The sequence below is a fragment of the Flammeovirga sp. SJP92 genome (assembly GCF_001583495.1).
Classification (GTDB): Bacteria; Bacteroidota; Bacteroidia; order Cytophagales; family Flammeovirgaceae; genus Flammeovirga.
Genome location: NZ_LQAQ01000061.1, coordinates 173,015 through 288,357, shown reverse-complemented (window position 1 = coordinate 288,357; position 115,343 = coordinate 173,015). Strand labels below are relative to the sequence as shown.

Here is a 115,343-nt window from a genome sequence, read left to right as displayed (position 1 = left end):
AGTGATTATGGATAAGCAGTAAAAGAATAATACCGCTTTTGCTGGTGTTAATCCAAACTTCACTAGTAAGTGTGAAGAGTGGTCTTTTCCTCCAACATAAATAGGCCTGCCAGATCGAATTCTATTGATAGTTACAAATGTTACATCGAAAATTGGATAAGCTAACAATAAGATAGGAGTGATAATGCTGATATCTATGCTTGTTGTTACTGTCCAAGATTGCATTACACCTATCATAGAAAGCATATAACCCAAAAACATACTACCTGAATCTCCCATGAAAATTTTAGCATTAGGGTAGTTGTTTGGTAAGAAACCAAATAATACTGCGGCTAATACTAAACTGATTAAAGCAACTTCTTCATTGTGGAAATAAATGATAGAAAGAACACCAAATGACAGTGCGGAAATAGCTGCAGATCCAGGTGAAAGTCCATTCATATTATCCACTAGGTTCAATGCATTAATCACACCGATGATCCAGAAAAATGTAAATAAGTGGCTAATTACTGGTGGTAGGAATGAAACTGATCCAACAATAAAAATAGCTATCGATGAAGCTAATAGTTGGAAAAACAGTTTTACTTTCGGCTCCATTGCTTTGGATTTATCATCATAAGCTCCTGTAAAGAAAATAATCAGTGAACCTGAGTATAGCCACAATGCTTTTTGCTCAAAAGCTTCAGTTCCATATACAAATAAAATACTACTTATAGCTACTACAACTGTAAGTGCACTTGCGATGTATGAACTGTTAATTTTGTTTCTAAATAAAAAGCTTACGCTTATTAAAACACCAATTGTGACAGGAGCAGACCACCATAAAGGTAGAATTTCTATTAGTGTAGATACGATAATGAAAGAGATCATAATGCCTATACCTCCCATTAGCGCTGTAGTCTTTGTGTGAAAACGGTCGGCTCTAGGCTTGTCAACTATATTAAATTTTATAGCTTGTTTAATCAGAACCCGTGTAATTGAAAAAGATATAACTGCACCTAATACAAGGCTAAGCAATAATGTTAATTGATTCATAAGTTAACTCTTTGTACGTTTCAGTAAGGTCTTGTACAAGACGGTCAAAACTATATTTTTGAAATGTATTGTTTTGATGCTCTTCTACAAAACGATGGTTATTGTCTTTGGAATTTAAAATGTTTAATGATGCTGAAGCCATTGCCTCATCATCGTTTGTTTGAACTAAATAATTTTTACCAAAATCTGTAAACAGGTCTGGTACTCCACCCACAGCGGTAGAAACAACAGCAGTACCACTAGTCATAGCTTCAATAATTGAAACAGGCGAGCCTTCATTATTAGAAGTAAGCAAAACTAAATCCAAACTTGAATAAATGTCTGGTAAATTTTTTAAGAAGCCAGTGAAAGTGATAAAATCCGAAGTGTTCATCTCTTTGCTATAAGCTTCCAAGTGAGGTCTGTCCTCTCCATCACCAACCATAAAAAAGTGAGTATTAGTGTCTTTCTGGTGTATAAGCTTTGCAACTCTAATGAACATTTCAAGGTTTTTTATCTGTGTGAAACGGGCAACTATACCAATAAGTTTCTTATTTTTTGGAATAGAGTAGCTTTCATGTAAGAAATCCTTGTTGTTATTATCATAAAACCTCCTTAGGTCCAACCCTAAAGGGATCATACTGTGTTGTTCTTTCTGGCCAATTCCAAAACCTAATATTTCCTCTTGTTGTTTGTCTGTTATAGTTATAATTCTGTCTGTGCTTTTGGCAAGACTACGTTCAATAAAAAGGAATAATTTGGTTTTTAATGGCGAGAAATAACCGTGAAATACATGTCCATGAAATGTGTGGACAGTTTTGGTTTTTGTGTTAGAAATGAAATTATAGAGTAAAGCCGCTCCTCGGCCGATAAACCCCGCTTTTGCAGTGTGGGTGTGCACGATATCGGGCTTGTATTTCAACATTATTTTTAGAATGCGAAAAAGAGCTTTAATGTCATTGACTAATGATAACTCTCTTTGTAATTCTTGTATATAATTAACCTCAACTCCTCTTTCGGAAGCTAAGTATGACATATCTCCTTCGTTGCTAGGAATAGGTCCAGCATATAACTTTGACTCGAACTCTTCATTTTGTAGTTGATCCGTAAGCAAAACAGTATGGATTGCCGGCCCTCCAACGTTAAGTCTGGCAATTATTCTAAGAATTTTTGTTTTCTTCATCTAAAAAGAATAGTGAACTACCTATTAATTATTTAAAAAGATAGGGGACATTAGGAATGATAATAGGTAAAAGACCTACTTAAAAAACAGATTTAAATATTCATTATTAATAACCACAGCACAAATATATGTATAAATATTGCAAAAAATGTGAAAATCAAGAATTAAAGCGGTTCTTTTTAGTTTTCAAAAACGAAAAGTGCGAACTTACTTTGATACATTTCAAAAAGAATTTACTTTTACCTTGTTCTCTATCAAAATTAGTTCATCTCTTGATTTTTTCTAGACTTTATACATAATGTTACTATTAATTATATAAATAGTGATTCTATTTGTAAGATTATGGAAATAGAACTGCAGGAAATGGAACAGGGTAATTTTGTTGGAGTGCAAAACGCTTTTTTAGCTTTAAAATAATAGATCGATAAAATGACAAAGAACATTACAAAATCATTTTCATTCTTTTTATCCGGTGCAATTGCATTGTTTTTTACGTCTTGTGGTATGCAAGAAGAAAATGATCAACTAAAAGCTACCAATGCAAAACTTCAAGAGGATTTGGCTAGAGCGGAAGCTGCTGCTCAAACTTTAGATGAGGTAGGTGCATTGATTGACTCTATTGATGTGTCAAGAAACCTTTTATATGTTGATATGGAGCGAGGTATTTCTGGCAAAACATATGAGGAGAAGATTCGTGCTATCGATGCTTATATGCAAGAGTCTGAAAATCGTATGGAGCAAATGGAGGCAAGCTTGGCTAAAGCAAACACTAAAAACAGTGCTTACGCTAATACGATTAGAAAGTTAAGACAGCAGTTGGATCAGAAGACACAAGAAATCTCTGATTTAAAACAGCAAGTAGATAAATACAGAACTGAAAATAAAGCATTAATCAAAACTGTAGATTTACAAGCAAAAGAACTTTCTGATAAAGAAATTCAAATTCAAAAGAAAAAAGAAGAATTGTCTTTGTTAGAAAATAGAATTCAAGAGTTAATGGTTCAAGCAAAGAAAACGGAGGCAGATGCATTTTATGCTCAAGCTGAAGCGTTAGAAGAAGCTGCAAATAGAACTAAATTAGCTCCAAAGAAAAAGAAGGCGACTTATGCTGAGGCATTAGAGCTTTATAAAAAATCTTTTGAAGCTGGACGTAAAGACGCTTATGATAAAGTGCAGGAATTGTCGGAAAAAGTGGATTAATTCTTCCTTTACATCAATCTACAGAAAAAAGCAGGTAGCGAGAGTTACCTGCTTTTTTTGTTAATGAAGTTGTGCATGCTGTTTCCTAAAGTTGCATTCCTTAATTTTGCAGCATCTTTTTCTTAAAAATAAAGAACAGACATTAAATGAAAAAAGTATCTCAATATGTTGTCTCTCCGAACGTTGCTTTCGATGATGAGAATTTTAAAGCGTTTATCACAAAAAAAGAAGGGCTGAATGACGCGGAAAACGTGGTTGTTCGGATGACGAGGCGATCTATTGATGCTCGAAAAAAGAAAGTAAAAGTAAATGTAGAGGCAGAGGTTTTTGTAGACGAAAAGCCAACATTAAACATTGCTTATAAAAAAGATTACCCCAATGTTACTGAAGGGAAGAGGGTAGTTATTGTTGGAGCAGGCCCAGCAGGGTTGTTTGCAGCATTACGTTTTATTGAATTAGGGATAAAACCTATTGTGATAGAAAGAGGTAATGATGTACAGAAGAGAAGAAAGGATTTGGCTAATATTAATAAGAAGAATATTGTCAATGGAGATTCTAATTACTGCTTTGGTGAAGGTGGTGCTGGTACCTATTCTGATGGGAAACTATATACCCGTTCTAAAAAGAGAGGTGACTTTAGAAGAATCTGTGAGATTTTTGTAGCACATTCTGCTTCAGAAAAAATTCTTGTGGATGCTCACCCTCATATTGGAACCAATAAACTGCCAAAAGTAATTCAAGAAATGAGAGAAAGTATCTTGAATGCGGGTGGTGAAGTTCATTTTGAAACACGTGTTGAAGATTTTATTCTTGAGAGAGATGAAATCAAAGGAGTAGTTACTCAAAATGGAAATCAAATTACAGGAGAGGCAGTTTTGTTGGCTACGGGACATTCAGCAAGAGATATTTTCAGATTGTTAGATCAAAAGGAGATCACAATTGAAAGAAAACCTTTTGCTTTGGGAGTCAGAATTGAACATCCTCAAGGATTGATTGATAAAATTCAGTACCATTTGAATGATCGTGATAGAGGAGAGTATTTACCTGCTGCGGCTTATTCTTTGGTTTCTCAAGTAGGGTATAAAGGACAAAAAAAAGGTGTTTTTTCTTTCTGTATGTGTCCGGGTGGATTTATTGTACCTTCTGCTACTGCAGAGGGAGAAGTAGTGGTGAATGGTATGTCACCTTCAAGAAGAGATTCAAAATTTTCTAATTCAGGTATAGTTGTAAGTGTAGATGATGAAGATTTTTCAGAATACATCCAAAAATATGGAAATCTCGCAGCAATGGAATTTCAAGCTGCTGTAGAGAAAAAAGCGTGTGAAGTAGCAGGAGGAACACAAGTTGCACCAGCACAACGTTTATCAGATTTTGTGCAAGGTAAAATTTCCTCAAGCTTAAACGAAACATCTTATCAGCCTGGTTTGTTATCTGTAGACATGAAAGAAGTCTTGCCAGAGGCTATTGCTCATCGATTAAAATTCGGTTTTAAAGATTTTGGTAAAAAGATGAAGGGCTATATGACTAATGAAGCACAGATCGTAGGTGTGGAGAGTAGAACATCGTCACCTGTTAGAATACCAAGAGAAAAAGAAACTTGTGAGCATGTTTCTCTGAAAAGACTTTTTCCTTGCGGTGAAGGGGCAGGATATGCGGGAGGAATTGCATCGGCCGCTATGGATGGTGAATTATGTGCAAATAGAATAGCAGAATTATATTGCGGTGTAAAAGACGCATCATTAAAATAAAAATAGATGAAATCTAAAATTGCTGATATCCGTAAGGATTATTCCAAAAAAGATTTAGATGAAAAAGACGTTTTAGACAATCCAATTCAACAATTTGAAATTTGGCTGGAAGAGGCTATTAAGGCTGAAGTACATGAACCAACAGCTATGAATGTGGCTTCTGTGAATAGTGAGGGTCGAATTTCTTCAAGAATTGTATTGCTGAAAGGTGTAGAAGAAAATGCTTTTGTTTTTTATACTAACTATGAAAGTAACAAAGGTCAATCTCTTCAAGCATCCAAAAGAGCTGCTTTAAATTTTTTCTGGCCTGAACTGGAAAGACAAGTTTGTATTGAGGGAACCGTTGAAAAAGTGAGTGAAGAGACTTCTGACACTTACTTTGAAAGCAGACCTTATAAAAGTAAAGTAGGGGCTTGGGCTTCTGAGCAGAGCAGTATAATTTCTTCAAAGAATGTTATTGTAACTCGTTTTGCTAAGTATGCCGCTAAATTTATAACAAATGTTCCTCGTCCTCCACATTGGGGTGGCTTTGCAATCACACCTACAAGAATTGAGTTTTGGCAAGGAAGACCTTCAAGGTTACACGATAGAATTGAATATTTAAAAGATGAAGAAGGAAATTGGGGTAAAAATAGACTTGCACCTTAATTTTTTGTTCATAATTGATGGAAAAGGCTTAATCACTGACTGTGATTAAGCCTTTTTTATTGCCAATTCGTGAATTTTTATCTTTTTGGTTTGAAAATGAACCAAATAAATGATAAATGTGTTTTTATATAGGTTTTTAGGGTTTTATTTAACCTTTTGCATGATAAAATATGACTAAAAACAGATAATCAGGTGTTATTTTAATGTTTTTGCTAATAAAAAATGTATTAAAGATTTGTATAAATCATTATGAATTATATAAATTTGTAGCATCGGAAATAAAAAAATACTCACACTCACCTATATTTATTATGATTTCTATTAAAAAGGTAGGCCTTAAAGGTCTGAGTTTATTACTGTCCGCATTTTTAGTGCCTTCACTAACATTTGCACAGGAAGCAACTATTAATTCTGGAGATACAGCTTGGATGCTTGTAGCAACAGCTCTCGTAATGTTAATGACTCCAGCAGGCTTGACACTATTCTATGGTGGTTTAGCACAACGTAAAACAGTATTGAATACCATCGGTATGAGTTATACTGCTTTTTGTACAGGTACACTGGTATGGGTAATCATTGGCTATAGCTTAGCATTCGGAGAAGGAAACGCATATATTGGAGATTTCACTTCTTTCTTATTAGCTGACGTTAAAATCACAGACGTAGCAGGTACAATTCCAAGAATTTTATTCATTATGTTCCAAGGTACATTTGCAGCAATTGCCGTTGCTCTTGTAAGTGGATCAATCATTGAACGTGTAAAATATTCTACTTGGATGATCTTCTCAGCATTATGGGTTGCATTAGTTTACTCACCAATTGCCCACTGGGTTTGGGGCGGTGGTTTCCTAAGCAACGATGGTGAATTAGATTTTGCAGGTGGTACAGTAATTCATATTAACGCCGGTATTTCAGGTTTAGTTTTAGCTTTAATGCTTGGTAACAGAATCGGTCACGGTGATGAGCAATCAGAAAAACCTTCATCCATCAAATTAATGGTACTTGGTAGTGCTTTATTATGGTTTGGTTGGTTCGGTTTCAACGGTGGTAGCCAATTAGCTGCTGATTTTGTTGCAGCTAATGCAATGCTAGTGACAAACGTAGCAGCAGCAGCAGGCGGTATGGCTTGGTTATTAATCGAGTGGATGACTGAAGAAAGAAAGCCTACATTATTAGGTTCTGCATCAGGTGTGATTTCTGGTTTAGTGGGTATTACTCCAGCCTCAGGTTTTGTAGATGTATCAGGTGCTTTAGCAATTGGTTTGATTTCAGGTGTAGTTGGTTTTTACGGTGTAGTGAAATTAAAGAAAGCTTTAGGATATGATGATACGCTTGACGTATTTGGTATTCACGGTTTAGTGGGTATTGTAGGTGCTGTTTTAACAGGTGTATTTGCAAATCCTGAAGTAAACGGTGCTGCAGGTTTATTATACGGTAACCCTGGTCAGGTTTTAGTACAATTGAAAGCAGTGGTAGTGACAATCATTTTTGCAGGTGTAGCTTCAGCAATTCTATTTAAATTGAGTACTTTACTTACTGCAGGTGGTAGAATTGACGCTCATACAGAATCTGAAGGTCTTGATGAATCTTACCATGGAGAGAAATCTTTCGACTCTATGTAATAAAAAAATATATCCCTAGGGAAGAAAAAGAGGTATTGCGTCATGTAATACCTCTTTTTTTTATATTTTTATTTTCTAACAATACTATTTGGGCAACATACTATTAAATAGTTCAACTTTATAGTATGAATGTTTACACTGTTCACATTAATTTTTTATACGTTGAGACTAGCTTCTATAGATATTGGCTCTAATGCCATAAGATTTCAGATTGTTACAACACATATAGATAAAGCAGATGAGATTGCTTTTAAGAAAATTGAATACATGCGTTTTCCCCTTCGCCTTGGAAAAGACGTATTTAAAACCGGAAAGATATTAAGACCGACTGAAGAAAAGTTAGTCAAATTGATGAAAGTCTTTTCCACTTTACTTGATTTATATGACGTGAAAGATTACATCGCCTGTGCTACTTCTGCCATGAGAGAAGCCGCCAATGGTAAAGAAATAGTAGATAGAATTTACTATAAGGAAGGCTTGAAAATTGATATTATTAGAGGAACTACTGAGGCAGAGATGATTGCTCTGACACTTGACCCTTATATCCCGATGGGAAATGTAGTACATATTGATGTTGGAGGTGGTAGTACAGAACTGAATATCTATCGCCATAAAACCAAAGTAGCTTCAAAATCTTTCAGAATGGGTAGCGTGAGAAGACTAAGTGGAGAAGATCTGGAAGCTATGTTTGGTAAAATAAGAGAATGGTATAATACAGAATCATCTCCATATTTCAATGAAGATGAAGAGGTGATAGCTATTGGTACAGGTGGAAACATCAATAAGCTTTTCAACCTCTCCAAGCAAAAGAAAAGTGATGATAAAACTACTTTCTTAGCTGAGTTGAAAAAGATAAGAAGCTGGCTGATGGAGTTTACTTATGAAGAAAGAGTTAGTAAGCTAAGGCTCAATGAAGATAGGGCTGATGTAATTATTCCTGCTTCTAACATCTACATGACGTGTATGGAAATTGTCGGAGCAGAAAAAATTATTGTTCCAGGAGTAGGGTTGAAAGATGGTATTCTACATTATTTGGTTAAACATAGAGACTACCCTATTTAGAGATAGTGATTTTGCAGAAATATCCTGATTTACGTAAAGTGAGTCAGGATATTTTTTTGAAAAACAAGTAGATTATTATGTGTATTTGATAGGACATTTTTAATAAATCATCATTGAGTAATTGAATTTTTTGAGATACTTCTCCAATCATTTTAAATTAATATAGATGCACTTGGATTTGCTAACTGCTCAATCTATTAATCATGAAAATGAAAACCTTAATTTTTATTACTCTACTATTTCTTTTTTTTAGTTGTTCCAATGATAAACTCTCTGAATATACGGCTTTAACAGTTCGTCACAAAGTTGATTTGGAAGTGGATCATTTAAAAGATGTCATTCTACCTTTTCAAAGTATCACTCAAATAGATCATTCAAGACTAGCAAAAGATGCTGGAGTTTATACACCACCTTCTATTGTTACTATTTTTTCTGATAAGAAAGTGAATGCCGCGCTTTTGCAGAAAAACCAATTGATTGGAGTGGATCTTCCTTTTAAGGTATTATTATATTCAGAGCCAGATACACAAAAAGTAACATTGGCTTACACTTCAGCAGCGTTTATCCAAAGGCGACATGCATTGAAAGGGGAAGATGTGAAATCTTTTCAAAATGGAATTAATAACGTGGTGGAGAAGTTTCCGATTTCAATTCTTGCAAAGGATTGTGATAGAAGAGTAGAGAAGGAGTACGGGTTGATTATCCAGCAATCCACAAAACCTTTTAAGCAGACAATTGTTGATTTAAAGTCAGCTATTTTATCTCAAGGAGACACTCAGATGTTTGCAGATATTGATTTTCAGAAAGAATCCAAAGAAGTAGGAATAGACATTCCACCAACTTACTTGATATTATTTGGAGGCCCAGCTCCTGGAGGTAAAGCCATGAAGAGTACTCCTCGTTTAGGTTTGGATGCTTTTTGTCAAAAATTATTGGTATATGAAAAAGAAAGCGGAGAGGTGTATATCGCTTATAATGACATTGAAGCCTTCTCTGACCTTTATTACGATACCAAGACATTTCCTCAAATGATCATTAATTATAGACTGGGATCTACACTTGGAGGAGCTGTTGATTGATACAGAAGTGAAAAGTCAATGCATATTATGAAATATGGTAACTACTAAAAAACTATTTCTCTTACTGCTATTCTTGCTATTTCTTTCCATAGTATATGGACAAGAGAAAATACAGAAAGAAAAACATCCATTTTATTTTGAATTGAATATTGATGAGGATCTTTTTTTGTTGAAAAGTACGGATCAATTTTATTCTTTTGGCACGGCGATTCAATTTGGATGGAAGGGATTGGATAATAAGTTTACAAATTCTTTCTTACCCAAATTACCAGACAGTCATCAGTTATTTACACTGGGTATTGTCCACAAAATGTATACTCCTAGGGATGTTGAACGTGCAGAAGTGGATTCAACTGATATTCCTTTTTGTGGTGTAACTTATCTAACATTAGCACACAGTTCCATGAATCCATCTTTGGGTTTGGTTTTGATGACTCGATTAGATGTAGGAGTTGTAGGAGAAATTTCTGGGGGACAAAGATTTCAGAATGGCTTTCATTCTGCAATAGGAAACAATGAAGTGGCCGGATGGGACAATCAGATTGGCAATGGTTTATACCTTAATTATACTGCTGTTTTAATGCATAACCTTATTTCTTCTTTCTCTTTTTCTGAAGCATTTGTTGGAGGGCGTGGGACAGTAGGAACAATGGATATTTCATTTGAAGGATTTGTTTATCTCAGAGTGGGTATTTTCAACGATTTTTTTATTCAAGGGGAAAGGCCGTATTCTAAAAAAGCAGATCTCAAGACATTTTATAATATGGTAGATAAACCTTATGCTAGAATGAAATATCCTAATACATTATGGTCAGACGACCCTATTTTAAGAGAGAAAGCTACTGCAACTTGGTTGTCTAAGAATTTTAAGCCATTGCAAGTATATCTGAAGTTTATCAGTGGAGGAATTTTGAATGTGTATGACGGAGAAATGCAGGGAAGTTTAATACCTTTTGAATCGTCGCCTTATACCATTTCTTCTAATCAGATCCCTACATGGCAACATAGATTATCTGTTGGAATTGTGTTTTCATACAAGTTCGGAACTTTGGAATACAATTGGGATAGAATTACATATGAGCCTGATGATAAGTTTCCTCCCTATTATCCCAAATGGGGACGGTTTAATTTAAATTTCAACCTTTAATTTGAAGTGGCTGAAGTTCCAAACCAAAATACTTAATTTTAGCTTGGAACTCCTATATATTATACCAATTCAAACTCTTGTTCAAGTCGACTGTAGTCAATTCGAACAGGTTTGTTGTGATCATTTAAGGCAACAAAAATAAATACGCTTTCCATCACCTTTTCTCTGGAGTCAGAATACATGTCTTCAGAATACATTTCCAGAATCACACGCAATTTTATTGGATCTGCTTTCTCTACTTTACCAATAACTTCAACAATACTATTGGGTGAAATAGATTTTAAAAACTTAATGTCTTCCGTTTTTAAGGTGAACATTTTCTGTCTTGTGAATCGAGTAGCCGTAATATAAGCTACTTCATCCATCCATTTCATGGCTTCTCCGCCAAATAAAGTATTATTTGCGTTTAATGTATTTGGAAAAATCGCCCTACACTGTCTCGTTACTGTTTTTCTTATTCTCTCTTCCATAACTTTTGAACAAATTGTTATGAAAGTTAGATAGATTATTAATGATAAGTAAATTTAAGATGAATGTATATTCATATAATTACGAATCCTAAACAGTAATTGGAGTTTGTTATCATCTTTTAAGCTTGAGCAGACTTCTCTTTGAAAAATAGGCTTGTCATAAAGTAGAAGCCGGCCAAACTTAGGCCTAATAGGATAAGGGCATTTCCAATATTCAAGAAGTCGCAAAGGAAACCAAAAACAAAAGAGAGTAAAGCAGTGAAGACAGTTAAAACAAATGAATCCACAGAAAGTACAGTAGTCAGCATTTCAGTGGGGCTTTCATCTGCTATATATCCTGTTAGAATTGGTTTTCTTAAGCTGTCTGTTACATAAACAAGGGTGAAGACCGTAATTGCTATTAAGTGAAGTTGTATTTCATACATCAACCCTGCAAGGATACCAAATAGTAAACCAATTACAAGCGTATAAGTAATAAACTTTTCTTGATTGGAAATCTGTTTTTTTACAGATTTAGAAATAACAGCGGCTCTTGAGGTCATCATGTAAATCCCGAAATAAAGAATGCCGACAACTAAACCAATTTTTTGTTTTTCATCATCTATAAAACCTAGAAAAGGAAGTGTGAGAGCAAATGTGGCCATCATTGGTTGAATAAAATCTTTTGAAGCTCCTAGAAAAGAAGATAATACGGTGGCATTTGTGATTACCTTGATCAATTGTCTTTGTTTTAAAACTACCCAAAGCTCTTTAATAAAATTGGACTGTGTCTTCTTTTTCTTCTTTTTTCCTCCTTCATCCAAAGATTTAGGGTAAGTGAGAAGGTTGAAGAAGTTGATGATATATGGGATTACGGAATACAAAAATATACTCTTAAATTCCCCGCTATATAAAACAAGAAAACCTGCAATCAATGATGAAATGCCACTCCCAAATTGTGCCCAAGCTCTAGTGTTAGCAAAGTAGTCGGTTTTGAGGTGCAACCATTCTTTCTCTTCCAAATAACTCACAATAATGGCTTTATGAGATCCGCTTCTTAACGTTTCTCCTATTCCAAAGATGGAGAAGGCAACAACTAGCAGAAAGAAATTAGTAGAATAATAAATAGCTATAAACGAGACAATATACGCAAAGAATGATGTGGCTAAAGATAGTTTTCGACCTAATATATCAGCTAGTATACCTGTGGGGATTTCTAAAAAGAAAGCAACCAGTTTTCGGATGGCATAAAGGATTCCAATTTGAGTATAAGAAACACCCATTTCTGAGAGATATATGATCATAAAAGGATCGAAAAACCTCAGGTTCTTAAGGAATCCGTACATACTGAAACGCCAGTACATGCTGTTTTTTTGTATGGATGTAGGGGCTGTCATATTGAGATAGGCCTAAAGGTGTAGTTTTAGTTTGTAATTGAAACGTTGGAATCTGTAAAGGGCACGAAGTTAATTTAAATTGAAATGGTGTTGTACATCGTTTGTATTAAGATTATGTTTCATTTTTCTAAATGACTACTTTCTTAACAGGCAATTTTACCCAGCTTTTTTGATTATTTTCTACTTCAATTGATAAAATATAAGTGCCGTGATGGATATTTTGAGTAGAAATGTCAATGACTTCACTTGGTTTTTTACTCCATCTTTTGATCGTTTGTCCCTTGAGATTCATCAACGAAATCAAGCATCTTCTGAAATGTATTTCATCAAATTTAAGGATCATTTGATGATTATTTGGACTAGGGTACACCATGATGTTGGTGTTGCTGATGGTTTCTTCAATATTGATAACCTGTACTTGCTTTTGAGCATATTGTACTCGCGTACTAATATAATCCTTGATGCCATATTCAACATGTCCACCAATAGGTTGATGAAAAGCATAGTCAAAATCCTCTAGATTCCAATCGTAGCTGGAGGAATAAAAAATATCGAGTTGTATAAAAGGTCTTAATAATTGGTGTTGAGAAGAAAAATAAGTGTCTAGTTTTTCGTTGTTGAAACGATGGGCAATCAAGTAGGAGATATATCGATTGTATTCATTTTTGTATTTTGGAATATTCAAGATTTTACTAATCAACGGTCTTGCTTCAATAGTATGGTACCAATTATTCAAATCTTTTGTGGCCCAGTCATAACCAATCCAATCAATTCCTAAGGTATTGTCTAAGTTATGAGGAATGTAAGTCCAGCGGTTCTGATGGTCATTCCAATACAAATAGAAGTTATTTTTATTATAGGAATAATTATCCCAATGCCCGACTAAATGCTCAATGGCAATTGTTTTGATGTAGCGATTAATATCAAAATTAGCCTCTAAATAATGTACAAGCGGTTCATCTCTTAAGATATTTATGCTGTCAAGAAAAGCTGCAAGCAGGCCTTTATCTCCGTGATCGTCATTAATAATTTGGTAAATTTCTTCGTTGCAGTAGATATTTGGGTCATTAATAAGGTTGGCACCATAATTTCCTTTAATTAAAACACCGTCACTGGAGCAAAACCTTGAAGCAAGAAAAGTAGTATCGATCACTTCTGTATTGAGATATAAACCAAAATAAACCTCATTGATATAAAGTTCAATATGACTAGAACGTGCTACAGGAATATTTTCATCTCTGAACAGTTTTAATAATGCTTTTTCTCTTGAATGGGTAGGGTCGTTTTTTTCAGCTTTAAGATTGAAATTGGCTACTTCTTTAAATTTTCTATGGCGGTCAATATGGTTGAACGCTAATTGAAATGACTTCTTTGCGGCATATCTTGAGGTAGTTCCTGTAAGTCGTATGCCTACATTTTGAAGAGAATCTGTGATAAGAGAGTTTGAAAAGCGGAAAGAACAGCTTTTGAATTCAAGGTTCTCCTCATTTCCTGACCTTAAGAGAAACTCGAGGTCAAAGACGTTCATTTGTAGGTCCACACGGCTAACTTCCCCTTCCGGAAACAATATCCCGTCAGAAGGGTTAACACTCTGAGCAAGTGTTATATTAAATGAAATTATAAGACCTATTGTCATTAAAATTTCTTTCATTATTAACCGTAAGTTTATTTCGTAAATAAAGTTAACTATATTTGCCGTGTTATTACGGGGAAGTAGCGGGCTTAATTTACCACTTCTTCTTTTAACCTGCAATACACATTGTTAAATACCACAACACAACCATAGTCGATGAAGATTGATTTAAACAACTTCGAGAGATTTGAGGCAAGGCATAATGCGCCCAACCATACTCAAATCGAAGAGATGTTAAAAGCATTAGGGGTATCAGATATTGATGAGTTGATTGCTCAGACTGTCCCTGAAAAAATCCGCCTGAAAGAGGCTTTAAACCTTCCTGAACCACTTACTGAGTACCAATTCCTTCGTCAGTTCAAGGAAATTGCTCAGAAGAACAAAGTTTACCGTTCTTATATTGGTATGGGGTATTACAACACGATTACACCTCCTGTGATCTTACGTAATATCATGGAAAACCCAGGTTGGTATACTGCATACACTCCTTACCAAGCTGAAATTGCTCAAGGCCGTTTAGAAATGCTTTTAAACTTCCAAACCATGGTCACTGACCTGACTGGAATGGAATTGGCAAACGCATCTCTATTGGATGAAGCGACTGCAGCAGGCGAGGTAGTTCACATGTTCCATGGAGCTAGAAAAGGAGCGAAGAAAAAACAAGCAAACAAATTCTTTGCAGCAAACACTTGTCACCCGCAAACTTTAGATCTTCTAAAAACACGTTGTACTCCAATCGGAGTAGAGTTAGTCATTGGTGAGGTAGCAGAATTAGATGTTACAGATCCTACTTTATTTGGTGTATTAGTACAATACCCAGATACTAACGGTGCAATCAGTGATTATACTGATTTCATTGCGGCAGCGCATGAAAACGGTGTTTTAGTGGCTATGGCTTCAGACCTATTGGCACTTACGGTTTTAAAAGAGCCAGGTAAAATGGATGCAGATGCTGTAGTAGGTTCTGCTCAACGTTTTGGTGTTCCTATGGGATACGGTGGACCTCACGCTGGTTTCTTAGCTACTAGAGATGCTTACAAACGTCAAATTCCAGGACGTATTATCGGTATTTCTAAAGATAAGGACGGTAATGAAGCGTACCGTATGGCTTTACAGACACGTGAGCAACATATCAAACGTGAACGTGCAACGTCAAATATCTGTACTGCACAAGTACTATTAGGTGTAATGGCGGCTGCTTATGCAATTTACCACGGTCCTGAAGGTTTGAAAACAATTGCTTACCGTACGCATGGTATGGCCAACCTTTTAGTAAAAGGAGTGGAGCAATTAGGTTTTGAGGTAGAAAGCAAAGACTACTTCGACACAGTTAAAATTAAAACAACGCCTTTACAAGCAAAAGCAATCCGTCTTTTGGCTGAAGAAAGAATGTCGAACTTCCGTTACTTTGAGGATGGAACGATCGGTCTTTCTATGAACCAATCGACAGACGTATCTCACATCGAGGATATTATTTCTATTTTCCAAGATGCGTTAGATTTAAATGTACCTGTAGACGTTCAGGCGTTAGCCAATGATATTGAAGTTGCAGTTCCTTCTGCTTTACAACGTGAATCAGAGTTCTTAACACATCCAGTATTCAGCCAATACCACGCTGAACACGAAATGTTACGTTACTTAAAGCGTTTAGAGAACAAGGATCTTTCATTAGTACATTCAATGATCTCTTTAGGATCATGTACAATGAAATTGAATGCAACAGCAGAAATGATTCCTGTAACATGGCCAGAGTTTGGTCAGTTGCACCCATTCGCTCCAAAAGAGCAAGCACAAGGTTACCAAGAAATCTTCAAAGACTTGGAAGCTTGGTTATGTGAGATTACTGGTTTTGATGCAATGTCATTACAACCAAACTCAGGTGCAAATGGTGAATACGCAGGATTATTGACCATCCGTGCTTACCACGAAGCACAAGGTGAAGGTCATAGAAATATTGCTATTATTCCTTCATCAGCACACGGTACTAACCCAGCATCAGCAGTGATGGCAGGGATGAAAGTAGTGATCGTGAAATGTGATGAGGCAGGTAACATTGATGTAGAAGACTTAAAGGCAAAAGCAGAACAACATTCTGAAAACCTTTCTTCATTGATGATCACTTACCCTTCAACGCACGGTGTATTTGAAGAATCAGTAATTGAAATCTGTCAAATTATCCATGACAATGGTGGTCGTGTATATATGGATGGAGCCAACATGAACGCTCAAGTAGGATTAACTTCTCCTGCTAACATTGGAGCAGACGTTTGTCACTTGAACTTACACAAAACATTCTGTATCCCTCACGGCGGTGGTGGACCAGGAGTTGGACCAATCGGTGTGGTAGCAGATCTTGCTCCTTACTTGCCAGGTCACGCAGTAATTGACAACAATGTAGGTGAAAATGCTGCCTCAGCAGTTTCAGCAGCACCTTGGGGTTCTGCTAGTATTTTACCAATCTCATATGCTTACATCCGTATGATGGGTGCTGAGGGATTAACAAATGCTACAAAAACAGCGATCTTGAATGCGAACTACATGCAGTCAAGATTGAAGGAGCATTATCCAGTATTATATGTTGGAGCCAACGGACGTAACGCTCACGAGATGATCGTAGATTGCCGTCAGTTCAAGCCAGCAGGTATTGAAGTGGAAGATATCGCAAAACGTTTAATGGACTATGGTTACCATGCTCCAACGGTTTCTTTCCCAGTACCAGGTACATTGATGATCGAGCCTACTGAATCAGAAAGCAAATCAGAGTTAGACCAATTCTGTGACGCAATGATTGCTATCCGTGAAGAGATCCAAGAGGTGATTGACGGTAAAGCGGATGCAGTTGAGAACGTATTAAAGAACGCTCCACATACACAGGCAATGACCATTACAGGAGAGTGGACACTTCCTTACTCAAGAGAGAAGGCGGTTTATCCTCTTCCGTATGTTCAAGCCAACAAGTTCTGGCCAACAGTACGTCGTATTGACAGTGCTTTCGGAGATAGAAACTTAATCTGCGCTTGTATTCCAGTAAGTGATTACGAAGAAGCAGAAGCTTAAATTTTAATTATTACAATTTGATTTAAGTACCTTTTTAGACACCAAAAATCCCTTCCTACTTTAAGTTTGGAAGGGATTTTTATTTTTAAATCTTTCGACCATTTTTCTTGGTAGTACTTGTACACTATTCACCGTACACATAGTACGCTGTATATTGTACAAGCAGTACGGTGAATAGCGTACTATGTGTACGGTGGGTAGTGTACTATTGTATTCAGCAAAAATTGAAATTTAAGCTATCCAATAATAATACTATGCTCAATTCCCCCGTTCTCATATTTAATGACCATTGACCTTTCAATCAACTCCGCTTTATCAGGTAAATGTTGTTCTGCAGTAGAATAGAGCAGATGCCCGAACCATCTTTCCTCAAAACCATTGTTTCTTCTTTTTCCAGAACTCGTCTTCGTAAAAACTTCTTTCATTCTATCAAAAACTTGATCTAAAGGAGAATTCACTAAGTCTTCTGGAAGTGGGACGTTTTGATCAAAGTAAGTATTCAGAATTTTAAAAGAGAGGAGCGTAGCTTTATATCGATCAAAGAAACTGTCTGGATTGTATCGGTTGATAAATCGGTCTTTATTTCTCCATGTTCTATTTTCCTTTTTGTAATAAGGGGAATTTAAAAGTGAATCAATGGATTGTTTTTGTACCATATTGGATAACAACGGACCGTAAAACGCTTTTCGATTATCAGAGTAGTTACTCTTTTCCACTTTTTTAGTAGGAAGAACTGCTACTGCTAATGATTTTGAGAAATCCTCAATGGTAACTTTTTGACCTAAAGCCAACAGAAGATCTTTGAGTACGATAGGTGGAACATGGAAAACGGTTTCAATTTTATAATAACTCGAAGCATTGATTTCATTCCAAATCACATCAATAATCAACTGATATTCTTCCTCCTCAATGATTCCCCAGATAACAGAAGAAAAGAGGTAACGTTGAATCCCTTTTTGATCTTTGTCCTGAACCCTTTCGTCTTCAAAAGTATTCTGAAGTGTTAGTGAATAGTCTAAGTCATCATACGATAAATTTTCTTTTGGAGTAGGCGTTTCAATATCTAATACAAGATTAAAAGAAGCGTTTCTATTTCCTGATAGATCTGAACTGATGCTTTTCTCTAAACCATAAGCCACTTCTCTTTCAATTACATCTCTGCCATGTTTAAGGTCGATGAATGTTTCATTATGAGAAACCTTACGTCCAACGCTCCAATTCCCAAGTTTTACACCCACTGATAAAGATTTACTAATCTCTAAACCTTTACCCGACATATAACGATTGACTTCAATACTCTTTTCTTGAATTAAATCAGAAATATCTAATTTCAGTAATGAAGAAATATGCTTCGTAAGAATGTCACTAGAAACATAAGCATCTAGCATACTGCTTTCCATAACAGATTTTCTGTAAGAATATTCTAATCCTAATTCCAACTTCATTTTGAGTAGAAGCATGACCTTTTCTTTGGCTTTCTGTACCTTCTCCTCATAATCATTCAAGAAGTCAACTATTTCCTCGATAGGTGTTAAAGCTGGAATATCGATTTTTTGAAGAATGGCTTGTACATAAATATCTTCAGCATTGTTTTGTATTTTCTCTTTTACCTTCTCAATAGAATCACCAAGGTAATCTATGATATAGTCATCAATAATTGATTCAATTTGTTCAATGGCTTTAGGAGCTAATGAAATGCCTACTGAAGCGGATAAACCAATTCCTTTAGAGCTTTTCTTTTGCTTATTAAGCGTAATATGAAAACGGTCATCCGTCTTTTTGATGAAACAATTGAAAGCATCCTTCTTTGAAAAAGAGAAACCAATTTCAGAGGAAGCACCTACATTAAAAGCATTGGATTGCCCACAGCTTGTAAGAGCAAAAACAGGTGCTAAGATGGAAGATAAAACTTCTACAAGGTCAATAGATAAGGCCCCTTTAAATTCTCCATTTAAAGAAAAACCAACACCTTCATGTTCATCAAATGAATTCCAGAAATTACTATTCTTGCATTCGGTGAAAATCTCTTTTAAACTATGCACCTCGTTGGCAATAGTTTCCACAGTGCTTTTGTGATTAGGATGCACTCTACACCAATTGATTGTAATATCTTGTTTCCCTTCAGCTTCCAATGAGAAGTATTTTGAGGCGGAAGAATTGGCATTGCCTTTCAAATGACCTTCAATCAAGTACTCTATGATGGCATGATTCGAAATAAGCTTTTTATAGGGATGATTCTCATTAAGTATTACATTTTCATTATCTTCAAAATCATCACTGCTATTAAATACATTAATTTTAAAACTACTATTAGCACTTAAGTCAATAAAGAGGTTGTCATCAAAAACAGGAAGGTTTTTCTTATAAGGAGTATCAAAAATCTGATTATTGACCACTTCAAAATCGACATCGCTCAGTGGAGTAGTAAGTGATTGTAGGGTATTAGTTAATTTAGGAAGATGACTCAATACGTTCATAATTAGCTTTAATAGATGATCATTGAAAAATGTAATAAGTCCTGCAAAATGGGGTTAGACCATAATTATGGCAGGGCTTATCAATATTAGGAAATATAAACCCGAGGAACAAATCTATTTAAAAGGCGAATAAACCTACATTCACCCTAGAAAGTAATATTCAATTGACTTAGTAATAAATCATCTCATACGTTACTATTAGTCTTACCTTAAAAACGTGTTTTTAGCGTACTTTTTCTCTGGAATTGTATTTTTTAAAGAATATAACTTCATTATTCCCTCATTTTGAAAACATTATCAAACCTCTCCGTACAGATAGAAAAATTTAACTCGAATAACTATACGCTATGAAAAATTTAAAAAACCTTATTTTATTTATTATTTCATCAATTTTTATCATTTCATGTACTACTGAAGAGAATGAAGTTACTCCAGAAACTTTTGATAATGGTACCGTAGATTTAACCCAAAATGAACATTTTGATGCTACTTGGAACATTACTACTGGAGGAGAAATTTCAAGTATGGCGTTTACAAGTGAGGGGTTAGCTACCGTACAAGGAACAGCTTCAAATACTAGAACATTATTAGAAGAGAAAGATTTATTGTTTTATGGAGAATACACTGTAGAGTCTGATACAATAATCGATTTAGAGGGGTATGGCACTGTGAAGTTACTTAATGTGGATGGTGAGATTCAAATTGAACTAATTAAAGAAGATAATCCTGATGAAAAAATAAATATGTCTATTGAGGTGGATAAGAAGGAATTTTCAGAGAGAACAGCTTTCTTAGCCAATGTGTGGAAAGATACGGAAGATGATTTCTATGTATTCTTTACGAAAGATGGGGCTATTATTAGCTCAGATGGAAATGGTATCTGGGAGTGGACTGATGAAACTGAAGAAACGCTGAAAGTGAAAATGTCGGATGAGATATTCCAAGCCAACCTTTTAACTTTAACGGAAGAGAATATTGACCTTACATTAAGTTTTGAAGAGGAAGGTGTGACTTATACTGATACAATTAGTTTGGTTAGGGCAGATTATGAAGAATTAATGGAACATGTGGAAAGAGAGTACAAGAAGGATGATGAAGACGATTATGATGTTCCTAGTTTTATTGCAGGAAAAGGAAGTGTGAGTATTGATGGAGAGGTATTATTTAAAATAAAAGGTGCTGCAGGAAGACAGAATGAAGTTTTTGATAATGATTCATCTGGAAGGTTCTTTGATCTGGTATTTATGGAAGATATTAAAGTCTTAGAAGAGTTGGATGACTATGAAGGAGACGAGTTTATTGGAAATATGTTGTCAATCGGTTTGACTACTTCCACTGAAGCACCTAAAAAGATTATTGGAGATTATACTTCAGGTGGTGAATGGGAAAATGCCACAGATGCATCTGATTATGGAGTGCAGTTTGCTGGAGTGACTACCATGATCAATGATGAGTTTGCAGTGTATTTAAAAGATCATGGTGATGGTCTTTCGGTGGAAAACTTCACAATTAAAGAAGGAAAAGACGGTACAGTAGTAATCGATGCGAAATTCAATATTCATAAGGAGAGTAATGACCTTGAAGAAGTAGGAGAGAAGGCCACTGTCACTTTCCATTATGAAGGAAAACTATTTTTTATCACAGAAGATTTATAAAAATAAATAGTATAGAAAAACTCCCTGTTTGAACTAAGTTCAGGCAGGGAGTTTTGATTTATAGTAAGAATACGTATTATCTGTTTCTACCGTATTGCTCATGAGAACTAACCCAATCAGAAGAAGAAATAGCAGAGGCTAATGAAATTTCACCTGCTAAAACTACTGCGGCAACAATTTCAGCAAACTTGTGCGCTTTTCCTTTGCCGTAGCAATCTAATAACTGAAGACTTTCTTTTTGGGTGCCAATTCCCGTTCCTCCACCATAAGTCGCAATGATCAAAGAAGGAATTGTGATTGAAAGATATAAATCACCTTTATCTGTCAGTTCAGTATAAATGATACCGGCACTTGATTCAGACACATTCGCAACATCTTGTCCTGTGGCAATAAACATTGCTGTGATGCCGTTTGGCGAGTGCAATCCAGTATTATTTACACCAGACAAGAAAGAGCCAATAGCGGCAATTCTAGAATGGTGATCTAGTTGCTCTGGATCAACTCTCATATATTGTTGTAAAACTTCTTTTTTCAAGGTCACTTCAGCCGTCACTCTTTTACCACGAGTTCTCATGATATTGATTTGAGACGCTTTTTTATCTGTCGCAAAATTTGATTCCAAGAAGAAGTTTTGAATTCCAGAGTATTGATCTAAGATCCAGCTACAAGCAGCAAAAGTGGCTCTGCCAACCATATTCTGACCTGCAGCATCTCCAGTTTTAAAGTTAAATCTTAAGAAAGCGAATTTATTGGATAAGAAATGATCAATATAAACAAGGTCAGCGATAGAAGAAGTACTTTCAGCTTCCGCTTTGATTTTGTCAAAATTGAGTTTGATCCATGCTACAAAATCTCTAGCTCCACGTGCGTCAATAAATTCGAAAACAGGAGCACGTTGCATGGCATCATCTACAACAGAAACCTTAATTCCTCCACACATATTCGCTACTTTCATTCCTCTATTGTAAGAGGCAACTAAAGTTCCTTCCGTTGTAGCCATCGGGATCATGAATTCACCAATAGCATGTTCGCCATTTACTTTAATTGGACCTGCAAAACCCATGGGAACTTGCGCTACTCCCGTAAAGTGTTCGATATTTCCTCCTAATTCATGTGGATCAATGGAATATTTTCCAATATGATCAATTTTAGCTCCTGTAAATTCCTCTACAAATTCCTGTCTTTTTTTAATGATAGGTTCACCATAATCATCCATTTCGTCTCTAGGGATCTTCACTTCAGTATCTTTTTGCAGTGTGATTGCATCAGTTACAGCAAATTTTAAGGAACCAAAAGGAGATGCTTTTACAGAAATTTCCACTTCATGTTTTTCAATAGCTAGTTGAGGGTGATCCAATACTTCAATTTTAATCACTGCTCTTAGTGGAAAATCAAATCGGTTATCAGAATTAATACTAGTTGCCTTTACATCTTGTGTATTCGATGTATGCAAAACAATTTTTTCTTTGCTGACTTCTTTTCCATCAATTTTAATATGGAGAAGTTCTTTTATTTCAGCGTCTTTGAGTCTATTTTTGATCGAAAACTCAATTCCACGTTCAGTGTTGTTTAGGCTGCCACGTGTGTATAGTTGCTTCAACAGCATACTTGGGATAAACATAGTTTATTTGGTTTTGCAGTGTATAATGATATAGTTTAGTGTTAAACGATATTAGACCGTATTGTATAAGCAATTTAATAATATATATATAAAATGAAGCTATTAATTTTAAATGGGCCGAATTTAAACCTGCTAGGTAAAAGAGAGCCAACGATTTATGGTAATACAAGTTTTGAAGAATATTTCGAGCAACTTCAAGCTGCTCTGCCTGAAGCAGAGATGGAATACCGTCAGAGTAATCATGAAGGAACATTGGTTGATATTATTCACGAAGTGGGCTTCAGTTATGACGGAATTGTCTTAAATGCAGGGGCTTATACACACACTTCGGTGGCTATTGCTGATGCTATTGCTGGTGTTGAGACTCCTGTAATTGAGGTACATATCTCTAATGTTCATGCTAGAGAAGCATTCAGACATAATAGCTTTATGGCTAAAAATTGTGTTGGAACTATCGCAGGTTTAGGCTTAAAAGGATATGAATTAGCCGCTAGATATTTTATTGAAAAATAGCGATAAGTAAAAAAATAAATGAATGATTATTCTCTTATTCGTTTTTTAGTGGTTCTTTGGAGTTTGTATAATCTTGAACTTTTTGAAGTAAATTATCTTTTTTAAACGGCTTTGATATATAATCATTCATTCCCGCTTGTTTGCATCTTTCAAACTCACCCTTCAGCGCAGAGGCCGTCATGGCTATAATTGGAATATCTTTTTTGTGGGCAGGGAAAGAGTTTCGGATTTCTTTTGTAGCAGAATATCCATCCATTTCAGGCATATGCACATCCATAAGAATCAGGTCATAATCTTTTTCTTTGAACTTTTCTAAAGCAATTTTTCCATTTTCTGCTAAGTCTGAAACATACCCCCACTTCTTCAGTAAACGAAGTACTAACATCTGATTGACTTCATTGTCTTCTACAAGCAATATGTGCTTGCTTGTTGGTTCTTCTACTACTTCGGTTAAGTTGTTCTGTTGCAATGTATCTGTTGATACTTTTGCCTCCTCTTCATACTTTTTGAAGGTGATCTCAAAGTAGAATGTACTTCCTAGATCAACAGTACTTTCTATGTACATTTTTCCTTCCTGAAGCTCTACAAGTTGTTTTGAAATACTTAATCCTAGTCCAGTGCCACCAAACTTACGTGTAGTTTCATTAGAAGCCTGTGTAAAACTATTGAAGATGTGATCAATTTTATCCTTTTCAATTCCAATCCCTGTATCCTTTACAGAGAATTGCAATGTAACTTTATTATCATCTTCAAACTTATTTCGGACAGAAATAATAATACTTCCATCAAAAGTGAATTTTACAGCATTTGAATAAAGATTGATGAGTACTTGTTTTAATCGGACTGGATCTCCAACTATTTTCTCTGGTACTTTCTTAGAAATATCAAGGATAGTATTCAAACCTTTTTGATCTGTTTGAATAGAAAAAGCATCCAAAATAGAAGAAGTAACTTCCTTTACATTGATGACTTGTTCTTCGAAAGAAAGTTTTCCAGATTCAATTTTAGAAATATCCAATATATCATTAATAACAACCAAAAGGTGAGAAGCAGAACTTTTCAGGACTTTCAATAAATGTTGTTGTTCATCGTTCAGTTCCGTGTCTTGTAATAAATCAGTCATCCCCATCACGCCGTTGATTGGAGTTCTGATTTCATGCGACATATTGGCTAAGAATTCCTGTTTAGCTTTTGCTGAACTCTCTGCTACTTCCTTGGCGTGAATTAATGATTCATTTTGAAGTTCAATCTTTGAAAGCATTCCATTGAAAGCATCAATCAATAATCCAATCTCATCATCTCTACGATCTTTGATTCGGATAGAATAATCTTTTTTCTTTGAAATGATATTTGCAGTTCTCTCTAAATCAAGAATAGGTTTTGAAATACTTCTTTGTAATGGTACGGACAGCGTGGATACAAATATCAAAACGGAACCTACGATCAAGAAGAACATGAAAAAATACGTAGTAATTCTTTCGCGAATTGAGGTTAGTTGAGACCTTAAATAGACGGTGTTGATTCTTCCATTTTCATCAAAAGTACTCACATAGATATCCAGGAAATTTTCTAGTAGTGCAAATGTGGTGTTGTTTTGAGAGAAACTAGGTATAAAATCGGCGTGTGAAATCTGCCAGTCTTTATCAAGAATAATCCTATTATAAAGATCATCATTTTTCTCTTTGGCTTGTGAGAGTGCCGTTTTACTATAAATTGCAAACAGCCTTTGTTCTTTATCAAAAATAACTCCGGTAACAATTTGGGGGTTATTACTTAGGAGTTCATTTAAATTTCTTTGTGCAGGAGTAAATTGCTGTAACTCAACTGAAGCATCATTATTGTCACCAATAATCTTTGCCAATTGTTTGGTTTCCTTAATGAAGTTTTCTTTATACTGCTGGAAATCGTAAGCACAAAAAAGGATAGTGGAAAAGGAAGATGCAATCAAACTTACAAACATGATGATACCAATAAGTTTGTACCTTAAAGATTGCGATAATATTTTTTTAATCTGGGTCATAAGGGATGATGTCACTTGCGAGATTTAAGAGCTTCACATCAATAGTCAGCTGCGCTTTATTAGCTGAAACAATATTTAGAGTGTAGAGACCATTGGGCGTTAAATTGATTATACCCCCATTTTTACAAAAGTTAGGGATATTGTCGCCGATTGTCAATACAAAAGAGTTGTTTCTGCTGTAAATTTCCTGTAGAAATGTTTTTACTTCTTCGTTTTTAAAGCCTTGAGCCATAAAAACAATATGTGAGCCCTTAAGTTCTCTGATGGTTTGTGCTCTTCTGATTTCCCAAGCTCTGCCATTCACATACCTATTTCTAAACATATTATCAATTACATCTCCAAAAGGATCATCTCCCAATATCCCAAGCACTAATTTGTCATCTTCCACAAATGCTTTAGAAGGCCAGTTGACGTATTTCGCAAAAGTATTGATAATACCGGCCTTTCTTTCATATTCATCAAACTGAGCTCTACTTTCTTGATGGGACACAAGAATAAAGAGAACTGTCAATACAGATACTAAATGAAGTGGTGATATGTTTAGAAAAGGTTTTTTCAAAACTTATTTGATTATGATAGATAATTTCAGACATCCAATGTCGTCTGAACTCATTTTAGGTTTTTCTACAACTCTAACTTTCCATTGCTCAACCCCTTTAGATGCAAGATAATTATTAATGGAATTGATTCTCATTTGAGTTAAAGTATCAGTTTCTTTGATTTCGTTATTATCGTCTTCTTGAGTGAAATGAATAATTTCTAATCTTAAATCATTTCTAGGTTTTATAAATGAAGCGATGTCGTTTAGTGTTCTTTGATCTTCTCTAGAAATATCAAATTCATTTTCAATGAAATAATACCTCTGATCTAATATACTTTTATTTCCTTTAGATAAACGTACTACTTTTTCTCCAGTATCACCTCTCATACTGTCCAATGATGTTAAAAGGTCAGGATTTGCTTCATTAAAAGCTCTTTCAATGAGATCTAATAAAGGAGTGTAATAAGGATCTGGACTGCCTTCTGCTTGTTGTGAGATAACAGGATCTAAAGTAGGGTCATCTAAAGCATTCAAAGAGGCTAGACCGTCTTTATCAGTTCGGTCAACAATCATATCCATCAGCATCAGCAGTGCATCATATCTTGCATCCGCAATATCTTCTTTCTTATCTTTTATCTGATCAAAAGTAGTAACCTCAAATTGTGATTCCTGCGGGATTATATCATAACCCACAGTTTTGTTGAGCACCACAATATCTTTCATTTTAAATGTTTTAATCAGCTGATATCTATAGGTGTCTTTCGGAAGGTCAATTTTAATGTTGTAGAGCTCCAGTTCATTATGAGTGACTGTAATCGTATAATTTTTCCCTGGTAGAAGAATCATAAAGAACTTTCCAGTAGATGGATCTGGATCATAAACATACTTTTTATAAGTAATATTATCCTGATCTTTCACCGTCAAACTAATAGGGATTTTTTGACCATTTTTTTCTACCTCAATATTTCCTGTTACAATAGCCCTTTTCATCTTATGAACAGGTTTGAAAATAGAATAAATGTCAAATCCGCCTATAGCATCTTTATTTTGTCTATTGGATGAAAAGTAAGAATACCTTTTACTTGGAATCTGAGAGAATTGCACTTCATCGTAAGGTGAATTGATCGTGATTCCCAAGTTTTGAGGGTTAGACCATGTAGCTCCTTCCTTTACAGATCTTACTAAATCAAACCCACCAATAGATTTTGTACCATTAGTAGAATAATAAAGTGTTTTATTATCGTTGTGAATAAAAGGGAATACCTCATCATATTCACTATTGATGGTTGGCCCTAAATTGATAGGGTTAGACCAATCGTCCTTTCCAATTTTTATTGATTTATAAATGTCAAAGCCCCCTTGACCTCCAGGTCTATCACTAGAAAAGTAAATTGTTGTACCGTTATTTGCCAAGAAAGCACCCTTTTCATTGTATGATGAATTGATTTTTTCATTTAGCTTTTTGGGTTTTAACCATCTTCCTTTCTTTACTTTCGTTTCATAGATATTCCCTTTTCCAGCAGGGTCAGTTGGATATTCTATATACAAAAGCATATACGCTCCATCTTGAATGTAAAGAGGGTAAATATCTCTAAATTCTTCGTTGAATTGAGGGTAGGGATGATGAAACTGAATTCCTTTACGGTAGGAGAGGTAAATGTCATCGTCTTTACTTTGAAGTTTTTCAGGTAGAAAACGATATTGATCACCATAGACATAATTAAAACTGTCTCTTTGTCTTTTTGAACTGAAAATTAGAAAGTTATCTAATTTGGAAATGATTGGGGACTTTTCATCATAAGAGGTATTGATGGGGATTTCCATAACCTGTGATGAAATAGTGTTCCCTGTAATGACACTATTGGATAAGTTGATAGCGTTTTCGCATTGCTCTATTTTTAGCCTTGCATCCTTAAAAATTGGCGTTTTGTTGGAGTTTTCATAAGCTTCTAAGTACTCGTTATAGAAGTTGATTGCTTCAATATAATTTTCTTTGAAGTGAAGCAACGTAGCATAATAATAGAACTTTTCTGCGGGTATATCTGTACAGGAGTGATCTATAAGGTATTTGAAATAAGGTTCAGCATCAGCCTTAGAAAATGGAGATTGATAAATACAAACTCCTATTTTATACTTTATAGTGCACGAAGTGATGTCTTTGACTGCAATTTTTTCATACATAGTCAAAGCTTCATAATATTGACCTTCTTCAAAAAGTTTATCAGCATTTTCAATACTTACATTTTGTGCAAATATTGAAGAAGATAAAAGAAGTAGGAGTATAGAAACTATATAGTGCTTTTTTGAGTTCAGAGGTCTGATAGTTTAAATAGATCCATTCGGATTTGTTCTTATCAATAAAATGCCAAAGTTATTTTGGTCACTTGTCTGCTTTGATCCAACTATGATTAAATCTTTATTGGCGGCTTCAAGAACATCATAACCTCTTTGCTCTTTCACTCCACCAATAGATTTTTCCCATAGTTTATTTCCGCTAGCGTCCAGTTTTACAAGTAATGTATTGAAACCGTCCAAGCTAGTATTATCTCCATATTCATCTGGCACCCATACTTCAGTGTAACCTACAACAGCAAAACCTCCATCACTAGTTACAGTGATTCCATTACCTTCATCATAGCTTAATCCACCAAAAGATTTATGCCACTGTTCTTGGCCGTCAGCATCAGTTTTTACTACCCAGCAGTCTAAACTAGCTTCTGCAAATGTGTAAGAATAACCAACAATGGCAAAACCACCATCTGGCGTTTGAACAAATTGATTGGCTTTTTCAGTATCTCCACCACCATAGGTTCTTTCCCATTTTAATGTGCCGTCTAAACCAATTCTGAACATCCAAACATCCCACTTGCCTTTCCCTGAAGACTCAGTATTTCCAATGATTGTATATCCATCTTCAGAAATTGCAATATCTACAGCTTCATCATTTTTGACACCTCCGTAAGTTTTTTTCCATTCTTCAGTGCCATTGCTATCTATTTTAAGAACAAAAGCATCACCACTTGGTTCTTCACTATCTAATGTAATGATTTTTCCACCGATGATATAACCACCGTCTTCAGTTGCTTTTATACAAGTGCCTTCTTCAATAGAAACTTGGTCGCCATAGGTATGTCTCCAGACGAGTTTACCACGAGCATCCACTTTCACCACCCATGTGTCTTTGATGTCAACACTAAAACCATAAGAGTCAGAGCTTCCTACAGTAATGTATCCCCCATCTTTGGTTTGGATGATGTCATATACTTCTTCTGTTTCGGTGTCTCCAAATTTGAAATTCCAAATGACATTTCCTCCTTCGTCTACTTTCCATAAGCTCATGTCCATGTTACCGCTAGTACCAATTGAACGTCCTGCAATAACATATCCGGTGTCATGAGCTTTTACAATTGCTCTACCAATATCATACTTACCACCACCAAGAACCTTATTAAAACTCGAAAGAATTTTAGAAGGTGGGGTAGTCGAGAATCCATAACTTGAGGTTAATAAACCAAAAAGTAGTAGTATAAAAAAGTTTCTTTTCATTCTAGATTATTTAGGTCTTTTGTAGACTTCTCATCTTTACAACGACCAAAATTTATTTTTATTCTGTTAAACCATCTTTACGTAACTTCCTAAGAAGGTAATGGTATCAGGGTATACTCTAATAATTTCCTGAATTTTACTTTCTTCATAGTGACCATCGAAATCAATCAAGAACCAATACTTGAAATTATCTTTCTCTTTAGCTGGTCTGCTTTCAATTTTAGTAAGGTTAATATCACGTTGTCTAAATTCTTCCAAGAAGTTTGCCAAATCACCAGGATGGTTGCCAATTTTTGCAAGAATAGACGTTTTATCCTTACCTGATTTTTGATTTACAAGGTCTTTTGCAAGAATCAAGAACCTAGTAGTGTTGTCTTGACTGTCTTCAATATTATTGTAAATAATAGGCAACTTGTAAAGTTTGGCGGCAATTTGAGAGCAAATTGCAGCTGCTCCTTCTTCTTCAAGTGCTAGTTTGGCGGCTTTAGAAGTAGATGCTACTTGGATTAATCTGATGTCTTCATCAAAGTAATCTTCAATAAACTGTCTACATTGTCTAAACGCAATATCTTTAGAATATATTTTAGTAATCTTAGATAAATCATCTGTTTTTGATGCCAAAGTGAAATTTACAGATAACGGCAATTCGGCTACGATCTTTACATTACGATAGCAAAGCTGATCGATTGTTTCTGCAACAGTTCCTTCTTGGTTGTTTTCTATTGGTACAACACCAAAACGTACTCTTCCAGTTTCAACATTGTCAAAAACAGATTTGATCGTCTTAAGTGAAATATATTCACTCATAGCTCCAAATCTACTTTCTGCAGCCTGATGAGTATAACTACCTTCAGGACCTAAAAATGCTACTTTTTCTGGTAATTCGATATTTCTACTTACTGCAAAAACTTCCAAAAAGATGGCTTCAATAGCGGCATGATTTAACGTGCCTTCATCTTGTTTTGAAATAGAGTGTAATCTATCAATGATTGATTTTTCTCTTTCAGGTCTGTAAATAGCTGTTTTTTCGTGTTTTTTTAACTCTCCAACCTGTTTTACAACATTCATTCTTTCATTTAATAAACGAAGAATTTGGTTGTCTATAGCATCTATTTGATTTCTTAACGACAGTAAGTCCATCTTAACCGCACCTTTAGTGTAAATAAAATATGAATAGAAGTAGTTTTAATTGTGATTACTCACTTACTTCATTATAGTTACATCCTACAAAACTATAAAAAAAAAGCAAAAAAAAGGGCAGAAGTTGATCTCTTCTGCCCTGATTGTATTTTTTTATGTTTTATCTCTTAAATCCAAGTACTGCAGCACCGCAATAGCTCTTAGAATCCTTGAAAGTAAAACTCAAATAGTAAATTCCTGTAGAAGTACATTTGTAAGTCCAAGTACCTAAGAAACGATTGTTGTAAAAACTAGAAATAATTCTACGTCTTTTGGCATTGTATAATGTACTGATTAGACCTTGAGCACCACCGTCTTTACCTGAGATAGTGATTTGGTAGCTTGTGTCTTTTGCTAAAACACAAGTGTACTCAATTTTACGTCTAGTACCATTTCTACCATCAATTCTGTAACTTTTTGAGAATTGGAAACCTGGGTTTAATTCCTTCATACTTTTCGTTACATAAAGTTCTGCGTTACATTGAGCTGAAGCTTCATTGAATGCAAAAAGTGCGAAGATTAATGAGAATGCTAAGAATATCTTTTTCATTTTTCTGTATTTTTTCACTTAAGAAGTAATCTTATTATCTAATTACCTTGTTACGGATAGATTTCAATAAACTTGTGATTTTTTGGATATCACCGTCTGTTACATGGACTACGCTTCTAGTACCATCTGTAACAACAAGTACGCCATCAATTTCTTCCATAGTAGGTTCTCCTACGATTACCTCCACTTCAATTTGATCATAGATCTCTTGTAAAGCAGTTAGGTCATTAATCAAGTCTTCAAATCCTGGGCTTGATTTATATATATCTAAAACTAGAAGTAATTGATCTAATACAATTTTCTGGTCACCAATTTTATCTTTTAAAAGATCATTTGGTTCACGTGCGTTTACCATTGCTGTAAGGTAAACAGCTTCAATCCAACCTCCTGTAAGAATAAGAGCACTAACGTTCTCTCTTTTTCTTTCAGCTAGGTTATTATTAATTTTTTCGAAGTTTAAAGTTGTAGTCTGAATCAGTTCGTCTAATCTATTTGAACTTTCAGCTAATTCTTTAATTGTTTCGTAATCAAAAAATGCCCCAATTCCTAATCCATCAGCAAGATCTTTTACTGAGTTTAAGAAACTAATCGCATCTTGATTTTTTCCATAAATGTTCGCAAAGCCAAGGTCAGTACCATAGATACCTAAGTTTAGTGCTTTTTGAAAAGTAGTATTATATCTTGAAACAGCGTCAGGTGCATTTAAATCGCTTTTATTGTAAACTGTTCCATTCTCTTTAATTAAAACAGAAATCTCTAGAGGAGAAGGGATAGATTCTAGTACTTCACCTACTGGTAATATTTCTTGTTCAACGTGAGAAGGGGCTACCCCTACTTTTGTGTCTTTTACTTTTTCAATAGGTAATTCTCCAGCTTGAGCGAACGAGGAAGCTAAGAGTACCGATGCGGCTAATGTATTAAGATATTTGGTTTTCATCTTATTCCGGTTTTCTAAGATAGTTGCTATCCAAAATATATGAGGATATTTTTAACAGTTGTGTTTATGCTTCTTTAGAGACAATCTTTGTAAAAATTACTTCAACCCCTTCTATCAGTTTCTTCAATAATTCAAAATAAAGGGAGAAGTACAAAAGAATAGACATCATCCAAATCCACAGTACATTAAATGTAAATGTGTCAATATATGTGCCAAAAAATTTCTTTGCGGGAGCAAACAGGTGAGTTCTATAATCCAAAACTCCGGCTGTGTTCTCCTTAATAAAGAAAATTGGATCTATAAGTTGCACAATTCTATTATGATCAACAACAGTTCTATTAAGAACAGTTTTGTTTTTCACAAAAGTTTCTAATTGATCATTGTAATATTTATCTTTTGATTCAGATAAATTAAAGTCATCACCATAAGCTTTCTTCATTTCATAGATTTTAGCATCTCTTTGTTCTTCTGCTTTAATCAAGAAATCATTATAAAAAATGGACGACTCATAAAGAATTTTTCTGAACTGATTACCTTCGCTTGAAGTGATTTTACCATCTTCCATGAAGGCCATTACAGTAGCTTTCTTTTCTTCCATCGTCGTGAAGAATAAATCTGAATTGATCTCATTTGTAAGAGTAAGAATATCATCTGCTAAAATTTTAGCTGTACTGTCATTCGTGTTCTTACTGTTTAATTGAGCATTGTAAAGGATTTCCTCCATTCTCGGTTCCCAATAAGCACTCTTATAATTACTTTGACTCAACTTCATGTCAACATCAAAGAAAGGTTTTTCATATCTGTTGTTTTTGAATTGCTCTACAGATAATCCTTCGTATGCCCATCTTGAAGCCATAATATCAGCAATCAGTGGCGTTTTGCCATGTTCACTAATTGTGTTATTCAATTTGCTGAAGTCAAATATTAAACCACTCAAAATCATTTGAGGAATGAGTAGAATAGGAATTAATATGTAAACCGTAATAGCGGAATTGAAGGCTGATGAAATGTTTAAACCAATAAGGTTGGCGTGGCAAGAAACAGTAAATAGAATCAACCAATACTGATATGTCAAGTCAGGAATTTCAAGGATAGTGTTACCAATAAGTACAAAAGTGAATGTTTGTACTGCAGAGAATCCAAAAAGAATAATCAGCTTTGAAAAGAGGTAACTAGACCTACTTAGATTAAGGAATGATTCCCTTTTCTTTATTTTCCTGTCTTTGATAATTTCCTCCGCACTCACTGTCATACCCATAAATAGTGCAACCAGAATTGCAATCAGGATATAAGCTGGAACATTTTCATTATGTCTGAATATGTAATCGGAGTCGTTATTCTTGATGTAATAAATTACCCAAGAAAGTAAAACTGCTAAGAAAGGAGCCTCTAATAGGTTGATCAATAAGTATTGCTTATTACTAAACTTCGCAAGGAAATCACGAATAGTAAAGATTGCAGTCTGCTTAATCTTAGAAGGAATTCTTAATGTTTTAGGAGGGTCCACGTGAACTTCTTCAACTTCAGTTTTCTGGAAAGTTTCAGAATAAACTTTATACCAGTCTTGAGGAGTTGCTTTTCTTTTGTTGGTAAATTCGCCGTATTCATCCACAACTTGTGCTTCAATGATATTGAAAAGCTGTTCTGGGTTTACGTTACCACAAGTGTTACATTGTCCTTGATCACTATCCACTTGTCCAGCTGCACTCTTGAAGTGAGTAATTGCTTCAATAGGGTTGCCATAGAATACCGGATATCCGCCAGTATCCAACAGCCACATTTTATCAAACATCTTATAGATATCTGATGAAGGCTGGTGAATTACAACAAATATTAGTTTTCCTTTTAGCGATAATTCTTTTAAAAGGTCAATTACGTTTTCAGAGTCTCTTGAAGATAAACCTGATGTTGGTTCATCCACAAACATTACCGCTGGCTCACGGATAAGCTCTAAGGCGATATTTAGACGTTTACGCTGACCACCTGAAATCTTTTTATTCAGAACATTACCCACTACTAAGTGAGCAATTCTATCTAAACCTAAACTAAGTAGTACCTCATTTACTTTATCTGTCAATTCTGCTTCATTCATATCTTTGAAACAAAGCTTGGCATTGTAATAAAGGTTTTGGAATACTGTTAATTCTTCAATTAGAAGGTCGTCTTGAGCAATGTACCCAATAACACCTTCAATTTTATCTTTTTCTTTGTGCAGGTTGTAGCCGTTGATTCTTACTTCACCGTTAGATGGCGTTTCCAAACCAGCGAGCACATTCAGTAATGTCGTTTTACCTGCTCCAGATGCACCCATAATACCTACAAGTTGTCCTGTGTTTTCACCGAAATTAATATCACGGAGACCAACTTGGCCATTAGGGAATTTATATTCTAAGTTCTCAACAACGAAAGAGATATTACCACCAATTTCATCAGAGTTGTATTTATTGACTAAGTCACTGTAGTATAATGGTGCTCCTTTTGGAGTTTTGAAAATACTACCTGGAGAGAATAAATGAACTGTATTTGATGCAACAGGCTGACCATTTAAGTAAATAGTGTCTTTACCTGTGTATTTAGTGAAGTAGAGGGCAACACTTTTTAGTCTGATGAAAATAATCTCACCATCTAAAAGGCCCGAATCAATAAATTTGATCTTACTTCCTTCAGGAGGCATTTCATCATCAAAAATAAGGATATCTTCATTGTCAATTTTTGAAGAGTGTGTTTCAATGACAAAACGTTCAAGGAGTTTGTATTCAGGAGAAGGAATATTAAACACATCTGCAACAGTGTGTATGATATCCATTCTTTGTGGGGTAAATGATTTATCAGAAGCAACGAGTTCTAACAACTTCACCATAACAATGACTTTTTGTTTCTGGTCAAGTGTCTTATTGATCTTTCTACAAAGAGAAAGTGTTCTTACTGAGTTTCTCACTGATACAGCATCTGATACTGTATCGTCAGCACTTTCACCTCTAGCAGCTCTTTTCTTGGCAGCCTTTGCTTTTCTCTTTGCTATACGATCTTCTTCATCTTTGATAAGCTGATCATAGAGTTCTATATATTCTTCAACAGAACGTTTCTCAAGTTCTTGATTCAAGAAATTGATAACGAAATTTCTTTCGGTTTCTGTTAAACCCTCATCTTGTGTAGAGATGATAGCGAAAAGTTGGGTCAGTGCCTTTAATATTTCTTCACTCATAGATTGCCGACAATAGTTCGGAAATTCAATTCAAAACAAAAAATAATATACACTCCTTTGAGTATATATTTAATTAATGCAATAATGATGGTAAATATTGCATCAAAAACCGTTATTTATTAAGTAAATATAAAAAACACTTGGTTTTAAAAGAAAAGCCAAGTGTTTTTTATTGAGAAAGTTACATATTAGTATGTTTCGAATTCAAATTCAAGTTCTACTAATTCTTCAAACTCTTCTCCAGCTTCTTGCATATCTTCATCATCTTCATGGTAGTACCATACAATTGTAGTACCTACTATTTCTTCTAATGCTGACAGCACATCTAATATAAGCTTAGATGAAGCTGTATTAAAGTATTCAAGTTTGAATAAAAACTTTGTTGAGCTATTTGCATTTTCAGCATACTCTTCTATCCACTTTAGGATAGGAGCAAAGAATTCTGCTGAGTCTTCTGGAAGTGATCTACCCGAAATTTCGAATAGTTCGTTGTCTTTGTCCAAGATGACTTTTGGCGTATCCTCCGTTCCTGCAAGATTAAGGACTTTCATGTAAAGTTATTTTAGATTTCTTGGAATTGTCGTTTTAAGAGAAAAAAATGTGAACTCATCATTGATGGGTTCAAAATCAAAGCGGAGTTTCTCGCCTGATTTTCTGGCCATATCAATAAAGCCAAGACCTGCACCACCTTTGGCCGAAATCTTACCGTTCTTGATAATATCTTTATATAAATCTTTCAGACCGTCTTTATCGAGGTCATTAATTCTTTCTAACCTTTTCGCAATGTCTCTGACATTCTTAGAAAGTATTGGGTTGCCTGACGTGATAAAATAAGAGTTATCTTCTTTGCCTATCATAAAGACGGCACTGTTTTTTTTGTCAGATTGTTTCTCCATCGGGACAGCATACTTACTGATGTTCTGCAAGCACTCTACCATAACGTTAAAGACCTTTCTTTTGATCTTTGACTGTTCACCATATGAGTCCATGTTCCTTTCCGCCATGGATAATACAGATTTGGTTATATCTTGCGTAATCTCTCCTTCATAAACGAGGATGAGATCTTTGTCAAGCATTGTCCTGTGAAGTTCGTAGATGTATTTCATATGTCCGAACAGAAATTATTAAACCAACTTAATATTGTTGGAGCTTCATTCTTACGAATTTTAAATTTAGACGTAAAAAAAATATTTTCAAATATAACTAAACGTAGGAAACTAACAAGTTTTCTTAACTAAAATCTTATTCCTATCATTATAACGTCATCAGTTTGCTTTGCATTGCCCTTCCAGTCCATAAATGTTTGGTGAAGTGTATGTGCAATCTCTTCCATATTAGAATGGTCTGAATCGGAAATGACCTCACGGATTCTTTTAGCTCCAAATTTTCGATTTTCTGGTCCTCCGAATTGATCTGGATAACCATCCGAGAATAAGAAAATCTCATCACCTTCGTCTAATTGAATTTCGTGAGTGGTAAAGTTTGTTCTTGTTTTGTATTCCCCTCCAACCGGGAATTTATTTCCTTTTACCTGTATAAAATCTTTGCTTTCAGCTTTGAATAAGAATAGCGGCCTATGTGCGCCTGCATATTCTATCTTTCTGGCATCAACATCTATTTTTGCAATTGCAATATCCATACCATCTCTAGTACTTGTATTAGAGTCTTGTCTTAGGGTTTTCGTAACCCCTTGATGCAGTAAATCTAATATTTCACCAGGAGAGATGTTGTGATTGTTTTGTACAATATCATTTAAGATAAAATAACCAATAAGAGAGATCAGTGCACCTGGTACTCCATGACCTGTACAGTCTACGGCAGCGATATAGACGTCATTGTCTTTTTTGAAATACCATGGGAAGTCACCACTTACCACATCTCTAGGTTTGTATAAAATAAAGCAATCTTTAAGGTCTCTTTTGATAATTTCCGTTTCCGGAATGATAGCTCCCTGTATACGCTTGGCATAATTAATACTTTCTGTAATTTTCTTGTTTTTAAGCAAGATCTCCAATTCGGATTTTTTACGTTCAGTAATATCATGGGATACGAAAAGTGCACTCTCGAATTCATTGTCCTCATTGAATTCAGGGATTGCGGTGACAGTCATAAATCGATTTCCACTTGATGTAGGAAATTCAACTTCTCGTGTACACTTTTCTTTCTTAGAAGAAACTTCAATCAGCATATCTTTCCATTCTGTAATAATATGTTCTGGTAATGCTGTATTGTCAATTTTCTGATTCAAGAATAAATCTGCTGACAGGCCAGTGAGTTCTTCAATGATAGGGTTTGTATAGAAAATCAACCCTTCTTTATTTAACCTTTGAATAAGATCAAGTGAGTTTTCAGATAAAGCCTGCATTTGTGTACGCATACGCTTCTCTGTTTCTGCTCTTCTTCTTTCTGTGATGTCTTGTGCGTTGATTACAATACCTTCGATCGCTGGGTCTTTCGTAAGGTTGATACCTGTTGCTTCTAGCCAGATGTATCGGCCATCCTGCAGTTTGTATCGGTACTGTGCACTTAGTGTTTCTTCGTTCTTAGAGTTGGCCAAAGAATGAATGAAATCTCTAATCTCATCTACGCTATCTTTGTGCAGGTTGTCTAAGTAGGAAAGATTAATAAGGTCCGCTGGTTTGTAACCAAGGATATGTTTAGAAGATGGACTGACGAATTTGATTTTTGCATTTTCATCAAAAATTGTAATTACCTCAGATGCATTTTCTAATAAGGATTGTAATCTATTTTGTGATCTTTTTACTTCTTCAACTTGTTCCTCCAAACGATGGTTCGTTCTTTGTAATTCTTCCTGAGTAGCTTCCATTTCTTCCGCATTCTGACGGAGAATTTCTTGCTGTACGGAAAGTTCTGAACTCATCTGCTGTGATTCTTTCAGTAGCTTAACAGTTCTCTCATTGATCTTAATGTTGAAAATCGTACGGGCAATGATGTGTGAGATTTCTTTTACAAAATCTAACTTCATTGTTGAGAAGTTATTCAGAGAAGCAAATTCCAGAATACCAAATACTTTATCATTGGCAATCAAAGGCATGATAAGAATGGATTTTGGCTTTTGTTCACCTAATAAACCAGAAGTGATCGATAAGAAGTTGCTTGGAATTTCCGTTCTTAAGATCATTTCCATTTCAATAGCGGCTTGCCCCACTAGACCTTCTGCAAATTTGAATTTCTTTTGAAGGAAACGCTTCTTATTATAAGCATAGGTACTTACTAGTCGAATTTCTTGCTCGTCTAATGATAGTTCATCAGTGGCTCCTTCAACTACATAGAAAGCACCTTGAACAGCATTGATTTTTTCAGTTGTAAAGGCAATTACCTCGTTGCCTAATTCTACTAAATCATTATGATTACGAAGGATCTGTCCAATTTCAGCTTCACCTGTAATAATCCAATTTCGTTCAGAATCTCTTTTTTCAGCTCTTTGAATACTGTCTCTCATACTGATCAAGGCATTACCCAATGTATCATCATCACTTAGGGAAGTGTAAGATGCATCATAGTTCCCTTCACCAATCTGTTCTGAAAAATTTGCAGTTCTTTTCATACCGTTCACTACTTCTTGAACGGCCATTGACATTTCCCCAATTTCATCTTTATGAATCAGATTGACCACTTCATGAGGGAGAATACCTTTTGCAATAAGGTTCAACCTGTTCTTAAGTGTAATGATAGGACTTGTAAGGTATTTTGAGAAAATTACGGCAATCATCATTGAAATAAAGATGATGACAATGGCGGTATAGAAGAATGTTCTAATCAGGCCATTTAATCCGCTTTTAATTTCATCATAATCAATTTTTACGACTAAACCCCAATTGGTTGTTGGGATGTAGTTCCAATAGGAAATTGTTTTCTTTCCTCTCCAGTCAATATCGTAACTAAAGTCTTTAGAATCACCTTTGGCGGCTTTTTGAATTGCAATGTTTGAAGGATCTCCAAGGCTGATCACCTCTGTAAGTAGGTTTGGACTGCCTTTTAGTGGGGATATAATCGTTACATTGCTTGATTGATTATCAGAAAGTCTTGAAAGAAGAATTTCACCAGTGTCACCAAGACCTGTTCTGTTTTCAACAATAGGATAAATATTCTTTTGGAGACTGTAAAGGATAATAACGTGTCCTAATTCACCAAACCTTGATTTCATTCTAGGGGATACTACATAAATATGAGCTCCTTTTTCTGTATTGAAAGGTTCAGAGAAATACGTTTTTGTCTTCGCCTTCTTAATGATTTTTTCAAATTTCTTATTTCTATCACCAACAATTACTGAAGCAGGGAAAGTGTAACTCGTATATAAAACATTTCCTTTGTTATCGGTGATGATAATGTTAGAATACCCATTCACAATTTGCTTAGGGAAAAGCTCATTATCTAGCTTTCTTTTGATTTCGTAATAAGTAGAATCTTTATAAGATCTTGATTTGGATTGAAAAAGGTACTTTAACTTTGTGGCATTATTTACAATCAAAGCAGATTTTGCCATGTACTTCAAATTTTGTTCGATGTACTTGAACTTTTGGTCAATCTGTTCTGCTTTCAGTGTACTAATAACATCAAAAGTTTGAGAGAACCTTCTTTCAACTGAATTTTCAGTTTGGAAATAAGAAAGGGAACTAATAGTTACTACAGTAATAGTTACAACGAGTAACATTATTATAGTAATTTTAGTACGTATCTTTAAGTCTTGGAAAAACATATATATAAAGTCCTACTGTTTATATCAATATTTTTAACTTTCTGTAAACCAAATTGTCACCTTGTCCAAAATTTCACGATCCTCAGGTGTGAAGTTTCTGAAAGAGGCGAGTTCTACAACTCCTAATAAATTAGCTTCAGCGTCTAAGATTGGAGCAATCATTAGAGAGTTAGGAGTAGAGTCTCCTAATCCTGATACTACTTTAATGTAGTTTTCAGGGATAGTATTTGAAATGATCGAAGATCTAGTTGCCGCAACTTGCCCAGGGAGCCCTTCTCCAAATTCATAAGCCAAAGTCTGCGATTCTGGTAAATAAAAGGAGAATCCTTTCGAAAAGGAAATCATATTTTTACCATCAATAACTTTCGTTTTGTAGTAAATACCAGTACTTACCTGGAATTCACGGCAAATCGAATTTAAAAGTGTCTGCTCTTTATCATCACCTTCATCTCTGTTGAGAATTGAAGCTTGTATGTTCTTTTTGATCAGCTGACCTCTCTCTCTGAAAGTGTCTTTTGCTTCTTCTTCTTTATTTTGATTCTCCTTTGAGAAGTACTTCGGTACATAAATGATGTGATCCTCAGGATCTTTCATTAGTTGTGAAATAAGACGGAATAAAAGGAATACAAGTATAGCAAAAGTGAATCCTAATGTATAAAAAGTAGGAGCACTCAAATCCATGACCTGTAGATAGGTTTTATCATCTTTTCTCTCCAACGCACTCAATATCTGCTCAGGAAGATTATACAACTTCGAGGTAGAGAAGAAGGATAGGAATATAAAAATGATTCCTAATATAATATTAAACACCTGCTTACTATTGAAGATAAGGTAGATTAATACTATTACAAATACCAAATCGATATACCCTAAAGTCAATAAATAAGTCTCTCTATTGAACTCTTTTGTTTCAAGAACTCCAATGAGTGATAAAATATTAGGATACTGATTTTCTAATACTAATATAAGCGAGAAAGTAAACACAAAAATTGAAGCCACGATAATCGCCGGGACTTTATATACCGTGTGGATGTTCTTTTCTCTAATATTTGTTCTTTTCTGCGTTGTTTTCAAAATACTAATTAGTTTGCTTGAAAAAGTTTCAGAACTCTTTATAAGTAACGTCTATTTTTGATAAGCCTTGTATAAATCTAACAGAAAATTTGTAATTTTTTCAGCTTCAAGGCAAAAATCTATTTCAGTTACTTGCTTTGCGGACTGAGGCATGGTATTCATCATACTTTCCTCGGGGTCTTGAATAATGGTTACACCACCTTTATCTTTAATGGCTTTCATTCCTAAAGCACCGTCTTTATTGGCTCCTGAAAATAGAATACCAATAAGTTTCTCCTTATATACATAAGCGGCGGTTTTGAATGTAAGGTCAATTGCAGGCCTAGAATTATTGATCAGACCTTCTGTTGATAAAGATACTGTATTGCCTAATTCAATACATAAGTGATAATTAGCAGGAGCCAAGTATACCATACCTGGTCGGACTAATTCTTTATCAAGAGGTTCAAAAATAGGTTTTGAACTCTTTATTGATAAAGCCTCTATAAAACCATGCCTAACATGCTTTAGGCGATGCAGACATAGAAAAATAGGAATAGGAAAATCTTTTGGTAAATCTGCGAGCAGTTTTGTGATAGGTTTAAAACTGCCAGCGGAACCTCCAATCACTATTCCCTTGTATTTATTATGAAAAAATGAAGATTTCATTGAGTAGTGTGTGGAAGTTAATCTTTGATCTTCTTGTAAATTTTTTCTTCGTTGTTGACGACAACAAATTTATTGGCAATATCACACCAAATCAAAGATTCTTTTGATCCAATAGCAAGGTTACCATATTTAAAAAGACTGCCATGCAACTTTTTAAGTACCTCGTTTTGTAAAGTTTGGTTGAAGTAGATCATTACATTTCTGCATAAAATCAAGTCAAACTTTGAAAAAGGATTTCCTTTGACTAGATCTTGCACTCTGAATGATACTCGTTCTATTAACTCTGGTTTGATATAGAAAAAACCATTGTCTTCAACAAAGTAGCTTAAGAAGTCATGCTTCCCTCCGTAGCGTTCGTAATTTTGCTTGTTCAACTCCATATTTTTTGAGGAAAATGAAGCTTTCTTTGCCTTATTTATAATAGACTGGTCAATGTCAGTAGCTACAATTGTAGCACTTTCAAGACAGTTTAATTCTTTAAGAAGGATGCACATAGAAATTACCTCTTCTCCTGAGGAGCATCCTGCGTGCCATATACTAATTTTTCGATGTTCCTTTATTACTTCTGGAATAATTTCATCTCTCAGTGAACTCCAAAAAGTAGGGTCGCGGAACATCTCTGTAACGTTGACTGTAATCTCTGAAACAAACTCCTGAAAAAAAGCGGGATCGTTTTTAAATTTCTTAATTAAAGCTTCTACAGAAGTGAACTTATACAGTTCGATTACTCTTCGTACTCTTCGGGTAAAGGAAGACATTGCGTAATTCTTGAAGTCGTAATCAAAATTATCGTCTATATATTGGGTTAATCTTCTTAATTCTGCTATTTCAATATCACGTTGCATATTTTGCTAAAAAAATGATGACGGTTTTTTATGACGACCTAAATTATAAAAAAATTATGGTTATCGTGAGTATTAGATATGAAAAATCCTTCCCTCATGTAAACTTGATTAATGAGAAAAGGATTTTAAAATATGTTTCTATGAAATTATCGTCTTGAGTTAACAAGTTGAGGGCATTCTGAATGCATGTCCATAATTTCATACTTCTTTCTTTCTTTGTGGAAGTAGTTTGCACTCGCACTGTTTGCTGGTGCACAAGAGTAAATTAAAGCACCTAAAGTTAGTAGCGCGATTGATGACAAGATTCTTCTTTTAATATTTTTCATTGTAGCTGTTGGCTAATATGGATACTCGTTTGATGTCAATAATGACTGCTTACAAAGCCAATATACAAAATGTATGCCTAACTTTTATATTATTATTTTCTTTTTCTCTTTTTGTTTGAAGAAAGATTGTATCGCATTAGCGATTTTCTGAGTTTCAACCAAAAAGCCATCATGTCCATATAGTGAAGTGATTTCTTCATAGGTTACATTCGGAATATATTGAGTGATAAACCTTTGTTCGGAAACCGGAAAAAGTACATCAGATGTAATTCCAATGACTTGAGTATAAGCTTTAATACTGCTTAAAGCATCTTCAATTGACTTTCTTCCTCTACCTAAATTATGAGAGTCCATGGTTTTGGAAAGTGTCCAATAAGAGAAGGCATTGAATCTGCTGAGTAATTTTTTTCCTTGATATTCCTGATAAGAAGAAGCCTTGAAATTATTAGTGACAGTTTCGTTGTCTTCACTCTGTGTCTTTTCATAAGTGCTGTAATTACGATAAGAGAGCATCGCAATTGATCGAGCTGCAATAAGACCTCTGCTGCCTGCTTGAGGATCTTGTTTTCCCCATGTTGGATCAGCTTGAATTGCCAATCGCTGAGATTCATTGAAGGCAATTCCCCAAGGAGAATGTTTGGCGTTGGTAGCACAAATGATTAGGTTTTCCATTAAGTCTGGACTTGAAACGGCCCATTCTAAAGCTTGTTGTCCTCCAAGTGAACCTCCGATGAGTGTATTGATTTTCTCAATCTTAAGTTCTTTCCTTAGTAGATCAAGCGAAGCTACAATATCACGGATTGTGATTGCAGGGAAAGTATCATAATAAGGTTTGTTTGTTTCTGGATTGATGGAAAGAGGTCCAGTGGATCCATAACATGAACCAATCACATTGACACAAATAATAAAGTGATCTTTTGGGTTGAAAATCGATTGGTCTCCAAATAAACCGTTCCACCAGTCTGAAACTTCAGCATTGCCGGTTAGTGCATGACAAACCCAGATGATATTAGATCGGTCCTCATTGATCTGTCCTGTGGTTTGATAGGTGAGAGTTAAGCCATTTAATTCTCCTCCTAATTCAAGTTGGAACTTTTTATTATATGTGAAAAAATGCTCTTGCATTACCTTCTTTTCTTTTTTATTGAACAAGAAAATTGAGGGTAGGAGATTTTAGGATGACCTTTTGTAGCGTAATTATAGTGGATATAATTGAGCAGAATGTATTTGTGTTGACTTTCAGACGCCTAAATATTCTATCGTTTATATTTCCTAATAATTAGGCTAGGATGTAGCACCTTTTCATATTTGATGGTTGCTAGAGGGTCATTGAGCCTAGTCTCTTACCTCTTCTTTATAAACACTTACGTCTTACTAGATGTAAATGGTATGTGACTTCAAAATAAGTCTACAATTTATAAAAAAACAAACCTTCACTTCTAAAATTGATAGAAATGAAGGTTTTTATACAATATTTTTAAAAAATTACAATTCTACGATGATTCCGATAGAAGGTTGAACAATTCCATTAGTAGTTTCTATATACTTCGGAACGTATCTAGAAGGATCATTTGGATCTACCATTGGAGTACCATCTGCATTTAATTCAGTAGTAAGAATTGGTTGTCCTTGTGCTTTGTAACCATAAAGGTTTTGAATGTCAAAATAGAAGTTGATACTCCACTTGTCAAAGTAATAATACTTGTCAACTCTTACATCCAATTGATGAGAAGGTCCTAAACGTAAAGTATTTACTTGAGAATAATCCTTTACACCTCTTCTTTCGTTGTCCCAAACTTCTCTTTGCATAGAAGCATCTTCATCATATGGAGTGTATGGTGTACCGCCCGAGAATAACCATCTTGCGCCAATCTCCCAGTTTTTACCTAATTTTTTACCACCAGTCAAACTCACAATGTTTCTACTGTCCCATGATGAAGGTGCGTAATTGTTAGGGTCTGCGTTTGTAAACTCAGACATTACATAAGTATAAGAGAAAATACCATAAAATCCTTTGTAGAATTTTTGCTGTGCCATAAATTCTATACCTCTGGATCTACCTTTAGAAGTACTTGTAACTTCTTCACTGCCAATGACACCAAAGTCAGCACCTAAATTGGCTAATGAAATCTGATTGTTGACAGAATAAGGGTATTGATCGTAAATCTTTTCGAAGCCTTCAAGTGTTAACTTTAAGTTTTTCTCAGGAATTTTATATTCTAAACCACCTACTAATTGCTTGTTTCTGATATATAAAAGGTCATTTTCCTTATTGATGAAATCTTCACCTTCTTTATAACCCAATGTTGTGTAAGTAGGAAGTTGATAGTAAATGCCTGTATTGAAGTTCAAACTCCATCTTGGTGTAAATTGATAAGAAGCGGAGAACCTTGGAGAGAATTGATCTAAAAGATTTGACATACTATTCGAGTAATCATTCGCATCTACTCTTGCCCCGAGAGAGAGAGTAAGTTGATCTTGAATAAACTTTTTGCTTACAGTAGCAAAACCACCCCATTTATTTAAGCCTAAATCTGATTTGAAATTAATCGTTTCCAAATCGCCAGAAGAAAAGTCGTAAAGTGTTTGTTCTGTTCTGTTGTTGTACATCGCGTACTCATAATTCAATCCATAGCTGAATGTCCATCCTGAATTAGTGAATGTTACACCTTCTGCTCTGAATTTATTCTCTATCTCTTGTGATTTGTAATCATAAATTCTTGGCTGGCTCGTGTCATTTTCGGGGTGTTTGTACTGAGCATTGTTCAACATGTTTCTTGAAGCTACAAAAGTAAATGTTGAATTATCTCTAAAGTGCTCGTATTTAGCACCGATTGTGTAATTCCATTGCGATTGTTCAGGGGTGTTGTTTAATGTATAAAGGTTTTGTTCGTAATCTTCGTCGGAAGGGTCACCAGGTGAATCCGCTAATTTAAAACGGTCAATGGCGCCAAGTCCTACAATTGAGATTTGATTTCTTTGGTTTAGCTTGTATTTGTACTTTAACTGAAAGTCATTATAAGTAGGCAAGAAAGGAAGTCCTAAAACGCTGAATAAAGCTTGTAAGTAAGATTGGCGAGCAGATACTACAATTGAAGATTTTTCAGTGACAGGTCCTTCAAATGTAACACCAATATCAGAAGTGCCAATAATTACATTGGTGGTATGTTGATCTGTACGGCCATCTTTTTGAGTAAATTCCATTACTGAAGACAAAGCGTTGCCTCTTCCCGCAGGGAATGCACCAGAGTAGAATTCAACATTTTCTATAAAATCAACATTGATCATACCTACAGGTCCACCTGAAGCTCCCTGTGTGGCAAAGTGATTAATGTTTGGAATTTCGATACCATCAAGATAAAATCTATTTTCGTTTGGAGCTCCACCTCTAATTAAAATGTCATTTCTAAAAGAAGCTGTAGATGCAACACCAGGTAACGATTGTAATACTCTAGATATATCTCTATTTGCACCTGGTGCTCTTTTTACTTCCGTAACACCAATTCTTTGGACTGAAACAGGAGATTCATCAGATTTATAAAAACCGTTTGCTACAACCTCAACTTCATTTAATTCTTGAGTAGATGAAGTTAATTTAAAATCAACAAGAGCAGGTCGTGAATTAGAGACTTCAACTTCTCTTGATTCAGGAGCATAACCTACGTAATTTACAACTAAATTGTAAAGACCAGGTTGGAGGTTTTTGATTTCATAAGAACCGTCTTCTTTTGTTGTTGCACCAGTAGACGTTCCCTGAATAACTACTGTGGCATAAGGAACGCTTTGGTTGTTAGATTTTTCGCTTACAGTACCTCTGATTATACCCTTCTGAGCAAATGCTGTCGAAGAGATTATAAAAATTGAAAAAATAAGGTGAAAGTATTTCATAATTGTAATTTGTCTAAGTATAGAGCTTAAACAGTGTAGTCGGTGAATTGTTTAGAATATTTGCTAGATTTTAAGCCACAAAGTAAGGTTGAAATTTTAACTTTTGAAAGGAAAATTCACAGAGTGAAAGGGTGTTATAAGGTTTACGTTGTTGATTTTCTGTTTATGTGCTTTGTTTTTAGAGGATTATAAATGTTAACTAATTGTTAAATTTTAAGAAATGAATATAGAAGATTTTAGAGATTATTGTTTAAACAAAAAGTCAGTGACTGAAGAGTTTCCTTTTGATGAGAAAACTTTGGTGTTTAAAGTGGCCGGGAAAATGTTTACGCTCACCGATATTGATAACTTTGAGAGTTTCAATGTGAAATGTGATCCAGAGTTAGCATTAGAAATGAGGGAGCGATATAATGGAGTGAAAGCAGGGTATCATATGAATAAAAAGCATTGGAATACTATCACAGTTTTTAGTGACCTTCCTGAAGCTGAAATGTATAAAGCTATAGACCATTCTTATGACTTGGTCTACAATAAATTACCGAAGAAAATACGGGAAGAAATTGAGAAAGAAAGCTGAAAAATGTTCAATAAGTATAAAAAAGAGTTCTTTTTTTTACGAAAATTACAATAAATACCTAAAATATATTCAAATGTCATTATTATATGATACTTTTGACCAGCGGTTGTAACTAAAAGACAAATGAACATGGCGAATAAGAGATTTTTTGTAATTGATTTTGACAGTACGTTTACTAAAGTTGAAGCACTTGACGTATTGAGTGATATACTTTATGAGGGTACTGACAAAAAGGAAGAAATTGGGAGTAAGATCAAAGAACTTACAGATCAAGCAATGGCTGGTGAGTTGTCTTTTAGAGAAGCTTTAGAGCAACGATTGGCCTTATTGGATGCAACGAAGAAAGATGTAGATCAACTTTCATCAGAGCTTAAAAAATTAGTTTCTGAATCAGTAAAGAGAAACAAGGCATTCTTCTCTCAAGAGAAAGATAATGTATTGATTGTTTCTTCTGGTTTTAAAGATTTTATTGCTCCAGTAGTGAAAGATTTTGGTATTAAAGAAGAAAATATTTATGCCAATACTTTTACTTATAATGATAAAGATGAAGTGACTGGATTTGATGCTTCAAACCCATTATCGGAACATAAAGGTAAAGTGAAACTGATGGAAGAACTGTCATTGGATGGTGAGGTTCTTGTAATCGGTGATGGCTATACTGATTATGAAATTAGAGAAGCAGGTTTGGCGAAAACATTCTATGCTTTTACGGAAAATATTAAAAGAGAAAAAGTACTTGCAAAAGCAGATGTTGAGGCAAGTAGTTTTGATGAAATACTATATTCAATTAAACATCCTATGGCGACTTCATTCCCAAAGAGTAAAATAAAAGTATTATTACTGGAAAATATCCATAAAGACGCAAAACAGAAATTAGAAGACGAAGGCTACCAAGTAGAATTATTAGGTGGTGCTTTGGATGAAGATGAGCTTTGTGAGAAAATCAAAGGTGTACATATCTTAGGTATTCGCTCTAAAACGATGCTTACACGTAAAGTAGTAGAAGCGGCAGATCGTTTGATGTTAGTAGGTGCTTTCTGTATCGGTACTAACCAAATAGATCTTCAAGCATGCACAGATCATGGTGTAAGTGTTTTTAATGCTCCTTTTAGTAACACTCGTTCAGTAGTGGAAATGGCAATTGGTGAGATTATCTTATTAATGCGTCAAATTCCAAGAAGAATGCGTCAGATGGATAGAGGAGAGTGGAGCAAGTCTGCAAATGGTAGTTTTGAGGTAAGAGGTAAGAAACTGGGTATTATTGGTTATGGTAATATCGGTTCACAATTATCTATTCTTGCTGAAATGTTAGGTATGGATGTGTATTACTATGATGTAGTTGAAAAACTAGCATTAGGTAATGCAACAAAACTGAATTCTTTAGATCAGTTACTTTCTACTTGTGATGTGGTTTCACTTCATGTTGATGGTCGTGCTGAAAATAAAGGATACTTTACTGGTGAGCATATTGCTAAAATGAAAAAAGGAGCAATCCTTGTTAACTTAGCGAGAGGCCCTGTAGTTGAATTGGAAGCGTTACAACAAGCGTTACAGAGTGGACATCTTGCAGGAGCTGCAATTGATGTGTTCCCTGTTGAGCCAAAGAACAACAATGATACTTTTGATGCACCATTGAAAGATGTAGATAACTTGATCTTAACACCTCATATTGGTGGGTCAACTTTAGAGGCGCAAGAAAATATCGCGGACTTTGTACCAGGTAAAATGATTGAGTATGTAAATACAGGTAGCTCATTTAACAGTGTGAACTTCCCGAATGTTCAATTGCCTCGTTTGGAAAATGGACATCGTATGCTTCATATTCATAAAAACGTATCAGGTATTTTGGCACAAATGAACAACGTGTTTGCAAAGCATGGTTGTAACATTTTAGGTCAATACTTAAAGACGAATGAAGATATAGGTTATGTAATCACTGATATTGATCAGACGTATCAGCCTGAATTATTAGAAGATTTAAGATCAATTGATAATACAATTAAGTTTAGAACTTTGTATTAATAGTTGATAATGATTTAATCAAAAAGAGCTTATGGTTTAAAGATCATAAGCTCTTTTTGTTCTCTAATAATCTGATGTAAAATTAATTGTAAAAGAAAAGGTTATCTCAGTGCTGAGATAACCTTTTTATATGTTGAACTATAAAACTTTTCTTTGATAAAGAATTAGTTTTTAGCTTCCTTTTTTGTTGAGAATAAAGTTGGCTTGATTACTAAGCCCATCCAACCCCAGTTGTTGAATTTAGTGTGGTCACCACCGTTGTTAGCAGCTGTTGCATATTGCATAGATTCTGTTGCAAACATACCTGACCAACCACCTTGGATAGTGATGTACTTGTTGAATTTATGGTTGATGATTAAGTCGAATTCAGTACCTAAGTTACTGTCAACTTCTGCTCCATTGTTATCAGTAATTTTTGCAGCAGACATGAATTGATGTAATCTACCATAGAAGTTCCATTGATCGTTTACTTTATAAGTAGCGCCAATGTAGATGTCTGTAAGACCACCATTAGGGTTTCTTCCACCTACGTAGAAGTAATCCATGTGACCATTAAATTTGTGGTTTGTGCCAAAATAAGGGTTGAATGAATTGTTGTCTCCAGCGTCAGCATCGTAAGCAGTACCTGAAAGGATCTCACCACCTAAAATGAAACCTAACTTGTCATTAGGGTTGAATAATAACTCAAGTAGACCATTGTAAGCTCCAATTGTTTGCTCATTTGCACCTACACCAGTTTTGCCAAATTGATAGTAAACAGATGCGTTTAAGCCAAATTTACCAGGTCTCCATTCACCGTGTGCACCTAATGTTTGTTGGTAAACAGTTTGGAAATCATTTCTATTAGGTTGAGCTACATCTGTTTGCTCAAGGCCTAAATTCATAAATAATGCAGATAACTTAAACTCTTCAAATTTCTTGTGGAACCATAAGTATTGCATTGCTTTATAAGAATTGGCTAAATTCTGAGAGTAGAAGTTAGACTCGCCAGTAGTTGCAATTGAGAAACCTGCATGTAGTTTAAAGCTCTTTTCATATCTTAAAACTAATGCATCATGGCTTCTTGCCTGCTGAGCCCAATCTACTGAACCAAAGATTCTGTGGTCATCATATACTAACTCTTGACGACCTACTTTAGCTGAAAACGCTTCAGTAAATAATAATTCACCATAAGCCTCATGAATATGGAAGTTTCCATTGTCTTTGTTGGCAAAGTGATTGATTTCACCCCATGTTCTAACATCTTGTACTGAGAATCCCATTTTGAACTTCTCACTCTTATCGTTAAATAAGAAACGTAGTCTTGCTCTCTGAGATACAAAATCTGCTGCACGGTCAAGATCACCGTTAGATGGTCTTAGTGCACCAAATCCATTTCTATGTTCATAACGAGGCTTTAATTGAGCATCAATTGAAAAGTCTTGTGCTAGAGCGAAGTTGCTCAGTAACAGAAGGATTGATGCAGGTAGTAGTAATTTTCTTAACATACTATAAATTAAGTTAGATTAATATTGACTGCGCTAAAATATCTTAAAAAAAATAGCATAGCAATTTTAGCTGAAAAATGTTTTGTGAATAAACAATAAAGTTAGAAAGGTATGACTATCATCATGTTTTTATGAGAAATTGTATCACAAATTTACATCGTAACTCTAAAATTATTAATTTCTGAGAGGAAAAAGATACATATAAATGTAAATGAAAATTTAATACTTATTGTCAATGGGGAAACAAAACGACAAAGAGAATCTGAATCTATCGAGGAGAGATTTTTTAAAACTAACTGGAGGTACAGTAGCTGTAGGTGGTGCTGCCCTCAGTGGTTGGGGGCTTACCGAATTAATTGTTGATGAAGGTCCAGTGAAGTCATGGCACAAGTCAGTATGTAGATACTGTGGTACAGGTTGTGGCGTGATGCTGGGAATGAACAAAGAGAAGTTAGTTCGTGTACGCGGCGATCAGGAAGCACACAATAAGGGCGTTATCTGTATCAAGGGATCAATGTTAGATTCATTGATGAAGGATCCTAACAGATTGAAAACTCCAAAAATCAAGAAGGACGGTAAATTCGTTGAGGCTTCATGGGAAGAAGCAATGAGTTTGATGACTTCTAAATTCAAAGAAGCATTACAGGATCATGGCCCAGAAAGTATTGGCTATTATGGTTCTGGTCAGCTATTAATCGAAGAGTCGTATACAGCAAATAAGTTATTTAAGGCGGGATTAAGATCAAATAATGTTGATGGTAACCCACGTTTATGTATGGCTTCTGCTGCAGTTGGATATACACAGACTTTTGGTAAAGATGAACCTCCTGGGGCGTATGTTGATATCGATCATGCTGAAACATTTTTCTTAATTGGTTCTAATGCTTATGAGTGTCACCCTCCATTATGGGAACGCATCATGTTGCGTAAGAAAGCCAACAAGAATGTGAAAATTATAGTTGTAGATCCAAGAAAAACAAAGACAGCTGAACGTGCAGATATTTACCTTCCGGTTTTACCAGGTAAAGATATGCTATTATTGAACTCAATGTGTTCAGTAATGTCAGAATTGGAATTATTGGATGATGATTTCATTGCAAAGCATGTTAGCTTTAATGATGGTGCAAAAAAGATCTCTTTGGAAGAATACAAGGAGTTTTTGAAGGAGTACCGTCCAGAGAAAGTAGCGGATGAATTAGGTATCACTCCAAGAGAAATCAGAGAAGTGGCTTATCAATTTGCTAGCTCAAAAGCAACGATGTCTTTATGGACTATGGGTATTAACCAAAGAGTACAAGGTGTATTCTTGAATAACACTCTTAATTCCCTTCACCTAATCACAGGTCAAATTTGTCGTCCAGGTGCTACTCCTTTATCACTGACAGGGCAATCGAATGCTTGTGGAGGTGTTAGAGATACTGGCTCATTAGCTCATTTGTTGCCTAACGGTAGATTAGTGGCCAATGGAACACACCGTCAAGAGATGGAGAAATTATGGAAAGTTCCTGAAGGTACTATTGCTCCAAAACCTGGTAGACATGCTTTAGCAATGTTTGATGGTATGGTAAAAGACGAGGTGAAAGCAGCGTTGATTATGTGTACGAACCCAGCACAAAGTTTGCCAAACAACCAATATTATAGAGAAGGAATGGAAAAAGCTTTCTTAGTAGTATCGGAAATCTTTGCGGATACAGAAACAGCTAAGTTTGCAGATATTCTTTTACCGGCGGCACTTTATATTGAAAAAGAAGGTGTTTACGGTCAAACAGAAAGAAGATATCAAATTATCGAAAAACTGAGAGAGCCAGTGGGTGACGCTCGTTCAGATTTTGATATTTTGGTTGATTTTGCCAACAGAATGGGACAAGGTAATTTGATTACTTATAAAACACCGAATGAGTGTTGGGATGAGTATAGAAATATATCTAAAGCAAGTAAATATGACTTCAGTGGTATCACGTATGATCGCTTGAAGAAGGAGAGAGGTATTCAATGGCCTTGTCCTTCGGAAGATCATCCGGGTACTGTAAGAAGATATATCAAAGGAGACCCTTTTGCTGACAAGCATGTCAATGATCAACATAAAGTTCATTTCTATGGAAAACCTGACGGAAAGGCTGTAGTATTTGCAAGGCCTTATAAAGCAGGTGTAGAAGATGTATCTGAAGATAAGCCATTATTCTTAACCACTGGTCGTGTGATTTCACAATGGCATACTGGTACGATGACTTATAGAATTTCCGAACTGAAGCATTCTGCTGGTCCAGGTCGTTTTGTATTCCATCCTCAGGACGCTGGTTTGAATAATGTGAAGAAAGGAGATAAAATTGAGGTGGAAAGTAGTCGTGGTAAGATGCAAGGTATCGTGGATATTTCTGATCACGAAACGCCAGGAGTTGTCTTTGGTGCATTCTATGATGCAAAATTCTTAGTGAACAATGTAGTTTCAGATGATCATGATCCAATTTCAAAGGAGCCTGATTACAAAGTGACTGCGATCAAAGTAAAAAAGGTATAACAAATTAACTTCTTTAGATTTATGGAAATAATATTAGATGTATTGGCAATATTTGTGCTCATCGTAGAAGTTATATTGCTGTATCAATTAAGAGCTAATAGACATGAGTTAAGTGCCAAAGTTAGATCTATGGTGCTTTTTGGAATCATTGTATTCCCGTTGTTGGCGTTATTGTTAGGTAATTATCACGTTTTTGTGTCTTCAAAAGAATCAACAACGTGTCAAAGTTGCCACGTGATGTCACCAATGGCTAATGATATGATGTTCGATTCTCATTCTCAGACATTAGCATCAAGACATTATCAAAACGGTTGGATTGCTGAGCATGAGTGTTATAGCTGTCACGCAGATTATGGTTTTCAAGGTACAATGAAAGCAAAGTTGGATGGCTACCGTCACTTAATGCGTTATGTAACTAAAACATATACAGAACCTATTCGTTATAGAGGTGAATTTAATTCTATGAACTGTTATGGTTGTCACCAAGGTTCAAGAACTTTTGAAGCTGTTGACGAGCACGCTCCTGTAGTTGAAAATTTGTTGGGTGATGATCCTACAATTTCATGTTTGAACTGTCATGGTAGAGCACACCCTGAGCCTTCAAAAAGAACGCCAGGTAGCAAAGAGTACAAATGGCTTTCGGATCCTAAAGTGAAGGAAGTTGTAAATGCTCAAGAAGTAAAAGATTACATTAATACACTTGCTGCTTCAGCAGAACAATCTAAATAACATGAGAAAAGTATTTATAGAAAGTATGTTAGTGATTGTAGGTTTGGCAATCTCTATTCCATATATCATATTTCCAAACCCTTATCTAATGTTCTTATTTGTATTTGTTGCTCAGCCTTGTATTGGAGTGGCAGTAGCATTAGTGCTTTGGGAAGTTTATAAAGATTTGACAAGCAAAGATCTTCTATAAAAGATTTTTAATCATTTCTTATATATTATTAGGTCTTGTATTCTAAATAGCAGAGTACAAGACCTATTTATTTATTAAATTGCACATTCATTCACCACAAATTGAATAGCGTGTTAACAGATAAGTTTCAAAGACAAATCAAATATTTACGATTGGCAGTAACTGACCGATGTAATCTGAGATGTACCTATTGTATGCCTGAGCATATGAAGTTTGTTCAGAAAGATAAATTATTGTCTTTTGAAGAAATGTTGAGGTTAGTGAGTTTGTTGGCTGAAAATGGAGTTGAAAAAGTCAGAATTACAGGAGGGGAGCCATTCGTAAGAAAAGGTTTAATTCATTTCTTGAGGGAATTGGTGAAAATTGAAGGAATTAAAGAGGTGGCAATTACCACTAATGGAGTTCTTTTGGACGAATACTTGGATGAACTTGAAGAGATAGGGATTAAAAATATCAATTTGAGTCTTGATGCCACTTCAAAAGAGAAGTTTTTTGAAATAACACGCAGAGACGATTTTGATAAGGTGATGCAATCACTGAAGTTAATGGTCGCAAAAAACTTTAAGGTGAAAGTGAATATGGTGGTGATGGAAGGTAAAAATACGGATGAAATCATACCATTGGCCAACTTTGCAAAATTATATCCTATTCAAGTTCGTTTTATTGAAGAAATGCCTTTCAATGGTAAAGGGAAAAAGGTTTCCAAGAGCTGGAATTATATTGATATAGAAAATGAACTAAAGAAGGAGTTTGTAGATTTAAAAGAATTAGATGGTTCTTCAACAGCCAAAGTCTATTCTTCAGGTCAACTTAAAGGCTCTTTAGGAATTATACCGGCTTTTACTAGAACTTTCTGTGGGACTTGTGATCGTTTGAGAATTACCTCATTAGGTGAGTTGAGGAATTGTTTATATTCTCAAAAGGGAATGGACCTTAAGTCAGTGATAAGAAGTGGGAGTTCTGATGCAGAAGTTATTGAAAAAGTAAAAGAACATTTACTCTTGAAAAAGGCATCAGGTTTTGATGAAGAGAAAAACCATAATAAAGATTTAGATTCAATGTCCTTAATTGGAGGATAAAAAAAGAGGTAACGTTTGATTACCTCTTTTTTTTTGAACATTTTTTATAAATCGCTTTCACCTACTAAAGTGATTGAAAGTTGTTTAAAACCTTTCAATCTAGTATTAGTGTTTGGATTTGGTCTTTCCTCAAACGGGTCCTCACCTAGAACAAATCTTTGACAAGTACCTGATGTGATTTCCAATTTGTAACCTTCAAGGCCTGTAAACCATGCACCCTGTAAAGGAGGATCAACAGAATCATCGTCAGATTCAACTGCGTATACAAAATAAGAACCTTCAGGTAAATCTACAGTAAATACATCAATACCTGTAGTCATTCCACAATTAGGGTCTGTTGCATATTGTCTTAACACACCTGTTTTTACAGGATCATCGTTATTGTCAGTAATCGTGATTGTAATTTGTTGTTTTGAGAATCCTACTGTCTCATCTGCATAAAAAGTTGCATTGCCTGGAATTGCTTCTTCATCGCTACCACAAGAGATAATAAATAACGGGATTGAGATGAACAGTAAGAGTTTAGAAATTAATTTTAACATGATGAATTATTCTAAATGATTAAATTTGCACTAATTGGATGATTAGTTGTTTGAATTATTAAATAAAAAATGATAAAACAAAAATAATAATCGTTTAATAAAACTGACAATTAAAGTATTTAATCGGACAAGAAAAATGACTAACAGTGCAAAATATTTTGATGAGATTGTTCAATCTAGACGATCTGTACGTATTTATGATCAAGAATCAGACTTTGATCACGAGGCAGTACAAAGAAGTCTTGAACGTGCAACCTTGTCCCCAAACAGTTCTAATATGCAAATGTGGGAGTTTTACAGAATTACTTCTGAGGACTTGAGAAAGGAAGTGGCTGAAAATTGTATGCGTCAGAAGGCGGCAACTACAGCTAGAGAATTAGTATTATTTGTAGTTAGACCAAAACTATGGAGAGAGCGAGCGTCTTTCAATTTAGAGAAAATGAAATCATCTTTTCCAGAGGATATTTCTCAAAAAGATAAAGCCAAAGCATTGAGTTATTATGAAAAACTGATTCCAGTGTTGTATAATAACGATACTTTTGGTGGATTGAGAAGTTTTTTCAAGAAAGTTTATGCTTGGTACGTTGGTTTCAAAAGACCAATGTATAGAGAAGTGACAAAAACAGATGTTCGTATCACATTGCATAAGAGTGTATCATTAGCGGCGATGACTTTTATGTACAGCATGAAAGCAGAAGGTTATGATACATGCCCAATGGAGGGTTTCGATAGTAAACGAATTAAAAAGCTTTTAGAACTGCCTAAGGATGCTGAAATTAGTATGATTATTGGATGCGGTGCAGCAGCAGAAGGTGGGATTTACAACAAAAGAACTAGAGTGGCAAATAAGGAAGTGATCTTCCAAAAATAAGCTGTTTTAGATAATATTTTTAAATGAGCTATCTTTATTTTACTAACTTGATTGGGTGGATATTAAACAAATAAATCTACTTTAGTTCAGTTTATAGTAAAATACGGATAGCTCTTCTTTTATTCTGAAATTACTTCTTCTTCAACTAATCCTAAGTATTTTACTGTTAGATTATTGTTTTTGTGTGAAGGATGGAATAAAGTTTTCAAATTTATCGTTTTACCATCGTTATTTAGTAAGATTCTAAATAAGGCTTGATCACTAGGGTTGTCTTCCATTACCCATAGGTATTTATAGTCTTTCAAGTTTAAGGGTTCATCATCTACAGTGTTGATATAGGGCACCTCAGAGATCAAAACTTCCTTGTTGTGAAAATCCCAAGTAATCAAGTGAGGGTTCTTTAAGTTTTGGTCTACTACCTTGATAAAGTGAAGATTATGTACTTTTGCTACGTCTTTTCTGTGGTTGATTTGTTCCCAGATAGCAGAAATTTCAGTATTATTCACGGCATTAAAAAATTGTTGTTTGAACTTTGTTTTTATTTTATAACGTTACAATATACAATTTATGATGGAATTGGCATTTTAAATAATTTGTTAATTCTTAAAAAGATATTCATTGTTATTCAGGATTTTTTGAAAATCTGTTGAAAATCACTTACCAATTAAGTTTCATAGCAGATATGAATTTATTAAGTTTGCAGATAAAAATATAGGAGCGTTTACTCTGTCACTCGATAATATCCGATGTCTAATAACGTGAAATTAAAAAAAGGGTTTGATATCAAACTAGTAGGCGAGGCTGCAGAAAGCATCGCTAAGAATATTGATACACCCACAACATTTGCCATTAAACCAGAGGACTTCCCTGGGATGATTCGTCCTAAGGCTGTGGTTAAAGTAGGCGAGAAAGTAAAGGCAGGTGACCCAATCTTAATTGATGGGAAATTAGAAGAAGTTAAATATACATCACCTGTAAGCGGCGAAATCGTTGAAATCCAACGTGGAGAACGCCGTAAGTTACTTGCAGTCGTAGTTAAAGCTGACGCGCAAGTTGAATACAAAGAGTTTCCAGTGAAACCAATTGACCAAGTTAGCAAAGAAGAAGCGCAAGCGATCCTTCTTGAAAGTGGTGTTTGGCCGCAGTTAGTGCGTCGTCCATATGCTATTGTTGCTAATCCGTCAGATTCACCAAGAGCTGTATTTGTATCTGCATTTGATAGCCATCCATTAGCACCAAACTTTGAGTTTACTTTAAAGGGTCAAGAAAGCTACATTCAAGCTGGTATTGATGTTTTGAAAAAGTTCACTCCAAAGGTGTATTTAGGATTGAATGGTTCAAAATCTTCTGCATTGTTTGATGGTCTTGCAGGCGTTGAGAAAAACAAATTCTCAGGACCTCACCCAGCAGGTAACGTAGGTGTTCAAATTCACCACACAGCACCTGTTACAAGTGGCAATGATGTAGTTTGGACTATTTCACCTGAAGGTTTAGCTCAAGTAGGTAAACTTTTCAAGGAAGGTAAATACGATGCAAAAAGAATCATTGCTGTAGCTGGTCCTAAGGTTGATACTCCAGAGTATGTTGAAACATACGCAGGTGTTAACTTAGAAACAATCTCAGCTGCAAAAATTAAAGGTGATAATGTTCGTGTTATTTCAGGTAACGTACTTACAGGATATGCTGTAGGTAAGAAAGGTTTCTTGGGATATTATTCTAACATGGTTACTGCTCTTGAGGAAGGAAACAAAGCACGTTTCTTCTTATCAGATGGGTGGTTGGCACCAATCACAAGCCGTTTAAGCTTCCACAAAGCGTTCGGTTTATTAGGTAGCACTTCTAAGAAATATGCACTTGATACAAATACAAACGGTCAAGATAGACCATTTGCTGTAACAGGTAGTTTCGAGAAAGTAGTACCTATGGATATTTATCCAATGTATTTATTGAAAGCAATTCTTGCATATGATTATGAGAATATGGAAGCATTAGGAATCTATGAAGTTGCAGAAGAGGATTTAGCTCTTTGTGAATTCATTGATGTTTCTAAGCACGATATTCAAAAAATTGTACGTCAAGGATTAGATACAATGCGTTTGGATTAATTTGGTGTACTATTAAAAATTAGTTTAATATCTTATAAGACATGAAATTCATTCACGATCTCATAGAAAAACAAAAGCCTATGTTCGAAAAGGGTGGTAAGCTAGAGAAGCTTTACTATGTTTTCGAAGCAGGTGAAACGTTTATGTTCACTCCTCCGGATGTGACTAAAGCAAAAGGTGTTCAGGTACGTGATGCAGTAGATTTAAAGCGTGTGATGATGACTGTAGTTATCGCACTTATCCCTGCTATCATTTTCGGTTTATGGAACGTAGGTTACCAACACCATATTGCAACAGGTGAAGCAGCATCTCTTGGAGAGCAATTCTTAATTGGTTTACAATTATCGTTACCAATTATCATTGTTTCTTATGCAGCAGGTGGTACTGTAGAGGCCGCTTTCGCCGTATTTAGAAATCACCCTATCACAGAGGGTTTCTTAGTAACAGGTATCCTTATTCCATTAGTATTGCCAGCAACTATTCCATTGTGGCAAGTTGCTTTAGCTTCTGCTTTCGCAGTATTAGTAGCTAAAGAGGTATTCGGTGGTGTAGGTATGAATATTTTGAACGTAGCATTAACTGCTCGTGCATTCTTATACTTCGCTTATCCAGCAGCGATTTCAGGTGATAAAGTTTGGACTTACCTTGGCGATGCCGCTCCAGTAGACGGTTTCACAGGTGCTACATTCTTAGGTTTAGCTGTTGAAGCTCAAAACCAAGGTGTTGCTGTTGCAGACTTTGTAGGTAAAACTGCTCACTGGGCATCAGATCCATTGAGTTTGTTTATCGGTACGATCCCAGGTTCAATTGGTGAGACTTCAGCTTTAATGTGTTTGATTGGTGCATTAGTATTAATCTGGACAAAAGTAGCTGATTATAGAATCATCGTTTCTGGTGTCTTAGGTGCATTAGCAATGGGTGCTTTATTAAATGTATTCGCAGGAGACGCTGAAGCAGTAAAAAATGGTGTTGAAGGAGCTAAATACTATGCTTACCTTGATATGCCATCTTATTACCACTTAATTATTGGTGGTTTTGCTTTTGGTATCGTTTTCATGGCAACAGACCCTGTATCGGCTTCACAAACCAACAATGGTAAGTGGATTTACGGTGCGTTAATCGGTGTAATGACGGTAATTATCCGTGTATTAAACCCAGCGTATCCTGAAGGCATCATGTTGGCTATTCTTCTTATGAACGTATTAGCTCCATTGATCGACCATTATGTAGTAAATGCAAACAAAAAACGAAGATTAAAACGTGCAACAGTCTAACGGTTATGTCATCGGTTTTGCGGTAGCAATGACAGTTATCCTTGGTGGTATCTTGTCGTTTACTGCAGTTTCTCTTAATGAGAGACAAAAGAAAGAAGTCGCTTTGGATACTAAAAAGCAAATTATGCTTTCAGTACTTCCTGAAATGAGCGATTCTCCAAAAGCAAAAATTGCTGAAGTATATGATAGTCGTATCCAAGTAATTGGTATCGATGGTAATGCAATTGACGCTGCTGTTCTTGAGAAATTAGATATTTCTAAAGAGTGGAAAAAATTAAAGAAAAACCAACCTGCAGTTTTACCTATTTACAAATTCATGAGTAAAGACGGTAACAGTGTAGATAGTTATATCTTGCCTATGTACGGTTATGGTCTTTGGAATGATATCTGGGGTTACTTTGCCTTAGAGTCTGATAAGAAGACTGTAAAAGGTGTGGTATTCTCTCACAAAGGTGAAACTCCTGGTTTAGGAGCGAGAATTGGTGATAAAGAGGTACAAGACCGTTATATCGGTAAAAAGATCTTTGTTAACGGTGAGTTAAAGCCAACTTTCATGGTAAAAGGTGAAGGTAAAACAGGTTTGCCTGATTATGAGGTAGACGGTTTATCAGGTGCAACACTTACTGCAATTGGTCTTAATGAAATGGTTGATAGATACTTAAATCAGTATAAACCATTCTTAGAAAAAGGTGCTTCTGCGGTTTCAATGGCCCAGTAGTTCGCAATTTGTTCTAATCATAAAAAACAAAAAACGAAAAAGATGAGCACAGAAACTGTAGCAGCTAAAAAGTCAGAAGCTTTATTCTCGAAGAGAAGAAAAGCGATCGTGACTGATCCTTTGGATGATGATAACCCAGTAACAGTACAAGTATTGGGTATCTGTTCTGCCCTAGCGGTAACTTCAAAGTTAGAGCCAACGTTGGTAATGTCAATTGCGGTAACATTCGTAATTATCTTCTCTAACTTAATCGTATCGATTTTGCGTAATGCAATTCCTCAACGTATCCGTATCATCGTGCAGTTGGGTATTGTAGCATCACTTGTAATTATCGTAGACCAAGTATTGAAAGCTTACCTTTATGATGTATCAAAAGTAGTAGGTGTATATGTAGGTCTGATCATTACAAACTGTATTGTAATGGGTCGTCTAGAAGCATTCGCAATGGCCAACAAGCCTTACGATTCAATTCTTGATGGTCTTGGTTCTTCATTCGGATATGCATGGGTAATCTTGGTTGTAGCTTTCTTCAGAGAGTTATTTGGATCAGGTACTTTATTTGATATCCGCGTTTTACCAGAAGCTTATGTAAACAATGGTTTAATGACATCTCCAGTAGGTGCATTTATCATCATTGGTTTAATCATCTGGGTACAACGTGCAAGAAACGGTTACGTAGAAGAGGCTTAGAACATTCATCTTAAAAAAACGATCACAAAATGGATTTATTAAATCTTGCAATTAAGTCGATCTTTATCGACAACATGGTGTTCGCCTACTTCTTAGGAATGTGTTCTTATTTGGCCGTATCTAAGAAAGTGGACACAGCGTTAGGTCTTGGTTTGGCAGTAACGTTCGTATTAACGATTACTGTACCACTAAACTGGTTAGTATATAACTATATCTTAAAAGAAGGTGCATTATCGTGGTTAGGCGAACAATATGCAGGCGTAAGCTTAGACTTCTTGACATATATTCTTTTCATCGCTGTTGTAGCATCTACAGTACAGTTGGTGGAAATGATTATTGAGAAATTCTCACCATCACTTTATGGTTCATTGGGTATCTTCCTTCCTTTGATTGCAGTAAACTGTTCAATCTTAGGTGCAGCATTCTTTATGGTGCCAAGAGAGTACTCTATCGTTGAAGCAGGTGTTTATGGTTTCTCATCAGGTATTGGTTGGTTAATCGCTATCATCGCATTAGCCGCTATCCGTGAGAAGATGAAATATTCAAATGTACCAGCTCCTTTAAGAGGATTAGGTATTACTTTCATCATCACAGGTTTGATGGGATTGGCATTCATGTCATTCATGGGTATTGCTTTATAAGATATAAAGAGATATTACATAAAGGCATATTCTTCGGAGTATGCCTTTTTTTGTGTTTTGAAAATAGAACAAATATTAGCACTTTCGAATTATGAAAATATTGCTATTTGGTATCACAAAGGAGATAATAGGAAGTTCAACGCTTGACTTTACAATAGATCAAACGGATTTGACTTCTGAAACGCTTTTAGATATTCTAAAAGAAAAGTACCCTGAATTAAGTAAACTGAGGTCAATTGCTTTAGCAGTGAATGGCGAACATGCCAACGGTTCGGAAATCGTTTCTGATAAAGATGAGATTGCTTTAATTCCACCAATGAGTGGAGGTTGATTTTTTAGACCTTAAAATCTAATTATGATTGCATTACAACAAACAAAAGAGATAAATACAGCTTCTATAATCGATAGTGTAAAGTCTGATTACTGCGGTGCTATTGATGTTTTTATTGGTACGGTAAGAGATAACCTCGTTGGTAAAAAAGTGACAAAGCTATTTTTTGAAGCTTATGAAACTATGGCCGTATCTGAGTTGCAGAAAATAGCTGATACAGTAAAAGAGAAATTCAAAGCAGACAAAGTGAGTATCGTTCATGCTGTGGGGGATTGTGAAGTAGGAGAGATTGCAGTAGTGATTGCAGTTTCTACACCTCACAGAAAAGCAAGTTTTGAAGCTTGTGAGTATGCTATTGATACATTAAAGGAGACTGTACCAATTTGGAAAAGAGAATATTTTGAAGATGGTTCTCATTGGGTATTTTCTCATCCATAAAAAAATCCTCAATTCTGATTACAGAGAATTGAGGATTTTATGTTTATAAAAAAGAAAGATTATAGGAAAGCATAACGCTCTACATCTTCTTTTGTAATTTCATTAGGACTCATAATTGTCAATCGCTCAACAACGTTTCTAAGTTCTCTGATATTACCTGTCCATTCTGGTTCTTTCATTTTCTCTAAAGCGTCCTCTGTAATTTTAGTTTGAGGTTTACCATATTCACCAGCAATATCTTTTAAGAACTTTTGTACCAATAATGGAATGTCTTCTTTTCGATCTGCTAAAGAAGGAACTTTAATGACAATAACACTTAGACGGTGGTAAAGATCTTCTCTGAAATCACCTGATTTGATCATAGCTTTCAAATCTTTGTTCGTAGCAGCAACTACTCTTACATTGACTTTGATTTCTTTATCTCCACCTACTCTGGTGATTCTGTTTTCTTGCAAAGCTCTTAAAACTTTCGCTTGAGCCGATAAACTCATATCACCAATCTCATCCAAGAAGAGAGTGCCTTCATTGGCTTGTTCGAATTTGCCAATACGTTGTTTATGTGCTGAAGTAAAAGAACCTTTCTCATGACCGAATAATTCACTTTCGATCAATTCAGAAGGAATAGCCGCACAGTTTACTTCTACTAAAGATTGCTTAGAACGTGGACTTTTACCGTGAATCCAACGAGCAACTAATTCTTTACCAGCACCGTTAGGACCAGTTACAAGTACTCTAGCTTCAGTAGGTGCTACTTTTTCAATCGTTTCTTTCATATGAAGAACCGGTTCAGATTCTCCAATAATATCATATTTCTTAGCCACTTGCTTTTTCAATACCTTAGTCTGCTGTACTAAAGTTGATTTATCCAAAGCGTTTCTAACGGCTAATAAAAGTCTATTTAAATCAGGTGGCTTTGATATAAAATCAAAGGCTCCTTTTTTAGTAGCATCAACAGCAATATCGATATTTGCGTGAGCTGAAATCATAATGAATTGAGGAGCTTTTCCCATCTCCATTGCTTTAGTGAGGACTTCAATACCATCTTTCTTTGGCATTTTTACATCACATAAAGCAACATCATAGTTATTAACGACTAACTTTTCAAGAGCTTCTTCTCCGTCTTTAGCTTCGTCAACATCGTAGTTTTCGAATTCTAATATTTCTCTCAACGTATAACGAATACTTTGTTCGTCATCGATGATTAGAATTTTTTTTCCCATGATAGTTTTTCTTAAATAAAAATAATATGCTCTTACTTACCAGTTAACATCAACACAATACTCATTACCCTCACAACTTCCAAAAGTGAAATCCATTTCAGATTCTTCGAAGTATTTAGTAAGGACTTCCATTAGTTTAGCTGATTCCATTAATTGTAGCTCTGTCTTTCCAGTAGGGGATAAAATAGCTATTTCAAGACTTTGAGAAGAGATATTCTTTTGAAAATGTAAACATTGCTTTTCAAGATCTTTTATTAGGGAGTTTAAATCCACTCCATAAGCGTTGAAATTTCTTCTCATTTCTATTCGAATTAATAAAAAATTACATCTAATATATTCAGAATCTCAAATATACATTATCTATGATTGACTGAAGATTAAAATATGAAAAAAAATAAGTTTTAATTTAATTATTTAGTAGCTTGTAAAACCGATAAAGACACTTTTTTTATCTTCATGACTATTTTCAGAGGAATGAAATAGCAGTATTTAACTACTTATAATCACTATCTTATGAACAAATCTTATAAAAAACTATTACACCTCTATTCTAGAGCCGGCTTTGGTGTGAATAGAAAAAGGGCAGATGAACTGCTTCAGAAAAAGGACTTTGTGTCCCCCCTTTTGGACTTTTCTGAGCTGAAACCGATTGAGGTTGATATTCCTCCAATGGAAGAAATGCCTAGTTATTCTGATATGAAAATGATGTCAAAAGATGAGAGGCAGGAAATGAGAAAAATGAGCGTAAAAAATACTCAAAAGGTTTTGCTCAATTGGATAGATCAAATGCAAAAAGGAGAATGTGATTTAGCAGAAAAGATGGCTTTATTCTGGCATGGGCACTTTGCTTGTAGAATTAGAAACCCTTATATCGCTATTCAATATACAGACACACTCAGAATGCATGGATTAGGTGATTTTAAAACGCTCTTGCTTGGGGTGTCTCAGTCAAGGGCTATGATTGATTACCTTCATTTAAAACAAAATAAAAAGAAAAGCCCCAACGAAGATTTTGCAAGAGAGCTTTGTGAACTTTTTACTTTAGGAAGAGATAATGGGTATACAGAACATGATGTGAAAGAAATAGCAAGGTGTTTTACAGGGTGGATTTCAGATAAAAAATTAGAGTTCAAAGTTGTCGCAAAAAGACATGATGATGGTAAAAAAACGGTCTTTGGTGAAACAGGAAACTTTGGTGGAGAAGAAGTTATTGATATGATTTTAAAGAAAAAGGAATGTGCTTATTTTTTATCCACTAAAATTTATAAATACTTTGTAAACCCAGTTCTTGATGAGAAGAGAGTTCAAGAAGTGGCCCATAAACTTTATACTTCTAACTATGATATAGGGGATACAATGGCTTATATCTTCAATTCTTCATGGTTCTATCAGGAAAAAAATATAGGTGTGAAAATTAAAAGCCCCATTGAACTGATGGTGACTATGAAAAAACAGTTTGATTTAGCACCAAAAAACAAAAACTCATGGATGATTCTGCAAAGAAACTTGGATCAAGTATTATACAACCCTCCCAATGTGGCAGGATGGCCTGGTGATAAGAGTTGGATTGATGCATCAAGACTGGCACAAAGACTGAGGTTGCCTTCTGTTTTATTGAATAGTGGAGAAATACCATTGGCTTATAAAGAGGATTATGATCAAGATCCAATGGAAGATAGAAGGAGAATGAAGCAGTACAGAAAGTTTCAATGTAAGATTGATTGGAGTGCTATTGAAGAACTGCATTATACTGATAAAAAATGTTCTTTAGTGGAATTGATGATTAGAGGAGAATTATCGGAAGAAGGAAAAAAGTATATCTCTGAAAATCCATTGACTAATTTTAAAGATCAAATGATCCAAATTTTATCCCTACCTGAATACCAACTTTGTTAATTTTTTGTGACTATGAAAAGAAGAGATTTTATAAAGAATTCCTCGTTTTTAACAGCAGGAACCCTTTTTACTCCCATGTTTTTACAACAGACATTGGGCAATGATAAAGCATCATTTGAAGGAAAAAGAATTGTAATCATTCAGTTTTCAGGTGGTAATGACGGTTTAAATACTATAGCCCCGTATTTGGATGATTTATACCATAAAGCAAGACCAAGCCTGTCACTCAAACAATCTGATGTTATTAAATTGGATAATGATCTGGGGATTAATGGAAATATGAAGGGAATAGCAGAGTTGTATGATAAAGGTTATGTTTCGATAATCAATAACGTTGGTTACCCAAACCCTAACCGTTCACACTTTAGAAGTATGGACATTTGGCACACTGCTTCCAATAGTGATGAATACCTGCAGACGGGTTGGATCGGACGGTACCTGGATTCTTACTGTAAAAGTGTTGACGCTGTCATTGAATACGATAATACGCTTTCTTTGGCTTTAAAAGGGGCAAATATGAAAGGTATAGCGGTTGATCAACCTTACAATTTCTATAACAGTTTAAAGGTTGATCAGTTTGATCAGCTAGCCAAGGAAACCAAGAAGAATGAATCTCTTGATGAAAATAATAAGGGATATCTTTACAAGACTTTAGCCGAAGCGAATCAGTCTGCAGAATATATTTATGAGAAAAGTAAAATATACAAGTCGGCTATTGAGTTTCCTAATTCATATTTAGGTAAAAGTTTGAAGAGTATTTCAGAACTGATCAAATCAGGTATTCACACTAAAGTATTTTATGCTTCTTTGGGTGGTTTTGATACTCATGTAAATCAAATAAATACACAAAGCAGGTTGCTGAAAGATTATTCCAATTCTGTTTCAGCATTTGTGAAAGAGTTGGAGAAGAGTGGTAATTTTGAAGACACAGTAATCATGACGTTCTCTGAGTTTGGTCGAAGAGTAGCTCAAAATGCTTCTCAAGGTACAGATCATGGTGCTGCAAATAATGTCTTTTTGATAGGAAATGATCTTCATAAAAAAGGAATTGTCAATGAAAATCCAGACTTGTCAAATTTGTATCAAGGGGACCTGGTTTATTCTGTTGATTTTAGAAGTATTTATGCAGACCTGCTTGACAATTGGTTGAATGTTAGTAGTTCGGAAATTTTGTCAAAAAAGATTAATACGTTGAGGTTGGTTTAAATGATTAGTTGTTCATTTCTGAAAATATTACTTATTTGTAAAATATTTGCTAACATCTATGATAACAGTTATGAATTGCAAAAAACAATTTTATATTTCGCTTTTTACCCTTGTATCGTTACTCCTTTTTGGTTGTGATGAGGCAACAAAAGTAGATGTAGAAAAGAATTTATCCACGGCCATAGAATTTAATGAGCCGGCCTTTATTCCTGATATTAAAAAGCGATTCGGAAAAGACGTTGTTGGTGTAGATAATATCAAAATCAATAGTAATTCCAAAGGTATTCTTTTAGAAGGGAAAGTGAAGTTGGAAAATGGGAAAACAGAAACAAGATCTGTAACACTCTCCAATAAGGAGATGGAGAAAATAGTTAAAAATTTTACAAAAGATGTAGCATTGGATGTCAATTGGACAATAGATGAAGAGGTCGACATCAATATATCTCAATCAGATTCATCTCGAGCAAAAGTGATCAAAATTAACAAGACGGGAGAGACTGCAGAAGAAAAACATGATCATCTTTTTAAATCGGAGATTGAACAAGCAGTAGCCGATGAACATAATGAGAAAATAAAGAATATTAATTCTATGAATGTTTCCATTGACGATGATAAAACTTACATTGAAGCTGATGTCACATTGGAAAATGGGGAGACAGTCAAACAAGTTATTGAGAGAAGTTCAGATGACGAGTTTAAGATGAAAGAAGGCAACAATGAAGTAAAAATCAAGATGATTGAAATAGAAGAAAAGTAATCATTTTTTATAGAAAAAAGAAGGTGGCCTTATGGATTTAAGGCCACCTTTTTTTGTGTCAATCATTAAATAACGAAACACAATAAAGTTTTATGTACCCTAGAAGTTTATTTGTGACGTAGAAATGACTACTTTTATAAAAACTATCAAGGCAAGAATCAGCCATATTCATTCTTGTCTTAGTATTCAGACTTAAATAGATTAAAGAAATCCTATGTTTAGAAAGATACAATCAAGTATATTTTCTTATTTTTTTACAATAGTAATCCTAGCCCTTTTTGTATTAGTTGTTGTTGTAAACAGTATTCTGACTCGTTTCGAAAACAAAGCTGTAGAGGAGAGATTGGAAGATGTTACATTGGCTATTGCTGATTATCTTACCAAGACCATACAAAACGAGGAAAGGACTATATCTTTACTTTCAGAGGCATTATCCATAGAGAATATCACAGCGATAGATCAATCATTTTCAAGTTTTACAGAGAAGAAGCCCACTTCAAAAGAGTGGGGGAAAATTACAAACTCTTCTTTTTACAAGGAAAATGGAGGAGACTCTTTACAATCGGTGATACAATATAATCTCAATAAATCTTCAAACCGTAAAAAAACGGGAATTGTTGCTTTAAGAAAAAACTTGGAGCACTTTCAGAAAATTGCAGATGTAGAGGAAGTTATTTTATTCAATAAAGAAAGAATCTTAGGATCTTCAAAAAGAGATCAATTAGTAGGTAAGCCTATTGATGGCAAAGGATTAGAAAACCTGAAACTTTCTCATAAAATCCGTTTACTACAAAATAAATCATCACAATGGATTGATCTAACTACATTTTTAGATGTAGGGAAAAGAGTTTTTCTACTTTCAAAAGTTCCTAATACAGAAGGAAGAAGTTTCTTTTTGCTTTATGTTTATAATGCCAATAAATGGAATCTCAATGCACAGATCAGCAATGTAGAGGAATCGGAAACAGCGGATATTTATCTTATTGGAAAAGATGGAAAATTAAGGTCTTCAATTAGAGCTTTTAATAAAAATCCTAGTGAAGTGTTGCTTAGATTATCACAGCAAGGCGTTGCAGAAAAAGATTTAAGCAAAGCAAAGAAAGAAAACTCCATTATTGGTTTGTTGAAAGTCTCCGATGAGGTGATTGAAATGAGTAATAGTAATATTATGGCTTCTTCTGAAGGTGTTTCTGTCAATGGTGTCAATGCTATTTTTATGACGCATTGGTTGAAAAGTGATGGAATTGATTGGAGAGTTGTAGTAGAATGGGGAAAAGATGAAGCATTTGCTCAGTGGTATAAAGTGAGGTTCTACCTCAATGCTCTCTTATTGGTCATAGGAATCTTCTTTTTGCTTGGAGTAATATATGGTGGACGAAGGTTGGCAAAACCTATCTATGCTTTAAAAAATGCATTAGATGACTTGGCAGAAAAGCCATTGGCGTTTAATTATATGAACTTTTCGGAAAAAGGAATCTCAAATGACATGCTCCAGAAAATGGATATCTTAGGAAATGAAGTGAAAAGACTTCATGAAGTGCAGAGAGAGATGGAGTTGAAACTTTCTGAAAGTTCAAATATTGTCAGTCAACAACACAAGCAGAATGAATCATTGTCTTCAAAGGAGCAGAATTTAATTACTGAAAATAAAAATCTCAATACTCAAGTGGTAGCTTTGGAGCAAGAAATTGATGCACATTACAAATCAGTGAAGAAAATATTGAAGCTGAGTATGTATGACAGCAGTCTCTATCATTTATCACTAGAAAGTCATTTTCATATACATAAAGCAAAAGAGCAGATTTCTGGAGATTTTATATGTACTTATGAAAGAGACAGCAGAGTATTCTTTTTCTTAGGCGATACAGGTAAAGAGAGTATTAAGGCTGCGTTGAGCAGAATGGTGATTACATCCATTATTAATGAAGTTGTCAATGTTAAAAGATTAGCTTCCGCTAGCCGTATATTAGAAGCCATCCACAAAAATATTTTAGAGGTAACGAAGTCTGAAGATTTAATTTTTGAAGAAGGATTGAGATTGTCAGTTTGTGTATGGGATAGACAAAAACAGATGTTGGAGTTTTCAGGTTTGAATCAATCAATCTTTGTACTTCGTGATGAAAATTTTGAAGAACTAATGGGAGATGAACTAACACTGGAAGCAAATAATGTAGAAAGTCAGTTTATAGCCAATACACAATATATACCTCTAAACAGAGTTAAAAACGCTTTATTGTATTTATTCTCTGATGGTATGATCCGTCAGAAAAATAATGATAATGAGGAATTTACACAAAAACGACTTAAAGAGTTGCTGATTGATGTTCATGCTGAAGATCTGAATATACAAAAAGAGTATATTGAGAAAACGTTTATTGAATGGAAAGGCAATACGGTCCAAAATGACGACGCTTCAATTTTAGGTCTGAGGTTAATTTGAATTGTTATTAGAAAGAATAATAGTTATCTTAAGCAGATTACTAAACAAAATCTGAATAAACTGTGATTTTTTTTACCAATCTCAGATTTTACGTAAAGTAAACTAAACTTACGATTATGAATAATGGAAGTTTAAGAGGCCGAATACTTACTGTTTTTATCTCCTTTTCAGTATTATTTAGCTGTATCTCGTTTATTACTTATAAATATATTCATAGAAGTGAAGAACTCGATCAAGTAAAAGCATGGTTAATGCACTTGGAGGTAAGTGTCTTGGATTTAATAAAAAGAGACGCTACCGATATATCAAATGATCTTTCATCCAACTATTACAATGAGGTTTCTTTGAATGACTTTGTCAACAAAAGAAGCAATAGAGTCCACCTCGTTTCTGTGAGTATTGATAAATTACTGAATCATGAACAAATCAAAGATTGGGAGTTAGAACCTCATTTGATGTTCATTGACAGTCTTATTGACCGTTACAATGATCAGGTCATAAACCTTATGCAAGCCAAAAAGGATCTAGGTTCTGATACCACAGGCTTGTATGGGAAGATGTATGAAAATGCGGAAATCCTCAGTCAGCTGAACAATATAAGACACATGAAGTTGTTTGATCAAATGCAATTGAATGGGATGAAATATCTATTGGACCCAAAGACTTCATTTGTATTGGAGATCAATAAATCAGCGGGACAATTACAGCAGGAACTAGAAAAAAATCCACAAAAGAATAAACGCTTGATCAAAGCCGTAGATGATTACCTGTCAGCTTATAATGAAATCGTTTTGATTTACTATAAATTAGGGAAAACGAATTCTGAAGGCTTGAAAGGAAAATTGAATAGCACAGCTTCATATATTGAGTCTGAGTTTGATTCATTGAGTACAGAGGTTTCAAGAAGATTCATTTCACTGATGTGGAAAGTAAAGCTTTCCTACTTGCTGGTTTCTTTAGGTGCCGTTTTATTTACCGTGATTGTGGGGTATTACACTGCCTCTCGCGTTTCAATGCCTATTACCGTTTTACAAGATAAAACGAGAAGAATCATTGAAAACGGATATGTTGCGAAGGGCGATGATGTAGATTTCAAAGAATTAAGAAAGCCTACTAGAGAGGTCGCTGCGCTTGCTGACTCGTTTCAAGAAATGTATGAGATGATTCAAAATCAATTCGCAGAACTGGAACAAGGTAACCGCAAACTGAAAAGTTCGAAGAAAAAATTAATGGAAAGTAATAGAGTGAAAGACCAATTCTTCTCTATTATTTCTCATGATTTAAAAGGCCCAATCAATACACAGATTGGCTTTTTGAAATTATTGATGGAAAGATCTAATGCCTTTTCTCCAGATGAAATTCAAAATCTTTCAAAGGACATGTTGAATTCTATGAAGAACATGATGGCATTGATGGAAAACCTTCTTTCGTGGTCAAGGTCGGCTTCTGATGCCATTAAGTTTGATATTCAAAAGAACAATATCACAAAGATCATCAACAGAAATTTGAGCCTATTGCAACCTAATGCTTTGGATAAAAACATAAAGCTTATTTCTGAGGTGGAAGGTGATCATTTTGTTGAAATTGATAAAAACAGTATTGACTGTGTGATCAGAAATTTACTTTCCAATGCATTGAAATTTACATCGGCAAATGGAAAAGGGATGATCAGTATCTCTGCAATGGAAAGAGGAGGAAAGCTGGAAGTGACCATTACAGATAATGGTACAGGTATGACAGAGGTTGAATTGAAAAAACTGATTGATCCAATGGTGCAGTTCTCAAAGAAAGGAACAGCAAGAGAGAAGGGTGTTGGTTTGGGAATGATTCTAGTACAGGATTTTGTGAAAAGAAACAACGCCAAATTATTTATTGACTCTCAAGAGGGGGTGGGTACTCGATGCACTATCCTTTTTGATATTATAGAAGAAAAAGAATTAGAGACTATAAAGCAAGAGCAGCTATCCTAAGGATGCTGCTCTTTTAATTCTATCATTAATCGCTCTACCTAAACTTTCTTCTGGCATCCATTCACCGAGAATAAATTGAGGTGCAAGCTGATCGATTTCTCTTAAATATTTGAACAAGTTTTGTGCTGCTTCTTTCAAATCTCCACTTTCTGAAAGGACGAATTGTTTTTCATCAGGAAGCTCATCAAACTTTGATTGTAATGAAAGCGTGACGACATCTTTACCTTCGTGCACTTTGATAAGTTCTTTTATGTTACCCAATAAAAGTGTAGCATTTGGTGCGTAGTGTCTATGAAGCATTCCTGGTGCTTTAGGCTGAGATGAAGATTGAGCATTGACCTTCACAGGCCCAATTACTTTTTCAATTTCCTCCACAGGAATTCCCCCTTTTCTATAAATAGTTGGCTCACCATTAGGGAAGCCAACAATAGTAGACTCCACGCCAACATTGCAGGCTCCTCCATCCAAAATATAAGGAATTTGACTACCTAATCCATCTTGCACATGTTGTGCAGTAGTGGGACTGATGTACCCAAATTTATTAGCACTTGGTGCAGCAACAGGAAAGTCCAAAGAAGCTAAAAGAGATAAAGTAAGTTCATGTTTAGGTACACGAACTGCCACAGTATCCAACCCGCTTGTAATAAGATCATGAATCTGATCTGACTTGGGTAAAACCATTGTCAAAGAGCCAGGCCAAAATGCTTCTGCTAATTTTTCAGCTTGGGGTGGCAATTCGGAGATATAAGGTTTTAATCGTTCTAAGGAATTACTGTGAACAATAAGCGGATCAAAACTAGGACGTTCTTTGGTTTCAAAAATCAAAGAAGCCGCCTTTTGATCCAAGGCATTCCCTGCAAGACCATATACGGTTTCAGTAGGCAAGCCAATCAGCTGACCACTTTCCAATATCTCTTTTGCTTTCTCTATCGAATGATCAATTAAAGCCATTTTTATTTTTCTTTCTCTTTTTCAATATCTTCAAAACCCACAAGAACTTCCTGCATTTCAAATCCAGTATATTCTTTCACTCCCTTGATAAGGTACATTAATGCACCCATCATCACAATTGTAGAAGGAATGGCAATTACTACCCAGCTCCATGCTGTCATTTGTCCCAACTCTTTTGTGAATTCTACGGTGTCTGAATTACTTTTCACAATCACTTTTGCCAAAATATAGTTCAGAGCAGAAGACAAAAAGAATGAGCCAGCCAACATGAATGATGTTGTTTTTAAACGCTTTTCAAAAAGTTCGCTCGTATTTCTAAACTTTAATTGTGCCTCAATTTTTTTGACATCCAAAAAGTTTTCATTGTATAATAACTTCTCTACTAATGGGTATTTTGTGAAAGTAGAGATAAAAACAATCACACCAATTACACCTGGAATCATTGCTTCTTTTATTGCAATATATTCTGCTGGTAAATGCAACAGTTTAATTCCTCCCGTTAGTGCTACATTAATTAAACCTAACACAGCGATGATACTGATATCCTTTCGAGCAATAAAATCATAAATACCATATACTAGCGGAAATGCGATTGCAATCAGCACTGAGTATAGATCTCCTAAGTATTCTGGATCACTCAATTTGCTCATTACAAGTGAAGGAATAACAATATTTAGTAATAAACTTACTACTGGTGATTCCTTTTTCTTTTGTTTTTTTTCTAATTGCATTTTTTTGAGGTATGAAGTTTGTTCACTTCTTTATATTGTAATAAAATCTCACAAAGATACAGAATAAAAAAACCATTGAAAATACGCATTGTGAATAGTCGTCAAATTTTACTTTTTTTCGTCCTATTTTTTAGTACAATAGGAGGCTATGCTCAATCTCAGTTCCCACCATCATTTGATTTGGATGGAGATGAGCGTTTTCCAAGCATTACTTCAGACGGGAAAGTACTTCTTTTTGCCAGGGAGAATAAAGCAGGCTTTACTTTTCTTTTATCGAATAAACTTGATGGTAAATTTATGCCTCCAACTACTTTGGAACTGCCGAAAAATTTACCCTACCCTACAGGGCCAATGATCAGTTATGATGGCCGTTGGATTTATTTTTCAGCCAAAGGGAAAAACTCAGGAAGTGATATTTACAGAATGAAACGTTGGGGGCGTCGATTAGGGAAGCCTCAGAAAATAGAAGGAAAAGTAAACACAAGCGGTTATGAAATGTATCCGTCTTTGACCAAAGATGGAAAAGGTCTATATTTTTCTCGTTTAGAAGATTTCTCAGACCCAATTGATCTGAAATACGCTCTTTATTATTCGGAGTTGGACAAAGATGGAAAATGGGGAGAACCTGTAAAGCTTCCAGAAGGAGTGAATTTATACAGTGAAAAAGAGCCAAGAATCCTTCCTGATGGCAAGACGTTGATGTTTACATCAAAAATTAGCGATGAGAGTTTTGATTATGATGTGATGATGACAAGAAAAAACGACGACGGTACTTGGTCGGACCCTGAACCGGTATTGTCTATCAATCAAAGTAAACTAAATCACCCGCCGTGTATAGATGGAGTAAGTCAGAAAGCTTACTTTTCAAGAGATGGAAAGTTGATGGAAATTCCTTTGAACAAGGTCATTGAGACCAAAGGAGAAGTGAAAAAGGAAGTAGCTTTAAGTAGAAATACAGACAACTCTCAAAATAGTGATAAGGCTAAGAAAGAAGAAGCTTCACCTGCTAAAAAGCCTTCTTCAGTTTCCTCTTTTTCTGACTTGGGGTTTGATATCAAAGATTATGTTCCTGAACCAAAATACAAAGCCATCATCATTGGTATCAATACCTATAACGATGGGAAGATTGCAAGTTTGGACAATCCAGAAAAAGATGCGGCTTCATTGGAAGAAATATTGACGACTTATTATGCTTTCAATAAAGAAGATGTAAAATTACTTCTGAGCCCAACAAGGGAAAGCTTGATTGAGACTTTTGACGCAATGATGGAAGAGTCTTCAGAAAATGATCATATCCTGATTTTTTATGCAGGCCATGGACATTGGGATCAAAGACGTAAGGCAGGGTATTGGTTGCCTTCGGATGCTAAAGCAAAAAGTACGGCGAACTGGGTGAGAAATTCTACCATTAAGGAATATGTCGCTTCTTTTAAAGCAAAGCATGTCTTGTTGATTTCAGATGCTTGTTTCTCTGGTTCTATTTTTAAAACAAGAGCGGCTTTTGATGGTGCAGATAAATCAATCAAAGCATTGGAATCTCTTCCTTCTCGAAAGGCAATGACTTCAGGAACATTGAAAGAAGTGCCAGATGAAAGTGTTTTTGTGAAATACCTTCAGAAAAGATTGATAAGCAATCAAGAGAAGTTTATCAGTGCAAGATCACTTTTCGATAGTTTTAGAGTGGCCGTGATGAATAATAGTGAAAATGTGCCTCAATTTGGTGTAATCAATCAAACTGGTGATGAAGGAGGCGGATTTATTTTCATCAAGAAATAATAACATTTAGGAAAGCAGATGATAGATTAAATCTCCTTTAAGTCTTGAGGAATAAATTGTGTAATTGAACCGATACGATTGAAAAATTTAAATTCATTTAGTATCGGTTCATTTTTTTTATTACATTTAAAAATGAATAAACATTCTTTTAATACACTAATTAAACACGACTTATGACTGATTCTCAACAAAGTTTTATTGAAGGCGTATGGTTAACAGGCCTAAAAGATGCACATGTTGCAATTGAAATTGATGATAACGGGAAAGCACAAGGCAGAATTGTGTGGATGGAGAGAGATAAGGAAGAAGACGGAGGCCCAAGAATCGATAAATTGAACCCTGATTCATCTTTGAGAGAACGATTATTAGAAGATATGTATATTCTAACGGATTTTGAATACAAAGGTAATGGCACTTGGGAAAGTGGGGCGGTGTATGATCCGGATTCGGGAAAAACGTACAGTGGAAGTATCCAAAGTACAGGACCGAATGTATTGAAAATGAGAGGTTATGTTGGTATCAAACTTTTTGGTAGAACAGAACTTTGGACAAGAGTAAACGATTAATTTTTTATATAAACAGATGAATTTTAAAAAAGGGTGAGCATTACGGTGATTTATTTTGTTATTAAAATAACCGCTCATCGGCTTTAGTTTTATTTTTCATCAACATAAACAACACTTTATACACTATGGCATCAGATGCTTTTAAAGACGCACAAGTAAGAGTCAATCAATTATCAGAAAGACCATCAAATGATGATCTTTTAAAGTTGTATGCTTTTTTTAAGCAAGCAACGGAAGGAGATGTGAATACTGAAAGACCCGGTGGATTTGATTTTAAGGGAAATGCAAAATGGGATGCATGGAAAAAAATCGAAGGAACTTCAACGGAAGACGCTGAGTCAAAATACATCACACTTGTTAATCAATTAGAGGGATAGGAGAATCCTTTCCTGAGAAAATACAAAACAAAAAAGTGAAGCCTTAAAAACTTCACTTTTTTATTTTACTGCCCCATCATCAGCTTATGATTTCAACCATAGACTGATAATGGATTTTTTTTGAAACGTAAAGCGATGCTGTTGCTTACGTTTGCAATAGTATATTTTCATTTTAAGCAATCATACCATTCCCTTTTGAAGGGCTTTTGGCAAAGCTCAAACCAGATTTCATCATACTATTTCCGCGGTCAGCTACTCTTTTATCAGCAGGACCTTCTTTATTGACAATTTCTTGAATCACTTCTCTTTCATCAATCAAAGCCAATTGTTCATAAGAAGAATAACCTCTTTTTCTGGCAATTGTATTGATGGCATCAGAAAACATTTGCCCTGTTTTCACAATCCATTTGTTTACCGTCATATCAATAGCAAAACCAAGTCCCATGGCCGAATTGATAAAGTCAGTCAATGGAACAGTACTTGATCTGAATCCACTGGTCTGAATATTTAATTTAATACCCAAAGCAGGTTTAGCGTATGCTTTTACAGACTGTTCAATTTGTGCTTTGATTAAATCAGGGTGGAATGCAGCTCTGATAAATGGACCATACAATTGATGATCACCACGAAGGACCTTCTCTGCTTCAACACCTTTTAAAGTACCATTAGGGAATTGTATAATTAATTCACCTTGATGAATGTCGTTGTTTCTTGTAGTGTAAGTAACATCAATACCCGCCGATTGGAAAATGGCTTTGAAAAGTGCAGGCTGGCTAACTTTCATTCTTGCAATTACAGGAGCTAAACCTCTGCCTCCACCTGCAAATTGAATAAACCCATAAGAGAAAAAGGCTTTGTCGTAACTATTGATCGCATCAAAATTACCTTCATGACTGGATACCACTTGCATAGCTTGTGCTAAGGTAGTCGATAGTCCTACATCAGTATACACTTTCAACGGAATATTGGAAGGTAAAGATTTACCAACATAACCCACACCGTCATAAAACTGATTGTAACCACTGCGCACAAAATTGGTGAACTCAGCTACCTCATTATTTCCTGTGATAGGGTGAGGGAATTGGAGTTTGAATTTTGTAAACTCTCTTAAAAACTTATAAGTGATATCGTTGGGTTGGATCTCTCCGTATTTAAATGAATTGGTACCAAGCATTTGAGCTCTTGCAGGTGTTTCTACCCACCAATTCAATCGGTATTTATTTTGAAGATTTTTTATAGCAGCAAGTGTTTTCGGAATTCCATTTCCTGGCACTACACCACCAGATCTTTGTGCAATAGCATGTGCATTTTCATTATGAATACTTGATAGACTGCCTAATTGCACCAAGCGTTGCTGTACTCTGTTCACATCATCAGGCGACATTCTGTAACTGCTGCCAATTGCACCTCTTAAACCACTGGTGAAAATTCCTTTTCCGTCTTCTTTACTCAAGCGATAAATACTGTGCCCTTGTTGATTTTGCAATGTAGATGAGCCTTGAGAAGGTGTTGACTGTTGCGTAGAAGCAGAAGGAATCATCAATTGCTGTCCTACATAAATTCTACCTTGTGGCAGTTTGTTGGCAGCTACTAATGCCTGTGGAGTAACGTGAAACTTTTTGGCAATTTTAGAAATGTAATCACCTGCTTGCACCGTGTAAACTCTATAATTAGGAGTAGTAGGGGCAGGTGGTGGAGTTGGTGTAGGACGTACTGAAGGCGGAGGTGTAATGGGATCGACTGGCTTTACATTTGATTTAGAAGGTATTTTTAAAGTTTGACCAATATAAATCGTAGCGTCAATGGCCATATTATTCGCCGCTAATACTTCAGCAGGACTGCAACCGTATTTTCTACCGATAGCATACAAAGACTCACCTCTTTGTACAGTATGTGTTTTGCCGGTGCTACTTGGTGTTGTAGGAGCGGAAGTTTCTGGAGCTGCCTTTGGAACTCCTTTTACTTTTAATTCTTGTCCTATATAAATAGGAGTACTTCCGTCTAGTCCATTTAGTGCTAGAATTTGTTGTGGACTAAGTCCCACTTTTCTAGAAATTTGATATAAAGTATCACCTTGTTGTACAGTATAAACAATCTTTTCTTGGGATGAAGGCGTAGACGTCACCGTAGTGTTATTGGAAGGTGCAGGAGCAGGAGTTGGTTTTGAAGCACTTGGAATCGTCAATTCTTGTCCAATGTAGATTGGAGCATTGTTTCCCAATCCATTTTCTTCCAAAATAGCCTGTGGAGTTGTATTATATTTTCTTGCAATTGCATACAAAGATTCACCTTGACTAACGGTATGTGTTTTTTCTCCAGAATTACTTGGGCGGGGTTGGGTAGGTGCTACTGTAGTTGTGCTTTGACTTGTTTTATTTCCAGAAGGAATTTTTAAAACCTGTCCAATATATAAACCATCAGAAGGACTAAGTCCATTTAAAGTGAGAATCTCCGTTGGGCTCACTCCATATTTTCTTCCAATGGCATAAAGTGAATCTCCCTTCGCTACAGTATACGTACTGGTGTTCACAGTACTTGATGTGTCTGAAGGCGGAGCACTGCTGCTTGGCTTGGCAACAATAATTTCCTGCCCAATTTGTAAAGGAGGAGCACTTGTCCACCCATTTAAGGCTAATATTTCTTGGGTTGATATATTATTCTTTCTTGAAATACCATATAAAGTATCTCCTGCAACTACAGTATATTTCATAAAAACAATATGTTTTGGCGTATTTTTTTGCTTTCCGCTATAAGGAAAATGAATATCATAAGAAGTAATGCTTTTTTAGGTCAAATTATAGGATGCTTTTGGGTTTAAAACTGCATTGGAACATAAAGTTGAGCATTTTCATACCTAATACTTAGAATCCAAACAATCTCTTATGAAAAATCTTACGTAAGTATTATTCTTCCATTAAAAATTCCTACATTGTTTATACAAACACTTATCATATTCATTTTTTATTCAATTTAATCAACATTATTTTGATTCGGTAGAAAATGGAACAGTTTAATACGGTAATTATGAAATACATTTTCATTTTTTATTTTTTATTAGGTTTCGTTTTAACTTCTCACGCCCAAAGCGACAAAAAACTCCAAAAACTTTTAAATAAGGGGAAGTACGATAAAGTGATGACACAAGGCATGAAAGCCCATCAGAAAAAGTACAACGAAGCGTATCCTTTTAAGTATATGAGTTGGGCCTGCTGGTTTAAAGCACAAACTTTTTCCAAGTTTTCAGACCAACAATGGAAATATCTGAAAAGATCTATCGAACATTATGTAAGGTATGAGAAGTTGAAATCCTCTACTGATAAACCGTTAGCTACTTTAGAAAATAAAATCACTTTGTACTTGACTGAATTCAGTAAAAAAGCATTGGAAGATCAGAATGATATTTTACTGAGTGAAATTAATCAGTTAAGTGAAAACGTTTTTGTGCTTGAAATTGATGAAACCACCTCAGATGCAATAGTGGTATCTGTCAAGGAAAACAAAGAAGCCTTTTCTCCTTTTTCATTTACCTATCAAGAAGGAAGCTATGAGACTTTTTTCAAAGCAGAAAATATCAATATACCTCCTTATTTGATTGCCAAGAAAGCAGATGATTATATTGGTGTTCCTTATAAATACGCCAAGGTCAATCCTTATGAAGGCTTTGACTGTTCTGGATTTGTGCTGTATGTCTATAAGCAGTTTGGTGTAGAATTTCCGCATAACACCAAAAGAATTGCTATGCTGGGGAAAACCATTGCTCTGGAAAATGTACAGGAAGGAGACATTGTTTGTTTTGGTTCTAGTGATTCAGATGACTACCAATCCATTTCTCATTTGGGAATGATTTATAAAATAGAAAATGAGAAGATCAAAATGATCCATTGTGGTACAAGTACAGGAGTTATTGTAGCTCCCCTAACGGATGGGTATTGGAAATCAAGACCTTATTTTATCAAAAGGCTTTTGACGTTGGATCAAGAAAGAATGTTGAAATAAAAATAAAAGCCCACCATAAATGGTGAGCTTTTGACAAATTACTGTGTGTTTTCTTATGAGGATTTCTCCTCGTACAAAGTTCTTACATAAATATTATCGTAAGATCTACCAATCAATAATTAAAGTATTATCAAGTAACGAAAAAATTAGAGTATTAAATTTTCTTTTGTAATACTATTATTACAAACTGATTGATCAATAGGTCTCAAATTCTTCTTTCTGGGCAATGGAGAGGATGCAAGCAGCATCCTCTCATTGCTAGCAGTAAAAGTGATAGTGTACAATAAGATAATAGTAAAACTGGGGTAAAATGAGTCGCCAATGGATACTGAATATCCAGTGTATAATTTCTTTAAGATTGGGTTGGGATTATTAAATTCAGTTATTCTTAGATGCTAATCAGTGTGATGTTCTTCGTGGTAATAACTGTTAATCGTTGTGTTGTGGTTTAATGAACGGAGAGGTTTGAAAAAGGTTGTAAATATTTTCAAATTTTATTTTTTGGAGGCATTTAATGGGATAAAAGGACCCAAAAAATCATTTTTTTAGGACAAAACTGCACTTTTTTATATAACTATTCCAAGATATGAATTTAACTATACCAATAAATTGTACTATTAGTATAATGTGTATGTATTTTTAAAGAAAGTGGATTTTTTTTTCTCCCACTTAAAAAAGAGTGTACAAAGTGACCGTTGTAGTGTGATAAACACTCTAATTTTTAAATGCTGATCTATTTTTGACCCATTTTTATAGAAAAAGTGCTGTTTTTTGTAATTTTTGATTGATATTCAATACATTATAAAGTATTTTGTTTATTTATTCTTTAAAACTTAGTTTTTCACTGCGCATACGGTTTCATGAAAAATCTCCAACTACAAGATAGAAAATACCTTCAACGTTTGCTTGAAGCCAAAATCTATGCTGTTGCTCAAATAGCAGAGGTGTTGGAAGTTTCTGTCTCTACCATTTATCGTGAACTAAAAAGAAATACACACCCTGTTATGAGAAGGTACATTGCTACCTATGCTCATAAATTGTACACTGCTCGTAAAAAGTTTGCTGGTGGACTTAAAAAAGCGCGACTTCTACTGCCGAATAAAAAACGAAAGGAAAAATATCAGTTGCATCATGAAAGACGTTTTATATTATGGCGGTCTGACCGAAAGAAAAGAATACAGTTACGTAATAAAAGAGACAAATTTAAAACCCATTTCAAAAGCTACGCCATACGATTAGGTATTAAAGAAGTGACCTACTTTGATGATTGGAAATTACTAGACCTCCTCGTACAACACCTCAATTTTATAAAAGGACTGTCAAAAGAATCATCTACTTATTACTCACTAAAAGTGTTGTATCAAAAAGAACAAAAATTTACCGTCTGGAAAAACGCTTTACTACAAAGTGTAAAACGTAAGTGTGTCTAATTTTTGTGAAATGCTCTCTCTGAAGCTCTTTTTGCTTTCCAACCCAACAATCTTTCCTTGATTTCCCCTTTTCAAAAAATACTTTTAAAGTACCACTTCACTTTCCCGTTTCATTTTTCTAAGCCTTTACACTTTTTAGTCTGTTGTAAAGAGGACTTTTGCATTTGCTCACGATTCAAAATTTTTTTTCAAAAGGCCATTAATTTTTTTTCATTTGAAAATGTGTTGAGTTGTAAGTCAAAAATCATTTTGTATTACAACTGGAATCAAAAATGATTTGAATCTTATTGTGTTAGTACTATTTTTAAGTGCTTAAAGCAAAATTTAAACTAAATGGATAGACGAGATGATGTTTATCAAATATAATTATATAATAAAAACATGAGAATTTTACTGTTAATCTTCTCTTTCTTTACAATAACTTGTTATTCAAAACCTATGGGAATAGATGTAATGTTGATCTCTAAAGAAAAAGGGGATAATCGCGTTTTTTTTGGAGATTTTAGTAGGCATTTTTGCAATTTTCTATGTGGACCTGATGCCTATGAAAACTCTGAATTCCAGCAAATTCAGAAAATAACTGGATTGGACCTTAGTATTTTTAGAAGTATTCCTGTGAATTTAGAACCTGACATTCATGAGTTAGAGTACAAGCTTTATTTGGCTAAAGAAGAGAATGATCCAACTAAAATAAAATTAATAAAAAACGAGATTGAAAGAACTAAACAAGAATGGGAGGAAAACTATGACTCCCTTAATGAGGGTTGGGTAAAAGTCATTGATTTGCAGAGAACTACTAAAGAACTACTTTCAAAGCTTGCAGACAATGGTCATGTTGATGAAGAACTTAATTATAATTTTAACTGGGATGATTATTTCGAATACAAAACTCGAAAACCTAAAGACGACCTTTCCTTCCTTGATAATACACTTATTGACGACTTAAAATCTCTATTAGTTGGGCTTACACAAATGTCTCAAAAAGGAGTAACCCTTGTTACTTTTGATTTTGGATAAAATTAGTAAGTAAAAGACTTACACATGAGTTGAGTTTTTAGTGATATGTATCGGTTTGATACCAAGAATAAGGGAGACAGAAAGGAGTTTTATCCTATAAAAAATATTATACAGATCCTAAACCATATTATTAGATGGGAAGAATTGAAAATGGTTTTTTGAACTTACTTATGCAGTTTATTTTGTTGCCAATTAAGTTTAAATGGGCGATTTACTTTTCGGCAATACTATATACAATCTGGTCTGAACTTTATATTGGAGTAAATCGGGTTTTTCCACTAAACATACTAGGTGCTCTTTTTATCTTGGGGTATCTACAAACCTCACTTTTTCTGTCGTTTCACTACTCACGAACTCTTTTCAGGACTTGGACAAGGAATAATAAAAAATATTTACAATCAGCCTTAATCATTGGAATATGCTTTTTACCTGGTTTTTTCACCTTTAAAATAATTGATGAGATTAAAGAATATGAGTTTCAGAATAATTCAGAGAATACGTCCTCTCTTGTTATAGTTGTTCATAATGTAGATAAGAAAGTAAAATATGAATTTCAAGTAGATGGATGGAATTACCAAGGTTGGACAAAAAGAGAGCAACGACAAAAAGGGGATGAAATCATCGTAGAATACTCAAAGTCGTTTCCTGCTTTAAATAGGGAATTAGAAAAGAAATTGTATAAGAATTAACTAGTATCACTAGTTGTTCTATCCATAGAAAGATAGATTACAACAATCTGGAACATTAGCACATGATAGCAAAAGTAAATAGAGTAGTAACAATAGAGGAAATAAATGCTCTTATTGACGCAGGGGCTGATATATTGAGTTTTACAGTTTCAAACAAGATATATGAAGATAAGAGAATTATTTCATTGGAATCTGTTGTAAAAATGATGAAAGCTATGGATGCTCCCAAAACACAGTTCTGTATTCATTTCGATTACGACTCTTCTTTCTCTGTTTCAGAACAACTGAGTATCACTAAAAAATTAGGTTTCAATTATATTGAATTTCAAGTTGATCACTTCATGTCAGAAATAAGGGATAATTCTTTATTGAGTGAGGTACATTACATTCTTTATGGTGATGGAATTGGTTATGATAGTCCTTGGTGCCATTATGATTCTCTATTTAAACTTCCTTTTAAACCTGCTTTTGTCACATTAGATACAGAATCAATTGTTACGGGTAATTGGGCTTATTTAAGATCTGAACATGAACTTGGCATCAAACAAGAATTTACGTCAGATGTCTTGATGGAAACAGCACAAGAACAATTGAAGAAAATCGATAATTTAGTTTCCGACTCTTTTGAGATCGCTACTTTAAAAACTGATTTGAAAAACGTTAATACAAACGGAATAAATTTGTCTTTAAGCAGTAAGTCAAATGAACTTCTTAAGGAAGAAGTGATTATTGGTGAACAAAGTGGCTATAATTTTACACTTGATGAGGTACTTGAATTCATTAAAATAATAAAGAAGTAAGACCTTTGAAAGTATCACTCAACTAAATCCAGAAATGAATAAATCCTTTCCAAGATTGATAATACTATTTTTTTGTTTAGTAGCTGGTATTATTGAAGTCAATGCTCAATCTCTTGAAGATTCATTGATCGTAGATATCAACAATATTTTATACAAAAGGATAAGTAAGGATAAAGGTGCTGAATATTTTGATTTGAATGGTAAGCCAAGGGTTTTAGGGCATTCAAAATGTGATACTTTGAAAAACCGACAAATGGCTACAATATTTAAAATTGTAGGAAGAAAATTAAACATACCGAGTAGTTATGTAAGGAACTCTCATCCTGATGATTTTCAAAGTGAATTTATTTTTAAATGCTCTTTTCTTATTGAAAAAACTGGAGAAGTAACTAATGTGCGGTTAATAGGTAAATTGCCCTCTTTGATAAACCCCTATGAATTATTCCCTCCCAATATTGAATTTCCTACTCTAGATCCGGTAACTGATGAAAATGGAGATCCAATTGTTGTGGAAAGGGTGGATGATATATATGTAACATGTCTTTGTTCTCCCCCAAGGTATGAGGAAGAAAGCTCAAAAAGGAAAAAGAGAAGAAAAAAGTTAAAATAACAATAAGACGAAAAGAGGTTGTCTCAATTGTAATAAGACAACCTCGTATACTTCAAATTTTAATTTCTAAAGGCCTTTGATTTTTACTTCTAGGCCGATGGCATATGCTTCAGCTAGCCTTTTATCTACATTTCCATGCAAATCTGCATTGAATTCTGTCCAAGAATTTTTGGTAGATGGAAAGGACTGTTTAGCTAAACTACCCATACCTCCAGGACCATTTACAAAAATACCACCTCCAATCACGTTTACGCCATTTCCTAGCGTTGCCTTTTCATTGCCGTGTGATACAGGTGCAGGCGTTTTTTGATGTACTACATTTCTATTAATTGCCAATTGATCACTTTTGATGCCAACAGCGTAACTCGTCAATACTACATTACTTGCAGGACTATTATAGTCGTGATTTGTGGAGGTCCATCTATAGTCATCTTCTGGATAACTAGAAACCATATATTTCAAATTGCCGCCATTTGCTTCTGATGAACAACCTCCACCTACAAGATAATAATCATCAGTGATGGTGGCACTTGCTGTATCTCCTCCAGCTTGAGTATTTGTTCCTTGTTTTTGATTCACTTTCACATCCAAGAAATTTCCAGGGTCATATACACCAATAGCATAGCTTGTGATGTATTCTTCAGAAGAAGGTTCAAAAGCATCATGGGAGGTAGAAGTCCAGCCATTGATTTCATTTTGATTGTCCAACTTAGGATAGGTGCTTAATAACCATGTATTTCCCTCTTTTGTTATTTTAGCTCCACCAGAAACGATTTTGAAATCTTTATCTCCGGAAACGTTGACCGTAGTAGGGGTATACGCAACACATTTGGTATAATCTGTAAAAATGGTTGGGTATTCAAGGCTATGTTTTAATATAAATAGGTTTACATAATCATTTAGGAAATTGGCGGCATCCAAAAGATCAATTGCTTTAGCAAGTTCAGCAAAACTAATTGATTCATACAAACCATATGTACTGTTAGAGTCAATGCTTTCAATCCACTTGTCAATACCAGTGTCAGGTTTTTTGAGGTCTATGCCACCCGCTGCAATTGCACTACCTCCCGAAATATCTTTAGTAATACTCAGATTTTCAGCAACTCCAGATTGATTTAATTCGTATGCTGCTGAAGCAGAAGCATTGACAGAACTTACACTTTTGTAAGCGGCCTCTACTTGCACCTTGACTTTAGTTTCATCCTCATAAGACTCACCATAAGATTGAATATCTAATGAAAAGGCACCCCCAAGATTCCATCCTTTGGCAATATGGGTGCCATAATTCTGGATAAAAGCTTCTGCTTTTTTCAGGTCATTGATCTCTTTTAATGCAGTGATTACATCTGTATCTATAAAATTGATGATTTCACTGATGGATTGATTAAAATAGACATTGCCTACATTAATAGTACCTGTACAAGATGCATTAAAAGAGGAAGAGGTTTGGTATTTACTATTGCTAGCATCAACTTTCAAGGAACCACTATAGAAGCCATAACTTCCAGAAATACCAATAGTCCCCGCTATTTTCTCATAAATTTTCAGTTCAGATTTTTCTTGTTTGTAAGTAGACTCATTTGTCTTCATACTTGTTTGTACAGTGATATGATCGGCAAGTTTATCACTGTCTTTTCGAATATCAATCAAATATTTGATGATATTATTTAGGTCTTGGGCTACAGCAGAGTCCAGCAAATTGAATGACTGTAACACGTAATTAGAAACGATTGACTTTTGTGTGTTCATAATGTTAAGTGCTCAAAAACGAAATCTATTGAACCGGGTAAAAGGGTTATAAGAGTTAGGTTTTTGAGTCTTGTTTGAGTTTATTAATTGATAAATGATTACATCAGGAATAGATGTAATTTTTCCTACTCTGTTAGAAATGGGCTTTTCGGAATCCACCAGCATAATCAAAATGAATAGTAGCTACTTTTTCGAAAAATTTGTGTTTGATTATAGTACAAATATCTCCTCTTATTTTAGATTTTATTAGAGTATAAATACTGGTTTGAAAAATCGAGTATTTATACCCACTTTAAATAATGTTTCGTGTTGTAGTAGTCCGTTCGAAGATATATTTAATTGTCCTTGCAGTGGAAAAATGCTCTTTAGGAGAAGGTATTATGTAAACTGTAGGGACGTTTTTTTAAAAGGTATTTACTTTTTTTTACCATTATAAATTAGTTACATTGTAAACTAAGTTTTCGTTATTTTTGATGTTTAGAAATCAGGAGATTTCTGATGATATGAAGGACACGAATGATGCTAACGCTTAACATTCGCGCCATTGAGCTTTCTACCATTATAGTTTGGTAGTACTTCCCCTTGGCATTGACTTCTAAGCCTAGGTTTTTTGCTTCGTTTTTCATCAATGGAAAAATGAAGCTTGAAAGTAGGACATAAAAGCCTGCAGAATAATTGACTGAAAGTTTGTGGTAATTTAGTTTACAATGTAATTAATGTGTATTATTTAATAATAATAGTTTGATTATTAATGTGTTAATTTTAAATTGAGGTGATTAAAGCAAAAGTATTCCATTTTACGAATAGACTTTATAAATCTTGATTTAGTTTGTAAAGCACTGTTCTTACCCAGTACAGTATTTCATACTTTTTTTGAAGAACATTTTTATCCCCAAAAGTATAAAACGTTTACCCATATACAATTTGCTTATATTTTGACATTAGTTGAGAATCTAAAAACAGAATTAAACTATGAACTTAAGAGGAACTATGATGCAATCATTCCATTGGTATACTTCAAATGATGGCCAGTTTTGGAATAATCTAGCACAAAGAGCTATTAATCTCAATAAAGCAGGTTTCACAGGAATTTGGTTACCTCCAGCCTATAAAGGATGGAGTGGTACCAACGATGTTGGGTATGGTGTCTATGATTTATTTGATTGTGGTGAATTTCAACAAAAAGGAACAGTTCGTACAAAATATGGTACCAAAGATGAATATCATAATTGTATTGAAGCTCTTCAAAATGAAAATATTCAAGTGTATGCAGATGTTGTATTGAATCATAAGATGGGTGCAGACGATAAGGAGTATGTTAATTGTGTAACAGTGAACCCATTTAACCGAACTGAACATACAGGATCTCATCACGACAGAAATGCATGGACAAAATATTCCTTCCCCGATAGAAACAATAAATATTCTTCAATGGAATGGAACTGGTGGCATTTTGATGCATTTAAAGAATATGGTAAAATATTTAAGCTAAAAGGTAAACATTTTGATACTCATGTTGATAAAGAAAATGTTAATTATGATTTTCTAATGGGGTGTGATTTAGATTTTGATAACGAACAGGTAAGAGGAGAAGTACATTATTGGGGAAAGTGGTATCTTGATACATTTGGTGTTGATGGATTTAGAATCGATGCGATAAAACATATCCGGTCTTTCTTTTTTAAGGATTGGTTAGATGATATGAGAAATCAATCTCCTGATTTATTTGCAGTGGGAGAATATTGGTCCTATGACCTTTCTAGGTTGCAAACATACATTGATCAAACCCAAGGAGTAATGAAATTATTTGATGCTCCTCTTCATTATAATTTTCATTTAGCTTCAAAAGAAGGGGCAAGGTATGACTTAGGGGCTATACTTAATAATAGTCTTGTAAAAGAAAACCCATTTTGTGCTGTGACTATTGTAGAAAACCACGATACTCAACCTTTACAGAGCTTAGAATCTTTAGTTGAAGCGTGGTTTAAACCTTTAGCGTATGCTATTATCCTATTAAGAGATGAAGGATATCCATGTGTTTTTGAAGCGGATTATTATGGAGCTCATTACTTTGGGGAGAAGAACAATGTGAAGTATGAAATCTGGTTAGCATCCCATAAATATCTAATCGATATTTTTCTTAAAGTTCGTCGTACACATACTTATGGTGATAGGTATGATTATTTTGATCATCATGATATAATAGGTTGGACTTTTACAGGAGATCAATTCAATAATAATAGTATGGCTGTAATTATGTCCAATAATAAATATGGAACAAAGTGGATGAAAACTGGTAGAAAATCTAAATTTTACCATGACATTACAGGGCATGTTAACGAGAAAGTGAAAACAAATTCCGATGGTTGGGGTAACTTTCCTACATTAGGTGGTAAAGTATCTGTATGGATTGAGGTACCTTAATACAGTCATATTCTAAAGACAAAGAGAGTATAAAAATAAGAAGTGAATATGCTATTCTTCTAATTGAATTAGAGTTGCATATTCACTTCTTATTGAAATTTTACACTTTCTAATTTGTTAAAAGAAACGTATGGTTTGGATCTTTGCTCCTTCTTTAAATTTTGATTCTAAAAGTGGAGTGTAGTCGTTATCGAAATCAACTTCTTCTACATAATCTTCACCATTCAATAGGAACTGTGTCGATTTTAAAGTTTTTGTATCAATCACATACATATCACTGATATACGTATACCATAATTTGTAATCTGCATACTGCTCAATAAAGTTTTCAATGCTTGATCCCACACCAATACCTTTTGCAGTTTTATATTTTGGAGAAAGTACAGTGATTTCCTTAATTTCATCAGTGTATGCACCTATACTGTGATCAAGTTCAAGAGCAAGCTTTACTAGGTTTTCACCATCTATACTGAACAAAACATACGGTACTTCAATATCACCGTCGGGTGTACTTACGACATCGAATTTCTCTTCCATTCTGTAAAATAAACCTCTGGCATCGACACGTGGAATGTCTTCACCTACTTTAAAAATACCAGCTTGATTTTCTTGAATTAAAAATTCTTCATCTTGACTGTAAGCAAAGTGACTAACAATCATCAAAGAGAGAGCTACAATAAGTTGTTTCATCTGTTTAGTGTATTTTATGTTTAATGCAACTTTAAATTTAATTGAAATTTTAACAATACTCCAACAGTTAATGAAAATTCAGTTTAAGGAGTATTGGTTATTGGTTGTTTACTGTACAGATTTCTTTGGAGAGACCCCGTACTGTTTTTTAAAAGCAGTAGAAAAGTAGGAAGGAGTGAATCCAATAGCATAAGCTGCTTCACTTACACTGTATTGCTCTTGGGTCAGTAAACGGTGGGCCTCTTTCAATCTTATTTTCTTGATATACTCGGCAGGGGAGATGTTGAGCATGCTTCTTAGTTTCTCACTGAGGGTGGTCTTGCCAATGCCAAGGGCAGTACAAAGTGACATAACATCAAGTTGATGATCGTTTATTCTTTGATGTATAATACGATTAAGACGTTCTAAGAATTGTTGATCTGTTTTTTCAAGTTGAACGATTTCGAGATGGGATGATTCTTGAAACGAAGCAATCATTTTTGTTCGTAAATCAATTAAGTTTTCTATTTTTTGTAATAGAATTTGTTTGTCGAATGGTTTTCCAATATAATCATTTGCACCTACATTTAGGCCCTTTATCTGATCTTCCACTTCACTGAATGCCGATAAGATGATAACGGGAATATGTGAAGTCTTTACATTTTCTTTAATGCTTTTACATAAAGTCACACCATTCATTTTGGGCATTTGATAATCAGTGATAATGATATCAGGCAGTGTTGATTTTGCCATTTCAAAACCTTCTATGCCATTTTTTGCTAAGCTTATCTTAAATTGTCCCTCAAAAATATTGACAATGTATTGTTGTATTTCCTCATTGTCCTCTACAATAAGTAAGTGTCCTTTTATAGTTGTTTTTATAATATTGAATTGATCCTGCTTCTGTGCAGGAGGAAAGTATTGAAGGTCTGTATTTGGAGCAGTGGTAGCTTCCAAAGCGGGAATTTGTACTGTAAAAGTAGTGCCTTTGTTGATTTCACTTTCTACTGAAATATGCCCAGAGTGAGCTTCAACGATTTTTTTACATAGCGAAAGACCAATGCCAAACCCCTCTTTGCTTGTATTTTCTATTTGATAAAAATGCTGAAAAATAGTTTGACAGCTTTCATGAGGTATACCTGTACCATTATCAGCAACCGTAAATTCAAGCCCTTCATAATTGGAATTCATTTGAATAGAAATCTGGCCTCCTTTTGAAGTATATTTAATGGCATTGTGTACCAAGTTACTGACGACAATTTCTAGCTTCGCAAAATCAAATACATACTTTTTTTCTGATGAAAGATAGTTAAACACAATTTCTTTTGCATTCAGTTCTGATTGGTAAAGTGTGGCAATATGATTGAGTAGTGCAGAGAAGTTATTTGATGAGAGTTGAAGTTGGATGTCTTCACTTTCTGTTTTTCTAAAAAGAAGTAATTCATCCATCAAATTACGAAGCTTATTGGCATTTCTATACATAACTTCAAGTGCGTTTTGTAAAGGACGATCAAAAGTTCTGACAGAGAGCACTTCTTGCAAAGGGGCAATGATCAAGGTAAGTGGAGTTCGTATTTCGTGAGCTATTTCACTGAAAAAGCGAATTTTTGCTTGACTCAACTGCTCTGTTTTTTCTTTTTCCAACTGAGCAATTTTTAAAGAATTTTGGATTTGAACCTGCCTTCTTGAAATATAAATACTTCCTGTGAAAATGAGGGTGGCCAATATCACATACACAAAATATGCGGTATTACTCTTATACCAAGCAGGTAAAATGATGATAGTTTGGCTCAATGCACTCTCACTCCATGATGTATTCGGTTTTCTTACTTTTACTTCAAGTGTATACTGCCCTGCCTGAATATTTGAAAAATGAGCTTTGGGCTGATTGGGTGTACAGTACTGAAAATCCTTATCAAAACCATGAAGTTTATAGCTATAAGTATACGTTTCAGAGGTTGTTAAATCAGGACAAAAGAAGCGGATGTCAAAGCTATTTTTATCGAATGGAATTGTATAATTAGTTTGGTGATGAAGCTGGTTGTACTGCTGACCAGAGACCAACATCTCACTTATTGTAGGAGAGGGAAGTGCTTCCGTATTGGGAACTTTAAGCGGATTAAAGCGAGTAAAGCCATCAATGCCTCCAAAGTAAATAGACTGTGTGTTGTGTTGGAAAACAGACTTATAATTAAATTGATTGCCTTGTATACCTTCGGCAATACCATAACGTTTAAATTGCTTTCGGAAAGGATCAAAACAGAATAATCCATTATTTGATCCTAACCATATTAGCCCTTTTTGATCTTCGATAATACTGTAAACGATTTTTAGATTTAAGTATTCAGGAGCTTCTACTTTTTCAATTCGATGAGTGGAGGAAGAATAATAAAACAATCCATTGCCATAAGTTCCAATCCACATATTTTGTTGTTTGTCTTCAAAAAAACAATTGACATTGAATTGATTTATTTCTTGTCGTTGGAGTAATGTATTAATTGAACTGTCTTTTTTTACTAAATTGTGATCATAGACTTCCAATCCATATTGCCTTCCTACCCAAATTCGTCCCCAATAATCCTCGATAGCACAGTTGAAGTATTGAAGTTTTTTATCGAGTTGTTTTAGCGTATTATCAAGATAATTATAACTGTAAACTCTATACCTAGTGAAAATAAGGACTCTGTTTTCTTGAGGTTGAGGAATAAAATCATCACAGATAAAAGTATCATCTTGATGAATTACTTCTTTGATGACTGCATTAATTTTACCCTTATCTTTTCCGTAAACCACATTAAAACCGTGGTCATGATAACCACACCAAATATTCCCTTTCCAATCTTTTTGTAAGCGGTGCAGTATTTTCCCTTTTACATCAAAACCACCTATTCCTTTGATTTTAGTGCCTGTTGTGTAGAACTTTTCATTTTTCACGTTAAATACAACCACCCCTTTCTCTTCCGTACCGAGCATTAATAGGCTATCATTAATACTGCAAAAATTCCTGATCAACCTTGAAGGCAGCCCGTCTTCATTTTCTGATTTATGATAACTTTTAAAATGAGGTTGTTGATATGGAATCATTACCGCACCAGATTGCCATGTGGTACCCCAAATATTGTTTTTGTTATCGAAAGCGAAATTTCTGAAGTGTAATTTCTCTAACTCAAAACCTAATGATGTGATTTTATCACTTGCTAAAGTAAAAGACTCATAGCCTTCCCGATACACCAAGTAATACTTTGAAGCCTTATAATAGAGTTGCACAATCTTCTTTGTTGTATTAAATAGTTCTTTTGAAGATTGCACCTGATCTGTATTTAACTTTCCATTTATAAAAGGGATTCTATACCATATTCCATTTGAATTGACCCAAAATTCCTCTCTCTCTTTGATGTATCGTATCTCTTGACAACCTCTGAATTTTGATGATAAGAGAGACAGTTTCAAATTGGAATCAATGACAAATAATCCTTCGCTAGTGGATAGAAAAACCTGTTGTTCTACTTTTTCAATAGCATGAAGTGAAGCGGAGAACTTCTCAATTTTTGTCGCCATTGTTGAAGGCGACTGCAGGTCGATCTTCACGAGGGTATTTTTCTCTTTGATGGCTAAAACAGTATTATTTCCAATGTATTTTACCAATTGATAGGTACTACTTTGTAATTTTTCTGGCATTTCATACCATTCAGAGGTCATGTAATTGTATCTCCCCAGACCATTATTCGTAGCTAGCCATAAAGTGTGCTGATGGTCTTCTTCTATATCAGAAATATAGTTGCTTACATTGTTTTTCTGAGGTAAATAGATCCTTTTGATCTCATGACCATCATACCTGTTCAAGCCGTTTTGAGAACTGATCCAAAGGTATTGCCTTCCTTGGTCTTGTAAAATATCGGTAACTTCATTAATACTCAACCCATCATTGACAGTAAGCAATTTATATTGAATCGCCCAAGCGTAAAAAGGACAAAAAAATAGTGTTGTCAATAGATAAAAAAGAATATAGTTGCTTGTCCCGTGTAGTTTCATTTCATGAAGTGTGATCTCATTTTACAATTACTTGTAAATATAAATCACTGTAGCTGATCTGGAAAGAAACAAATGCTGAGATTGCGTGTCAGGGACTATCAAGTGACAACCTTCACACTTTTCTTTTCAATATCGATGGTGAGTGTTAAGAGCATGTTTGAAACACCTCTTTTAGTAAAAAATCACTCTTTCAGGTTGTGAGAAAATTTTCACTTTCAAAATATATATTCCAAACATGCTCTAAGCAATCTCTTGATTTTATTGAAATAGGTGAAATCAATAATGGATATCTAGGTGATTAAATATTCTGTAAACTAAATTATCGTTATTTGTGGTATTTAGAAATCAGGAGATTTCTGATGATCTGTAGGACACGAATGTTAAGCGTATAAACATCATAAATATTTGAAAACTTAGTTTACAATGTTTTGAATTTGGTGATTGTAAAAACAATAGTTTTGTTGCCTTCATTTTGGTGGCGATTATTGATTCATTAATTTTTTTTGATTCTCCTTTTCAATTCTGTCTCGTTGTTTCTTAGAAAGACCATATCTGAAATACAGATCGTTTGGCATTAGAACATTTGATTTTTTCATACTTGGATCATTAACACTTTGGCTCAAATCGCAATCAAACCGTCCCAATTTGCTGTATTGTTTTTTCCAGTTATTACCAGCATTTATAAAGTGTGAAAGCCCCCAAGTAATACCATCAGCATTTTTACTATCCGTGAAAGCATCAGGAGAATACAAGCCTCCAGCAGTAGGCAAAAGTTGTGTAACCGATGCAATCTCAAAGTTAACCCAGTCTTGGGCATATTGGATAGTATTGTGCTCAATTCCATCTGTTCCAACAATTGCTGCTACCCCTTCTCTGAAAGGAAATAACATGGTTTCATGACCAGAGTTCATTACGGGGCTTAATGGATGTTTGATAAAAGGACCTTCGGGATGTTCTGCTATGGCAAGGCCCCAGCAATCCCAATGTTTACGGTTTGCATCACGCTGATCCATTCCTGATTTATAATACAAATAAATCTTTCCATCATGTACCAAAGGCATAGGGTCATGGATAACTCTCCAATCCCATTCATTACTTTCCCCAAATGGAATTACGACTTTATTGACTGCCTTCCATGGTCCATCAGGCGTATCTGCAGCAGACAATGCAACAGGGCAAATATCATAAGCATCTTTATCTTGGTCATAAGTACCGCTTGGAGCATTGAAAGCTTGATAATAGAGATAGTATTTTCCTTTAAATTTCAGAATGTCTGCAGTGGCCACTGATCGCCATCCTGGTTGTGGTTTTGAAGGGCGTGGCACGGCAACTCCTTGTTCTTCCCACGTAAAACCATCTTTGCTTGTGGCGTACCAAATTTCAGCCAAATCCCAATCTGTAGAAGGTAATGTATCGTTGGCATTTCCCTTTCCTTGAGGAGGCAAAGGTGTTTCCCTATGTGTGTACCAAACGTAATATTGTCCATTTTCAAAAATAATTTTAGAGGGATCTCTACGACTGATTGTACCGTTTCCATTATTGTAGTCAAAACCTTTCAATGCTGTATACCTGAAATTTGTATACAATTCATTGTCCAATAAGCGAGGGGCTTCATAATGCTTAAAAGCACGTTTCATGGCAGAACTCATAGGGCGGTTTGGATCAATATCTGCTATTTTCAGGGGAAAAGCAGTAGTGGAAATTTGCTGTTTTTGAGCACAGCTGAATAGGCCTAAAGCAAGAATACTTAGGCGAAGTAATTTTTTCATTTTATAAGATTTATATCAATGGTATTGCTTGTGTGATTAACGCCATAGTTGATGACATTACTATCAGCTTGCGTTTTTACGGGAGGTTTTAATTTATATTTTGATCTGTAAGAAACCATTCGGTCTGATGAGAAAATATTTCTTTCCCTTTTTTTCCGATTACCTCTATGCTATTTTTTCCTTTCTGTAAAGTGATATTATCAAAAAGGATGGTATGCATATCACTGATTACTTTTTGCTTTTGGATCACCTTTCCATTTAATTTCAAAGTTACTTTCTCGAGGTTGGAGAAAACCTTCACCTTTGTTGTGGCTTCTGTTCTTTGGTTATTTCTAGTCTCTGCGATATGTAATACAGGAGATTTGCTCCAATTTGCTTTATAAAAAAAGAAAGCATCTTTTTTAACCTTTCTATCAAAAGTGATCAATCCCTTATGGTTGAGATTTTTTATACCACCTCGGTTCCATCCTGCTACAGAAAAGTCAAACATATTCCACACAAATGAGCTCCAGATATAGGGGCGGTCCTTGATGATTTTCCATGTGACTTCATGATAGTGTGTTTGTACAGGTTCAGGAAAATAATTACCGATTGGCTTCTCCAGTAGAGTGGTATTTTGTTGATAAATATTGCCACCGACTCCATACTCACTGATACCTAATGCCATATTTGGGTAGTCATTATGGGCATTATCAAGCCACTTTCCCATGTCAGCATATTCACCATAATACCAGCCATAATACTTATTCCATGCTTGGAGGTCGGAGATATTTCCCATGTTCGATTTCATTCCTCTATCACTTGCAGAAACAGTCAGTCGTGTTTTATCGATTTGATGAGCAATTTGATTAAGTTTTTCTGTTAAGGCAACGCAAGGCTCATCTTTACTTTTCCAAGCTCTCACTTCATTCCAAAGTCCCCAAGCGTATATACTGGGATGGTTGTAATTTTGATAGATCAATTCCTTCAACTGCTGAATGGCGTTTTGACTTTCACGTCCACTGTAATTGTGTACAAATGGAATTTCAGCCCAAACCATCAATCCCATTTCATCCGCCAATTGATAGGTGATATCAGAATGTTGATAATGCGAAAGACGTAAACCTGTTGCTCCAATTTCATGCACTAGTGCCATGTCTTTTTTATGATGTTCTGGAAGTAATGCAGGACCTCTATCCTTCCATTCCTGATGCATGGCTACACCATAAATGCGGTAGAGTTCACCATTCAAGAAAGTTCCTTTTTCAGCATCTGCTTCAAAACTTCTAATCCCAAAAGTTTGAATTACTTTGTCATTTTTTTGTTGATGATTGATATTGATTTCAAGGGTATATAAATGTGGATTTTTGCGAGCATTCCATAGGATTGGTTGTGTTATTTCAACAGTAGAAGTGATGACCGAATCCTCAGAAAGTTGGTTAATCACACTACTCTTTTCAACTACTACTTTCTTGTCACCATCAAGAATTTTGTAATTCAATTCCGATGCTTTGATCGAAGTGTTCGTTGACAAGTGAGTACGTATTTCTAATTTCGCTCTATCATTGTTGAAGTTTTTCAATTCTACAAAAACACCAGAAGAAGCAAAAAAAGTGGGCGTGATGTTGCATTGTGGAGTAGAGAAAATATGAACCGGTCGGTAAATACCACCATAGTGATTAAACAGGGCATCGTCTACAGGAATACGAAGGAAATTAGGAGCATTAGAAACTTTCACTACAATTGTGTTCTCTGTATCAAATTGTATTGCTTTTGTAATTTCATAACAGAATGCAGAATAACCGCCTATATGCTGTCCTATTTTTTTGCCATTGACATACACAGTAGCTTCTTGCCCAACAGCTTCGAAACGGATAAAAACTCGTTCTCCTTTCATGGAGGGGGGAAGGGTAATTTGATTTCTGTACCAAGCCATTCCTCTGTAATACCCAACATCATTTATGGCATCCATAGAGTACGTATGTGGTACTTTTACATTTTCCCATGAAGCATCATTAAAGAGAGGTGTTTGCGCATTATAGATGACCCCTTTAGAAAATTTCCAATCTGTTAGAGCAAGGTGTTTCCTATTCTTTATAAAAGGAACTTGAGCTTGAACTAACGTGAAGTGCAGTAGTGCTATAAGTAGTAAAATATATTTCATTTCTATACCGTGCTTTATTAAAGTAATAATACAAATGAACTGATTAATAGTGAAATATACTTTTGAATTTGACCGTCTTTATTTAAATCTGTTCAGAAAGTCTTTGAAGTTAAAAGCTAAATTCCATTCCTCTCACCTAAATAATTTTAAACTCGCTAAAGCTCAAACAAGAAAATCATTTTTCACTGCTCAATACATGAAATTCTTAACGCTTTTCCCTTCAAGGCTGTGGAAGTGCTATAAACGAATTAGGTAGAAATTCCACTGGCGCGAATGTTAAGCGCAAGCGTCATTCGTGTCCTTCAAATCATCAGAAGTTTCCTGATTTCTAAATACCACAAATAACAAAAAACATAGTTTACAATGTATTAACTTTAAGGATATACAACAAAGTATAAATTGAATAAACCTTATCCTCAGAAATACACAACAACCATAAGGAAATGAATTGTATATTATAAACTAAATTTTGAAAAAGACCCTATTGTTTGGAAAGAACATTATATCGGGGATTTATACCGATCTCTTTTCTCATTAATGAAAAAGAACACTGCACTTTGGAATGGTCCATGGGCAACCACTATGATTAAAGTTCCCAATTCAGTTGAAAATAAGGTTTTCAGTTTTGTACGTCAAAATGAAAAAGACAAAGTATTTGCTGTTTTCAACTTCTCAAACTAACCTCAGTCAGTTACCTTTAAAGAAGAACTTTATGAAGGAGAGTATACAGAATTCTTTTCAAAAGAAACTGTTAACTTGAAAACAAACCTTGAATTATCCCTTAATGCTTGGGATTATAAAGTTTTTGTGAAATAGCTTCTCTTATTGAAGAACTATGTTTAGTCTGATATATTTAATATGAAAGAAATTCTAGTTGAGAAAAATGAGGAAGATGAACTTCCAATTCCTCATATTTGGAGAGCAAAGTTTAGGCAGATTGTAAGTTCTTTTGTTGAAAAAGATTACAAAATCTCTGAAAAAATAGATTTGGTAAATACCGTTTCAGGTGATACTGCTCAGCAGATACAAGAATACATTAAAGATTATGGAGAAGTTATCGTAGAACTGCTAGAAGAAACTTGGAATACTTCTGTATATATGTGGTATGAAGGTTATTGGAATGTGTATGTTGATTTGTTTACTGAAAGTGAGGGATTAAGTGATCTGGTACTCAATGTGGAAGTCAGAGAAAGGGATGATCAATATGAATTTGAGATAAAACTAGTTTTTGTACCTTAAGTAAAAGTTTTGGCTTCAGTTCAACTTATGATTGAACTGAAGCCAAAACTCATAGAGCATCTTTGAAATATCTCTTTTAGTGAAAAATCACTATTTTAGAACGTGAGTTGATTCATTTCCTTACAACCTAAATAACGCTTACGGTTAACATTCGCACCATTGGGCTTTCGACCCAATTAGTCTGGTTGTACTATATATCGATCTTGACTTTAAACCCTTGACTTTTTTGCTTCTTTTTTGTGTTAAAGACAAAAATGAAGAAGAAGGAATCTTGAAAGTAGACTCTATATAAGCTGGAATAAAGATCGATTAGAAGTTAAGTTTTAAATATACGAATTACTTAATCTTGAACTTACTGTTGGTACGAGTATAGATGATGGATGCTGTTGTAGTCGAAATATGATGGATAGCTGTGCCTTCTGAACCAAAATAACTTCCTGTTTCTAAAGATTTGCTTTCAGTATCGTTAGGTGTTTTATAATTGAAATGACCAGATACAATGATACCTTTGAAACTATCATTACTAATTATTTCACCAGAAAAATCAGCTGGAATTTTAATCATTGTTCCGCTAAACTTGCTGTCTTTTTCATCCCATAAAAACGCCGTTTTTACATTTTGTGCTGATTCTACCCAAGTAATATCAGTAGCATCTAGCCAAACCACATTAGAGTGGTCAATATTTACCGGACGTTCGCCACTGTCAAATGCTTCATCTGCAGGGTGCACTAGGTAAGGGCCTTCTTCGATTTCAATGTAAGCAAATGTATTTGTTCCTTTTGCTGAAGTGATATGTACTTCTCCTTTCGGTTGTGTCCAAAATGATCCCGCTGGCATCCACATGTTCTTAGCATTTGGATCATCATTATGAATTAAGCCGTTGATCACGACTCCACGATATGAAACGTTGTGAATATGAGGTGGCGATTGAAACCCATCAGAAGGTTTTAAAAGAAAGCCTGTAGCCTCTTTGCTGTTTCTATCTCCCCAAAGAGTTCCCGCTTTAGGTGCCAAATCACCTCGTTTGGGGTTTAAGTGGGTCCACTCTACTTCCGATGCTAATACTGTTTCATATTTTGCATTAGATTTAACTTCTTCATTTTGTTTGTCAGATGAGTTGTTGGTGCAAGCAGAAATAATTAATAAACCGAGAATTGCACTTAGACCAAAAGTCTTCATTTTATTAAAATTTTAATGAGCTATAAAAAGTATAGTTTCAAAACTATGAGCAGTTTCATTACCTTGCAAGAACGGTCAAAAAGGATAGTTTAAACAATGGCAGGGAAAGTACAAAATTTTCATATTTTTAACGGTAAGAAATATCCTTGCTGTGCAAGCCTTACCATGGGAGTGATAGGAGGAAAATGGAAAACAGTAATTTTATATCATCTTATTGATGGGAAATTAAGATATAATGAATTGAGAAAAGCAATGCCAACGGTAACAGAGCGTACTTTGAGTTTACAGCTCAAAAAGTTGGAAGAAGATGGCATTGTAAGTCGAGAAGTCCTTAATGAAAAACCGCCTCTTAAAGTAGAGTATACATTGACAAATGTCGGTCAATCTTTGATTCCACTTATTCTAACTATTGCAGAATGGGGAGAGAAAAATAGTGAAGTTGAAAGCTTAATTATCGAATAGGTTCTTTTTTAATAATTACTCTTGATCTAAAAATTCATTAAAAATAACTTCTTAAATGAAAGGTGAATATGAAAGATAAAAACCTAATTATTGTATTATCAATTACTTTGTTTATTGCTTGTCATAGTACTTCTAATAAAGTCATGGATTGGAATGACTTTAATGGTCTTTGGGTATCGACTCAGGGAAGTTACTTTCCCGATACAGTTCTAATCCTTATTGAAGATGAAACAACAGGACTGTTTGCAGAAAAAAGATTTGTCGAATTGAATGCAGAAGGACAATGGGAATTAGATCTTTTTGGATGGAGTTCTTTTGAAATTGATACAACGAGTGATCATATTACTTTCAAGAACATATCTTTTCACCAGTTTTGTGGTGTCGATATAGAGCATTCTGATGAAAAAATGGATGTAATAAGTTTTTCGAAAGATGAATTAATTTTACAAGTTTTTGGTCAGTGTCAATCTTTAAAGAAAATTCGATATACAAATTAAATTTAACCCTTTGTTACTACTCATTTAGCAAGGTATTTGTGTATTAGATTTACAAATTAAACAATTGACTTTAAGTACTAAATCAAAAATAAATCATAGTTAGTTCATTTTGAATTTGTACTTATGTCAATAAGACAAACTATGAAAGCAAAACTAGGATTATTTCGCATTGGCATACTACTTTATTTATTGTTGCCAATTTCTTGTTCTGAAAAGACGGTTGAGTGTTCAGATTCATGCTGTGGAGATTCAGGTCTAGAACAGGAATATACTACAATTGACTCTTTATCAATTATTGCAGGAAGTATTGAAACTACACAAAAAAATGGTTATGAAACAATAGAGTTCACCAAAACTTTATCCTCAGATTGGGAAACAGCGGCTATTAATATTGAAGTAGCGGAACTGCTATACTTTTCACAAAGGAATTTAAAACCATCAGAATTTCAATTTAGCTTTATCAGTAGTGCTTATGCTTGTTCACCTGTCGAGCCAAAGCCTACTCAAAAGATCGAATCTTTTGTCATCACTTCAGATATAGATTTGACTATTGGAGAGGAAACGTATGCAAGTGGAACCGACCTTTCAAAACATTTTATTGCAATGTCCAAATTTGTTAGTCAAGATCCGATGTCTATTGAAGGTTTTATTGCGGAACAAAATGATGAAGTCTACTTTTTTGGAACATTTGGAAGTTCTATTTGGCTTCAATTGAATAAGTATATCAAAATGCCTCAGCAAACATTAACCATTCAAATCACCTTTGATGATCAATCTACTTTTGAGCTGATAACAAAGGATTTTAGTATACAATGATTAATATAGAAAGTGTAGAATTCCATAATAAATTTATTCATCCATTTTATGGAGGCTTAATGGGATGTAATTTGACAAGAAAAGAAGTGGTCTCAGATCCTAATGAATTTATTAAGTCGATTATTGAACTTAGGGCAGTATTATCTCACTCTGAAATTAAACAGATGTTGAATCATAATAACTGGAGGGTTTCAAAAGTTGGAGCGTGGATTATTGGATTGTGTTGTATAGAAGCGTTAGAAGAGGATCTAATAAATTATTTAAGTATTCGACCGGTTTACTGTGAACATATAATGACTAATCTATCACTTTTCAATTCATTAAGTGGTACAAATGCCATTATTCATTTTGTTGATAATCAATTAAAAAAAATATTAAAATTAACAAAGGAAGGTAAGGAATATAAAGCTATTGATGTGTTTGAAACACATTCCGTTTTATGGGGTTTTAATGCTGTTAAATATCTAGATAGCATAAATAGTACAAATCATTTTGAAGGCTTTCTTTATTCTGAGGTTTGGTTAGAGTTTAAGGCGTTATGGCTTGAAATGTCAAGATCAGATAGAATAGTTAAAGGGTTTTATGAAAAGATTGTTGCTTCAGAAAATAGAAATCTAGAATTTTTGACATTAATAGAATTGGTTAAAAAAATATGTGATGGGATTTAATTACTCAAGAGTTTGATAGTAATCAGATAAGAATTGTTTTTACGATATTTAAAGGATAGTTCAAAAAACAATCACTGGTACCTTGAATATGAAATTTTTTCACATACTAACAATTGTTTTACCTTGCTTATCATTTGTAACGTTTGCTCAAAATGCTACGCAGGTAGAAGGTAAAGATTTGCCATCTTTTATTTCTAATTTAACTCAACAAGTTTATGAGGATACTATAAAGTTCAGTAGAGATGACTTGCTTCATACTCAAGTTGGATCAAGGAATAAAAAAGGGTATTCTAAATTGTATATGATTAATGGTAAGTACGCCTATAAGTTGGATATTATAGCTGGTGAACTTGTAGAACAATTTGTAAAAGAGGTATTAGTTTTAGATAAAATTGAATCCATTTGTATTCGTCAAGGTGATATTTCCTACTCTCAATCTATTTATGGTTCTCATGTAGTCGATGAAGTGATTCATATTAAAATTAAGGCGAAAGCAAGGTTTAATCCTAAAGTTGGTGGATTAAAAAAGAAAGGGAAAACTGGAAATAATTTTGAGCAACGATTGGATAATGAAATCTTGATCCGTATTTAAAAATGCTTTGATAATCAAATCAACAATGAAAAATAGATACTTTAATGAGAATACTTTTTTTACTTCTTCTGCTTACTTTACAACAGCAAACCCTTTCAATACCACAGTTATTGGAGAATAGAGCCCAATCCTTTGATAAGAAAATGTTTATAGATGATCGATTGTCAATTTACGCCTCCAAGCTTTTAATGAAAACAGGCTTCGTCATGGATACTGAAAAGCTGATTTTGGTAGAGTATTATGCGGATCATGGAAGAGGTGATCATTATGTAATATGGGCGAATCCTACCACGGAAGTTTCTTGTGTGATCAAGGGAGAAAAGATGAAGGACATTGAAATACTGAAGATTACTGAAAGTGATTTTAAGGCGTTGGATCAGAAATACAGTGAAGTACATTCAGGGGATTCTGTTGAAATAGATATTCTGCCTCAGAATGTGTATTTGGTAACGAAATATGACAGCGAAGAAGGATTGAACAGTTTTTGTTATAATGGAAATTAAAAAAGAATATGAAATTTTACTTAGTAGGTATAAATACAGCTTTAACAGAGGCTTGGAGCAAAGTTTTTGAAGGAGTTGAAAATGTAGAAGTGAAAAACCAATCTATTTTTGATTTGTCATGTGATGTGATTGTCAGCCCTGCCAATAGTTTTGGTTATATGAATGGAGGGATCGATTTTGCCATTTCAAAAAACTTAGGGTGGCATATTGAAAAAAGACTGCAGCAAAAACTACGTGAAGATTATTTTGGAGAATTATTAGTTGGACAAGCTACTATTGTGGAAACGGACCATAAGCAATTTCCTTATTTGATTGCCGCTCCAACAATGAGAACACCAATGACAATATTGCGCTCTCCTAACATTTACCTCGCAACTAAAGCGCTGTTGACATTACTCTTACATGGGAAATTGGATGATGGAACACCTTTAAGAGACAAAATCAACTCTATTGCTATTCCTGGTCTTGGAACTGGAGTAGGGCAAGTGCCTCCTTTGGTTTGTGCCAGACAAATGAGAATAGCATGGGAAGATGTTTTCAACGAAAAATATAAAACCAAAGAAGGTTGGGCAGAACTTCGTTCAAACTATGCTTATTTCTTTACGCATGATGAAAGAGACCTGCATTATGATATTCCTTAAGCCTTCAATAAGGGTTCATCAACACTTTATGATTTACTTTTGGTAAAGTTGTTGTGGCATGTAGGTACTGAATGAGAATATATAAAACCTTAAACATTGGAGAATTCCACACCAATCATTGTGAGGACTTTTTAATTGAAGAACAAATTGGTAGTAACGAAAAATTAATAGCCGTTCTCGACGGTTGTACAATGGGAACAGAATCTGTTTTTGCTTCCATACTCTTCGGGAAAATTCTACGAAATATCGCTAAAAAGAAATTCTATGAAGCGTTTTTAGCAGAGCGTTCATTACAACTTCAAGACCAACTTAAAGATGTTGTAAAGCTATTGATTGAAGAGGTGAAGTTATTGAAAAATCAACTTGGCCTTGAGACGAACGAATTACTGTCTACTTTAATCATTGGAATTATTGAGACTAATACATCAAAGGCTGAATTATTGACAGTAGGAGATGGATTAATTTGTAAAGATGGCAAGCTGATTGAATACGCACAGGATGATAAACCGGACTATCTTGGTTATCACTTAGCAGATGATTTTGAAACATGGTTTGAGTCTCAAAAGCAAAAATTATCGATCACAAGTTTTAAAGATTTATCAATTTCTACAGATGGTATTTTTACATTCCAGAACCTTGATGAGAGATCTAAACAGAAGCCTGAAAAGGAAATTATAGCGTATTTGTTGATGGATAATGAAGGGGTTGAATTTCCGAATTTCCTCGAAAGAAAAGTGAGGTTTTTAAAAGACAAATGGAATCATACAGTAACTGATGATTTAGCAATTATTAGAGTGAAAAATGATAGGCTATAATTAAGAGCATGTTTGAAATATATATTCCAAACATGCTCAAAAAAAGGTAACTACTCTCCCTTAGAGGTTGCAGTGTACTGCTTTTATTTTTACTCTTTTAAAAATAGTTTTGATACAATTCCTTGGCTTGTTTCTATTTTCAAGATATAAGTTCCTGAATGAAGAGTTGCCAAATTGAGGGTAATCTGATTGGTGTTGACTTCTTGATGTAAAAGAACTTGACCAATCATGTTTAATACCGTTACAGTTGAAGCATCTGTTGCTAAACCGTTGATATGAAGAGTACCAGAAGTTGGGTTAGGGTAGACCTTTAGGGCTGGTGACAAACTAGGAATATCCAGTACTTTATCTTCTGCAGTCATGAGAGGTTTTCCAATAAAATTGAGTTCAGCAATGGCTGTAAATGGAATTTCTGGGTTGTTTTGGGCTTCTGTCAATGCTACCAATTTGATATATCTTCCTGTTGCTGCCTCAGGCAGTGAGATAATCTGAAGCTTTTTATAATCTTCTTGAGTTGGAGCCGTACCGTAATCAATTTCTCCGGAGTGTACAGCGGTTCCCCAGTTTTCAAGATCATCTGTCAAATAGATTTCATATTTACCAATGACACCATTGGGGCCCCATTCATCCTGTCTTGGTAGATAGTGCATTTCACTGATGGTGAATGTTGATTTAAAATCAATTTGTATTTCATGTGGTAAGTCCGGCTTAGCAGAGAACCACTGTGTATGCCAAAACGTTTCTGGGTCACCATCCACAGCATATTCTTTTAAGCTGGGTTGTTTCCCTTCTTCATTGGATTCACTGTCTGCAAAAATCACTTCCCATGGAATTTGGTCCATATAGTTATATTGCATAGAACCTAACGCTAGCGTTCCAAACTTGTAAGTATCAATGCTGGATAAATTTTCCTTGGTGTCATTGGCCCAGAAAATGTTGTGATCATTGGTGCTTTCATCATCTCTGTCAGTAACACTGATGTCAAAGCCCATTTCGAGCCCTTCACTAAGGTCCACAGACTCCATGATGCCATCCCAAGGAATTTGAGCTTCTATAATGTATCCTTCTTTTTGATCTCTTGTAATGTAAGAGAAACCACTAAAATCAGTGCCCTTTTTCCATTTTCCATTTCCTGAATAGAGGTTGTCATCTACACCGTAATTCAAGCGGATTTGTAATGCATCTTCTCCATATTCCCCTTTGGCATTATGCTCATTATCTGGATTGAAGAAAAGTTCAACATTGTCGGCATTCCAATAGGCAATTCCTCCTTCATATTTTACTTTTTGATCGTCTTTTACATTGACATAGAAATAGATATTCTCCTTATCATACATTGCTTTAAAAGTGTAACTTAAGTCAGAAGAGTCGGGCATCTCTTTTCCACTGCCTTCAAAAGCTCCTTTCTGCCAACTTGCCCAGCTCCAAGCCTCATCCATTACGCCATCAATGGCAGGGATGATATTAGTGTAAGGCAAAGTGAATTTTTTTGGTGTAGCAATGCTTGGGTCTTCCTCAGGAATGCTTACAATATCACAGTTATTGGTTTCTTTGATTTTTGTTAGTTTGACAGCAACATCATCCAGTTTCATTCCTTTATAAAGTATGATTCTGTCAACTTGGAAATGAGAAGAACGTCCGCTTAAATTAACAGTGTATTCTCCTGCTTCTGGAAAAACAACAGACATCCAAGGTTGGCCTTCATTATGTAAATCCAATTGTCCATTGAGTGTGAAGTCATCTGTACTTCTACCTACAAACTTTTCAAAATGTGTTAAGGGTTCTTGTTTTGCTCTTCCAATATCATCATCAAAATAAATCCAGGCATCATTCCCTAAATCACCTCCTCTTTCTCCTTCAGGTTGCCTCATGGTCCATTTTACCGTATAACTGCCAGGATTATTGATTTTGAAGGTATAAGAAATAGTTTGACCATTGGGAACGGATTGGTAAGAATTAGGACCTCCGTAATAAATATATTTTCCACCGGAAGCTTTTTCATGATCAGTGCCTATTTTCCAGTGACCTACCAGGGGGAAGCGCTCTGCTTCAAAAATCAGCAGTCCGTTCACTTCCTCCACCTCGCACTCCCCCAGGCATTCAAAGTTTAAAGATCTCCATCGGCCTCGGGCGTATGCAAATCCATCTCCTTCAGGGATCAATCCATTGGAATGCGAGTTGGATTCTATCTGTACTTCATCCCCTTTTTCAATCAATACATTTTTGAATTCATGGGTATAAGGCTCCATATCTGTAGTAGCTACAGGGTTTTGAAATTCCCCTACAAGTTGCCCATTTACTCTGAGCCGGAACGTGCTTTCACCATCCTCCTCTGTGAGTGTAGTCATAGCAACGTTGTAAAAACCTGTAAGCCCATCGAATACCTTTTTTGTAGCGGCAAATTTGTCTTTGTATTGCACAGCATCTACAGCAATAGCATTACGACTGTTGTCTTTATAAGCAGTTACAAAAGTGTCCAGTTGAGCTACCTCAAAATCTTTGACAGCAATGTATGCTAGGTCAGAGCATTCTGGAAGAGGATGAACAGCGACTTCAACAATATCTTGAAAGTTGCCTTCGTCAGTAGTTGCAGTTATATTGATAGTTCCCTCTTTTACTCCAAACACAACACCTTTGTTGGAGACATAAGCTACTTCGGTGTTTGATGAAGTCCATGTGATGTTTTTGTTTGTGGCGTCTGCTGGTTCTAAAGCATAAGCAATTTGAACACCTCTTCCCATATAAGCATTCATACTTCCGTGTAAAATATCAATTCCTTTTACAGGAATAATAGCACCAAGATGAATTCCGTCACCAATGAAGTTTTGAAATTTTTCAGGACTGCCAAACTCGTCTCCTAACAATAAGTAATACACCATACCAGCATCAGAAATGTCTGCGCCTTTTCCCTGAGGATGAAACTGCATTCGACTGTATATCCATTGAATATTGGAGTCAGAATGCGTTTCCATCCATTTCCAGGGGGTAAAGTCGGTACCTGAGCACCAAAGTTGATCAAGGTTGTCACATCCGTTTTGGTCTTGGATCTTTTTATATTTCAGTCGATCACCACTTAGTGTAATAGCTTCTTGCATAGTATGATGTGCATTTCTACGCAGATGATTGTCATTAAAACCACTATGTGAAATGATTTGAACGTGTGAAAGAGCCTCAACTTTTCCATTGTCAATCACTTTTTGCACGGCTCTGTAGAAAAATTCAGAAGTTCCCATATGAATAAAATATAAAGGATCTTCTGCAGTGGATTTGCCCAATTCTTCTGCCAGGTGATTGAGGGGTGTGTCTAAATTTTCAGAGATATCAAAAAATACAGCAGCATCAAATTTCCATCGTTCAATACCACCATCAGCTGCTTCTTTCATATAATTGGTCTCTGTGGTATGTGCAGGAGCATCTATGAAGTTGTTGTAAGAGAAATGCACTACTTTATCTTGTAAACCCAATTTTGCTATAATCGCTAACGAGGCGGGTGTACCTCCCCAGTCATCAGGGTCTGCTCTGGGCCATTGTGCTTCGGGGTGATTATCCGGTTGGTTATTGCCATCTGCACTAATGGCAATACGGTGATTATCATAACCAAGAGATTGTGCTGAAAGCTGTCCTGTAAACACTATAGACAGCATAAAAAGTAATAAATTCTTTTTCATCAGTTGTTTGTATTAATTAGAAAGGAGAGCATGCTTGATAGTGAATAATCTGGAGTACTAGAACAAAATGAATAATGGTTTTTATAAGGATAGAGGAGAAGTCACACTGCAATGTTCTTACATTCATTGCTTTTTAAAAGGCCTCTATCTAAAACCTAAAAAGGAGAAATTCACTTTTCAAACATGCTCATTTATAGATTGCTAAAAAGCATAGTTAAAAGTAGTAGGATGAGGTTATAAAAAGTCCATTTTCCTATTTAGCAAAAACTTTACAAAGGGTTAGTTTAATTTATTGACACCTTGATTTTCACCTTTACAGGTTTTTTGCTTTTTGCAAAAATGTACCCCTTTAAAGCACCTAGGGAGGGTAAATTTTAGTGTTTAGCGAGGGGGTTTTATTTAAAACTCCTTCCTATATCGAACTAAGTCTTGTAATGCGTATATTTTACGTGTAATATTTGTAGTGTACAGTAATAAAGTATTAAGCCAAAAGTAGATCATGTTTAATTCTAATTTATTTTTTGTGAATACAATGTCTAAAAACGTATTAATAGTGGTTCTATTTATTACTCTGTAAACTAAGTTTTCGTTATTTATAGAGTTTAGAAATCAGGAGATTTCTGATGATCTGAAGGACACGAATGACGCTAACGCTTAACATTCGCGCCATTGAGCTTTCTACCATTATAGTTTGGTAGTACTACTCCCCGTGGCATTGAAGGGAAAAGCGTTAAGAATTTCATGAATTGAGCCGTTAAAAATGGTTTTCTTGTTTGAGGAAAGCGAGTTTAAAATCATTTAGGCGAGTGGAATGAAATTTAGCTTTTGACTTCCATTTTCAATGGAAAAAAGAAGAAGGAGGAAACTTGAAAGTAGATCATAGAAAATTTGTGAAAAAGCGGATTGAACGTTGACGATAATTTAGTCTTAGTACTTACATGTATGTAAATACTTAAACATTTAACTAACTAATTATGAAATGAGATTTGATAAGAACTATCTGTTAGTGTATTTTTTTATTTCGGTTATGAATTTACAAGGATTTGGTCAGCCAGCTAATCAAGACAAAAATCCAAACTCACTTACTCTTCTACAGCTTAAAAACGCCAATTCACTTTTGAACACGAACCCAGACAGCGCCTTACTCCTGTTTCAAGAAATTATTGAAATTTATGAGGAAGCTGAGGATACTGTCAAAGTTGTCAAATGCCATATTGGTATGGCCGATGTGTTTAAAAACAAAGGACAGTACAGTCTTGCCTACGATCATTTGTGGGAAGGTTTGATATTAGCAAAGCAGAAGAGCAACATTTTATTACAAAGTGAAATCAATGCAGACATAAGTGTATTGTACAGCATTTTTGAGAAATATGAAATGTCTATTGAGTATCTTCAGTTGGCACTGGCACAAGCAAAAGCCTTGGTGGAACGGAAAGAAGTAAATGCATGTCACACCACTTCGCTGTATTATTCCATGGCCGTCCAATACCGCAAGGCCAAAGACTTTTCAAAAGCAATGGTTTATTTGGACAGTTGTAGGACTATAGGAGTGAAGCACGGGAAAAATCCTTTGAACAATACCGCTTACGTGAATACGGAAAAAGGAATTGTTTCATTGTACCTCAATGATCTAAAGGAAGCGGAATATTATCTTTCAGAAGCAGAACAATATTTTGCTAAAAACAACAATGCTTTTCAGGTGATTGTCTATAATTTCTTAGGCAATTTGTATTTGAAAAAAGAGCAGTCCACATTAGCCATTCATGCTTTTCAAAAGGCATTGCAACTAATGAACATTTTTCATACACATGAAGATTATAGGATAGACGTCCTTCAACACTTGTCTTTTTTATATGAAAAGGAAAACCAGACAATGTTAGCCTTGGAAAGCTTAAAAGAGGCCAATGCCATTTCTGATAGCTTATTCAATATCAAAAGTGTTTATAATAACCGGTTGTTTCAGATCAAGGATAAGTACAGGGAAACGCTTTCACAGAAAAACCTTCAGCTCAATGAACAGGAACGCGTTATTGAGAAAAATGAATTACTGAGAACTCGTTTATTCATTGTGATTGGCTTTCTGCTTTTTACCATTCTTCTCACCATCTTTTTATTCTACCTGAAATACAAAATTAGGAAAATGAAAATGGAGCAACTACAGTATGAAATGAAAATACAGGCTGATAGAGAACGCGCAGAGGAAATCATGGAAATAAAGAGTAAAGAACTGACCGCCAATACGCTTTTATTTATTGAAAAAGAACAAACGATTACGGAACTGATGGAGGTGATCAAAGAAGAAGCTCCGGCTAGTTATACAAAAGTCAGCTCAAAGGTATCACAAGGTAATACGGACATGTGGGATCGTTTTAATACTCTTTTTGTAGAGGTGGATACGGATTTTTACAGACGATTGAGAAGAAAATTTCCAGAGCTGTCACCTACAGAATTGAAACATTGTGCTTTGATCAAATTAAAGTTTAATACAAAAGAAATGGCACAGTTACTCAATATTTCACTCAATAGTGTACAAATCTCTAGGCATAGAATTCGGAAGAAAATGGGATTGGAACGCAATGAGAATTTGAGCAATTATATTGGTGATTTGTAATTTGTCACCCGAAAGTTTTACCGTAAGGTCGTTGCATTGTAACGGCCTTATAATCCCTCCTCAGTAGCCAATTATTAGTCATATTAAAGATTCTGAACTTTGGAATAGTTCTCTTTGATGAAAAATAATATCTTAGATATTCAAAATACACCTTGAAAATGAATTATAAAGCTCTATTATTATTTATCTCTTTTGTGATTTGTATCTCTTGTAACCCCAAAAAAGAAACTCCTAATATTGATTGGATTTTTGTGGAAGGAGGAACTTTTGAGCAGGGAAAAAATCAAATTGTCATCAGCCCAAAAGGGGATACAATAAGAGGTTTTGCAAGTCCTCATCGGTTTGTAGAACTGAGTGATTTTTATATTAGTAAATATGAAATCACAGTAAAACAATTCAAAGCATTTTGTGAGAGTACAGGAAGAGTAATGCCTGAACCACCTATTGAAAATGCGTATGGTGAAAAAGTGTATTATCAATGGGAAGACAATAAACCTATGCTGGCAACATGGCATGAAGCGAATGATTTTGCGAAATGGGCAGGGGGAAGGTTGCCTACAGAAGCAGAGTGGGAATACGCGGCTAAAGGTGGAAAAAAGAGCAAAGGTTATCAATACAGTGGCAGTAATAATCAACTGGAAATAGGCTGGGTGGGTGAAAATGCCGACAGTACTTTCCATGAAGTAGGATTATTAAAGCCCAATGAATTGGGGATTTATGATATGACCGGCAATTTAACGGAATGGGTTTCTGATTGGTACAATCCTGCAAAAGACAGTCTGGTAAGCAAGATCAATCCACAAGGTCCGTCTGATGGAGAAGATAAAATATCCAAAGGTGTAAGTTGGTTTTATAATACACAAGGCGAAGATGGAAAACCTGTACCTTTTGGATTACATATGCCTGAAGTGAGGTATCAGTCTCCTCCTGACACTAGAAACGATGGGTTTGGTTTTAGAATAGCAAAGGATAAATAAGCATCAACTTTAAAAGGAATAAATGACGGAATCAGATAAAGAATTGCAGGCAGACCATAGAAGTCGTATCAACCGTGTATTTGAGTTTATAGAACATAATTTAGCTTCTGATTTGTCATTAAAGACTGTGGCTGAAGTTGCGTTTTTCTCTCCTTATCATTTCCACCGCATCTTTAAGTTGATGACAGGTGAAACGCTCAATAAATACATTACTCGAAAACGAATTGAAAAGTCAGCGTCTGATTTATTACATCAGAATACCTCTACTTCAGCATTGGCACATAAATATGGTTTTAGTGATAATTCTTCCTATTCCAGAACTTTTAAGAAGTATTACGGAGTTAGCCCTACTGAATTTAAAAATCTAAATACGCATCGCTTTAGCAAGATTAGTCAACTGAAAAGCAAGAATGGACAAGAGTATCCTGATTATGAAGAATACATTTGCATCATTGATCAACTGAAAAATTGGATAAAAATGAATGCAAAAATTGAAGTAATGGATATACCGAAAAGGGATGTGGCTTATGTGTCTTGTATTGGACCTCAAAACTTGTCAGATGCTTTTGGTACTCTAATGCAATGGGCTACTCCTAAAGGTTTGCTGAAGGAAGAAACTAAAATGATGACGATTTATCATGATAGTTTCAAAATAACGGAACCTCAAAATGTAAGAATGAGTGCTTCTATGGTACTTGATACGCCTATCAAATCAGAAGGAGAAATCGGGCATTTGAGTCTTGAAGGGGGAAAGGCCATTGTTGGACATTTTGTAATTGGTATTGATGAATTTGAAAAATCCTGGACAGGTCTTTTCCTTTGGATGAATGAAAATGGTTATAAAAAAGCAGATCGTGAACCTTTTGAAATCTACCATAACAATTTCAATGAGCATCCAGAAAGAAAGGCCATCGTAGATTTCTGTATACCCGTTGAATAAAATACAGAAGGTTTTCTGAGCGTTTTTAACCCTATAACAAGTGAATGGAATTGGTTTATGAAATGGTGAAGACTATATTCATGGCTTTGAGCGTGTTTGAAATATATCTTTTAGTAAAAATTTTCCAAACATGCTCTTATAAAATATATAATGCTCTATACATAACACAAACCATGAAAAAGTATTTCCTCTTTTTTCAACTAATTCCATTATTTACTTTCGCACAAACTGATGCTATTGATCAACTTTTGGAAGATAAAATCAATATGGAATCAGAAAACCCTGTGCATCATATTTTACTTTCTATAAAAAGCCCATCATTTGAATATCATAAGGCATTCGGCACCCCGTCGTCAGGCCATATAAAAGAAAGTCGATTTAGAATAGCAAGTAGTACCAAGCTGTTTGTTTCCACTATTGTATTGCAATTAGCAGAAGAAAAGAAGCTTCATTTGAAAGATAAAACCTCACAGTATCTCAAAGACTTACAAGGGGTACAGTTTGAGGAATTGCATATCTATCAAGGGAAAAGCTATTCAAATGACATCACAATAGAACAGCTTCTCTCTCACCGTTCGGGATTGGCAGATATCTTTTCCGATAAAGAAGAAGCATTTTTTAATCTCTTACTAGCGAATCCTCAAAAGCAATATTCCCCTCAGTCTATTTTAGCACTTTACTATCAGTTGGGATTAAATAAAGCACCGCATTTTACACCTAACAAAGGATGGTACTATTCGGATATGAATTATGTTTTGCTTGGGCTTATTATTGAACAAATACAGGAAGCCACTTTAGCCAATGTGATAAGAAAAAGAATCTTGGAGCCATTGAGCATGAAGGATACATTTTTTGAATTCTATGAACCAGCTCCACAACCTTATCCATCCATCAACCAATATGTAGGTACCATCAATTTTTCTGAAATCAACACCTCATTTGATTGGTCTGGAGGAGGCCTCGTTTCAACAAATAAAGACTTGTCAATTTTTATCAAAGCCCTCTTCAATCAAGAATTAATCAATAAGAAATCTTTGAAGAAAATGACAAATGTGAAATTCACAAAAGAGAATGAAAATAGATATGGGTTAGGGATGGATGAATCAACATATAATGGAAATATTTATTATGGACATTATGGGTTTTATGGTACATACATAGGCTATTCTCCTAAATCAAAGACCGTTATTTCCTATTGTATAAGTCAAGCAACACCCAGTTTTAGTGTATATAAAATGATTAATGAGGTGTTGGAATTATTGAGTGAGTGATATGGATAGAGAGAAAGTTAATTTTGTCGTTGATCAATTAATCATTCAAT

General features: G+C 34.9%; 92 protein-coding genes and 1 riboswitch (2 of these 93 running past the window's edge). Of the genes, 54 read left to right on the top strand and 38 right to left on the bottom strand.

Annotated elements, in window-relative coordinates; genetic code table 11:
- Positions 1-1,035 carry the 5' portion of an MraY family glycosyltransferase gene (locus AVL50_RS13905; protein WP_062617098.1) on the bottom strand. Its footprint begins 222 nt before the window's first position, so only the first 1,035 of its 1,257 coding nucleotides appear in the window; its start codon is at positions 1,033-1,035; its stop codon lies beyond the left edge, outside the window.
- The gene (locus tag AVL50_RS13900) at positions 1,010-2,197 is read right to left on the bottom strand and encodes a glycosyltransferase (protein ID WP_062617097.1); all 1,188 of its coding nucleotides are present in this window, start codon (positions 2,195-2,197) and stop codon (positions 1,010-1,012) included. Before AVL50_RS13900 ends, AVL50_RS13905 begins: the two co-directional genes overlap by 26 nt.
- A gap of 429 nt (positions 2,198-2,626) precedes the next feature.
- Here AVL50_RS13900 and AVL50_RS13895 point away from each other — a divergent pair, with 429 nt between their 5' ends.
- The 7 genes from AVL50_RS13895 (at position 2,627) to AVL50_RS13865 (ending at position 10,703) form a co-directional block, all read left to right on the top strand.
- Positions 2,627-3,397: a hypothetical protein gene (locus AVL50_RS13895; protein ID WP_062617096.1), complete on the top strand. Its 771-nt coding sequence runs from the start codon at positions 2,627-2,629 to the stop codon at positions 3,395-3,397.
- A 146-nt stretch (positions 3,398-3,543) separates the two neighbouring features.
- Positions 3,544-5,145: an NAD(P)/FAD-dependent oxidoreductase gene (locus AVL50_RS13890; protein WP_062617095.1), complete on the top strand. Its 1,602-nt coding sequence runs from the start codon at positions 3,544-3,546 to the stop codon at positions 5,143-5,145.
- A 6-nt stretch (positions 5,146-5,151) separates the two neighbouring features.
- Positions 5,152-5,793, top strand: a complete 642-nt coding sequence (pdxH, locus tag AVL50_RS13885; RefSeq protein ID WP_062617094.1) for a pyridoxamine 5'-phosphate oxidase — start codon at positions 5,152-5,154, stop codon at positions 5,791-5,793.
- A 311-nt stretch (positions 5,794-6,104) separates the two neighbouring features.
- The gene (locus AVL50_RS13880; protein WP_062617093.1) at positions 6,105-7,415 is read left to right on the top strand and encodes an ammonium transporter; all 1,311 of its coding nucleotides are present in this window, start codon (positions 6,105-6,107) and stop codon (positions 7,413-7,415) included.
- A 129-nt stretch (positions 7,416-7,544) separates the two neighbouring features.
- Positions 7,545-8,477, top strand: a complete 933-nt coding sequence (locus AVL50_RS13875) for a phosphatase (RefSeq protein ID WP_253764285.1) — start codon at positions 7,545-7,547, stop codon at positions 8,475-8,477.
- A 209-nt stretch (positions 8,478-8,686) separates the two neighbouring features.
- Positions 8,687-9,556: a DUF302 domain-containing protein gene (locus AVL50_RS13870; RefSeq protein ID WP_172826840.1), complete on the top strand. Its 870-nt coding sequence runs from the start codon at positions 8,687-8,689 to the stop codon at positions 9,554-9,556.
- A 34-nt stretch (positions 9,557-9,590) separates the two neighbouring features.
- Entirely contained in the window at positions 9,591-10,703 is a 1,113-nt protein-coding gene (locus AVL50_RS13865; RefSeq protein WP_082795811.1) for a lipid A-modifier LpxR family protein, read from the top strand.
- Between the two features lie 59 nt (positions 10,704-10,762).
- Here the strand turns inward: AVL50_RS13865 and AVL50_RS13860 are convergent, their stop codons facing one another.
- The 3 genes from AVL50_RS13860 to AVL50_RS13850 form a co-directional block, all read right to left on the bottom strand.
- Entirely contained in the window at positions 10,763-11,173 is a 411-nt protein-coding gene (locus tag AVL50_RS13860) for an acyl-CoA thioesterase (protein WP_044202825.1), read from the bottom strand.
- Between the two features lie 119 nt (positions 11,174-11,292).
- Positions 11,293-12,549 carry an MFS transporter gene (locus AVL50_RS13855; protein WP_063850709.1) on the bottom strand — a complete coding sequence of 419 codons (1,257 nt, stop codon included), beginning with the start codon at positions 12,547-12,549 and terminating at the stop codon, positions 11,293-11,295.
- A 127-nt stretch (positions 12,550-12,676) separates the two neighbouring features.
- Positions 12,677-14,200, bottom strand: coding sequence for a CotH kinase family protein (locus tag AVL50_RS13850; RefSeq protein WP_062617089.1), 1,524 nt, complete (start codon positions 14,198-14,200; stop codon positions 12,677-12,679).
- 138 nt (positions 14,201-14,338) lie between these two features.
- Between AVL50_RS13850 and gcvP the strand changes: the two genes are divergently transcribed.
- Positions 14,339-17,239: an aminomethyl-transferring glycine dehydrogenase gene (gene gcvP / locus AVL50_RS13845; RefSeq protein WP_062617088.1), complete on the top strand. Its 2,901-nt coding sequence runs from the start codon at positions 14,339-14,341 to the stop codon at positions 17,237-17,239.
- 236 nt (positions 17,240-17,475) lie between these two features.
- Here gcvP and AVL50_RS13840 read toward each other — a convergent pair whose 3' ends face one another.
- The gene (locus tag AVL50_RS13840; RefSeq protein WP_062617087.1) at positions 17,476-19,716 is read right to left on the bottom strand and encodes a hypothetical protein; all 2,241 of its coding nucleotides are present in this window, start codon (positions 19,714-19,716) and stop codon (positions 17,476-17,478) included.
- A 347-nt stretch (positions 19,717-20,063) separates the two neighbouring features.
- On the opposite strand from AVL50_RS13840, the gene AVL50_RS13835 reads away from it, so the two are divergent.
- Positions 20,064-21,371, top strand: coding sequence for a hypothetical protein (locus AVL50_RS13835; protein WP_062617086.1), 1,308 nt, complete (start codon positions 20,064-20,066; stop codon positions 21,369-21,371).
- Positions 21,372-21,447: 76 nt separating this feature from the next.
- Here AVL50_RS13835 and AVL50_RS13830 read toward each other — a convergent pair whose 3' ends face one another.
- The gene (locus AVL50_RS13830; protein ID WP_062617085.1) at positions 21,448-22,992 is read right to left on the bottom strand and encodes a hydroxymethylglutaryl-CoA reductase; all 1,545 of its coding nucleotides are present in this window, start codon (positions 22,990-22,992) and stop codon (positions 21,448-21,450) included.
- Between the two features lie 93 nt (positions 22,993-23,085).
- On the opposite strand from AVL50_RS13830, the gene aroQ reads away from it, so the two are divergent.
- Positions 23,086-23,505 (top strand): type II 3-dehydroquinate dehydratase, encoded by a 420-nt coding sequence (aroQ, locus tag AVL50_RS13825; RefSeq protein WP_062617084.1) that lies wholly within the window; start codon positions 23,086-23,088, stop codon positions 23,503-23,505.
- Between the two features lie 34 nt (positions 23,506-23,539).
- On the opposite strand, the gene AVL50_RS13820 is transcribed toward aroQ, so the two are convergent.
- From AVL50_RS13820 to AVL50_RS13745, 16 genes are all read right to left on the bottom strand, one after another.
- Positions 23,540-25,525, bottom strand: coding sequence for a response regulator (locus tag AVL50_RS13820; RefSeq protein ID WP_062617083.1), 1,986 nt, complete (start codon positions 25,523-25,525; stop codon positions 23,540-23,542).
- Positions 25,512-26,084, bottom strand: coding sequence for a YfiR family protein (locus AVL50_RS13815; protein ID WP_082795810.1), 573 nt, complete (start codon positions 26,082-26,084; stop codon positions 25,512-25,514). Before AVL50_RS13815 ends, AVL50_RS13820 begins: the two co-directional genes overlap by 14 nt.
- A 3-nt stretch (positions 26,085-26,087) precedes the next feature.
- Entirely contained in the window at positions 26,088-28,247 is a 2,160-nt protein-coding gene (locus AVL50_RS13810; RefSeq protein ID WP_062617081.1) for a PD40 domain-containing protein, read from the bottom strand.
- Positions 28,248-28,391: 144 nt separating this feature from the next.
- Positions 28,392-29,612, bottom strand: coding sequence for a hypothetical protein (locus tag AVL50_RS13805; RefSeq protein WP_062617080.1), 1,221 nt, complete (start codon positions 29,610-29,612; stop codon positions 28,392-28,394).
- Positions 29,613-29,678: 66 nt separating this feature from the next.
- Positions 29,679-30,752: a prephenate dehydratase gene (pheA, locus tag AVL50_RS13800; RefSeq protein WP_062617079.1), complete on the bottom strand. Its 1,074-nt coding sequence runs from the start codon at positions 30,750-30,752 to the stop codon at positions 29,679-29,681.
- 160 nt (positions 30,753-30,912) lie between these two features.
- A complete protein-coding gene (locus AVL50_RS13795; RefSeq protein ID WP_044202794.1) occupies positions 30,913-31,341 on the bottom strand; it encodes a hypothetical protein in 429 nt (142 codons plus the stop codon).
- 34 nt (positions 31,342-31,375) lie between these two features.
- Positions 31,376-32,278, bottom strand: coding sequence for a hypothetical protein (locus AVL50_RS13790; RefSeq protein ID WP_062617078.1), 903 nt, complete (start codon positions 32,276-32,278; stop codon positions 31,376-31,378).
- A 64-nt stretch (positions 32,279-32,342) separates the two neighbouring features.
- Complete coding sequence (locus AVL50_RS13785) at positions 32,343-35,483, bottom strand: ATP-binding cassette domain-containing protein (RefSeq protein WP_062617077.1); 3,141 nt, start codon at positions 35,481-35,483, stop codon at positions 32,343-32,345.
- A 188-nt stretch (positions 35,484-35,671) separates the two neighbouring features.
- A complete protein-coding gene (locus tag AVL50_RS13780; protein WP_044202790.1) occupies positions 35,672-36,034 on the bottom strand; it encodes a DUF1987 domain-containing protein in 363 nt (120 codons plus the stop codon).
- Positions 36,035-36,040: 6 nt separating this feature from the next.
- A complete protein-coding gene (locus AVL50_RS13775; protein ID WP_062617076.1) occupies positions 36,041-36,589 on the bottom strand; it encodes a SiaB family protein kinase in 549 nt (182 codons plus the stop codon).
- Between the two features lie 128 nt (positions 36,590-36,717).
- A complete protein-coding gene (locus tag AVL50_RS13770) occupies positions 36,718-40,158 on the bottom strand; it encodes a PAS domain S-box protein (protein WP_253764284.1) in 3,441 nt (1,146 codons plus the stop codon).
- Positions 40,159-40,236: 78 nt separating this feature from the next.
- Positions 40,237-41,277, bottom strand: coding sequence for a GAF domain-containing protein (locus AVL50_RS13765; protein ID WP_062617074.1), 1,041 nt, complete (start codon positions 41,275-41,277; stop codon positions 40,237-40,239).
- A 51-nt stretch (positions 41,278-41,328) separates the two neighbouring features.
- A complete protein-coding gene (locus AVL50_RS13760; protein ID WP_062617073.1) occupies positions 41,329-41,925 on the bottom strand; it encodes a chemotaxis protein CheB in 597 nt (198 codons plus the stop codon).
- Between the two features lie 17 nt (positions 41,926-41,942).
- Positions 41,943-42,770, bottom strand: coding sequence for a protein-glutamate O-methyltransferase CheR (locus AVL50_RS13755; RefSeq protein WP_062617072.1), 828 nt, complete (start codon positions 42,768-42,770; stop codon positions 41,943-41,945).
- A 410-nt stretch (positions 42,771-43,180) separates the two neighbouring features.
- Positions 43,181-44,221, bottom strand: a complete 1,041-nt coding sequence (gene metX / locus AVL50_RS13750; RefSeq protein WP_062617460.1) for a homoserine O-acetyltransferase — start codon at positions 44,219-44,221, stop codon at positions 43,181-43,183.
- Positions 44,222-44,356: 135 nt separating this feature from the next.
- A riboswitch (SAM riboswitch) is annotated at positions 44,357-44,459 on the bottom strand.
- A gap of 122 nt (positions 44,460-44,581) precedes the next feature.
- The gene (locus AVL50_RS13745) at positions 44,582-46,984 is read right to left on the bottom strand and encodes a TonB-dependent receptor (RefSeq protein WP_062617071.1); all 2,403 of its coding nucleotides are present in this window, start codon (positions 46,982-46,984) and stop codon (positions 44,582-44,584) included.
- A 220-nt stretch (positions 46,985-47,204) separates the two neighbouring features.
- On the opposite strand from AVL50_RS13745, the gene AVL50_RS13740 reads away from it, so the two are divergent.
- Entirely contained in the window at positions 47,205-47,561 is a 357-nt protein-coding gene (locus AVL50_RS13740; protein ID WP_062617070.1) for an MmcQ/YjbR family DNA-binding protein, read from the top strand.
- Between the two features lie 129 nt (positions 47,562-47,690).
- The gene (gene serA, locus AVL50_RS13735) at positions 47,691-49,583 is read left to right on the top strand and encodes a phosphoglycerate dehydrogenase (RefSeq protein WP_062617459.1); all 1,893 of its coding nucleotides are present in this window, start codon (positions 47,691-47,693) and stop codon (positions 49,581-49,583) included.
- 164 nt (positions 49,584-49,747) lie between these two features.
- Here the strand turns inward: serA and AVL50_RS13730 are convergent, their stop codons facing one another.
- On the bottom strand, positions 49,748-51,070 hold the full coding sequence (locus AVL50_RS13730) for an alginate export family protein (protein ID WP_062617069.1): 1,323 nt from the start codon (positions 51,068-51,070) through the stop codon (positions 49,748-49,750).
- Positions 51,071-51,305: 235 nt separating this feature from the next.
- On the opposite strand from AVL50_RS13730, the gene AVL50_RS13725 reads away from it, so the two are divergent.
- From AVL50_RS13725 to moaA, 4 genes are all read left to right on the top strand, one after another.
- Positions 51,306-53,588: a molybdopterin-dependent oxidoreductase gene (locus AVL50_RS13725; protein WP_216639047.1), complete on the top strand. Its 2,283-nt coding sequence runs from the start codon at positions 51,306-51,308 to the stop codon at positions 53,586-53,588.
- A gap of 21 nt (positions 53,589-53,609) precedes the next feature.
- Positions 53,610-54,317, top strand: coding sequence for a NapC/NirT family cytochrome c (locus AVL50_RS13720; protein ID WP_062617068.1), 708 nt, complete (start codon positions 53,610-53,612; stop codon positions 54,315-54,317).
- Position 54,318: 1 nt separating this feature from the next.
- The gene (locus AVL50_RS13715) at positions 54,319-54,507 is read left to right on the top strand and encodes a hypothetical protein (RefSeq protein WP_062617067.1); all 189 of its coding nucleotides are present in this window, start codon (positions 54,319-54,321) and stop codon (positions 54,505-54,507) included.
- A gap of 110 nt (positions 54,508-54,617) precedes the next feature.
- The gene (gene moaA / locus AVL50_RS13710) at positions 54,618-55,586 is read left to right on the top strand and encodes a GTP 3',8-cyclase MoaA (RefSeq protein WP_063850729.1); all 969 of its coding nucleotides are present in this window, start codon (positions 54,618-54,620) and stop codon (positions 55,584-55,586) included.
- Positions 55,587-55,630: 44 nt separating this feature from the next.
- On the opposite strand, the gene AVL50_RS13705 is transcribed toward moaA, so the two are convergent.
- Positions 55,631-56,128 carry a hypothetical protein gene (locus AVL50_RS13705; protein WP_062617065.1) on the bottom strand — a complete coding sequence of 166 codons (498 nt, stop codon included), beginning with the start codon at positions 56,126-56,128 and terminating at the stop codon, positions 55,631-55,633.
- A gap of 136 nt (positions 56,129-56,264) precedes the next feature.
- Here AVL50_RS13705 and AVL50_RS13700 point away from each other — a divergent pair, with 136 nt between their 5' ends.
- The gene (locus AVL50_RS13700; protein WP_062617064.1) at positions 56,265-56,999 is read left to right on the top strand and encodes a nitroreductase family protein; all 735 of its coding nucleotides are present in this window, start codon (positions 56,265-56,267) and stop codon (positions 56,997-56,999) included.
- Between the two features lie 119 nt (positions 57,000-57,118).
- On the opposite strand, the gene AVL50_RS13695 is transcribed toward AVL50_RS13700, so the two are convergent.
- Positions 57,119-57,505: a hypothetical protein gene (locus AVL50_RS13695; protein WP_062617063.1), complete on the bottom strand. Its 387-nt coding sequence runs from the start codon at positions 57,503-57,505 to the stop codon at positions 57,119-57,121.
- A gap of 252 nt (positions 57,506-57,757) precedes the next feature.
- On the opposite strand from AVL50_RS13695, the gene AVL50_RS13690 reads away from it, so the two are divergent.
- The 7 genes from AVL50_RS13690 (at position 57,758) to AVL50_RS13660 (ending at position 63,196) form a co-directional block, all read left to right on the top strand.
- Entirely contained in the window at positions 57,758-59,104 is a 1,347-nt protein-coding gene (locus tag AVL50_RS13690; RefSeq protein WP_371259034.1) for a Na(+)-translocating NADH-quinone reductase subunit A, read from the top strand.
- A gap of 41 nt (positions 59,105-59,145) precedes the next feature.
- Positions 59,146-60,378, top strand: a complete 1,233-nt coding sequence (locus AVL50_RS13685; RefSeq protein WP_062617061.1) for an NADH:ubiquinone reductase (Na(+)-transporting) subunit B — start codon at positions 59,146-59,148, stop codon at positions 60,376-60,378.
- Positions 60,365-61,096: an NADH:ubiquinone reductase (Na(+)-transporting) subunit C gene (gene nqrC, locus AVL50_RS13680; RefSeq protein ID WP_062617060.1), complete on the top strand. Its 732-nt coding sequence runs from the start codon at positions 60,365-60,367 to the stop codon at positions 61,094-61,096. The genes AVL50_RS13685 and nqrC overlap by 14 nt, the downstream gene beginning before the upstream one ends.
- A 42-nt stretch (positions 61,097-61,138) precedes the next feature.
- Entirely contained in the window at positions 61,139-61,786 is a 648-nt protein-coding gene (locus AVL50_RS13675; RefSeq protein ID WP_062617059.1) for an NADH:ubiquinone reductase (Na(+)-transporting) subunit D, read from the top strand.
- Between the two features lie 29 nt (positions 61,787-61,815).
- On the top strand, positions 61,816-62,427 hold the full coding sequence (nqrE, locus tag AVL50_RS13670; RefSeq protein WP_062617058.1) for an NADH:ubiquinone reductase (Na(+)-transporting) subunit E: 612 nt from the start codon (positions 61,816-61,818) through the stop codon (positions 62,425-62,427).
- 91 nt (positions 62,428-62,518) lie between these two features.
- Positions 62,519-62,758, top strand: a complete 240-nt coding sequence (locus AVL50_RS13665) for a MoaD/ThiS family protein (protein WP_062617057.1) — start codon at positions 62,519-62,521, stop codon at positions 62,756-62,758.
- A gap of 24 nt (positions 62,759-62,782) precedes the next feature.
- The gene (locus AVL50_RS13660) at positions 62,783-63,196 is read left to right on the top strand and encodes a molybdenum cofactor biosynthesis protein MoaE (protein ID WP_062617056.1); all 414 of its coding nucleotides are present in this window, start codon (positions 62,783-62,785) and stop codon (positions 63,194-63,196) included.
- Between the two features lie 59 nt (positions 63,197-63,255).
- Here AVL50_RS13660 and AVL50_RS13655 read toward each other — a convergent pair whose 3' ends face one another.
- Both AVL50_RS13655 and AVL50_RS13650 read right to left on the bottom strand, forming a co-directional pair.
- On the bottom strand, positions 63,256-64,416 hold the full coding sequence (locus tag AVL50_RS13655) for a sigma-54 dependent transcriptional regulator (protein ID WP_062617055.1): 1,161 nt from the start codon (positions 64,414-64,416) through the stop codon (positions 63,256-63,258).
- Positions 64,417-64,452: 36 nt separating this feature from the next.
- Positions 64,453-64,716 carry a hypothetical protein gene (locus AVL50_RS13650; protein WP_062617054.1) on the bottom strand — a complete coding sequence of 88 codons (264 nt, stop codon included), beginning with the start codon at positions 64,714-64,716 and terminating at the stop codon, positions 64,453-64,455.
- A gap of 213 nt (positions 64,717-64,929) precedes the next feature.
- Here AVL50_RS13650 and AVL50_RS13645 point away from each other — a divergent pair, with 213 nt between their 5' ends.
- The 5 genes from AVL50_RS13645 to AVL50_RS13625 all read left to right on the top strand — a co-directional run bounded on the left by AVL50_RS13645 (position 64,930) and on the right by AVL50_RS13625 (position 72,685).
- Positions 64,930-66,312: a DUF1800 family protein gene (locus AVL50_RS13645; protein WP_062617053.1), complete on the top strand. Its 1,383-nt coding sequence runs from the start codon at positions 64,930-64,932 to the stop codon at positions 66,310-66,312.
- A gap of 12 nt (positions 66,313-66,324) precedes the next feature.
- Positions 66,325-67,518: a DUF1501 domain-containing protein gene (locus AVL50_RS13640; RefSeq protein ID WP_062617052.1), complete on the top strand. Its 1,194-nt coding sequence runs from the start codon at positions 66,325-66,327 to the stop codon at positions 67,516-67,518.
- 70 nt (positions 67,519-67,588) lie between these two features.
- Positions 67,589-68,275: a hypothetical protein gene (locus AVL50_RS13635; RefSeq protein ID WP_062617051.1), complete on the top strand. Its 687-nt coding sequence runs from the start codon at positions 67,589-67,591 to the stop codon at positions 68,273-68,275.
- A gap of 214 nt (positions 68,276-68,489) precedes the next feature.
- Positions 68,490-70,715, top strand: a complete 2,226-nt coding sequence (locus tag AVL50_RS13630; protein ID WP_062617050.1) for a PP2C family protein-serine/threonine phosphatase — start codon at positions 68,490-68,492, stop codon at positions 70,713-70,715.
- A gap of 116 nt (positions 70,716-70,831) precedes the next feature.
- A complete protein-coding gene (locus AVL50_RS13625; RefSeq protein WP_062617049.1) occupies positions 70,832-72,685 on the top strand; it encodes a HAMP domain-containing sensor histidine kinase in 1,854 nt (617 codons plus the stop codon).
- Here the strand turns inward: AVL50_RS13625 and AVL50_RS13620 are convergent.
- Both AVL50_RS13620 and AVL50_RS13615 read right to left on the bottom strand, forming a co-directional pair.
- A complete protein-coding gene (locus tag AVL50_RS13620; RefSeq protein ID WP_062617048.1) occupies positions 72,677-73,636 on the bottom strand; it encodes an L-threonylcarbamoyladenylate synthase in 960 nt (319 codons plus the stop codon). The two genes, AVL50_RS13625 and AVL50_RS13620, sit on opposite strands and share 9 nt — an antisense overlap.
- 2 nt (positions 73,637-73,638) lie before the next feature.
- Positions 73,639-74,367 carry a VC0807 family protein gene (locus tag AVL50_RS13615; RefSeq protein ID WP_062617047.1) on the bottom strand — a complete coding sequence of 243 codons (729 nt, stop codon included), beginning with the start codon at positions 74,365-74,367 and terminating at the stop codon, positions 73,639-73,641.
- A 75-nt stretch (positions 74,368-74,442) separates the two neighbouring features.
- Between AVL50_RS13615 and AVL50_RS13610 the strand changes: the two genes are divergently transcribed.
- From AVL50_RS13610 to AVL50_RS13600, 3 genes are all read left to right on the top strand, one after another.
- Positions 74,443-76,143, top strand: a complete 1,701-nt coding sequence (locus AVL50_RS13610; RefSeq protein ID WP_172826839.1) for a caspase family protein — start codon at positions 74,443-74,445, stop codon at positions 76,141-76,143.
- A gap of 173 nt (positions 76,144-76,316) precedes the next feature.
- Positions 76,317-76,709: a DUF2147 domain-containing protein gene (locus AVL50_RS13605; RefSeq protein ID WP_062617045.1), complete on the top strand. Its 393-nt coding sequence runs from the start codon at positions 76,317-76,319 to the stop codon at positions 76,707-76,709.
- A gap of 125 nt (positions 76,710-76,834) precedes the next feature.
- Positions 76,835-77,086 (top strand): acyl-CoA-binding protein, encoded by a 252-nt coding sequence (locus AVL50_RS13600; RefSeq protein WP_062617044.1) that lies wholly within the window; start codon positions 76,835-76,837, stop codon positions 77,084-77,086.
- Between the two features lie 172 nt (positions 77,087-77,258).
- On the opposite strand, the gene AVL50_RS13595 is transcribed toward AVL50_RS13600, so the two are convergent.
- Positions 77,259-79,796, bottom strand: a complete 2,538-nt coding sequence (locus tag AVL50_RS13595; RefSeq protein ID WP_062617043.1) for a LysM peptidoglycan-binding domain-containing protein — start codon at positions 79,794-79,796, stop codon at positions 77,259-77,261.
- A 290-nt stretch (positions 79,797-80,086) separates the two neighbouring features.
- Here AVL50_RS13595 and AVL50_RS13590 point away from each other — a divergent pair, with 290 nt between their 5' ends.
- The 6 genes from AVL50_RS13590 to AVL50_RS13565 all read left to right on the top strand — a co-directional run bounded on the left by AVL50_RS13590 (position 80,087) and on the right by AVL50_RS13565 (position 85,628).
- The gene (locus tag AVL50_RS13590; protein WP_062617042.1) at positions 80,087-81,082 is read left to right on the top strand and encodes a C40 family peptidase; all 996 of its coding nucleotides are present in this window, start codon (positions 80,087-80,089) and stop codon (positions 81,080-81,082) included.
- Positions 81,083-81,942: 860 nt separating this feature from the next.
- Positions 81,943-82,512 (top strand): helix-turn-helix domain-containing protein, encoded by a 570-nt coding sequence (locus AVL50_RS13585; RefSeq protein ID WP_062617041.1) that lies wholly within the window; start codon positions 81,943-81,945, stop codon positions 82,510-82,512.
- A 381-nt stretch (positions 82,513-82,893) separates the two neighbouring features.
- Positions 82,894-83,529, top strand: coding sequence for a hypothetical protein (locus AVL50_RS13580; protein WP_157491327.1), 636 nt, complete (start codon positions 82,894-82,896; stop codon positions 83,527-83,529).
- Positions 83,530-83,663: 134 nt separating this feature from the next.
- Positions 83,664-84,218, top strand: a complete 555-nt coding sequence (locus AVL50_RS13575; RefSeq protein WP_062617039.1) for a hypothetical protein — start codon at positions 83,664-83,666, stop codon at positions 84,216-84,218.
- 62 nt (positions 84,219-84,280) lie between these two features.
- Positions 84,281-85,018, top strand: a complete 738-nt coding sequence (locus AVL50_RS13570; protein WP_062617038.1) for a hypothetical protein — start codon at positions 84,281-84,283, stop codon at positions 85,016-85,018.
- Positions 85,019-85,052: 34 nt separating this feature from the next.
- Positions 85,053-85,628, top strand: a complete 576-nt coding sequence (locus tag AVL50_RS13565; RefSeq protein ID WP_062617037.1) for a hypothetical protein — start codon at positions 85,053-85,055, stop codon at positions 85,626-85,628.
- A gap of 66 nt (positions 85,629-85,694) precedes the next feature.
- Here the strand turns inward: AVL50_RS13565 and AVL50_RS13560 are convergent, their stop codons facing one another.
- Positions 85,695-87,377 carry an MAC/perforin domain-containing protein gene (locus tag AVL50_RS13560; RefSeq protein ID WP_062617036.1) on the bottom strand — a complete coding sequence of 561 codons (1,683 nt, stop codon included), beginning with the start codon at positions 87,375-87,377 and terminating at the stop codon, positions 85,695-85,697.
- A 972-nt stretch (positions 87,378-88,349) separates the two neighbouring features.
- Here AVL50_RS13560 and AVL50_RS13555 point away from each other — a divergent pair.
- Entirely contained in the window at positions 88,350-89,801 is a 1,452-nt protein-coding gene (locus AVL50_RS13555) for an alpha-amylase (RefSeq protein WP_062617035.1), read from the top strand.
- A gap of 117 nt (positions 89,802-89,918) precedes the next feature.
- Here AVL50_RS13555 and AVL50_RS13550 read toward each other — a convergent pair whose 3' ends face one another.
- From AVL50_RS13550 to AVL50_RS13535, 4 genes are all read right to left on the bottom strand, one after another.
- On the bottom strand, positions 89,919-90,491 hold the full coding sequence (locus AVL50_RS13550; protein ID WP_157491326.1) for a hypothetical protein: 573 nt from the start codon (positions 90,489-90,491) through the stop codon (positions 89,919-89,921).
- A 108-nt stretch (positions 90,492-90,599) separates the two neighbouring features.
- Positions 90,600-94,502: an ATP-binding protein gene (locus AVL50_RS13545; protein WP_082795808.1), complete on the bottom strand. Its 3,903-nt coding sequence runs from the start codon at positions 94,500-94,502 to the stop codon at positions 90,600-90,602.
- A gap of 482 nt (positions 94,503-94,984) precedes the next feature.
- Entirely contained in the window at positions 94,985-96,271 is a 1,287-nt protein-coding gene (locus tag AVL50_RS13540) for a family 43 glycosylhydrolase (protein WP_062617032.1), read from the bottom strand.
- Between the two features lie 88 nt (positions 96,272-96,359).
- A complete protein-coding gene (locus AVL50_RS13535) occupies positions 96,360-98,414 on the bottom strand; it encodes a glycoside hydrolase family 2 TIM barrel-domain containing protein (protein ID WP_062617031.1) in 2,055 nt (684 codons plus the stop codon).
- Positions 98,415-98,951: 537 nt separating this feature from the next.
- Between AVL50_RS13535 and AVL50_RS32990 the strand changes: the two genes are divergently transcribed.
- Both AVL50_RS32990 and AVL50_RS13530 read left to right on the top strand, forming a co-directional pair.
- On the top strand, positions 98,952-99,095 hold the full coding sequence (locus AVL50_RS32990) for an alpha amylase C-terminal domain-containing protein (RefSeq protein WP_157491325.1): 144 nt from the start codon (positions 98,952-98,954) through the stop codon (positions 99,093-99,095).
- 177 nt (positions 99,096-99,272) lie between these two features.
- Positions 99,273-99,653, top strand: a complete 381-nt coding sequence (locus AVL50_RS13530; protein ID WP_062617030.1) for a hypothetical protein — start codon at positions 99,273-99,275, stop codon at positions 99,651-99,653.
- 336 nt (positions 99,654-99,989) lie between these two features.
- Here AVL50_RS13530 and AVL50_RS13525 read toward each other — a convergent pair whose 3' ends face one another.
- On the bottom strand, positions 99,990-100,832 hold the full coding sequence (locus tag AVL50_RS13525; RefSeq protein ID WP_062617029.1) for a DUF4437 domain-containing protein: 843 nt from the start codon (positions 100,830-100,832) through the stop codon (positions 99,990-99,992).
- A gap of 96 nt (positions 100,833-100,928) precedes the next feature.
- Here AVL50_RS13525 and AVL50_RS13520 point away from each other — a divergent pair, with 96 nt between their 5' ends.
- The 8 genes from AVL50_RS13520 (at position 100,929) to AVL50_RS13485 (ending at position 105,826) form a co-directional block, all read left to right on the top strand.
- A complete protein-coding gene (locus AVL50_RS13520) occupies positions 100,929-101,294 on the top strand; it encodes a helix-turn-helix domain-containing protein (protein WP_062617028.1) in 366 nt (121 codons plus the stop codon).
- 68 nt (positions 101,295-101,362) lie between these two features.
- Positions 101,363-101,791, top strand: a complete 429-nt coding sequence (locus tag AVL50_RS13515; protein WP_062617027.1) for a hypothetical protein — start codon at positions 101,363-101,365, stop codon at positions 101,789-101,791.
- A gap of 141 nt (positions 101,792-101,932) precedes the next feature.
- Entirely contained in the window at positions 101,933-102,607 is a 675-nt protein-coding gene (locus tag AVL50_RS13510) for a hypothetical protein (protein WP_062617026.1), read from the top strand.
- Positions 102,604-103,275, top strand: coding sequence for a DUF6000 family protein (locus AVL50_RS13505; RefSeq protein WP_062617025.1), 672 nt, complete (start codon positions 102,604-102,606; stop codon positions 103,273-103,275). The genes AVL50_RS13510 and AVL50_RS13505 overlap by 4 nt, the downstream gene beginning before the upstream one ends.
- Positions 103,276-103,363: 88 nt before the next feature.
- Entirely contained in the window at positions 103,364-103,867 is a 504-nt protein-coding gene (locus tag AVL50_RS13500) for a hypothetical protein (protein WP_062617024.1), read from the top strand.
- Positions 103,868-103,911: 44 nt separating this feature from the next.
- On the top strand, positions 103,912-104,370 hold the full coding sequence (locus AVL50_RS13495; RefSeq protein WP_157491324.1) for a hypothetical protein: 459 nt from the start codon (positions 103,912-103,914) through the stop codon (positions 104,368-104,370).
- An 8-nt stretch (positions 104,371-104,378) separates the two neighbouring features.
- Positions 104,379-105,011: a macro domain-containing protein gene (locus tag AVL50_RS13490; RefSeq protein ID WP_062617022.1), complete on the top strand. Its 633-nt coding sequence runs from the start codon at positions 104,379-104,381 to the stop codon at positions 105,009-105,011.
- Between the two features lie 71 nt (positions 105,012-105,082).
- A complete protein-coding gene (locus AVL50_RS13485; protein WP_062617021.1) occupies positions 105,083-105,826 on the top strand; it encodes a protein phosphatase 2C domain-containing protein in 744 nt (247 codons plus the stop codon).
- 89 nt (positions 105,827-105,915) lie between these two features.
- Here the strand turns inward: AVL50_RS13485 and AVL50_RS32590 are convergent, their stop codons facing one another.
- Complete coding sequence (locus AVL50_RS32590) at positions 105,916-109,494, bottom strand: sugar-binding protein (RefSeq protein WP_082795807.1); 3,579 nt, start codon at positions 109,492-109,494, stop codon at positions 105,916-105,918.
- Between the two features lie 1,027 nt (positions 109,495-110,521).
- Between AVL50_RS32590 and AVL50_RS13475 the strand changes: the two genes are divergently transcribed.
- From AVL50_RS13475 to AVL50_RS13455, 5 genes are all read left to right on the top strand, one after another.
- Positions 110,522-112,105, top strand: a complete 1,584-nt coding sequence (locus tag AVL50_RS13475) for a hypothetical protein (protein ID WP_172826838.1) — start codon at positions 110,522-110,524, stop codon at positions 112,103-112,105.
- 158 nt (positions 112,106-112,263) lie between these two features.
- Positions 112,264-113,082, top strand: coding sequence for an SUMF1/EgtB/PvdO family nonheme iron enzyme (locus tag AVL50_RS13470; protein ID WP_062617019.1), 819 nt, complete (start codon positions 112,264-112,266; stop codon positions 113,080-113,082).
- 22 nt (positions 113,083-113,104) lie between these two features.
- A complete protein-coding gene (locus AVL50_RS13465; protein ID WP_062617018.1) occupies positions 113,105-114,022 on the top strand; it encodes a GyrI-like domain-containing protein in 918 nt (305 codons plus the stop codon).
- Positions 114,023-114,195: 173 nt separating this feature from the next.
- On the top strand, positions 114,196-115,293 hold the full coding sequence (locus tag AVL50_RS13460) for a serine hydrolase (RefSeq protein WP_172826837.1): 1,098 nt from the start codon (positions 114,196-114,198) through the stop codon (positions 115,291-115,293).
- Position 115,294: 1 nt separating this feature from the next.
- Positions 115,295-115,343, top strand: partial view of a hypothetical protein gene (locus tag AVL50_RS13455; protein ID WP_062617016.1) — the 5' portion only. It continues 221 nt past the right edge of the window; 49 of the gene's 270 nt are visible here — the first part of the coding sequence; it begins with the start codon at positions 115,295-115,297; the stop codon falls past the right edge of the window.

Coding starts and splice junctions, on each gene's coding strand:
- AVL50_RS13900 (WP_062617097.1), bottom strand. CDS start 2,197: ATGAAGAAAACAAAAATTCTTAGAATAATTGCCAGACTTAACGTTGGA.
- AVL50_RS13895 (WP_062617096.1), top strand. CDS start 2,627: ATGACAAAGAACATTACAAAATCATTTTCATTCTTTTTATCCGGTGCA.
- AVL50_RS13890 (WP_062617095.1), top strand. CDS start 3,544: ATGAAAAAAGTATCTCAATATGTTGTCTCTCCGAACGTTGCTTTCGAT.
- pdxH (WP_062617094.1), top strand. CDS start 5,152: ATGAAATCTAAAATTGCTGATATCCGTAAGGATTATTCCAAAAAAGAT.
- AVL50_RS13880 (WP_062617093.1), top strand. CDS start 6,105: ATGATTTCTATTAAAAAGGTAGGCCTTAAAGGTCTGAGTTTATTACTG.
- AVL50_RS13875 (WP_253764285.1), top strand. CDS start 7,545: ATGTTTACACTGTTCACATTAATTTTTTATACGTTGAGACTAGCTTCT.
- AVL50_RS13870 (WP_172826840.1), top strand. CDS start 8,687: ATGAAAACCTTAATTTTTATTACTCTACTATTTCTTTTTTTTAGTTGT.
- AVL50_RS13865 (WP_082795811.1), top strand. CDS start 9,591: ATGGTAACTACTAAAAAACTATTTCTCTTACTGCTATTCTTGCTATTT.
- AVL50_RS13860 (WP_044202825.1), bottom strand. CDS start 11,173: ATGGAAGAGAGAATAAGAAAAACAGTAACGAGACAGTGTAGGGCGATT.
- AVL50_RS13855 (WP_063850709.1), bottom strand. CDS start 12,549: ATGACAGCCCCTACATCCATACAAAAAAACAGCATGTACTGGCGTTTC.
- AVL50_RS13850 (WP_062617089.1), bottom strand. CDS start 14,200: ATGAAAGAAATTTTAATGACAATAGGTCTTATAATTTCATTTAATATA.
- gcvP (WP_062617088.1), top strand. CDS start 14,339: ATGAAGATTGATTTAAACAACTTCGAGAGATTTGAGGCAAGGCATAAT.
- AVL50_RS13840 (WP_062617087.1), bottom strand. CDS start 19,716: ATGAACGTATTGAGTCATCTTCCTAAATTAACTAATACCCTACAATCA.
- AVL50_RS13835 (WP_062617086.1), top strand. CDS start 20,064: ATGAAAAATTTAAAAAACCTTATTTTATTTATTATTTCATCAATTTTT.
- AVL50_RS13830 (WP_062617085.1), bottom strand. CDS start 22,992: ATGTTTATCCCAAGTATGCTGTTGAAGCAACTATACACACGTGGCAGC.
- aroQ (WP_062617084.1), top strand. CDS start 23,086: ATGAAGCTATTAATTTTAAATGGGCCGAATTTAAACCTGCTAGGTAAA.
- AVL50_RS13820 (WP_062617083.1), bottom strand. CDS start 25,525: ATGACCCAGATTAAAAAAATATTATCGCAATCTTTAAGGTACAAACTT.
- AVL50_RS13810 (WP_062617081.1), bottom strand. CDS start 28,247: ATGTATGAAAAAATTGCAGTCAAAGACATCACTTCGTGCACTATAAAG.
- AVL50_RS13805 (WP_062617080.1), bottom strand. CDS start 29,612: ATGAAAAGAAACTTTTTTATACTACTACTTTTTGGTTTATTAACCTCA.
- pheA (WP_062617079.1), bottom strand. CDS start 30,752: ATGGACTTACTGTCGTTAAGAAATCAAATAGATGCTATAGACAACCAA.
- AVL50_RS13795 (WP_044202794.1), bottom strand. CDS start 31,341: ATGAAAAAGATATTCTTAGCATTCTCATTAATCTTCGCACTTTTTGCA.
- AVL50_RS13790 (WP_062617078.1), bottom strand. CDS start 32,278: ATGAAAACCAAATATCTTAATACATTAGCCGCATCGGTACTCTTAGCT.
- AVL50_RS13785 (WP_062617077.1), bottom strand. CDS start 35,483: ATGAGTGAAGAAATATTAAAGGCACTGACCCAACTTTTCGCTATCATC.
- AVL50_RS13780 (WP_044202790.1), bottom strand. CDS start 36,034: ATGAAAGTCCTTAATCTTGCAGGAACGGAGGATACGCCAAAAGTCATC.
- AVL50_RS13775 (WP_062617076.1), bottom strand. CDS start 36,589: ATGAAATACATCTACGAACTTCACAGGACAATGCTTGACAAAGATCTC.
- AVL50_RS13770 (WP_253764284.1), bottom strand. CDS start 40,158: ATGTTACTCGTTGTAACTATTACTGTAGTAACTATTAGTTCCCTTTCT.
- AVL50_RS13760 (WP_062617073.1), bottom strand. CDS start 41,925: ATGAAATCTTCATTTTTTCATAATAAATACAAGGGAATAGTGATTGGA.
- AVL50_RS13755 (WP_062617072.1), bottom strand. CDS start 42,770: ATGCAACGTGATATTGAAATAGCAGAATTAAGAAGATTAACCCAATAT.
- metX (WP_062617460.1), bottom strand. CDS start 44,221: ATGCAAGAGCATTTTTTCACATATAATAAAAAGTTCCAACTTGAATTA.
- AVL50_RS13745 (WP_062617071.1), bottom strand. CDS start 46,984: ATGAAATACTTTCACCTTATTTTTTCAATTTTTATAATCTCTTCGACA.
- AVL50_RS13740 (WP_062617070.1), top strand. CDS start 47,205: ATGAATATAGAAGATTTTAGAGATTATTGTTTAAACAAAAAGTCAGTG.
- serA (WP_062617459.1), top strand. CDS start 47,691: ATGGCGAATAAGAGATTTTTTGTAATTGATTTTGACAGTACGTTTACT.
- AVL50_RS13730 (WP_062617069.1), bottom strand. CDS start 51,070: ATGTTAAGAAAATTACTACTACCTGCATCAATCCTTCTGTTACTGAGC.
- AVL50_RS13725 (WP_216639047.1), top strand. CDS start 51,306: ATGGGGAAACAAAACGACAAAGAGAATCTGAATCTATCGAGGAGAGAT.
- AVL50_RS13720 (WP_062617068.1), top strand. CDS start 53,610: ATGGAAATAATATTAGATGTATTGGCAATATTTGTGCTCATCGTAGAA.
- AVL50_RS13715 (WP_062617067.1), top strand. CDS start 54,319: ATGAGAAAAGTATTTATAGAAAGTATGTTAGTGATTGTAGGTTTGGCA.
- AVL50_RS13705 (WP_062617065.1), bottom strand. CDS start 56,128: ATGTTAAAATTAATTTCTAAACTCTTACTGTTCATCTCAATCCCGTTA.
- AVL50_RS13700 (WP_062617064.1), top strand. CDS start 56,265: ATGACTAACAGTGCAAAATATTTTGATGAGATTGTTCAATCTAGACGA.
- AVL50_RS13685 (WP_062617061.1), top strand. CDS start 59,146: ATGAAATTCATTCACGATCTCATAGAAAAACAAAAGCCTATGTTCGAA.
- AVL50_RS13675 (WP_062617059.1), top strand. CDS start 61,139: ATGAGCACAGAAACTGTAGCAGCTAAAAAGTCAGAAGCTTTATTCTCG.
- nqrE (WP_062617058.1), top strand. CDS start 61,816: ATGGATTTATTAAATCTTGCAATTAAGTCGATCTTTATCGACAACATG.
- AVL50_RS13665 (WP_062617057.1), top strand. CDS start 62,519: ATGAAAATATTGCTATTTGGTATCACAAAGGAGATAATAGGAAGTTCA.
- AVL50_RS13660 (WP_062617056.1), top strand. CDS start 62,783: ATGATTGCATTACAACAAACAAAAGAGATAAATACAGCTTCTATAATC.
- AVL50_RS13655 (WP_062617055.1), bottom strand. CDS start 64,416: ATGGGAAAAAAAATTCTAATCATCGATGACGAACAAAGTATTCGTTAT.
- AVL50_RS13650 (WP_062617054.1), bottom strand. CDS start 64,716: ATGAGAAGAAATTTCAACGCTTATGGAGTGGATTTAAACTCCCTAATA.
- AVL50_RS13645 (WP_062617053.1), top strand. CDS start 64,930: ATGAACAAATCTTATAAAAAACTATTACACCTCTATTCTAGAGCCGGC.
- AVL50_RS13640 (WP_062617052.1), top strand. CDS start 66,325: ATGAAAAGAAGAGATTTTATAAAGAATTCCTCGTTTTTAACAGCAGGA.
- AVL50_RS13635 (WP_062617051.1), top strand. CDS start 67,589: ATGAATTGCAAAAAACAATTTTATATTTCGCTTTTTACCCTTGTATCG.
- AVL50_RS13630 (WP_062617050.1), top strand. CDS start 68,490: ATGTTTAGAAAGATACAATCAAGTATATTTTCTTATTTTTTTACAATA.
- AVL50_RS13625 (WP_062617049.1), top strand. CDS start 70,832: ATGAATAATGGAAGTTTAAGAGGCCGAATACTTACTGTTTTTATCTCC.
- AVL50_RS13620 (WP_062617048.1), bottom strand. CDS start 73,636: ATGGCTTTAATTGATCATTCGATAGAGAAAGCAAAAGAGATATTGGAA.
- AVL50_RS13615 (WP_062617047.1), bottom strand. CDS start 74,367: ATGCAATTAGAAAAAAAACAAAAGAAAAAGGAATCACCAGTAGTAAGT.
- AVL50_RS13605 (WP_062617045.1), top strand. CDS start 76,317: ATGACTGATTCTCAACAAAGTTTTATTGAAGGCGTATGGTTAACAGGC.
- AVL50_RS13600 (WP_062617044.1), top strand. CDS start 76,835: ATGGCATCAGATGCTTTTAAAGACGCACAAGTAAGAGTCAATCAATTA.
- AVL50_RS13595 (WP_062617043.1), bottom strand. CDS start 79,796: ATGAAATATACTGTAGTTGCAGGAGATACTTTATATGGTATTTCAAGA.
- AVL50_RS13590 (WP_062617042.1), top strand. CDS start 80,087: ATGGAACAGTTTAATACGGTAATTATGAAATACATTTTCATTTTTTAT.
- AVL50_RS13585 (WP_062617041.1), top strand. CDS start 81,943: ATGAAAAATCTCCAACTACAAGATAGAAAATACCTTCAACGTTTGCTT.
- AVL50_RS13580 (WP_157491327.1), top strand. CDS start 82,894: ATGAGAATTTTACTGTTAATCTTCTCTTTCTTTACAATAACTTGTTAT.
- AVL50_RS13575 (WP_062617039.1), top strand. CDS start 83,664: ATGGGAAGAATTGAAAATGGTTTTTTGAACTTACTTATGCAGTTTATT.
- AVL50_RS13570 (WP_062617038.1), top strand. CDS start 84,281: ATGATAGCAAAAGTAAATAGAGTAGTAACAATAGAGGAAATAAATGCT.
- AVL50_RS13565 (WP_062617037.1), top strand. CDS start 85,053: ATGAATAAATCCTTTCCAAGATTGATAATACTATTTTTTTGTTTAGTA.
- AVL50_RS13560 (WP_062617036.1), bottom strand. CDS start 87,377: ATGAACACACAAAAGTCAATCGTTTCTAATTACGTGTTACAGTCATTC.
- AVL50_RS13555 (WP_062617035.1), top strand. CDS start 88,350: ATGAACTTAAGAGGAACTATGATGCAATCATTCCATTGGTATACTTCA.
- AVL50_RS13550 (WP_157491326.1), bottom strand. CDS start 90,491: ATGAAACAACTTATTGTAGCTCTCTCTTTGATGATTGTTAGTCACTTT.
- AVL50_RS13545 (WP_082795808.1), bottom strand. CDS start 94,502: ATGAAACTACACGGGACAAGCAACTATATTCTTTTTTATCTATTGACA.
- AVL50_RS13540 (WP_062617032.1), bottom strand. CDS start 96,271: ATGAAAAAATTACTTCGCCTAAGTATTCTTGCTTTAGGCCTATTCAGC.
- AVL50_RS13535 (WP_062617031.1), bottom strand. CDS start 98,414: ATGAAATATATTTTACTACTTATAGCACTACTGCACTTCACGTTAGTT.
- AVL50_RS32990 (WP_157491325.1), top strand. CDS start 98,952: ATGAAAAAGAACACTGCACTTTGGAATGGTCCATGGGCAACCACTATG.
- AVL50_RS13530 (WP_062617030.1), top strand. CDS start 99,273: ATGAAAGAAATTCTAGTTGAGAAAAATGAGGAAGATGAACTTCCAATT.
- AVL50_RS13525 (WP_062617029.1), bottom strand. CDS start 100,832: ATGAAGACTTTTGGTCTAAGTGCAATTCTCGGTTTATTAATTATTTCT.
- AVL50_RS13520 (WP_062617028.1), top strand. CDS start 100,929: ATGGCAGGGAAAGTACAAAATTTTCATATTTTTAACGGTAAGAAATAT.
- AVL50_RS13515 (WP_062617027.1), top strand. CDS start 101,363: ATGAAAGATAAAAACCTAATTATTGTATTATCAATTACTTTGTTTATT.
- AVL50_RS13510 (WP_062617026.1), top strand. CDS start 101,933: ATGAAAGCAAAACTAGGATTATTTCGCATTGGCATACTACTTTATTTA.
- AVL50_RS13505 (WP_062617025.1), top strand. CDS start 102,604: ATGATTAATATAGAAAGTGTAGAATTCCATAATAAATTTATTCATCCA.
- AVL50_RS13500 (WP_062617024.1), top strand. CDS start 103,364: ATGAAATTTTTTCACATACTAACAATTGTTTTACCTTGCTTATCATTT.
- AVL50_RS13495 (WP_157491324.1), top strand. CDS start 103,912: ATGAGAATACTTTTTTTACTTCTTCTGCTTACTTTACAACAGCAAACC.
- AVL50_RS13490 (WP_062617022.1), top strand. CDS start 104,379: ATGAAATTTTACTTAGTAGGTATAAATACAGCTTTAACAGAGGCTTGG.
- AVL50_RS13485 (WP_062617021.1), top strand. CDS start 105,083: ATGAGAATATATAAAACCTTAAACATTGGAGAATTCCACACCAATCAT.
- AVL50_RS32590 (WP_082795807.1), bottom strand. CDS start 109,494: ATGAAAAAGAATTTATTACTTTTTATGCTGTCTATAGTGTTTACAGGA.
- AVL50_RS13475 (WP_172826838.1), top strand. CDS start 110,522: ATGAATTTACAAGGATTTGGTCAGCCAGCTAATCAAGACAAAAATCCA.
- AVL50_RS13470 (WP_062617019.1), top strand. CDS start 112,264: ATGAATTATAAAGCTCTATTATTATTTATCTCTTTTGTGATTTGTATC.
- AVL50_RS13465 (WP_062617018.1), top strand. CDS start 113,105: ATGACGGAATCAGATAAAGAATTGCAGGCAGACCATAGAAGTCGTATC.
- AVL50_RS13460 (WP_172826837.1), top strand. CDS start 114,196: ATGAAAAAGTATTTCCTCTTTTTTCAACTAATTCCATTATTTACTTTC.